This window comes from Bradyrhizobium sp. WSM4872, from assembly GCF_055811715.1.
Map to the genome: position 1 here is coordinate 112,382 of NZ_JBVVPT010000007.1, position 113,413 is coordinate 225,794.

At 64.4% G+C, this 113,413-nt stretch carries 97 protein-coding genes, 1 tRNA gene and 1 pseudogene (1 of these 99 only partly in view); 42 read left to right on the top strand and 57 right to left on the bottom strand.

Annotation, left to right across the window (positions count from 1 at the left end):
- The 5 genes from tsaB to murJ form a co-directional block, all read right to left on the bottom strand.
- Window positions 1–65: the start of a tRNA (adenosine(37)-N6)-threonylcarbamoyltransferase complex dimerization subunit type 1 TsaB gene (gene tsaB / locus AC0L3C_RS12450; RefSeq protein ID WP_473408118.1), read on the bottom strand. Its footprint begins 631 nt before the window's first position; only the first 65 of its 696 coding nucleotides appear in the window; its start codon is at window positions 63–65; its stop codon lies beyond the left edge, outside the window.
- Between the two features lie 173 nt (window positions 66–238).
- Window positions 239–808, bottom strand: coding sequence for a NifU family protein (locus AC0L3C_RS12455; RefSeq protein WP_473278476.1), 570 nt, complete (start codon window positions 806–808; stop codon window positions 239–241).
- Between the two features lie 173 nt (window positions 809–981).
- Entirely contained in the window at window positions 982–1,476 is a 495-nt protein-coding gene (locus AC0L3C_RS12460; protein WP_473408119.1) for a universal stress protein, read from the bottom strand.
- Window positions 1,477–1,583: 107 nt separating this feature from the next.
- Complete coding sequence (gene trpS / locus AC0L3C_RS12465) at window positions 1,584–2,636, bottom strand: tryptophan--tRNA ligase (RefSeq protein ID WP_106943789.1); 1,053 nt, start codon at window positions 2,634–2,636, stop codon at window positions 1,584–1,586.
- Between the two features lie 73 nt (window positions 2,637–2,709).
- On the bottom strand, window positions 2,710–4,260 hold the full coding sequence (murJ, locus tag AC0L3C_RS12470) for a murein biosynthesis integral membrane protein MurJ (protein ID WP_473408120.1): 1,551 nt from the start codon (window positions 4,258–4,260) through the stop codon (window positions 2,710–2,712).
- A gap of 125 nt (window positions 4,261–4,385) precedes the next feature.
- Here murJ and AC0L3C_RS12475 point away from each other — a divergent pair.
- Window positions 4,386–5,381, top strand: a pseudogene (locus AC0L3C_RS12475) (adenosine kinase); the annotation flags it as partial.
- Between the two features lie 139 nt (window positions 5,382–5,520).
- On the opposite strand, the gene AC0L3C_RS12480 reads toward AC0L3C_RS12475, so the two are convergent.
- Window positions 5,521–7,215 (bottom strand): AMP-binding protein, encoded by a 1,695-nt coding sequence (locus tag AC0L3C_RS12480; RefSeq protein ID WP_473408121.1) that lies wholly within the window; start codon window positions 7,213–7,215, stop codon window positions 5,521–5,523.
- A 79-nt stretch (window positions 7,216–7,294) separates the two neighbouring features.
- Window positions 7,295–8,488, bottom strand: a complete 1,194-nt coding sequence (locus tag AC0L3C_RS12485) for a serine hydrolase domain-containing protein (protein WP_473262420.1) — start codon at window positions 8,486–8,488, stop codon at window positions 7,295–7,297.
- Window positions 8,489–8,834: 346 nt separating this feature from the next.
- On the opposite strand from AC0L3C_RS12485, the gene AC0L3C_RS12490 reads away from it, so the two are divergent.
- Together AC0L3C_RS12490 and AC0L3C_RS12495 are read left to right on the top strand one after the other, a co-directional pair.
- Window positions 8,835–9,155, top strand: a complete 321-nt coding sequence (locus tag AC0L3C_RS12490) for a hypothetical protein (protein ID WP_027566114.1) — start codon at window positions 8,835–8,837, stop codon at window positions 9,153–9,155.
- 121 nt (window positions 9,156–9,276) lie between these two features.
- Window positions 9,277–10,770 (top strand): NAD-dependent succinate-semialdehyde dehydrogenase, encoded by a 1,494-nt coding sequence (locus tag AC0L3C_RS12495; protein WP_473262416.1) that lies wholly within the window; start codon window positions 9,277–9,279, stop codon window positions 10,768–10,770.
- A gap of 257 nt (window positions 10,771–11,027) precedes the next feature.
- Here AC0L3C_RS12495 and AC0L3C_RS12500 read toward each other — a convergent pair whose 3' ends face one another.
- The 3 genes from AC0L3C_RS12500 to AC0L3C_RS12510 form a co-directional block, all read right to left on the bottom strand.
- Window positions 11,028–13,244 (bottom strand): SLC26A/SulP transporter family protein, encoded by a 2,217-nt coding sequence (locus AC0L3C_RS12500; RefSeq protein WP_473262534.1) that lies wholly within the window; start codon window positions 13,242–13,244, stop codon window positions 11,028–11,030.
- A gap of 341 nt (window positions 13,245–13,585) precedes the next feature.
- Window positions 13,586–14,500: a phosphoribosylaminoimidazolesuccinocarboxamide synthase gene (locus tag AC0L3C_RS12505; RefSeq protein WP_473262414.1), complete on the bottom strand. Its 915-nt coding sequence runs from the start codon at window positions 14,498–14,500 to the stop codon at window positions 13,586–13,588.
- Window positions 14,501–14,577: 77 nt separating this feature from the next.
- A complete protein-coding gene (locus AC0L3C_RS12510; RefSeq protein ID WP_473262411.1) occupies window positions 14,578–15,495 on the bottom strand; it encodes a pirin family protein in 918 nt (305 codons plus the stop codon).
- A 268-nt stretch (window positions 15,496–15,763) separates the two neighbouring features.
- Between AC0L3C_RS12510 and AC0L3C_RS12515 the strand changes: the two genes are divergently transcribed.
- Both AC0L3C_RS12515 and AC0L3C_RS12520 read left to right on the top strand, forming a co-directional pair.
- Window positions 15,764–16,825 carry an AraC family transcriptional regulator gene (locus AC0L3C_RS12515; RefSeq protein ID WP_473262409.1) on the top strand — a complete coding sequence of 354 codons (1,062 nt, stop codon included), beginning with the start codon at window positions 15,764–15,766 and terminating at the stop codon, window positions 16,823–16,825.
- Window positions 16,826–16,970: 145 nt separating this feature from the next.
- A complete protein-coding gene (locus AC0L3C_RS12520) occupies window positions 16,971–18,395 on the top strand; it encodes a serine hydrolase domain-containing protein (RefSeq protein WP_473408122.1) in 1,425 nt (474 codons plus the stop codon).
- Window positions 18,396–18,400: 5 nt separating this feature from the next.
- Here the strand turns inward: AC0L3C_RS12520 and AC0L3C_RS12525 are convergent, their stop codons facing one another.
- Window positions 18,401–19,768 (bottom strand): MmgE/PrpD family protein, encoded by a 1,368-nt coding sequence (locus AC0L3C_RS12525; protein ID WP_473262405.1) that lies wholly within the window; start codon window positions 19,766–19,768, stop codon window positions 18,401–18,403.
- A 124-nt stretch (window positions 19,769–19,892) separates the two neighbouring features.
- Between AC0L3C_RS12525 and AC0L3C_RS12530 the strand changes: the two genes are divergently transcribed.
- Complete coding sequence (locus AC0L3C_RS12530) at window positions 19,893–21,008, top strand: FUSC family protein (RefSeq protein ID WP_473262403.1); 1,116 nt, start codon at window positions 19,893–19,895, stop codon at window positions 21,006–21,008.
- 62 nt (window positions 21,009–21,070) lie between these two features.
- Here the strand turns inward: AC0L3C_RS12530 and AC0L3C_RS12535 are convergent, their stop codons facing one another.
- The 13 genes from AC0L3C_RS12535 to rpsT form a co-directional block, all read right to left on the bottom strand.
- Window positions 21,071–22,384 carry an SMI1/KNR4 family protein gene (locus AC0L3C_RS12535; protein ID WP_473408123.1) on the bottom strand — a complete coding sequence of 438 codons (1,314 nt, stop codon included), beginning with the start codon at window positions 22,382–22,384 and terminating at the stop codon, window positions 21,071–21,073.
- Window positions 22,385–22,424: 40 nt separating this feature from the next.
- Window positions 22,425–23,114, bottom strand: a complete 690-nt coding sequence (locus tag AC0L3C_RS12540) for a 2-hydroxychromene-2-carboxylate isomerase (RefSeq protein WP_473408124.1) — start codon at window positions 23,112–23,114, stop codon at window positions 22,425–22,427.
- Window positions 23,111–23,599, bottom strand: a complete 489-nt coding sequence (locus AC0L3C_RS12545) for a DUF2867 domain-containing protein (RefSeq protein ID WP_473262396.1) — start codon at window positions 23,597–23,599, stop codon at window positions 23,111–23,113. Before AC0L3C_RS12545 ends, AC0L3C_RS12540 begins: the two co-directional genes overlap by 4 nt.
- On the bottom strand, window positions 23,596–24,990 hold the full coding sequence (locus AC0L3C_RS12550) for an MATE family efflux transporter (RefSeq protein ID WP_473408125.1): 1,395 nt from the start codon (window positions 24,988–24,990) through the stop codon (window positions 23,596–23,598). The genes AC0L3C_RS12545 and AC0L3C_RS12550 overlap by 4 nt, the downstream gene beginning before the upstream one ends.
- 190 nt (window positions 24,991–25,180) lie before the next feature.
- A complete protein-coding gene (gene murA / locus AC0L3C_RS12555; RefSeq protein ID WP_063992128.1) occupies window positions 25,181–26,476 on the bottom strand; it encodes a UDP-N-acetylglucosamine 1-carboxyvinyltransferase in 1,296 nt (431 codons plus the stop codon).
- A 315-nt stretch (window positions 26,477–26,791) separates the two neighbouring features.
- Complete coding sequence (gene gyrB, locus AC0L3C_RS12560) at window positions 26,792–29,227, bottom strand: DNA topoisomerase (ATP-hydrolyzing) subunit B (protein ID WP_473278461.1); 2,436 nt, start codon at window positions 29,225–29,227, stop codon at window positions 26,792–26,794.
- 280 nt (window positions 29,228–29,507) lie between these two features.
- Window positions 29,508–31,673 carry a hypothetical protein gene (locus AC0L3C_RS12565; RefSeq protein ID WP_473408126.1) on the bottom strand — a complete coding sequence of 722 codons (2,166 nt, stop codon included), beginning with the start codon at window positions 31,671–31,673 and terminating at the stop codon, window positions 29,508–29,510.
- A gap of 126 nt (window positions 31,674–31,799) precedes the next feature.
- Window positions 31,800–32,543 (bottom strand): hypothetical protein, encoded by a 744-nt coding sequence (locus AC0L3C_RS12570; RefSeq protein ID WP_473408127.1) that lies wholly within the window; start codon window positions 32,541–32,543, stop codon window positions 31,800–31,802.
- 118 nt (window positions 32,544–32,661) lie between these two features.
- Window positions 32,662–33,798, bottom strand: a complete 1,137-nt coding sequence (gene recF / locus AC0L3C_RS12575; protein ID WP_473408128.1) for a DNA replication/repair protein RecF — start codon at window positions 33,796–33,798, stop codon at window positions 32,662–32,664.
- 87 nt (window positions 33,799–33,885) lie between these two features.
- Window positions 33,886–34,251, bottom strand: coding sequence for an endonuclease domain-containing protein (locus tag AC0L3C_RS12580; RefSeq protein WP_473408129.1), 366 nt, complete (start codon window positions 34,249–34,251; stop codon window positions 33,886–33,888).
- Between the two features lie 251 nt (window positions 34,252–34,502).
- A complete protein-coding gene (gene dnaN / locus AC0L3C_RS12585) occupies window positions 34,503–35,621 on the bottom strand; it encodes a DNA polymerase III subunit beta (protein ID WP_473262382.1) in 1,119 nt (372 codons plus the stop codon).
- Window positions 35,622–35,901: 280 nt separating this feature from the next.
- Window positions 35,902–37,314 carry a chromosomal replication initiator protein DnaA gene (gene dnaA / locus AC0L3C_RS12590; RefSeq protein ID WP_026233035.1) on the bottom strand — a complete coding sequence of 471 codons (1,413 nt, stop codon included), beginning with the start codon at window positions 37,312–37,314 and terminating at the stop codon, window positions 35,902–35,904.
- Between the two features lie 1,265 nt (window positions 37,315–38,579).
- Entirely contained in the window at window positions 38,580–38,846 is a 267-nt protein-coding gene (gene rpsT, locus AC0L3C_RS12595; protein ID WP_007598259.1) for a 30S ribosomal protein S20, read from the bottom strand.
- Window positions 38,847–39,266: 420 nt separating this feature from the next.
- On the opposite strand from rpsT, the gene AC0L3C_RS12600 reads away from it, so the two are divergent.
- The 3 genes from AC0L3C_RS12600 to AC0L3C_RS12610 all read left to right on the top strand — a co-directional run bounded on the left by AC0L3C_RS12600 (window position 39,267) and on the right by AC0L3C_RS12610 (window position 41,410).
- Window positions 39,267–39,584 (top strand): hypothetical protein, encoded by a 318-nt coding sequence (locus AC0L3C_RS12600; protein WP_007616084.1) that lies wholly within the window; start codon window positions 39,267–39,269, stop codon window positions 39,582–39,584.
- A gap of 163 nt (window positions 39,585–39,747) precedes the next feature.
- Window positions 39,748–40,404, top strand: coding sequence for a peptide-methionine (S)-S-oxide reductase MsrA (gene msrA, locus AC0L3C_RS12605; protein ID WP_473408130.1), 657 nt, complete (start codon window positions 39,748–39,750; stop codon window positions 40,402–40,404).
- 259 nt (window positions 40,405–40,663) lie between these two features.
- Window positions 40,664–41,410 (top strand): polysaccharide biosynthesis/export family protein, encoded by a 747-nt coding sequence (locus tag AC0L3C_RS12610; protein ID WP_446480418.1) that lies wholly within the window; start codon window positions 40,664–40,666, stop codon window positions 41,408–41,410.
- Between the two features lie 24 nt (window positions 41,411–41,434).
- Here AC0L3C_RS12610 and AC0L3C_RS12615 read toward each other — a convergent pair whose 3' ends face one another.
- The 4 genes from AC0L3C_RS12615 to AC0L3C_RS12630 form a co-directional block, all read right to left on the bottom strand.
- Complete coding sequence (locus tag AC0L3C_RS12615) at window positions 41,435–41,917, bottom strand: hypothetical protein (protein ID WP_473262375.1); 483 nt, start codon at window positions 41,915–41,917, stop codon at window positions 41,435–41,437.
- 139 nt (window positions 41,918–42,056) lie between these two features.
- The gene (locus tag AC0L3C_RS12620) at window positions 42,057–42,728 is read right to left on the bottom strand and encodes a dienelactone hydrolase family protein (protein ID WP_473408131.1); all 672 of its coding nucleotides are present in this window, start codon (window positions 42,726–42,728) and stop codon (window positions 42,057–42,059) included.
- Between the two features lie 198 nt (window positions 42,729–42,926).
- A complete protein-coding gene (locus AC0L3C_RS12625) occupies window positions 42,927–43,262 on the bottom strand; it encodes a hypothetical protein (protein WP_473262370.1) in 336 nt (111 codons plus the stop codon).
- Window positions 43,263–43,282: 20 nt separating this feature from the next.
- Window positions 43,283–44,047 (bottom strand): alpha/beta fold hydrolase, encoded by a 765-nt coding sequence (locus AC0L3C_RS12630; protein WP_473408132.1) that lies wholly within the window; start codon window positions 44,045–44,047, stop codon window positions 43,283–43,285.
- Between the two features lie 306 nt (window positions 44,048–44,353).
- Between AC0L3C_RS12630 and AC0L3C_RS12635 the strand changes: the two genes are divergently transcribed.
- The 3 genes from AC0L3C_RS12635 (at window position 44,354) to AC0L3C_RS12645 (ending at window position 48,486) form a co-directional block, all read left to right on the top strand.
- Window positions 44,354–44,845, top strand: a complete 492-nt coding sequence (locus AC0L3C_RS12635; protein ID WP_211395185.1) for a (2Fe-2S)-binding protein — start codon at window positions 44,354–44,356, stop codon at window positions 44,843–44,845.
- Entirely contained in the window at window positions 44,842–47,124 is a 2,283-nt protein-coding gene (locus tag AC0L3C_RS12640) for a xanthine dehydrogenase family protein molybdopterin-binding subunit (RefSeq protein WP_473408133.1), read from the top strand. The genes AC0L3C_RS12635 and AC0L3C_RS12640 overlap by 4 nt, the downstream gene beginning before the upstream one ends.
- A gap of 267 nt (window positions 47,125–47,391) precedes the next feature.
- Window positions 47,392–48,486 (top strand): HD-GYP domain-containing protein, encoded by a 1,095-nt coding sequence (locus AC0L3C_RS12645; RefSeq protein WP_473278454.1) that lies wholly within the window; start codon window positions 47,392–47,394, stop codon window positions 48,484–48,486.
- Between the two features lie 154 nt (window positions 48,487–48,640).
- On the opposite strand, the gene AC0L3C_RS12650 is transcribed toward AC0L3C_RS12645, so the two are convergent.
- A complete protein-coding gene (locus tag AC0L3C_RS12650; protein WP_473408134.1) occupies window positions 48,641–50,221 on the bottom strand; it encodes an AMP-binding protein in 1,581 nt (526 codons plus the stop codon).
- Between the two features lie 213 nt (window positions 50,222–50,434).
- A complete protein-coding gene (locus AC0L3C_RS12655) occupies window positions 50,435–50,854 on the bottom strand; it encodes a VOC family protein (RefSeq protein WP_473278452.1) in 420 nt (139 codons plus the stop codon).
- Window positions 50,855–50,979: 125 nt separating this feature from the next.
- Here AC0L3C_RS12655 and AC0L3C_RS12660 point away from each other — a divergent pair, with 125 nt between their 5' ends.
- Both AC0L3C_RS12660 and AC0L3C_RS12665 read left to right on the top strand, forming a co-directional pair.
- A complete protein-coding gene (locus tag AC0L3C_RS12660; RefSeq protein WP_473262349.1) occupies window positions 50,980–51,954 on the top strand; it encodes a Bug family tripartite tricarboxylate transporter substrate binding protein in 975 nt (324 codons plus the stop codon).
- A gap of 167 nt (window positions 51,955–52,121) precedes the next feature.
- Window positions 52,122–52,400, top strand: a complete 279-nt coding sequence (locus AC0L3C_RS12665; protein WP_473278450.1) for a DUF3551 domain-containing protein — start codon at window positions 52,122–52,124, stop codon at window positions 52,398–52,400.
- 76 nt (window positions 52,401–52,476) lie between these two features.
- Here the strand turns inward: AC0L3C_RS12665 and AC0L3C_RS12670 are convergent, their stop codons facing one another.
- Window positions 52,477–53,724, bottom strand: a complete 1,248-nt coding sequence (locus AC0L3C_RS12670; protein ID WP_473408136.1) for a S1C family serine protease — start codon at window positions 53,722–53,724, stop codon at window positions 52,477–52,479.
- A gap of 203 nt (window positions 53,725–53,927) precedes the next feature.
- Here AC0L3C_RS12670 and AC0L3C_RS12675 point away from each other — a divergent pair, with 203 nt between their 5' ends.
- From AC0L3C_RS12675 to AC0L3C_RS12695, 5 genes are all read left to right on the top strand, one after another.
- A complete protein-coding gene (locus tag AC0L3C_RS12675) occupies window positions 53,928–54,545 on the top strand; it encodes a hypothetical protein (RefSeq protein ID WP_473262340.1) in 618 nt (205 codons plus the stop codon).
- The gene (locus AC0L3C_RS12680) at window positions 54,532–54,906 is read left to right on the top strand and encodes a winged helix-turn-helix domain-containing protein (protein ID WP_007616058.1); all 375 of its coding nucleotides are present in this window, start codon (window positions 54,532–54,534) and stop codon (window positions 54,904–54,906) included. The genes AC0L3C_RS12675 and AC0L3C_RS12680 overlap by 14 nt, the downstream gene beginning before the upstream one ends.
- A gap of 31 nt (window positions 54,907–54,937) precedes the next feature.
- Window positions 54,938–55,678, top strand: a complete 741-nt coding sequence (locus AC0L3C_RS12685; RefSeq protein WP_473262338.1) for a di-trans,poly-cis-decaprenylcistransferase — start codon at window positions 54,938–54,940, stop codon at window positions 55,676–55,678.
- 122 nt (window positions 55,679–55,800) lie between these two features.
- Window positions 55,801–56,349, top strand: a complete 549-nt coding sequence (locus AC0L3C_RS12690; RefSeq protein WP_473278448.1) for a GNAT family N-acetyltransferase — start codon at window positions 55,801–55,803, stop codon at window positions 56,347–56,349.
- A gap of 57 nt (window positions 56,350–56,406) precedes the next feature.
- Window positions 56,407–56,892: a Crp/Fnr family transcriptional regulator gene (locus AC0L3C_RS12695; protein ID WP_473278447.1), complete on the top strand. Its 486-nt coding sequence runs from the start codon at window positions 56,407–56,409 to the stop codon at window positions 56,890–56,892.
- Here the strand turns inward: AC0L3C_RS12695 and AC0L3C_RS12700 are convergent.
- Window positions 56,831–57,658, bottom strand: coding sequence for a metallophosphoesterase family protein (locus AC0L3C_RS12700; protein ID WP_473278446.1), 828 nt, complete (start codon window positions 57,656–57,658; stop codon window positions 56,831–56,833). The two genes, AC0L3C_RS12695 and AC0L3C_RS12700, sit on opposite strands and share 62 nt — an antisense overlap.
- Window positions 57,659–57,878: 220 nt before the next feature.
- Here AC0L3C_RS12700 and AC0L3C_RS12705 point away from each other — a divergent pair, with 220 nt between their 5' ends.
- Both AC0L3C_RS12705 and AC0L3C_RS12710 read left to right on the top strand, forming a co-directional pair.
- Window positions 57,879–58,565, top strand: a complete 687-nt coding sequence (locus tag AC0L3C_RS12705; protein WP_473262325.1) for a DNA-3-methyladenine glycosylase I — start codon at window positions 57,879–57,881, stop codon at window positions 58,563–58,565.
- Window positions 58,566–58,806: 241 nt separating this feature from the next.
- Window positions 58,807–59,100, top strand: coding sequence for a hypothetical protein (locus AC0L3C_RS12710; RefSeq protein ID WP_007598221.1), 294 nt, complete (start codon window positions 58,807–58,809; stop codon window positions 59,098–59,100).
- A 115-nt stretch (window positions 59,101–59,215) separates the two neighbouring features.
- Here the strand turns inward: AC0L3C_RS12710 and dinB are convergent, their stop codons facing one another.
- Window positions 59,216–60,319, bottom strand: a complete 1,104-nt coding sequence (dinB, locus tag AC0L3C_RS12715) for a DNA polymerase IV (protein WP_473262323.1) — start codon at window positions 60,317–60,319, stop codon at window positions 59,216–59,218.
- A gap of 43 nt (window positions 60,320–60,362) precedes the next feature.
- On the opposite strand from dinB, the gene AC0L3C_RS12720 reads away from it, so the two are divergent.
- Window positions 60,363–60,833 carry a TspO/MBR family protein gene (locus tag AC0L3C_RS12720; RefSeq protein ID WP_473408137.1) on the top strand — a complete coding sequence of 157 codons (471 nt, stop codon included), beginning with the start codon at window positions 60,363–60,365 and terminating at the stop codon, window positions 60,831–60,833.
- A gap of 94 nt (window positions 60,834–60,927) precedes the next feature.
- Window positions 60,928–61,137 carry a hypothetical protein gene (locus AC0L3C_RS12725; RefSeq protein WP_211395202.1) on the top strand — a complete coding sequence of 70 codons (210 nt, stop codon included), beginning with the start codon at window positions 60,928–60,930 and terminating at the stop codon, window positions 61,135–61,137.
- Between the two features lie 91 nt (window positions 61,138–61,228).
- Here the strand turns inward: AC0L3C_RS12725 and AC0L3C_RS12730 are convergent.
- From AC0L3C_RS12730 to AC0L3C_RS12775, 10 genes are all read right to left on the bottom strand, one after another.
- Window positions 61,229–61,305: transfer RNA gene (locus AC0L3C_RS12730), tRNA-Arg, on the bottom strand.
- 74 nt (window positions 61,306–61,379) lie between these two features.
- On the bottom strand, window positions 61,380–62,435 hold the full coding sequence (locus AC0L3C_RS12735) for a sensor domain-containing diguanylate cyclase (protein WP_473262317.1): 1,056 nt from the start codon (window positions 62,433–62,435) through the stop codon (window positions 61,380–61,382).
- Between the two features lies 1 nt (window position 62,436).
- Window positions 62,437–65,547 (bottom strand): bifunctional diguanylate cyclase/phosphodiesterase, encoded by a 3,111-nt coding sequence (locus AC0L3C_RS12740; RefSeq protein WP_473408138.1) that lies wholly within the window; start codon window positions 65,545–65,547, stop codon window positions 62,437–62,439.
- Window positions 65,548–65,683: 136 nt separating this feature from the next.
- The gene (locus AC0L3C_RS12745) at window positions 65,684–66,769 is read right to left on the bottom strand and encodes a branched-chain amino acid ABC transporter permease (protein ID WP_473262311.1); all 1,086 of its coding nucleotides are present in this window, start codon (window positions 66,767–66,769) and stop codon (window positions 65,684–65,686) included.
- Complete coding sequence (locus AC0L3C_RS12750; protein WP_027566072.1) at window positions 66,766–67,776, bottom strand: branched-chain amino acid ABC transporter permease; 1,011 nt, start codon at window positions 67,774–67,776, stop codon at window positions 66,766–66,768. Before AC0L3C_RS12750 ends, AC0L3C_RS12745 begins: the two co-directional genes overlap by 4 nt.
- A complete protein-coding gene (locus AC0L3C_RS12755; RefSeq protein ID WP_473278440.1) occupies window positions 67,773–68,495 on the bottom strand; it encodes an ABC transporter ATP-binding protein in 723 nt (240 codons plus the stop codon). The genes AC0L3C_RS12750 and AC0L3C_RS12755 overlap by 4 nt, the downstream gene beginning before the upstream one ends.
- Window positions 68,492–69,268, bottom strand: coding sequence for an ABC transporter ATP-binding protein (locus AC0L3C_RS12760; protein WP_473278439.1), 777 nt, complete (start codon window positions 69,266–69,268; stop codon window positions 68,492–68,494). The genes AC0L3C_RS12755 and AC0L3C_RS12760 overlap by 4 nt, the downstream gene beginning before the upstream one ends.
- Window positions 69,269–69,489: 221 nt before the next feature.
- Window positions 69,490–70,656, bottom strand: coding sequence for a substrate-binding domain-containing protein (locus tag AC0L3C_RS12765; RefSeq protein WP_473278535.1), 1,167 nt, complete (start codon window positions 70,654–70,656; stop codon window positions 69,490–69,492).
- Window positions 70,657–70,893: 237 nt separating this feature from the next.
- Window positions 70,894–72,630, bottom strand: a complete 1,737-nt coding sequence (locus AC0L3C_RS12770; protein ID WP_473262303.1) for a putative bifunctional diguanylate cyclase/phosphodiesterase — start codon at window positions 72,628–72,630, stop codon at window positions 70,894–70,896.
- Window positions 72,631–72,838: 208 nt separating this feature from the next.
- A complete protein-coding gene (locus AC0L3C_RS12775) occupies window positions 72,839–73,804 on the bottom strand; it encodes a sensor histidine kinase (protein WP_473262532.1) in 966 nt (321 codons plus the stop codon).
- A gap of 195 nt (window positions 73,805–73,999) precedes the next feature.
- Here AC0L3C_RS12775 and AC0L3C_RS12780 point away from each other — a divergent pair, with 195 nt between their 5' ends.
- The gene (locus AC0L3C_RS12780; RefSeq protein ID WP_473262300.1) at window positions 74,000–74,839 is read left to right on the top strand and encodes an SDR family NAD(P)-dependent oxidoreductase; all 840 of its coding nucleotides are present in this window, start codon (window positions 74,000–74,002) and stop codon (window positions 74,837–74,839) included.
- Window positions 74,840–74,979: 140 nt separating this feature from the next.
- Here the strand turns inward: AC0L3C_RS12780 and AC0L3C_RS12785 are convergent, their stop codons facing one another.
- On the bottom strand, window positions 74,980–76,356 hold the full coding sequence (locus AC0L3C_RS12785; protein ID WP_473408139.1) for a cytochrome P450: 1,377 nt from the start codon (window positions 76,354–76,356) through the stop codon (window positions 74,980–74,982).
- Window positions 76,357–76,593: 237 nt separating this feature from the next.
- Entirely contained in the window at window positions 76,594–77,829 is a 1,236-nt protein-coding gene (locus AC0L3C_RS12790) for an LLM class flavin-dependent oxidoreductase (RefSeq protein WP_473408140.1), read from the bottom strand.
- On the opposite strand from AC0L3C_RS12790, the gene AC0L3C_RS12795 reads away from it, so the two are divergent.
- Both AC0L3C_RS12795 and AC0L3C_RS12800 read left to right on the top strand, forming a co-directional pair.
- The gene (locus tag AC0L3C_RS12795) at window positions 77,773–78,117 is read left to right on the top strand and encodes a hypothetical protein (protein WP_473408188.1); all 345 of its coding nucleotides are present in this window, start codon (window positions 77,773–77,775) and stop codon (window positions 78,115–78,117) included. The genes AC0L3C_RS12790 and AC0L3C_RS12795 overlap by 57 nt on opposite strands.
- Before the next feature lie 196 nt (window positions 78,118–78,313).
- Window positions 78,314–79,480 (top strand): extracellular catalytic domain type 1 short-chain-length polyhydroxyalkanoate depolymerase, encoded by a 1,167-nt coding sequence (locus tag AC0L3C_RS12800; RefSeq protein ID WP_473278435.1) that lies wholly within the window; start codon window positions 78,314–78,316, stop codon window positions 79,478–79,480.
- 1 nt (window position 79,481) lies between these two features.
- Here AC0L3C_RS12800 and AC0L3C_RS12805 read toward each other — a convergent pair whose 3' ends face one another.
- Window positions 79,482–79,784 carry a hypothetical protein gene (locus AC0L3C_RS12805; RefSeq protein ID WP_247463976.1) on the bottom strand — a complete coding sequence of 101 codons (303 nt, stop codon included), beginning with the start codon at window positions 79,782–79,784 and terminating at the stop codon, window positions 79,482–79,484.
- Window positions 79,785–79,915: 131 nt separating this feature from the next.
- Between AC0L3C_RS12805 and AC0L3C_RS12810 the strand changes: the two genes are divergently transcribed.
- Entirely contained in the window at window positions 79,916–80,296 is a 381-nt protein-coding gene (locus AC0L3C_RS12810) for a winged helix-turn-helix transcriptional regulator (RefSeq protein WP_473262290.1), read from the top strand.
- A gap of 3 nt (window positions 80,297–80,299) precedes the next feature.
- Here AC0L3C_RS12810 and AC0L3C_RS12815 read toward each other — a convergent pair whose 3' ends face one another.
- Complete coding sequence (locus AC0L3C_RS12815) at window positions 80,300–80,980, bottom strand: MBL fold metallo-hydrolase (protein ID WP_473278434.1); 681 nt, start codon at window positions 80,978–80,980, stop codon at window positions 80,300–80,302.
- 171 nt (window positions 80,981–81,151) lie between these two features.
- On the opposite strand from AC0L3C_RS12815, the gene AC0L3C_RS12820 reads away from it, so the two are divergent.
- Complete coding sequence (locus AC0L3C_RS12820) at window positions 81,152–82,756, top strand: alpha-amylase family glycosyl hydrolase (RefSeq protein ID WP_473408141.1); 1,605 nt, start codon at window positions 81,152–81,154, stop codon at window positions 82,754–82,756.
- A gap of 156 nt (window positions 82,757–82,912) precedes the next feature.
- On the opposite strand, the gene AC0L3C_RS12825 is transcribed toward AC0L3C_RS12820, so the two are convergent.
- Window positions 82,913–84,610, bottom strand: coding sequence for an alpha-amylase family protein (locus AC0L3C_RS12825; RefSeq protein ID WP_473278432.1), 1,698 nt, complete (start codon window positions 84,608–84,610; stop codon window positions 82,913–82,915).
- A gap of 242 nt (window positions 84,611–84,852) precedes the next feature.
- Between AC0L3C_RS12825 and AC0L3C_RS12830 the strand changes: the two genes are divergently transcribed.
- Window positions 84,853–85,341 carry an MmcB family DNA repair protein gene (locus tag AC0L3C_RS12830; RefSeq protein WP_473408142.1) on the top strand — a complete coding sequence of 163 codons (489 nt, stop codon included), beginning with the start codon at window positions 84,853–84,855 and terminating at the stop codon, window positions 85,339–85,341.
- 153 nt (window positions 85,342–85,494) lie between these two features.
- Here AC0L3C_RS12830 and AC0L3C_RS12835 read toward each other — a convergent pair whose 3' ends face one another.
- Window positions 85,495–86,049, bottom strand: a complete 555-nt coding sequence (locus tag AC0L3C_RS12835; RefSeq protein ID WP_007598178.1) for an ActR/PrrA/RegA family redox response regulator transcription factor — start codon at window positions 86,047–86,049, stop codon at window positions 85,495–85,497.
- Window positions 86,050–86,151: 102 nt separating this feature from the next.
- Window positions 86,152–87,462 (bottom strand): ActS/PrrB/RegB family redox-sensitive histidine kinase, encoded by a 1,311-nt coding sequence (locus tag AC0L3C_RS12840; protein WP_473408186.1) that lies wholly within the window; start codon window positions 87,460–87,462, stop codon window positions 86,152–86,154.
- A 105-nt stretch (window positions 87,463–87,567) separates the two neighbouring features.
- On the opposite strand from AC0L3C_RS12840, the gene AC0L3C_RS12845 reads away from it, so the two are divergent.
- From AC0L3C_RS12845 to AC0L3C_RS12860, 4 genes are all read left to right on the top strand, one after another.
- The gene (locus tag AC0L3C_RS12845; RefSeq protein ID WP_473408143.1) at window positions 87,568–88,371 is read left to right on the top strand and encodes an ABC transporter ATP-binding protein; all 804 of its coding nucleotides are present in this window, start codon (window positions 87,568–87,570) and stop codon (window positions 88,369–88,371) included.
- A gap of 132 nt (window positions 88,372–88,503) precedes the next feature.
- A complete protein-coding gene (locus tag AC0L3C_RS12850) occupies window positions 88,504–89,322 on the top strand; it encodes an ABC transporter permease (RefSeq protein WP_027514590.1) in 819 nt (272 codons plus the stop codon).
- A gap of 121 nt (window positions 89,323–89,443) precedes the next feature.
- Window positions 89,444–90,772 carry a polyhydroxyalkanoate depolymerase gene (locus AC0L3C_RS12855; RefSeq protein WP_007615999.1) on the top strand — a complete coding sequence of 443 codons (1,329 nt, stop codon included), beginning with the start codon at window positions 89,444–89,446 and terminating at the stop codon, window positions 90,770–90,772.
- Window positions 90,773–90,989: 217 nt separating this feature from the next.
- Window positions 90,990–91,829, top strand: coding sequence for a M48 family metallopeptidase (locus AC0L3C_RS12860; RefSeq protein WP_473262266.1), 840 nt, complete (start codon window positions 90,990–90,992; stop codon window positions 91,827–91,829).
- A 175-nt stretch (window positions 91,830–92,004) separates the two neighbouring features.
- On the opposite strand, the gene AC0L3C_RS12865 is transcribed toward AC0L3C_RS12860, so the two are convergent.
- Window positions 92,005–92,664 carry a hypothetical protein gene (locus AC0L3C_RS12865; RefSeq protein WP_035993812.1) on the bottom strand — a complete coding sequence of 220 codons (660 nt, stop codon included), beginning with the start codon at window positions 92,662–92,664 and terminating at the stop codon, window positions 92,005–92,007.
- A 354-nt stretch (window positions 92,665–93,018) separates the two neighbouring features.
- Window positions 93,019–95,232: a transglycosylase domain-containing protein gene (locus AC0L3C_RS12870; RefSeq protein ID WP_473262261.1), complete on the bottom strand. Its 2,214-nt coding sequence runs from the start codon at window positions 95,230–95,232 to the stop codon at window positions 93,019–93,021.
- Window positions 95,233–95,399: 167 nt separating this feature from the next.
- Between AC0L3C_RS12870 and AC0L3C_RS12875 the strand changes: the two genes are divergently transcribed.
- Entirely contained in the window at window positions 95,400–95,825 is a 426-nt protein-coding gene (locus AC0L3C_RS12875; RefSeq protein WP_473408144.1) for a DUF1330 domain-containing protein, read from the top strand.
- 117 nt (window positions 95,826–95,942) lie between these two features.
- Here the strand turns inward: AC0L3C_RS12875 and AC0L3C_RS12880 are convergent, their stop codons facing one another.
- From AC0L3C_RS12880 to AC0L3C_RS12890, 3 genes are all read right to left on the bottom strand, one after another.
- Window positions 95,943–97,169 carry an ABC transporter substrate-binding protein gene (locus AC0L3C_RS12880; RefSeq protein WP_007615994.1) on the bottom strand — a complete coding sequence of 409 codons (1,227 nt, stop codon included), beginning with the start codon at window positions 97,167–97,169 and terminating at the stop codon, window positions 95,943–95,945.
- 272 nt (window positions 97,170–97,441) lie between these two features.
- Window positions 97,442–98,668, bottom strand: coding sequence for an ABC transporter substrate-binding protein (locus AC0L3C_RS12885; protein WP_473262252.1), 1,227 nt, complete (start codon window positions 98,666–98,668; stop codon window positions 97,442–97,444).
- A gap of 135 nt (window positions 98,669–98,803) precedes the next feature.
- Window positions 98,804–99,247, bottom strand: a complete 444-nt coding sequence (locus AC0L3C_RS12890) for a DUF1304 domain-containing protein (protein ID WP_473278425.1) — start codon at window positions 99,245–99,247, stop codon at window positions 98,804–98,806.
- A 9-nt stretch (window positions 99,248–99,256) separates the two neighbouring features.
- Here AC0L3C_RS12890 and AC0L3C_RS12895 point away from each other — a divergent pair, with 9 nt between their 5' ends.
- Entirely contained in the window at window positions 99,257–99,787 is a 531-nt protein-coding gene (locus AC0L3C_RS12895) for a methylated-DNA--[protein]-cysteine S-methyltransferase (protein ID WP_473278424.1), read from the top strand.
- A gap of 10 nt (window positions 99,788–99,797) precedes the next feature.
- On the opposite strand, the gene AC0L3C_RS12900 is transcribed toward AC0L3C_RS12895, so the two are convergent.
- Window positions 99,798–102,587, bottom strand: a complete 2,790-nt coding sequence (locus tag AC0L3C_RS12900; RefSeq protein WP_473278423.1) for a [protein-PII] uridylyltransferase — start codon at window positions 102,585–102,587, stop codon at window positions 99,798–99,800.
- A gap of 188 nt (window positions 102,588–102,775) precedes the next feature.
- On the opposite strand from AC0L3C_RS12900, the gene AC0L3C_RS12905 reads away from it, so the two are divergent.
- The 6 genes from AC0L3C_RS12905 to AC0L3C_RS12930 all read left to right on the top strand — a co-directional run bounded on the left by AC0L3C_RS12905 (window position 102,776) and on the right by AC0L3C_RS12930 (window position 109,094).
- A complete protein-coding gene (locus tag AC0L3C_RS12905) occupies window positions 102,776–103,747 on the top strand; it encodes an aliphatic sulfonate ABC transporter substrate-binding protein (protein WP_473408145.1) in 972 nt (323 codons plus the stop codon).
- A 228-nt stretch (window positions 103,748–103,975) separates the two neighbouring features.
- Window positions 103,976–104,821, top strand: coding sequence for an ABC transporter permease (locus tag AC0L3C_RS12910; RefSeq protein ID WP_473408187.1), 846 nt, complete (start codon window positions 103,976–103,978; stop codon window positions 104,819–104,821).
- Window positions 104,822–104,825: 4 nt separating this feature from the next.
- Window positions 104,826–105,611, top strand: coding sequence for an ABC transporter ATP-binding protein (locus AC0L3C_RS12915; protein WP_473408146.1), 786 nt, complete (start codon window positions 104,826–104,828; stop codon window positions 105,609–105,611).
- 68 nt (window positions 105,612–105,679) lie between these two features.
- The gene (locus AC0L3C_RS12920) at window positions 105,680–106,189 is read left to right on the top strand and encodes an OsmC family protein (RefSeq protein ID WP_473408147.1); all 510 of its coding nucleotides are present in this window, start codon (window positions 105,680–105,682) and stop codon (window positions 106,187–106,189) included.
- 65 nt (window positions 106,190–106,254) lie between these two features.
- On the top strand, window positions 106,255–107,058 hold the full coding sequence (locus AC0L3C_RS12925) for a hypothetical protein (protein WP_473408148.1): 804 nt from the start codon (window positions 106,255–106,257) through the stop codon (window positions 107,056–107,058).
- A gap of 359 nt (window positions 107,059–107,417) precedes the next feature.
- Complete coding sequence (locus AC0L3C_RS12930) at window positions 107,418–109,094, top strand: methyl-accepting chemotaxis protein (RefSeq protein WP_473408149.1); 1,677 nt, start codon at window positions 107,418–107,420, stop codon at window positions 109,092–109,094.
- 52 nt (window positions 109,095–109,146) lie between these two features.
- On the opposite strand, the gene mutS is transcribed toward AC0L3C_RS12930, so the two are convergent.
- On the bottom strand, window positions 109,147–111,885 hold the full coding sequence (gene mutS / locus AC0L3C_RS12935) for a DNA mismatch repair protein MutS (protein WP_473408150.1): 2,739 nt from the start codon (window positions 111,883–111,885) through the stop codon (window positions 109,147–109,149).
- Window positions 111,886–112,101: 216 nt separating this feature from the next.
- Here mutS and pcaF point away from each other — a divergent pair, with 216 nt between their 5' ends.
- A complete protein-coding gene (gene pcaF / locus AC0L3C_RS12940; protein ID WP_473249864.1) occupies window positions 112,102–113,310 on the top strand; it encodes a 3-oxoadipyl-CoA thiolase in 1,209 nt (402 codons plus the stop codon).
- Window positions 113,311–113,413 lie beyond the last annotated feature (103 nt).

Sequence of the window (113,413 nt, forward strand, 5' to 3'; positions counted from 1 at the left end):
GAATCGGTGTCGAGAACAGCAACCGCGCACGCTTCCAGCGCGGTATCGATGGCAAGGATCAGCATGGAGCGATCATAGCATCATCCCGGTCGTCATGGCCGGGCCTGACCCGGCCATCCACGACTTTGCGCCCAAGAACGTGGATGCCCGGGCCTTCGCCTCGCCGAAGCGGCTTCGGCCGCGCAGGCGGGACAAGCCCGGGCATGACGGAGTCCAATTGATGGGTCGCGCGTGCAATTTACATCGGCCGGACTTCGACCACGTCGGGCACGAAGTGCTTGAGCAGGTTCTGGATGCCGTGCTGGAGCGTCGCGGTCGACGACGGGCAGCCGGCGCACGAGCCCTTCATGTTGAGATAGACGATACCGTCCTTGAAGCCGCGGAAGGTGATGTCGCCGCCGTCATTGGCAACCGCCGGGCGCACGCGGGTCTCGATCAGATCCTTGATCATGTCGACCGTCTCGGCATCGGTCTCGTCGAAGAATTCGTCCTCGTCGTCGAGATCGACATCGCTCGCGGCGGCACCGTCGGCGAGCAGCGGCGCGCCGGACATATAGTGCTCCATGATGGCGCCGAGGATCGCGGGCTTGAGCTGTTGCCATTCACCGCTCGCCTTGGTCACGGTGATGAAGTCCGATCCGTAGAACACGCCGGTGACACCGGGGACCTCGAACAGCTTTTCGGCGAGCGGCGAGCGTGCGGCCGATTCGCGGTTGGCAAATTCCATCGGTCCGCCGTCGACCACGACGCGGCCGGGAATGAACTTCAGCGTGGCGGGATTGGGAGTGGCTTCGGTTTGAATGAACATGGTTTTCTCCAGACGTCGCCGGTTCAAGGCCGGCGCGTGCTCTATCCATTAGCAGATGGCGACGGCGAACGCACGGTCAAGGGGTAAGTTGGCCGTTCACCTGTTATATCAGCGGGTTAAGGTGCCCGCTTCTCCCTCTCCCGGCCAACGAGGCGAGGCGAAAGAGCGGCAGTCTAGGATAGCGAATCCACGCTCTGGTCGCTCAGCGCGCCGGAAATGACCGTCACCGGCACCGGGAACGTGCCCAGCGCGTGCGCGAGCAGCGAGACCAATGGGCCCGGGCCTTCCGCGCCCGGGTTCGCGGCGAGCACCAGCATGGCGATATCGGGGTCCTCGTCGATCACCGCCAGCAGCTGTTCCATCGCAGCACCTTCGCGGATCACCCGTTCCGGCGTGATCGCGGCGATGCCGTTGGCGCGGCCGGCGGCACGGTCGAGCGCGGCTTCTGCCGCCTCCTGCGCTTCGGCGCGCATGATGTCGGCAACTCCAAGCCATTCCTGGCTCGGCTGCTCGGGCTCGATGATGCGGAGCATCACCACGCCGCCGCCGGCGCGGATCGCCCAGCGGCTGGCGTAATAGACCGCGCGATCCCATCCGGCGGTGTCGTCGACGATGACGAGGCATTTGGGCTTGTGACCCGGCTCGAAGCAAAGTCGCTTGCTGGTCATGCATGTCCCGGCGTGTGCGCGGCTGACATGCTGCCACACTCCATCGTGCTTGGGGAGAGCAGAAGCGGCCGGCGCGGTGGCGTCGGCCGCGTTTTCGCGAACGCACCTCAGCGCCGGCGGATGAAGCCCACGATGTCCTTCGAGAGCTTCATGGTCTCGTCGGCGATCGCACGCGCCCGGTCGGCGCCGTCGTTCAGGATCGCATCGATATGGCCGGGGTCGGCGACGAGGCGCTTCATCTCGCCGGCGATCGGCGCGAGTTTGGTGACGCACAAGTCCACCAGCGCGTTCTTGAAGCTGGAGAACTGGCCGCCGCCGAAATCCCTGAGCACGTCGGCCTTGGAGCGGCCGGAGAGCGCGGCGAAGATACCGACGAGATTGTCGGCCTCGGGGCGCGCTTCCAGACCCTTCTCCTCGGTCGGCAGCGGCTCGGGATCGGTCTTGGCCTTGCGCACCTTCTGCGCGATGGTATCGGCGTCGTCGGTCAGATTGATGCGCGAATTGTCGGACGCGTCCGACTTCGACATCTTCTTGGTGCCGTCGCGCAAGCTCATCACGCGCGTGGCCGGGCCCGTGATCAACGGTTCCGGCAGCGGGAAGAACAGGCCGTCATTGGCGCCCTGGCTGCGGATCGAGTCAGCGAAGTCATTGTTGAACTTTTGCGCAATGTCGCGCGAGAGCTCGAGATGCTGCTTCTGGTCCTCGCCGACCGGCACGTGGGTGGCGCGGTAGAGTAGAATGTCGGCCGCCATCAGCACGGGATAGTCGAACAGACCGACGGACGCGTTCTCGCGGTCCTTGCCGGCCTTCTCCTTGAACTGGGTCATGCGGCCCAGCCAGCCCATGCGCGCGACGCAGTTGAAGATCCAGGCGAGCTCGGCGTGGCCCGAGACCTGGCTCTGGTTGAACACGATGTGCTTGCTCGGATCGATACCGCTGGCGATGAACGCCGCGGTGACCTCGCGGGTGTTGCGCGCGAGCTCGACCGGTCCACCCCAGACGTCCACCCCCTGCGTGATCGCGTGCATGTCGACGACGCAATAGATGCAGTTGTGGGTTTCCTGCATCTTCACGAAGTTGACGATCGCGCCGAGGTAATTGCCGAGGTGCAGATTGCCCGTCGGCTGGACGCCCGAAAAAACCCGTTCAACGAATGCCATGGCAGCTTTCCTGCAAGATACGGGGCGTCGTTTCCAACAGCGGCGCTGCCCCGTCAAGGGTATTTCGCTAACCTCAGGCGCCGGGATCGGGCTGGGCGGGGCGCTTCAAGGCACCGGCCGCCTCGCGCCAGGACGCGACGCGGAGGATTTGCAGGAGCAAGCCATAGACGACGATTCCGGCGGCGATCTGTGAGCCCAGCGCAATGAAGCGGATCAGCCCGTGGGCCTGTGAAGGCAAGAGGGCTGCGGTCAGCCACAGCAGGCCACCCATGAACAGCGCGGCGAGCACGATTCGCGGCAGCCGGTTGCGGGCGCCGGCATCGACCGAGAAGCCGAATTCACGCGTGCCTTTCCTGAGGAGCGAGATCGCACTGCTCCAGGCGCCGGCGGCAATGCTGGCGGCGATCCCGCTCGCGCCGAAGAAATGACCGAGCAGGACCGCGAGCGCGACCGCGACCACGAACCCTTTCGCGGTCGCAAGCAGCGGCGTCATCGTGTCGCCGCGGGCAAAATAGGCCGGGGACAGCGCCTTGATCAGCACATGCGCCGGCAGGCCCAGCGCCAGCCACATCAGTGCATGCGCCGTGGCCCCGCTGTCCTCCGCGCCAAAGGCGCCGTGTTCGAACAGCAGCCGCACGATCTGCTCCGCCAGCACGATCAAGCCGAGCGTCGCCGGCAACGCCAACCCGGTCGCGAGTTCCAGCGCGCGCGATTCCGCATGCGCAACCGCATCACGGTCGCCGCTCCTCACCGCGCGCGTCAGCTCCGGCACCAGCACCGTACCCATGGCGACGCCGACAATGCCGAGCGGCAGCTCGATCAGGCGGTTGGCGAAATAGAGCCAGGAGACCGCGGCGGGCGTTGCGGAGGCGATGATCGCGCCGGCCACCATCAGCCATTGCGGGCCGGAGCTCGCGATCATGCCCGGGATCGCCTTGGCGAAGAAGCCGCGCATATCCTTGTCGAAGCTCACGCGCAGCGGTGTCGCCAGACGCGCACTTCGCTGCGACAGCAGCATCAGGAGCTGCAACAGGCCGGCGATGCCGACGGTGGCCGCCAGCATCCGCGCGGCGAAGGTTGCATCGGCGTGCCCCAGCAGGAGTGCCGCTATCGCGGCGATCAGGGCGATGTTGAACAGCAGCGGCGAGAACGCGGTGAGTGCAAAGTGTCCCTGCGCGTTGAGCAGGCCCATCAATACCGTGACGGGTCCCGCGAAGGCCAGATAAGGCAGCATCAGGCGCGCATTCTGGATGGCGAGATCGAGCGATGCGCTGCCGACGAAGCCCGGCGCGATGATCATGATGATCAGCGGCATCAGCAGTGCAATCACGATCGAGATCGCGATTAGGCCCGCGCTGACCGTACCCAGCACGCGTCCCGCGAACGCCGCCGCAGCCGCCTCGCCATCGCGGTCTCGAACGCGCAGCCAGGCCGGGATCAGCGCCGCATTCAGGGCCCCCTCGCTGAGCAGGCGCCGCACCACGTTGACGAGCTGAAATGCCGCCAGAAACGCGTCCGCCACGGCACCGGTGCCGAGCAGCGCCGCGATCAGGGAATCGCGTGCAAAGCCCAGCAGCCGTGAAGCCAGTGTCCCCGTCGAGACGGTCAGGAAGGAGCGGATCATCGGAACTGCATAATACCGTTGCTTGCCCGCGAAGGGCCGGCCGTGATAGGCCGCGAGCCAGATTTCAGACCGACAGGAAGCGGATTTCCGCGGGTATCGCAATCCGCCAAACAGGATCAAGGTGAATGGCTGACGTGAAATATGACGTTCTCGGCATCGGCAACGCGCTGTTCGACGTGCTGGTCAAGACCGATGAAGCCTTTCTGGGCAAGCACGGCATGACCAAGGGCAGCATGTCCCTGATCGACGAGGCGCGGGCCGCCGCCATCTACAAGGACATGGGCCCGGCGACGGAAGTTTCCGGCGGTTCGGCCGCCAATACCATCGTCGGCATCGGCAGCCTCGGGGCGCGCGCCGCCTACGTCGGCAAGGTCAAGGACGACCAGATTGGGAAGCTCTACGTCCACGACATCCGCGCGGCCGGCGTCGCCTTCAATACGCCCGCGGCGAAGGACGGCCCTGCGACCGGCTGCTCCTACATCCTGGTGACCGACGACGGCGAGCGCACCATGAACACCTATCTCGGCGCCGCGCAGGATTTGTCGCCCGCCGACATCGACCCGGCCGAGATCGCCGCGGCCGGCATCGTCTACCTCGAGGGCTATCTCTGGGATCCCAAGAACGCCAAGGACGCCTTCGTCAAGGCGGCCAAGATCGCCCATGATGCCAAGCGCAAGGTGGCGCTGACATTGTCGGATTCCTTCTGCGTCGATCGTTATCGCGACGAATTCCTGGGGCTGATGCGCAACGGCACCGTCGATATCGTGTTCGCCAACGAGTCCGAGCTGCATTCGCTCTACCAAACCTCGGATTTCGACACCGCACTCAAGCAGCTGCGCAACGACGTCAATCTCGGCGTGGTCACCCGCAGCGAGAAAGGCTGCGTGGTGGTGACGCCAACTGACGCAGTCGCAGCGCCGGCGTCTCCGATCGCGAAACTCGTGGACACTACCGGCGCCGGCGACCTCTTCGCCGCCGGCTTCCTGTTCGGCCTGGCGCGCAACCTGCCGTTCAAGCAGTGCGGCGAACTCGGCGCGCTCGCAGCCGCCGAAGTAATCCAGCACATCGGCCCGCGCCCCCGGGGGGCGCTCCTGGAGCGCGCGGGGCAGCGCGGCCGTACGTTTTACGGTGTAATAGCCGCCCTCTCGATGTCGTCGCCCGGCTTGACCGGGCGATCCAGTACTCCGAGACGGGTGTGGTTCAATCGAGAGGCTCCGGCGTACTGGATTCCCCGCCTTCGCGGGGAATGACAGATGCGGCTCACGCAGTCTTCGCGGCTTTCAACCCAAGCCGTTGCTCCACCTCGTCGCGCATCAGGAATTTCTGGATCTTTCCGGTCACGGTCATCGGAAACTCGTCGACGAATTCCACGTAACGCGGAATCTTGTTGTGGGCGATCTGGCCGTCGCAGAAGGCGCGCACCTCCTCCGGCGTCAGCGTCTCGCCGGACCTGACGCGGATCCAGGCGCAGAGTTCCTCGCCGTAGCGGGTATCCGCAACGCCAAAGATCTGCACGTCCTGAATCTTGGGGTGCCGATAGAGAAATTCCTCGATCTCGCGGGGATAGAGGTTCTCGCCACCGCGGATCACCATGTCCTTGATGCGGCCGACGATGTTGCAATAGCCCTGGTCGTCGATGATGGCGATGTCGCCGGTATGCATCCAGCCGTTGGCGTCGAGCACATCCGCGGTCTTCTCCGGCTCCTCCCAATAGCCCAGCATCACGCTGTAGCCGCGAGTGCAGAGCTCGCCCCGTTCGCCGCGCTTGACGATCTTGCCGTCGAGATCGACGACCTTGACCTCGACATGCGGATGGATTCGTCCGACCGTCGAGACGCGGCGGTCGAGCGGATCGTCGACGGCGCTCTGAAAGCTGACCGGGCTCGTCTCGGTCATGCCATAGGCGATCGTGACCTCGCCCATGTTCATCTCGCTATTGACGCGCTTCATCACCTCGATCGGGCAGGGTGCGCCGGCCATGATGCCGGTGCGCAGCGATGTCAGATCGAAGTTTGAGAATTCGCCGTGGTCGAGTTCGGCGATGAACATCGTCGGCACACCGTACAGCGCGGTGCATTTTTCCTGCTCGATCGTCCGCAGCGTCGCGAGCGGATCGAACCCCTCGCCGGGATAGACCATCGTCGCGCCGAGCGTGACGGAGGCGAGGTTGCCCATGACCATGCCGAAGCAATGATAGAGCGGCACCGGAATGCAGATGCGGTCCGCTTCGGTCAGGCGCATGGCGCGGCCGACGAAATAGCCATTGTTGAGAATGTTGTGATGGGTCAGCGTCACGCCCTTGGGCGATCCCGTCGTTCCGCTGGTGAACTGGATGTTGACGGCATCGTCGAATTGCAGGGAGGCACCGAGCGCGGCGAGCTGTTCGCGATGCGGGGTTCCACCCATGCCGGCGACCTCCTCGAACGGGATCGTGCCCGGGCAGGCGGGGCCGCCGATCTGGATCACGATGCGCAAGGCCGGCAGCCGCGCGGCGCGCAATTGCCCGGGCCTGGCGCTCGCAAGCTCCGGCAACAGCGTGTTGAGCATGTCCATGTAGTTGCTGGTCTTGAACGCCGTCGCGGTGACGATGGCGCTGCATCCGACCTTGTGCAGCGCGAATTCCAACTCGCTCAGCCGGTAGGCCGGATTGATCGTCACCAGGATGAGACCGGCCTTGGCGGCAGCGAACTGGGTCAGCGTCCATTCCGGCCGGTTCAGCGACCAGATGCCGATCCGTGCGCCGCGTTCGATACCGAGCGCAACAAAGCCGGCGGCGAGCGCGTCGACCCGCGCGGCAAACTCCGTCCATGTCCATCTCACGCCGTGGCTGGGCGAGACCAGCGCCTCGCGATCGCCCCAGCGGCGCGCGGCCTGATCGAGGCTGCGCCCGATGGTGTCGCCGAGCAGCGGCGTGTCGGAGATGCCGCAAACGTAACTGTCGGCTTTGTCTGCCAAGATCGTGTCCTCCAGTCAGGTGCGTGGGCGGCCGGGACAACAAGCCCGGCCGTCACGCGTCGTGAGAGCTAGGCGCGCGTCAGGCCGCTTTCTGCCCGCTGCCGGCATCGAGCCCGGCATAGACGCCGCGCTCGAAGCCGGCAAAAGCCTCGAGACACTTTGCGTCGGCGAACGGCAGCAGCTGCATCAGGATCACGCCGGTGACGTCGCGCGCCGGGTCGATCCAGTAGTAGGTGTTGGCGAGGCCCGCCCAGGCGAGGCTGCCCGCGCTGCGGCCCTCGGCGGTCTTGGCGGTGTTGATCATGAAGCTGAGGCCCCACTTCTTCACCTGCTCCGGATAGAGATCGACGTCATTGGTGTACATCGGCGCCGCCGTGGTCATCTTGCCCATGGCGAGATCGCCGATGTGGTTCTGCCCCATCGTCGCGATGGTCTCGGCCTTCAGAACCTGATTGCCGTTGCCGCGGCCCTTGTTCAGGATCATCTGGGTAAACTTGATGTAGTCGGCCGCGGTCGAATAAAGGCCGCCCCCACCCATGTGGAATTCGGGCTCCTGCTCGAGCTCGAACGGGATCGCAGCGAGCTGGCCATCCTCGCCGCGCGCATGCATGCCGACCAGGCGCTTGCGCATGTCGGCAGTGATCTTGAAAGCGGTATCGCTCATGCCGAGCGGTGCGAACAGATTGTCGCGCAGATAGGCATCGAGACGCTTGCCGCTGACGGCTTCCACGGCCTTGCCGACGAAATCGATATTGGTGCCGTATTCCCAGCGCGTGCCGGGGTCGGTCATAATGGGCGTCTTCAACGCCGCGTTCTGACATGTGGTGATGGCGGGGATGCCGTTCTTGTCCAGATAGACCGCGAGATCGCCATTCCACATGTTGTAGCAGAAGCCTGCGGTGTGGGTCATGAGCTGACGCAGCGTGATCGGCCCCTTGGCCGGCCGCAGCTTGGCCTCGCCCTTGGCATCGAAACCTTCGAGCACCTGCGGCTTGGCGAGATCGGGCAACACCTCGCCGATCGGCGCATCCAGCGACAGCTTGCCTTGCTCGACGAGCTGCATCGCGCCGGCTGATGTCACCGCTTTCGTCATCGATGCGATCCAGAACACGCTATCGGCAGTCATAGCATCCGGCTTGGACAGGTCGCGTTTGCCGAACGCGCCCTGATACAGCACGTCGGTACCGTTGGAGGCGATGGCGACGACACCGGGAATCTCCTTGGCCTCGCTCTTCTGGCGCAGAATCTGGTCGATCTCAGCTTTGCCTTGCATACGCGTTTCCTCCGGTTTGATTATTGTTGGAAGCGATCGATTGTCCTCCCGCGTGCGCCGCGCGGCAAGCACATCCGCATACCTGCCGCGGTCGCGATGTCGTGACTTGACGGTCGGCTCCCCGCGCACGACGACAATGCGCTGAACTGCAACACTCCGTCACAATCTGCGGTGGATGGCCGCAGCCAGCGGTGACCGTGGATGGCTCCTGGCGATATGTTTCGACTGTTTGAAGCACTTGAAACATTTTGTGAGCTGCGGCGTTCAGCTCTCGGCCGATCCACGGCCAACGTTAAGACTTGATGCAAATTTCGTGGCCGCCCACCGGCCGCGAGGGGGACCTCAAATGATTTCGACCTGGAGCGAATGGAAGCGCTATCCCCGTCCCGGACGGGGCGAGAATCTCGAGGCGCCGATCTCGCCCGGCATCTATGAGGTTCGCATCGCCGGCACCGGCGCGCTCTATTCGTTTGGCGCGGTCGACAATCTGGCGCAGGCGCTGGCGCTATTGCCGGTCGGTTCAAAGTCCTGGTTCGGCCGCCGCAACGCGTCGGACGTCCCCGATCTCGAATATCGGACCTGCGCGACCTCCTCGAAGGCCGACGCCAAGGCCGCCGCCGAGCGCATGATCGGGCGGCGCGAGACCTATCTGAGCGGCGCGGCGTAAGTCCGCCGCTCCGAGCCTGGCTCCCAGCAGATGTGCGTTGCGGGACGGTGCATTGCGCGCCGCCTCTCCCTATATTCCGGCCGAACCGGAACAGCCCGCAAGACCCCGCAGGAGTGACCCCATGACCCCGACCGCCGCCGCACGTGCTCAGCACGCCACCTCCAATCTGCGCGACCGGCTGAAGGACCCGTCGCTTCTGAAGGAGGCCTGCTACATCGACGGCGCCTGGGTCGGCTCGCCGGTCTTCGCCGTCAACAATCCCGCGACCGGCGTCGAGCTGGCAAAGGTTCCGCAGCTTTCGGCCGATGACGCCACCAGGGCGGTCGAGGCCGCCGAGCGCGCGTTCCCTGCCTGGGCCAAGCACACCGCCAAGCAGCGCTCCAATATCTTGCGCAAATGGTTCGATCTGATCATTGCCAATCGCGAGGACCTCGCGCTGATCCTCACCTCCGAGCAGGGCAAGCCGCTCGCCGAAGCGCTCGGCGAGGTCGACATCGGCGGCGCCTATGTCGAGTTCTTCGCCGAGGAAGCCCGCCGCGTCTATGGCGAGACCATCCCGACCCAGCGGCCCGACGCGCGCTTGCTCGCGATCAAGCAGCCGATCGGCGTCTGCGGCGCGATTACGCCGTGGAATTTCCCGAACTCGATGATCACACGAAAGGTTTCGCCGGCGCTTGCGGCCGGGTGCACCGTGGTGCTGAAGCCCGCCAATGAAACGCCGCTGTCGGCGCTGGCGCTTGCCGCGCTCGCGGAGAAGGCCGGCGTGCCCAATGGTGTGTTCAACATCATCACCGGCGATGCCGCGCCGATCGGCAAGGTGCTGTGCGAGCATCCGGCCGTGCGTTTCGTCGGCTTCACCGGCTCCACTGCCGTCGGCAAGATCCTCTACCAGCAGGCCTCCGTCGGCGTGAAGCGGCTCGGCCTCGAGCTCGGCGGCAACGCGCCGTTCGTGGTGTTCGACGACGCCGACATCGATGCCGCGGTCGAAGGCGCGATCGTCTCGAAATACCGCAACATGGGCCAGACCTGCGTCTGCGCCAACCGCATCTACGCCCAGGACAAGATCTACGACGAATTCGTGCAGAAGCTGTCGAAGAAGGTCGCGGCGATGAAGATCGGCGACGGCACCGAGAGCGGCGTCACGCAGGGCCCGCTGATCAATTTGAAAGCGGTCGACAAGGTCGAACGCCACATTGCGGACGCCGTCAAGCGCGGCGCCAAGGTCGTCACCGGCGGCAAGCGCAGCGAGCTCGGGCGCTCGTTCTTCGAGCCGACCGTGCTCTCCGACGTCAAGCCGGACTCGCTGGTGGCGCAGGAGGAAACCTTCGGCCCGCTCGCACCGGTGATCCGCTTCAAGGACGAGGCCGACGTGATCGCGATGTGCAACGCCTCGCCGTTCGGGCTCGCCTCCTACTTCTACTCCCGCGATCTCGGCCGCGTCTGGCGCGTCGCCGAAGCGCTGGAGTCGGGCATGGTCGGCGTCAACACCGGCCTGATCACCACCGAAGTCGCGCCCTTCGGCGGGGTCAAGGAAAGCGGCCTCGGCCGCGAAGGCTCGCATCACGGCATGGAAGAATATGTCGAGATCAAATACGTGATGATGGCGGGGGTTTAAGCCGCGCTATTTCCTGGTCGTCCTGGCGAAAGCCAGGACCCATTACCCCAGGGCGGGGTTGCGGCGCGAAGCTGGTAACCACGAGTCGTCGCGAGAACTATGGCCGGTGGCTATGGGTCCTGGCTTTCGCCAGGACGACATCGGAGTATGTGGCAGGCTAGCGGCGTAGCCCGGATGGAGCGAAGCGCAATCCGGGGCCTCTGTCGTTTGTGGCACGATCCCGGATTGCGCTTCGCTCCATCCGGGCTACGCGCCAATCACCGCCTCAGCACCGCGATCGTTCGGTTCGCAAAGGTCAGCCGCTCCGCCATGACCGACACGAAATAGGTCAGCAGCTTGTGGCTGAGCTCCGGATCCTCGGTCTTGATGGCGTCGAACTGGTGCGTATTCAGCACATAGAGCACGCTGTCGACTTCGGCCTGGATGGTGGCGCTGCGCGGTGTCTGTGACACCAGCCCCATCTCGCCGATCGTGGTGTAACGGCCGAGGCTGCGCACGCGCGTGCTGCGGTCGTCATCGGCCGGAATCATGATGCCGACCCGGCCGTCGAGGATGAAATGCATGGAATCGGCGGGATCGCCGGCCTGCACGATGACCTCGCCGGCTTCGACCTCGATGCGCTGGCAGCGGCGGATCAGCTCGTCGGCACCATCCTCGCTGCCGAGCATTCGCGTGAACCAGTCGCGGAGGCTGGCTTCTTCCTGCGCCAGCTCCTGATGCTGCGAGATGAGCTTGTTCTCGCACCATTCCAGCGCGTGATCGAGCTCGGGGATGATGGTGACGCCCTCGCCGACGAAGTCGCTGGAGCGCAGCACCTTCTCGGCAGCGACCGACAGATGAACCAGGATCAGCTCGACGCCGAGTTCGCCAGCACTGCGCTTGATCTGGGCAAAGCTATAGGCAGCCGATGAATCGACGCCGGTGACGAGCTTGAAGTCAAACAGCAGATAGCGGCATTCGGGGCGTTCCTGCAGCAGCTGCTTGACGTGCTGATAGAGCCGGTTGGCGGAGCCGAAGAACAGATAGCTCTGGAGATTGAGGCCGCGGATCTTGCCGCCATGGGCCAGCAGCACCTCCTGGTCGTCGCGCGAGCGATCGAGCGAGGAGCGGTACTCCGAGCCATCGAAACTGTACTTGATCGACTCCACCCGCGCGGCGCTGAACGCAAACGTCGCGCAGCCGATGATGACGCCGATCAGGATGCCCGGCACGAAACCCCAGGCCACGATGATCGCGATGATGGCGATCAGCGACAGATATTCCAGCTTCGACAGCCGCTTGCGCGACTCGATGATCCATTTGTGCAGCTGGTCGGCGCCGAGATAGAGCAACAGGCCGCCGAGCACGAATTTGGGGATGAAGCCGAGCAGCTCGGGTGCGACGGCGAGCACCAGCAGCGACAGCGCCGAGGCCGTGAGGCCTGACAGGCGCCCGCGCCCGCCGCTGGAGAAATTGAGCATCGAGCGGCTGGTCGAGCTGCAGCCGGCGTAGCCGCCCAGCAGGCCGGTCAGGATATTGGCGGCGCCGGTGACGTTCAGCTCACACTCCAGATTGGCTTCGCGATGCGTGGCCACTTCGATGCCGGTGGTGTTGAACAGCGTACTGGAGGCCGTGACGAAGATGACCGCGACGACGTTGCCGAGCAGGTCCGGGATGGCAAACCAGGGATAGCGGGCGAGATCGTCGGTATGCCAGGGCAGCACGAAGACCGCCTGCGGTGGGGACTGAAAGGTCCAGCCCAATGTGTGCGCCTCATCGAAGGAAACGCCGGTGATCCAGAACGCCAGATGCGCGGTGAGCACGCCGCCGACCAGGATGATCGGCAGTCCGAACGGGCTGCGCGAGCGGTGCCAGGTGAGATACAGCACCAGCGCCATCGCGCAGGCGGCACCCAGCTCCAGCAGGATGGTGCGGTCGGCGAAGTGCGGCAGCGTCGCGAATTGCAGCGGGTGATCGGTGATCACCCGGACCGAACCCATGACGATGAGAAGTCCGGTTGCACCGAGGAAGCCGCCGACCACCGGATAAGGCACGTAGCGGATGGCGCGGCCAAGCCGCGTCAGGCCCAGCCCACACAGCACCAAGCCTGTCAGCATCGTCGACAGGCCGAGCGTGATCAGGATCGGTGACAGCAACGGCGCTGACAGGTGCGCCGTCTCGATGCGTTCGACCACCGAGGCCGCCAGGATACCCGTCACCGCGGCGGTCGAGCTGTCGGGGGCTGCAATCGCGAAGGGCAGGGAGCTGCCGAGGCCGACGACGGCCGCAAGCACGGCGGAGCTGACGAAAGTGGCCGTGATGCCGTAGGACAGATAGGGCGACAACGGCCCCGCGAAGATCAGCAGCGAGTAGGACAGTCCGAACGTGACGGTCAGGACGCTGGCGGCGCTCCCGCCCAATATATCATTCAGCGCGCGCTTCAGGGCCGGATTGAGCCCGGTCGACGGAGTGAAGCCAATTGCGGGATCGGTCACGCCGTGACACTCGCTCATGAAAATTCCTGTTCGAGACGTAGACGACTGCGAGCCTAGCGCAACAGGATTCTTGCGATTATGAGGTATCCGACAGTTCCATCCACGGCGTGTGAATGGCCAATCATGCCCGGGGAGGGAGGAAAACCGAAGCGCCTGCCATTCGGTGTCGTCCTGGCGAAAGCCAGGACCCATTTCCCGAGGGGGCAGTTTGGCGAAGGCTGTGCATTCGGGACTTGCACCGATCGATAGACCTCGCGCTATGGGTCCTGGCTTTCGCCAGGACGACACCGCGGAGGCATCGAGCCGGTTGGCAATGACGGAGCGAGAGGCGCCGACTGGGGCTAGATCTTCAAATCCTGCCCCGTCACGCGTCGATACGCTTCAAAATACCGCTTGCTGGTCGCGTCCACCACGCTTGCCGGCAACGGCGGCGGCGGGGCGTCGCCGTTCCAGCGACCGGCGCGGCGTTCGACGTCGAGATAGTCGCGCAAGGGCTGCTTGTCGAAGCTCGCTTGCGGCTGGCCCGGCTTGTAGGCGTCGACGGCCCAGAAGCGCGAACTATCCGGCGTCATGACTTCGTCGATCAGGATGATGCGGCCGTCCTTGTCGCGGCCGAATTCGAACTTGGTGTCGGCGATGATGATGCCCTGCTCGCGGGCGAGCTCCTCGCCGAGCGTGTAGATCGCGCGCGTCATGCTCTCGAGCGTGTAGGCCGTCTCGTCGCCGACGACCTCGCGCATCTTCGCGATGGTGATGTTCTCGTCATGGCCGGTCTCGGCCTTGGTCGCCGGGCTGAAGATCGAAGGCTCCAGCTTCTCGCTCTCGACGAGGCCCGCCTTCAGCTTCTCGCCGGCCAGCGTGCCGCTGGCTGCATATTCCTTCCAGGCCGAGCCCGAGAGGTAACCGCGGATCACGCATTCGATCGGAAACACCGTGGTGCGGCGGCAGAGCATGGCGCGGCCGAGAATTTCGGCGCGATGCGGCTTCAAGGCCGGCACGGCGGCGATGATCTCGTCGGTGTCGGCGCTGATCATGTGATGCGGCACCACGCCTTCGAGTTCGTTGAACCAGAACGCGCTGATTTGCGTCAGCACCGCGCCCTTCATCGGAATGGTCTCGCCCATCACGACGTCGAAGGCGCTGATGCGGTCGGTGGTGACGAGCAGCAGGCGGTCGTCGTCGATGGCGTAGATATCGCGCACCTTGCCGCGCCCGATCTTGGGCAGCGGCAGGTCGCTGGAGAGCATGGCGGTCATCGGCAGAACTTTCGGAGCAAGGCCTTGCGACAGGACATCCGGCCGCGCCTGATCGCGCGACCGGAAACCGGGATAGCCTATTCCGGCAGCGGAATGAACTCATGTTCCTGCGGAACTGCGGCGAAGCGGCCGGTTTTCCAGTCCTGCTTGGCCTGCTCGATCCGCTCCTTGCTGGAGGAGACGAAATTCCACCAGATGTGGCGCGGGCCTTCCAGGGCGTCGCCGCCCAGAAACATCATCCGCGTGGCCTTGAGCGCCTTCACCGTGATGCGGTCGCCCGGGCGGAAGATCAGCAGCCGTGGCCCCTCGTAGCGCTCGTTCGCGATCTCTACCTCGCCGTCGACGACGTAGATCGCGCGCTCCTCGTGATCGGGATCGAGCGGCACGGTGGCGCCCGCGACCGCCGTGACCTCGGTGTAGAACCAGGGCGAGACCATCGAAACAGGCGAGGTGACGCCGAAGGACGAGCCCGCGATTACCTTCGCCGTGAAGTCGCGCTCGGTGACCATCGGCAAGTCACCCGCGCCGTAGTGCTGGAACGACGGCGCGATCTCTTCCGACCCTGCCGGCAGCGCGATCCAGCTTTGCAAGCCCAGCATCTTCTGCCCCGAGGCGCGCTGCACATCCGGCGTGCGCTCGGAATGCGCGATGCCGCGGCCGGCTGTCATCAAATTCATCGCGCCGGGCTGGATCTCCTGGATGTTGCCCTCGCTGTCGCGATGCATGATCGCGCCGTCAAACAGATAGGTGACGGTGGCAAGCCCGATATGCGGGTGCGGCCGCACGTCCATGCCCTTGCCGGAGACGAATTGCACCGGCCCGAAATGGTCGAAGAAGATGAAGGGTCCGACCATCTGCCGCTTGCCATGCGGCAATGCGCGCCGCACCGCGAAGCCGTCGCCGAGATCGCGCGTGCGCGGCACGATGACAAGATCGAGCGCATCGCAGGACATGGGATCGCCGAGCACGGGATCGTTCGAGGGTTGCCAGCTCATGGTGGACTCCTTTTGGCTTTTTCGAGCTAAATCGTAGCAGGATTTCGTGCGGCCGTCGCGGCTAAGCCCGGGCCACATACTCCGCCGTCATCGCCCGCGAAAGCGGACGATCTAGTACGCCGCGGCCACTCGGTTCAATCATGGCCGTCTCGGCGTACTGGATCGTCCGGTCAAGCCGGACGATGACAGCCGTGGTGCGGATGGTGCTTGAAAAAATCAATCCGACGGACGATGTTCGGCTCGCCCATACCAATGGCCACAGCATCTGATGACGTCAGCCGCCCTTGAACTCGCATTCCGCGCCGCTTCTGTGGCGTTGCTATTAGTGCTGGCGGCATCGCTTGTCAGCGATTTCCGCAATGTGCTGGCAGCCCGGCTCGGCGCGGCCTTTGCGCTCGGCTCGGCCGCGCATGCCGCGAGCTATTCCGTCGGAATATCGTCGCTGGTCCCGGCATGGCATGCGCCGCTGATTGCACTCTCGACCGGCAATATCGTTGTGTTCTGGCTGTTCACGCGCGCGCTGTTCGACGATGAGTTCCGCCTGCGCCGGTGGCACGGATTGACCTGGGGGTTGGTGACAGCGTTCAGCTTCGTCAGCTGTCTCTGGATCGCACCCGGCGGACATGTCCGGCTCGTCGTCACCTCGGTGAACCTGATCGTGCTCGGCTTCATTGCGCTCGCGATCATGCAGACGATCGGCTCATGGTCGGCCGATCTGGTCGAGCGCCGCCGCCGTGTTCGCGTCTTCATCGTCTGTGCTGCCGCGCTCTATGGCGGATTGAACGCGCTGCTCCAGATCCTCGTCGTCGGCAGTGACATCGGCGACGTCGCCAACACCATCAATACCGGCGTGCTCGCCAGTATTGTCGCGGTCATCGCTTATGCGATGATGCGCGTCGATGGCGCCGATCTGTTTCCGGCCGCCACGGAGGTTGCGCCGGCGATCGCGGCGAGCCCGCCTGTGGGCGAGGGCGCCGCCGACCAAAAGCTCATCGACGCCCTGATGCGGCTGATGGCGGACGAACGGATCTATCGCCAGGAGAACATCAGCATCGGCGTGCTGGCGGGCCGGCTGCAAATTCCCGAATACCGGCTGCGCCGGCTGATCAACCAGGGGCTCGGCTACCGCAATTTCAATGTGTTCCTGAACAATCACCGGATCGAGGAGGCCAAGGCCGCGCTGGCCGATCCCGCCCAGGCCGAGGTCCCCGTCATCACCATCGCGATGGATTCCGGCTTCCAGTCGCTCGGCCCTTTCAACCGCGCCTTCAAGGCCGTGACCGGCGTGACGCCGACGGAATACCGGCGGCTCAAGGTGAATGCTGTCTAGGCTTTAATGCACTGAAATATAGCGGTTATTTCAGAATCGGCGAGCGTCCTGCGGTTTTCGACTACGCCGTTTTCCAAATCCGGCGAGCGGGCACCGCGTGGATGCTGCTTCGTCTCCGGCACGCGCCTCAAGCCGGAGCAAGCCCGTGACCCGCCGCAAGATCGTCCTTCTCGCCACCGCCATCGCCCTTGCCGGCCTCGCGCTCGGCGCGGTTCGCGCTCATGACGTGCCCAAGGTCGCCACCGGCTTCATCGCCGACGTGCTCTGTTCCGAGACGTTTGTCTCAGGCCTCGATGTCAGGCGCAATCTGACCGAGACCGTTGATGCGATGCCGGGCGCCGGTCTGCTGACCTGGGCGATGGACTATCAGGTCGATCGCGCACGCAAGGACGTCACGGTGACGCTGTTGGGCATTGGCCGCAGCCATGCCGTCTACCGCGAGGGCCTCGGCTGCACGCTCGAGCACGGCACTGACATCGCCGACGTCAGGCTCCCGCCAGATGACAGGCAGCCGGCATTGCTGCCCGAGATTGCCGGCCCCGCAATCGTGTCGCCGCAAAGCCCGGAGCTGTCAGCCGCGCTCGATCGCGCCTTCGCCGAGCCCACATCGCCGCCATACCGCCGCACCCGCGCGATCGTCGTCATGAAGTCGGGCCGCATCATCGCGGAGCGCTATGCGGACGGCATCGGACTGGAGACGCCGCTGCTTGGTTTCTCCATGACCAAGTCGGTGATCTCGGCTCTCACCGGGGTCCTCGTGCGCCAGGGCCGACTGAAGCTCGACGGGCCAGCACCGGTCGCCGCCTGGACAAAACCGGACGATCCCCGTCACGCCATCACTGTCGATCAATTGCTGCGCCACACCGCGGGCCTGGCGCTCGGCAGCTCGCTTCAGGCCTCGCTCGGCTCGGCGTTCGAACCGGTCAATCGCATGAAATTCATCGAAGACGACATGGCCGCCTATGCCGCGAGCATGCCGCTTGCGACCGCGCCGGGCACCGTGTGGAACTATCACGATGGCAACACCATCATGCTCGCGCATCTGATCGGCAACGCGGCCGGCGGCAATCCAGCCGATGCACTTGCCTTCGCGCGTCGCGAATTGTTCGCGCCGCTCGGCATGCGACATGTCACGCTCCAGCTCGACGGCGCCGGTACGATCAAGGGGTCGAGCGAGATGCTCGCATCCGCGCGCGACTGGGCGCGGTTCGGCCAGCTCTATCTCAACGACGGCGTCGCCGGCGGCAACCGCATCCTGCCCGAAGGATGGGTGAATTACTCGGCGTCGGCGACGCCCAATGCCTGGGTCGGAATCGGCGCCGGCTTCTGGACCAACCAGGGCGACAGTTTTGGCGCGAATTTCCGCGTCGACCACGGCTGGCCGCGCGATGCCTTCTTCGCCAAGGGCACGATCGGGCAGTACATGATCATTATTCCTTCGGAGAAGCTGGTGATCGTGCGGATGGGTCGCTCGCCGAACTGGCCGCCGGAAGCGGACGGCGTGTTCGATCTCGTGCGCGACGTGGTCGCGGCAACGCGCGAGAAGGGAAAGCTGGCGGGGGAGGACTAGGAGCTTTACCTCCCCAGTTCCGTCGCCTTCGCCACGCGGTCGAACCGCTCCAGTGTCATGATCGCGTCCGCGAATTTCTCCGCACGCGCGTTCAGCACCGGGCGGGCCAGCGTCAAGAATTTCTGCTGCATCGCTTGCGCATCCGGGAACGAGGTCGGCTCGCCGGAAGGGTCGGCAAAGAGCCGCTCGTGCACGCCGTCGTCCGTCGTGATGCTCACGCGTGCGCCAAAGGGGTGGGTGCGGCCGATCTCGAGACGGTCGTCCTGCACCACGTCGAACTTGTCGGCGAGCGCGTCGATGGCTGCGTCCCCGAGGCGGGCGTAGTCGTCCCAGCCGAATGAGCCCTGGTCAAGCGCGAGCGCGCCGGTGAAGAACATCGAGAACTGGCCGCCGACGATCGAGGTCGGGTGCCGCTTGGTCGCGGCGTCGCCGGTGAGCGTGATGCCGTTGCGATGCAGGCCGATTTCGACGCGCTTGATCTGATCGGGCGTCAGATTGTGCTCGCGCCGCATCGCGATCAGCGCGTCGATCGCGGCGTGGGTATAGCGGCAGCTCGGATACGGTTTAACGCCGATCTTCATGGTCTCGTAGGTTTTGCCGAGCTCGGCGACCGCCTTGTCGGGATGCGCATCGTCGGTGTAGCCGGCGAGCAGGCCGTGCTTGCCCTCGACCGATTCCGTCGCGCCGACGAAATCGTTGCGCGCGAGCGTCGCGGCGATCACGCCGTTCATCGCGGCGGCGCCGACCTGGTAGCGCTTGTTCCAGGCGCCGTTGACCAGGAATTGCAGCGAGCCCGCGGCCTGGCTGCCGGCGACGCCGAAGGCGGCGATGAGCTGTTGCTCGGACAGGCCGAACAGCTTGCCGGCGGCCGCGGCTGCGCCATAGGTGCCGGCGGTGGCGGTCGGATGGAAGCCGCGGGCATAATGCGAGGTCGGGTCGAGCGCGTTGCCGAGCCGGCAGCAGACCTCGTAGCCCGCAACGATCGCGGTCAGCACGTCGCGGCCCGACGCGCCGACCATCTCGCCGATGGCGAAGGCCGCCGGAACCACCGGCGCGCTCGGATGCAGCGAAGAGTCTGCATGGGTGTCGTCGAAGTCGAGCGAATGGCCGAGCGCGCCGTTGAGCAGCGCCGCGACCGCCGGCGTCCAGGTCTTGCTGTCGCCGAAAACGGTGGATTCGCCCCTGGTGTCGAGCGCGAGCGCCTCCAGCATCTTCAGGATCGAGGGGGTCGATTCCGCTTCGCTGCGGGCCCGGATCGCGCTGCCGAGGAAGTCCAGCGTCAGCACTTTCGCGCGATCCAGCACTTCCGCCGGAATATCCTGGAATTTCAGGTTGGCGACATAGGCGGCGAGCGTTGCGGTTTCGTGAGCCATCGTGTTTCCTCGTTTTGGCGCGCAAGTTAGGCGGGCTGATTTGGCCTTTCAAGCGGGCTCGGGGCCGCGGGCATCAGCTATGCTTTTGGCTGGCTTTACGAGGATCGGACCGGGATACGCGACCATGGCATTCGCAGGAGAGCTGTTCGACCGGGTCTGGTCGCGAAAGACCCAATTGGGGCTGGCGGTCCGGGTCACGGTTGCGGCCACCGGCGCCTACGCGCTCGCCACCGCGCTGAATCTGTTGTTGCCGCTCTGGGCTGTCCTCACCTCCATCATCGTGACCCAGATGAGCGTCGGGCGATCGCTGAAGGCGACACGCGATTACATGCTCGGCACCATCGGCGGCGCGATCTATGGCGGCGCCATCGCGATCCTGATCCCCTATTCCGGCGAACTGGGCCTGCTGGGCCTGCTGGTGCTGGCCGTGGCGCCGCTTGCCTTCGTCGCATCGATCTATCCGAATCTGAGCTCTGCAACGGTGACGGCCGTGATCGTGCTCGTGCTTCCCTCGATGCATCATGCCGATCCCATGGCCTCGGCGATTGATCGCGTCAGCGAAGTTTCGGTCGGCGCGGTGACGGGGCTGCTGGTCTCGTTCCTGGTGCTGCCATCGCGCGCGGTCCGGCAAATCCGCGCCAGCGCGGCGAAGCTGCTGGAATTGATCGCAGAGGCCTTCACCGAATTGCTCGCGGGCCTGACGCGCGGCCGGGACAATGACGCGCTGCATCGGATTCAGGACGGTATCGGTACCGCAATGGTCGGCATGAACACCATTGGCGCCGAGGCTGAGCGCGAGCGCTCTGCGCGATTATCGAGCGGCCCGGACACCGGCCCGTTGTTGCGCACGATCTTGCGGCTGCGCCATGACGTCGTGATGATCGGTCGCTCGACCGTTGTGCCGCTGCCGGCCGAGGTGCAGACGCGGCTTGCCGCGCCGCTGACGGAGGTCTCGACCGTGATCGCGCGCTTCCTGCGTTCGGCCGCCGCCGCCCTGCGCGAAGGCGCCGGCGCGCCGCCGATCCATCCCGTCCATGTCGCGCTCCAGCATTACGCCGAGGCGGTTGCCGCCGTGCGCCAGGACGGCCTGATCCGCGGCCAGCCGAGCGACACCGCGGAGCGCTTCTTCGCACTCGGCTTTTCGCTCGAGCAGATGCACCAGAATCTCTGCGATCTCGACCGCGTCGTCGGCGAATGGTCCGAGGCCGCGGCCGACAAGCCCGCGCGCGTGGTGGAGTGAGCGGAGCGTTTTCGAGCGAAGTGGCTATCGTGTCGCGTAAGAAAAACGCGTCGGCATAGAGTTCAGAGCTCGAAGAACGCGAGCGCCGTCGCATCGCGCCGCGTGATGCCGTCCGTCAACGTCTTCAATGCAACGTCGAAACTCGGTTGGCTTTGTTCCAGCTCCCATCCGCCGTCGTGATCCCACTGGAAACACTGGCCAGAGCGCTCGCCGGGCTCGATATGGAGCAGCAGACAGCGGCTGAGCTGCGACGGTTCGGCAACCGGGATCAGATGCTTGAGCGAGACGCCATATGTCTTGCGGAAATAGGCGCAGGCTTCTTCGAGCTCGTCCTCGGAATGGGCAATGAAGTTCAGGACATTGCGCCGCTGTGTGGTGAGCTCGCCCGGCGAATAGAAGCGGAGTTCGGACGAGGATTCCGGCAGCCGTACCAGCAACTCGGTCTCGCCGCGCCTCAGCAGGAATTTGCGATAATCGCGCGGCAACGGGGCGCCGAGCGCCTGCTCCGCCGCGCTGACGTCAGCTTCGCTCGCCGGCGTGCCGCGTTTCCAGCGCCAGCCTCTTACAGATTTGCGTGCCTTGCGCTGCGCCACATGTTCGGCATAGCCGGGCAGCGCCATGATCTCCTCGAAGCCGCCGAACTCGGACCATTGATAAGCATCGTCGAAGGCTTCCTCGCGCCGCTCGGGAAAGTGGCTGCAGAGCAACTCGGCGCGCTTGACGATGCGGGTCTGGCTCGGGGCGACCTTGCAGAGATGCTCGATCGTCTCTAGCGCGGCCTCGGGATTGCCGGCCTCGATATAGGCATCGCTCAGCAATTCCAGGATGCTTCCTTCGAGATCTCCTTCGTAGATTGACCACGCATAGTGCGGCTTTTCGGCGGCGCGCCGTGCAACCAGAGCGTCGCGCGCCTGCTCGGCGAGGCGCACTGCCTGTGCCGCATCGTCTCCGGCAGCGTAGCCGCGACGCGCGTCATGCCAGAGATATAGCGGCTCATGTACGGCGGGTGTACCCCTCAGCGTCTCGAGCTGCCTTGCCTGCTGTTCCATTGGCGCGCTCAGCGCCAGCACCATGAGTTCGTCCAGGCCCTTCTGCCAGTCCGGCTTGACCTGCGGATCGGGCGGTAGCTCGCGCAGCGTATATTGGGTGTGGCAAGTCTCGACGTAGCCGGCAGCGACGAGGTCGGCCATATGGCGGCGAAAGGCCGCGGCAGCGTCCGCCATGTTGGAGAATTTCTCGCGCAGAAATTCATCCGCATCGGGATCGCCGCTCCAGTTCATGTTGATACCGATCACCATGGGATCTCTACCCGGGATCAGCATCAACTCGCGATCGTCGTCGCCGGGCGGACGGTGGAAGAATTTTGCCAGGTGCATGCGAGCTCCGAAGGCGCCGCCGGGATTGGGGCGCAACGTCTCAGTCGCACGCACGCAGAGGTTGGTTCACGGCCGCGGCTTGTCGCTTCGCCAGCCCCTTGCTCTCCATGCGCCAGACCAGCAAATCGATGCGGTCCTGGCCGAAGAACGGCTCGTTGTCGAACACGAAGGTCGGCACACCCCAATGGCCGGAGGCGGCGTGGTCCTTCTCGTTCTCCGTGATCACCTGCTCGTAGCGATCCGGGTCGGCGGTGATCGCGGCATCCATCGCGGCGAGATCGAAGCCGGCCTTGTCGGCGGCGCGCGCGAGATGATCGCCTTCGTTCCAGCCCGCCACCGAGCCGTCCCACAGCACGCGGGCGATCGCATCGGTGAATGCGAGCGAGCGTCCCTCGAGCTGCGCCATGGCACCAAGCCGGGTCAGGCGGTGGATGTAGGGCTGCTCCGCCGCGACGTCGAACGTGACCTTGTCCTGCACGATCGGATCGGGCCTCGGAAAGCGGAACGGAATGCCTTCGTGCTGCGCCACGCGCGTGCTGTCGAGCACCACATAGCGAATGAAGTTCGGGCTGGCCTTCTTGAAAAACCCGGGCACACGGACTGCGAGCGGATAGACCGGCCGTAAATTCACCGCCAGATCGTAGGTTTCGACCAGCTTCAGCGTTTTCGGCAGCGCCAGATAGCTGAACGGGCTGCGAAAGGAGTAAAAGAGGTCGAGGGAGAGCGTCATCGCGCCGGCTCCGCGAGCCGCCCCATCATGCTGCGGGCGACGAGCTTGTGAAAGGGCGTGATGAGCGCGAGGTAGGCGCGGCCCAGCCGATTGTTGGTCCGCACCAGCGTGGTCAGGGTGACGTGGCGCGGCACCGCTTCGCCGGCCACATCGACCACGATGCGGAAATCGAGATGATAATCATTGAAGCCGGCGACCAGCTGCTCGGGCGTTTCACTCAGCACCGGAAACAGGCCGATCAAACCTCCGGGCGCCGGTGCGCCCTCGCCCGATGTCTTCAATCCAAAGGGCGTCACCAAAATGTTGCGCAGGCGTGTCAGTGCAGCGATCCAGCGCGGTCCGTGCAACACCATCCTGGTGCAGACCTCGCGGGCATTCACCGGTGCTGGGCCGATCTCCACGCGAAAGGAGTCGATGAACTGCGCACCGGCCAGCAGCGTGCCGGCGTCGACATCGGGGGTAACTTCGCGGACGGTTCCGTTCATCCCGCCAGTTTGCGCGTCAGCATACGGAAGCGCAAGATCAGAAGTCCGGCATAGACGAACGATCCGATCGACAGTCCGATCCAGACACCGACCGCGCCGAGATCGGCGTGAAAAGCGAGGTACCAGGCGATGGGAAAGCCCACGCACCAATAGCCGATCGCGGCGAATACCAACGTCATCCTGGTGTCATTGATGCCGCGCAGCGCGCCGCCCATGATGGTCTGGATGGCATCGGCGATGAAGAAGGTCGCGCCGACCAGCAGCAGCTTCGCGGTCAGCTCGACGGTCGGCATGCTCACCTCGCCACTGCCGAAGAACAGCCGTCCGAGCTGATAGCGGCCGAAGATGATCGCGACAGTCAGGGCCGAGACGAACGCGATCCCGATCACAGCTGCGACGAGACCTGCGCGCTTCACCCCGGCCGGGTCGCCGCGGCCGAAGGCATGGCCGACCCGCACAGTGGCCGCCATGCCGATGCCGAGCGGGACCATGAACAGCACGGCGGTGACCTGGAGCGCGATCTGATGCGCCGCGAGCGCCGTGGTCGAGATCAATCCCATCAGCAGCGCGGCCGAAGAGAACAGGCCATATTCCAGCAGCAGCGAGAACGAGATCGGGGCGCCGATCGCGATCAGTTTGCGCATCAGGGGCCAGTCGATCCGCCAGAGATGGGCAAGCGGACGATAATCCGCGAACGGCCTGCGCAGCCCCGCAATGGCGAGCGTGGCGACGAACGTGCCGAGATTGACGATGGTGGTCGCAAGCCCCGCGCCGAACAGGCCGAGCTCCGGCAGGCCGAACAGGCCGTGGATCAGGGCGTAGACCAGCGCGGCATTGACGGGGATCGCCGCGAGCGTGATCCACAGCGGGGCCTGCGGACGGTTCACCGCACTCATCATGCTGCGCAGCGCGATGAAGCCGAGCGCCGGCGCGATGCCCCAGGCGAGGCCATTCAGATAGCGCTGGGCGAGCGCGGCCGAATGCGGCGCCTGGCCGAGTGCGACCAGGATGTGCTCGCCATACAGCGGCGAGGCCATCATCGGCAGCGAGATCAGCAACGCGACCCACAAGCCGACGCGCAAGGAGCGGCGGATGCGCCTGATATCGCCGGCGCCAAAGGCTTGCGCGACCAGCGGCGACACCGCCGCCATTAATCCGAGCCCGAAAGTGAAGCTGACGAAATAGACTGTATGCGCGAGTGCTGCTGCCGCGACCGCGCTCTCGCCGAGCCGCCCGATCAGCGCGAGATCGGTCGTGATCATCGCGATCTGCCCGAGCTGCGTCAGCATCATCGGCACGGCCAGCCGCAGCGTCTCGACGAATTCGCCGGCGAGAAGATTTGGCGGCACGCCGGCTTGCGGCTGCGAACGAGGCTGGACGGTGTCGAGCATGATCACCCAATAGCACCACCGAGCGACGAAAACATGGCCCTCGTGTCCCGGACGCGCGAAGCGCGAGCCGGGATCCAGAAGTTGCGGGCACGGCTTCTGGCCGCGTGGACCCCGGCTCAGCAGCGCATCACTGACGTGCTGCGCTGCGTCCGGGGCACGAGACCATTTTCGGATTGGGAGCCGAAGCGCCTCACCCCTTCCGCTCGGGCACGCGCCTGATCTTCGCGCCGAGCGCATTCAGCCGTTCGTCGATGCGCTCGTAGCCGCGCTCGATCTGGTCGGCGTTGTTGATCGTAGAGGTGCCCTCGGCACAGACGGCCGCGAGCAGCATGGCCATTCCGGCGCGAATGTCGGGTGAGGTCATTGTCGCGCCGTGCAGCCGGCTTGGACCGGCGATGATGGCGCGATGCGGATCGCACAGCACGATGCGCGCGCCCATCGCGATCAGCTTGTCGACGAAGAACATCCGCGATTCGAACATCTTCTCGAACATCAGGATCACGCCCTCGCATTGCGTGGCGGTGACGATCGCGATCGACATCAGATCGGCCGGGAACGCCGGCCAGGGCTGGTCTTCCAGCTTCGGCACGTGGCCGCCAAAGTCGTCCTGGATCTTCAGCGTCTGGTTCGAGGGCACGATGAGATCGTCGCCCTCGATGCGGCAGACGATGCCGAGCCGCTCGAACCCCATGCGGATCGAGCGCAGATGCTCGACGCCCGCGCGCACGATGCGAAGCGGCGAACGCGTCACGGCGGCAAGCCCGATCAGCGAGCCGACCTCGATGTGGTCAGGCTGGATCCGGTAGGTCGCACCGCCCAGCGTCGCCGGACCGTGCACGATCATGGTGTTGGTGCCGATACCCTCGATCTCAGCGCCGAGCGCGACCAGGAAGTTGGCGAGGTCCTGCACATGCGGCTCGGACGCGGCGTTGCGCAAATAGGTGGTGCCTTCGGCGGCCACGGCCGCGACCAGCGCGTTTTCGGTCGCGGTCACGCTGGGCTCGTCCAGGAACACGTCGGCGCCGGTCAGCTTCGAAGCGCGGAATTCGAGCCGGTCGGTCGCGGTGACCTTGGCTCCTAATTGCTCGAGCGCGAGCACATGCGTGTCGAGCCTTCGGCGGCCGATGACGTCGCCGCCAGGCGGCGGCAGCATCACTTCGCCGCAGCGGGCGAGGAGGGGACCCGCGAGCAGGATAGAGGCGCGGATGCGCACGCATAGCTCAGGATCGAGATCGGCGGCGCGGATGCTCTTGGCGTGAATATGAAGCGTGTTGCGGGCGGTCCATTCCGCGGCAGCGCCGACCGAGCGGATCAGTTCGACCAGCGTCTCGGTGTCGCGGATCCGCGGCACGTTTTCCAGCGTCACCGGATGCTCGGTGAGCAGGGCTGCCGCGATGATCGGCAGGGCCGCATTCTTGTTGCCGGACGGCTCGATCGAGCCCGAGAGCCGGTGACCGCCCTCGACGATGTACTGGATGGGCGCCACGGGGTCTCTCGCTGTCGTGTTGGGTGGGGCGGCTGGTTTGGAGGCGGAAACTACCGAGAATTGAGCGCGGGAGCAATTCTGCACTTGTCGCGGCTCGATCTCGCTTCGCAGCCCCGACACAGGTGCGCTCCCTCTCCCGCTTGCGGGGGGGAGGGCTGGGGAGGGGGTGCTCCCGCGATGGGATTGTCGAAGTTTACGGAGCGTATCCCGGCGAGGAGAAAGCCCCCACCCGGCGCTTCGCGCCGACCTCCCCCGCAAGCGGGAGAGGTTGCACCGAACGCGTGGCAGGTAGCTTTGACCTAGAGCCGCTCGATCTCAGATATCGATCGTCGCGCTCAGCGAATGTTCCTGGATGAAGTCGCGGCGCGGCTCGACCACGTCGCCCATCAGCTTGGTGAAGATGTCGTCGGCCTCGTCGACCTCCTTGACCTTCACCTGGAGCAGCGATCGCGCATTGATATCCAGCGTCGTCTCCCAGAGCTGTTCCGGGTTCATCTCACCCAGCCCTTTGTAGCGCTGCAGCGTGACGCCCTTGCGGCCGGCGTCGGTGACGGCCTCGAACAGATCGACCGGCCCGTAGACCATGTGCTCGACGTCCTTGCGCCGCAGCTTGCCGGGGCGGGCATAAACGTCCTGGAGCTTCACCGTGTACTCGTCGAGCTTGCGGGCTTCGACCGAGCCCAGGAAGGCGTCGTCGATGAGAGCGACTTCCTTGACGCCGCGCACCGTGCGCTCGAACTGGAAGCCCTGGCCTTCCACATATTGACCGACCCAGCCGCGCTCGACCTCGTCGGCGAGAGTGTCGAGGCGGGCGGCGATGTATTGCGCGGCCGCGGCAGCTTTCTCCGGATCGCCGTAGATCGCCTTGTTGAGCACGCCGGTGATGGCGGCCTGCTCGATCACCTTGCGATTGTAGCGGGTGTGCAGGCTGCGCAGGATGCCGCGGACGGCGCGGGCGTCGTCGACCAGCGAGCGCAGGTCGCGGCCGGTACGATCGCCGCCGCTGCCGGGAATATAGACGCAGTCGTCGAGACCGGTATCGATCAGATAGTCTTCCAGCGCCCGCTCGTCCTTCAGATATTGCTCGGACTTGCCGCGGTTGACCTTATAGAGCGGGGGCTGGGCGATATAGAGATAACCGCCGTCGATGATCTCGCGCATCTGCCGGTAGAAGAAAGTGAGCAGCAGCGTGCGGATGTGGGCGCCGTCGACGTCGGCGTCCGTCATCACGATGATCTTGTGATAGCGCAGCTTCTCGATCGAGAACTCGTCGCTGATGCCGGTGCCGAGCGCGGTGATCAGCGTGCCGATCTGCTCGCTGCCCAGCATCTTGTCGGGGCGGACGCGTTCGACATTGAGGATCTTGCCGCGCAGCGGCAGCACGGCCTGGAATTCGCGGTTGCGGCCCTGCTTGGCGCTGCCGCCTGCCGAGTCACCCTCGACGATGAAGAGCTCGGATTTCGCCGGGTCCTTCTCCTGGCAGTCGGCGAGCTTGCCGGGCAGCGAAGAGACCGAGAGCGGGCTCTTGCGCGTCAGCTCGCGCGCTTTGCGCGCAGCTTCGCGGGCCGCGGCCGCCTGGATCACCTTGCCGACGATCATCTTGGCTTCGGAGGGATGCTCCTCGAACCAGGCCTGCAGCGCCTCGTTCAGCACGTTCTCGACCACGGGCCGCACTTCCGAGGACACCAGCTTGTCCTTGGTCTGCGACGAGAATTTTGGATCGGGCACCTTCACCGACAGCACGGCGGTGAGGCCTTCACGGCAATCGTCGCCGGTGAGCGCGATCTTTTCCTTTTTCGCGTTGGCCTCGGCATAGCCGTTGACCTGGCGCGTCAGCGCGCCGCGGAAACCGGCGAGATGGGTGCCGCCGTCGCGCTGCGGGATGTTGTTGGTGAAGCACAGCACGTTCTCGTGGTAGCTGTCGTTCCACCACAATGCGGCCTCGACACCGATGCCGTTGGCTTCCGCGCGCACCATGATCGGCGCCGGCACGATCGCCTTCTTGTTGCGGTCGAGATATTTGACGAATTCCTCGACGCCGCCCGAATAATGCATCTCCTCGCGCTTCTCGACCGCGTGACGCATGTCGGAGAGGGCGATGTTGACGCCGGAGTTGAGGAAGGCGAGCTCGCGCAGCCGGTGCTCCAGCGTGGCGAAGTCATACTCGATGTTCTTGAAGGTTTCCGTCGAGGCCTGGAACGTCACCTCGGTGCCGCGCCTGCCGGGCGCATCGCCGACCACCTTGAGCGGCGCGACCGCATCGCCATGGGCGAATTCGATATAGTGTTCCTTGTTGTCGCGCCAGATGCGCAAGCCGAGCTTGCTCGACAGCGCGTTGACGACAGAGACGCCGACGCCGTGCAGGCCGCCGGAAACCTTGTAGGAATTCTGGTCGAACTTACCGCCGGCATGGAGCTGGGTCATGATGACCTCGGCTGCCGAGATGCCTTCGCCCTTGTGGATGTCGACCGGAATGCCGCGGCCGTCGTCGCGCACGGTGACGGAATTGTCGGCATTGAGGATCACGTCGACGCGCGTGGCGTGGCCCGCGAGCGCCTCGTCGATCGCGTTGTCCACGACCTCGTAGACCATATGATGCAGGCCCGAGCCGTCATCGGTGTCGCCGATATACATGCCGGGGCGCTTGCGAACGGCGTCGAGACCCTTGAGCACGCGGATCGATTCCGCCCCGTAATCGCTCGGATTTGAGGGTTCGTTTTCGGCAGGCGTCTGCCGAGCAGGTTCTGTCATGAGAGGCCTTCGAGATGTCGCCCGAATCAGCGGCGCAAAAGGCGCTGATATGCGGGCTATTTGTGCCACGAAAGACGGATTGCGCCTAGCGCAAAGTATCTCCCGGCAAGCCTTTGATTAGATGGGATTTTTCGGCCGATTTTCAAGGCCTTCGAAGGCCGATTCGGCGGCTTGGGAAAAGCGCGATTCGAGGCGCCGTTTCGGGCTCTGGAAGGCGTGGATTTTGCGGGGAGGAGGGGCGTTCCGAAGCGCCTGGAACGCCCCGGAACGGCCTTGCAGCTCAATACATCTGAAGCGGCAGCACGTCTCCGTTTGGCCCTACCAGGAGGCCCCAGGCATCGCCGGCGGCAACGGTGAGGGTCTCGGTGCGAGCAGGGCGTCCCGGCAGACGCAGCGCGTACTGGTACTTGCCGGGCGGTAGATCGAGCATCGGGCCTTTCGGCGATTGCGGACCGCCGGCGCCGGCCGCGATCTTCACGGTCTGATTGTTGATCGTCAGCGATGCTTCCTTCGGCCCCATATTGCCGAGCATCAGCCTCGCCTGTCCCGCCCTCGGCATGATGTCGGCCTTGGCCGCGGCCTGCGGATTCCGCTGCACCAGGCTGACCGTCGTCTCATCCCTGGCGCGGCCGAGCTTCAGCACGGCTGGTCCCTGCGGCGAGGTGAACGCGAGCTCCGCCCGCTCGGCAGTGACGGTCGCGCCGTCGGTCTTTTCCTGCCAGCCCCGCTTGGCCAGCTCCGCGCGATAGAAGGCGAGGACCTCGCCAAGCTCGGCGGGGATGCTGGCTTCGAGCTCGGTCCGGAAGGACTGGTCGCTGCCGGGAAATTTCGTGGAGCTGATGCCGGTCGAGCTGTGCTGCGTCGGCACCGGCAGGGCCGAATCGGGATCGGGCGTGAGCGGCTCCTTCGATTTGGCCTGGACCGCCTTGGCTTGGGTCGATTTGGCCTCGACGGGCTTGGCCGCGACGATAACAAGACCGGAGCCGTTGGCGCTAACGTTCACCTTCGGCCCCATCTGCATCACGGTCATCGAGATCGACTTGCCGCTCTTGGAGAATTCCATCACCGCCATGTTGGGCTGGTTGATGACGGAAGGTTGCTCCTTCCAGCCCGCTGGCTTGAGCGATGCGCGATAGAACGCGGCAAGCGCCTTCACGCTCGAAGTCGAGGAGAATTCAAGCCTGCCGTCGTCGCCCTCAAATGTCACGCCTTCGGCGGTTTCGGGCAGCGGCACCGGAGTCTTGCTGTCGGGGAGCGCATTCAGCGGCGCGTCGGACAATGCGGCCGCCTGCACCTTGCGTCTGGCTTCGTCGGCGGTGATGAGCTGCTTGGCCGCACCTAAAGCATCCCCAAGGAACTTCTCGTCGGCCTCCTTCGCCTTCGCGCGGGCGGCAAGCGCGGAGTCCTTCACCTGCGCGGTCAGGCTGACCATGGTGAAATCATATTTGCGGCCGAGCCGCAGCACGCCGGTTTCCTCCGCCGAAGAGATCTTGATCGCGACCTCATCACCGGGTGCGAGCGGCGCGCTTCCGTCCTCCCGCCAGCCGCGCGCGGCGAACTCGCGGTGATAGAAGGCGAGTACGGGCGGCAACTCGGCCATCGCGGCGGCCGACATTTCGCGCTTGTTGTCGCTCGCGCCGCCGAGACCCCTGGCCGTCTTGGTCGGGCTTGGCCGCGGCAGGCCGGCCAGATCGCTATCGGCCTTGAGCTCGCTGGGCAGCGCGAAGGGCGCGACCCGGATATCGACATGGGTGCGGCCATCGTCGCGGCGCGTCAGCGTCAGCATCACGGGCTTCTGCTGATAGAAGCCGGTCTCCTTGCTATCGGCATGCGCGTAGAACGCGCGCAGGCCGTTGGGAACGGTCTCATCCAGGCTGGTGGTCCAGCGCGCAGCGGTTTCCGGCGTGAGCTTCTGCCAGCCGATCGCAGTCATCTGGCTGGCATAGAAATCCGACGTTGCATCGAGCGGCGTCGGCGCGATGCAGCCGAGGTAGGGCCGGGTCCCGTCGAACACGATATCGCTGGCGCCTTCCGGAAACGGCACGTTCCCGTAGATCCGGTCGGTCGTGTAATAAACCACGGACTGGTCTGGCCGTCCGAGCGCCTGCGTGAAATGAACGGAGAGACCCTGTCGTCCCTTCCTGAACTTCAGCAGCGTGCTTTTCTCCTCCAGCGGCATCACATAGGGCACCCAGCCGTTGTCGCTCAGAAGCTTTTGGACCGCGGGCAGTGTCACGGCCTGCCGCGTCGGTACGCGATATTCGACGCGATAGGGATCGGGGCGCGAGGTGTCTTCCACCGCACCTTCGAGCTGCGGCAGCGCGTGGACGTCGACGATTCCCTCGTCGGCGCCGGCCGCGATCGAGCAGCTCGCCATCAGGAAGAGACCGCATGCAAGCAGCCGCCATCGTGCCGGGACTTGCATCCCGCGCGGGACCATCGCCATTGTTACGTCTCCAGGATGCCGCGGGGCGCTTGGGCGCGCGCGATTGCAACGGCTGCGACGCCGTCGGGGGGGCCTCAGACCAGAAGTCGCGGCAGGAACCGGGCAGGTTCAAAGATTCCGGACCGGTCAATACAGCTGGAGCGGCGACCATGCCTCGCCGTCGCGCCCGACGGTAAGCTCCCAGGCGTCGCCGGCCGCGAGGTTAAGGATGTCAGTGTGGGCCGGACGGCCGGGCACGCCCAGTTCGTAGGAATATTGGCCGGGCGCCAGATCCAGCGAGACGGCGTTGGCGCCGGCGGCGCGCTTGATGATCCGCGCGTTGATCCCGAGCACGGCTTCCGTCTCGCCGATATTGCTGAACACCAGCTTCGCCTGACCCGGTTCGGGCATGACGTTCGCCAGGGTTGCTGTATCCGAGTTCTTCTGCGCGAGATGAACCGAGGTGTTGCTGTCCTTGCGGCCGAGCTCCAGCATGGCCGGCCCGAGCGGAGAGACGAACGCGAGCCGGACGTGATCAGCGGAGAGGACGGCGCCATCGTGCTGCTCCTGCCAGCCGAGCTTTCCGAGCTCCCTGCGGTAGAAGGCGAGAACGTCGCCGAGCTCGGCGGGCACGGTGGCTTCTAGCTTGACCCGAAGCGGCGCTTCGACGCCCTGCATCAGGGTGGTGTGGATTCCTCGAAAGCTGTAGCGGGTCGGCGCGGGCAGCCTGGTATCGGAATCCGGCGTGAGTTCGGCCGAAAACATCGGCGCGAGATGCGGCATCCAGGCGCCGGCGCTTGCCGCGAGCATGCACGTCGCGAGCAAGACGAGGCCGCATGCAAACGCCCACCATCGTGCCGGAGCCTGCGCCCCGGACCCTACCGTCCGCATCTCACTCTCCAGGGGTTCGCGCGTGATGTCATTGCGCGATTGCAAACCGGCTGCGACAGCGTCGGCGCCGCATCCCGCAACTAGTCGCGGCGGAAATGGGGCTGGTTCAACGGCGGGACTACCGCCGGGCCGATAACTGTCCGCTTTCGACGTCAAAGATCTCGCCCCCGGCGCCGATGTCGGCGAAGGCGGCGGGGTCAGCGCCGGTCAGCCACACCTGCGCGCCGAGCTTGCGCAACTCGGCGAACAGCGCCGCGCGCCTATTAGGATCGAGATGCGCGACGACCTCGTCGAGCAGCAGCAGCGGCACGATGCCGGTCATCTCGGCGACCAGGCTTGCATGCGCCAGCACCAGACCGATCAGCAACGCCTTCTGCTCGCCGGTCGAGGCATCGCGCGCCGGCATGCTTTTCGGCGCGTAGATCACCTGGAGATCGGTGAGATGCGGACCGTCCGTGGTGCGGCCGGCGATGGCGTCACGCGGACGGTTGTCGCGCAGGATCTGGCGGTAGCGGTCCTCGACCGACGTCGCGGTCTCGTTGAGCAGCGCGTTCTCCATCCAGCCGTCGAGCGCGATCTGCGCCGAGGGGAAGGCGGAGGCCTGCGCACGGGCATTCAGCATGCCGGTCAGCCGCGCCGCGGTCTGGCCCCGGGTCGCGGCGACCGCGACCGCAAGCTCCGCGGTCTCGCGCTCGATCGCGTCACACCAATGGTCGTCGTAATTGCGGGTCTCGAGCAGGCGGTTGCGCGAACGCAGCGAACGTTCGAGCGCGGAGATGCGGCTGGAATGGTCGCTGTCGATGGCAAGCACCAGGCGGTCGAAGAAGCGCCGCCGCTCGGACGCCGCGCCCATGAACAGCCCGTCCATCGCCGGCGTCAGCCACACCATGCGGATGTGGTCGCCGAACGACGCCGCCGAATTGACCGGTTCGCGGTCGATGCGGCAGCGCCGGCTGACCGGGCTATCTGCGTGCGGCGGATCGATGCCGGTGCCGAGCGTGGCAAGGCCCAGCGCGCCCTCGACCTGTGCCGACACCGCCCAGGAGCCGTCGCCCTGGTTGTCGGCGACGTCGTCCAGCGTCGCGCGCCGCAGGCCGCGTCCCGGCGACAGGAACGAGATCGCCTCAATGCAATTGGTCTTGCCCGCTCCGTTCGGCCCGACCAGCGCCACCATGTCAGCCTTCACCTCGAGCCCCGCCGCCCGGTAATTACGAAAATGCGTCAGCGTCAGGCGATGAATGCGGGAGGGGGTCATCAGATCTTCGTCGTGGCCGCGATTCTTCCCCTCCCCTTGTGGGAGAGGGTGGCGCCTCACGAAGTGAGGCGACGGATGAGGGGTATGTTACCGCAGGGCGAGCTTTGCAAGGATGTCCTCCAATACAGAAGCGGGCTGCTGCAACACGTCATTGTTCCAATAGCGCACGATGACAAAGCCTTCTGTGGAGAGAGCTGCGTCACGCGCTGCGTCGCGTTGCGATTCCGCATGCTGACTGCCGTCGATCTCGATCACGAGGCGTTTCTCGAAGCAGGCGAAGTCGAGAATGTAGTTCTCGATCGGAACCTGTCGGCGAAATTTGTACGCCGATAGCCGGCGATGCCTCAGTAAGCGCCACATCGCTGCTTCCGCATCCGTCGGCTCGTGCCGCATGTTCTTGGCGAACTGGCGAAGATGCCTGGCAGTCGGCCGATGGTGTGGGTCGCGCGGCATCGGCGCTCATTCTGAATGTTGCTGGGGCGCGCTGCCCTTCCCCTCTCCCCTTGCGGGAGAGGGTGCCGTCGCGCAGCGACGGCGGGTGAGGGGTTGTCTCCACATAGAAAGTGCCGCGAGAGGACCCCTCACCCAAGTGAGGCCTTGGCCGATAGCGGAGCTGCCCTCTCCCGCAAGGGGAGAGGGCGCGATAATGCGCATCGCGCTTGGTTGATGAGGGAATATTTGGCGTCCGCGAGGGAGCACGTCCCTCACACCCGCATCGGCATCAGCACGTACAGCGCGCTCTTGTCGTCGCGGTCTTGCACCAGGGTTGGCGAGCCCGGGTCGGCGAGCCGGAGCGTTGCGACGGCGCCTTCGATCTGGGCGGCGATGTCGAGCAGATAGCGGGAGTTGAAGCCGATATCGAGGGCGTCGGACGCGTATTCGACTTCGAGCTCTTCGGTCGCGCTGCCGGAATCCGGATTGGTCACCGACAGCACCAGCTTGCCCGGCGAGAGCGAGAGTTTCACGGCGCGCCCGCGCTCGCTGGAAATCGTCGAGACGCGGTCGACCGCGTTCTCGAAATCCTTCTTGTCGACGACGAGCTCCTTGTCGTTGCCCTGCGGGATGACGCGGCCGTAATCGGGAAAGGTGCCGTCGATCAGCTTCGAGGTCAGCACCACATTGCCGATGGTGAAGCGGATCTTGGCCTGCGACAGCTCGATCGTGACCTCGGCCTCGTTGTCCTCGATCAGGCGCTGCACTTCGCCGACGGTCTTGCGCGGCACGATCACGCCGGGCATGCCCTCGGCGCCCTTGGGCTGGACCAGGTCGAGCTGGGCGAGGCGGTGGCCGTCGGTGGCGACGCCGCGCAGGGTGGCGGCTTTGGCGGAGCCTGCGGCGTGCAGATAGATGCCGTTGAGATAATAGCGGGTCTCCTCCGTGGAGATCGCGAACTGGGTGCGGTCGATCAGCCGCTTGACGTCCTTGGCGGCGAGATTGAACGAGTGCGACATGTCGCCGGCGGCGAGATCCGGAAAATCATTCTCCGGCAGGGTCTGCAGCGTGAAGCGGGAGCGGCCGGCGCGGATCGCCAGCACGGCGCGGTCGCCGTCGGCCTCGAGCACGATCTGCGAACCGTCCGGCAGCTTGCGCACGATGTCATAGAACATGTGCGCCGGCACGGTGGTGGAGCCCGCGGTCGCGGTTTCCGCCGCGAGCGTTTCCGTGACCTCGAGGTCGAGGTCGGTCGCCTTCAGCGACAATTTCGCGTTCTCGGCCCTAACAAGCACGTTGCCGAGGATCGGAATCGTGTTGCGGCGCTCGACCACGCGGTGGACGTGGCCCAGCGACTTCAGGAGTTGCGCGCGTTCGACCGTAACCTTCATTGCACTACTCGCCCGATCCCCAAGGAAACACACATTTGGAAAAGCCGGGCGGCGGGACGCGCGCCACGGCACCGAAGACCCCGGAAGGCCGGATCATCCAGCCGATATGACCAAAGCCGTCAGGGTCGCGCAAGGTGGCGCGGAAAGTCATCCGTTTCAAGGGATTGCGCGACAGTTCCCCACGATTTACCCGCAAAGACGGGGCCCGCCGCCCAGGCAGAAGAAGGCCGCCGCCCAGGCAGGGCCGGGGCGGCGGGAAGGAAGGATAAGGGCTAGGCGTTTATTCCTGAAGCTGGCGCTTGAGCGATTCGACCTCGTCCGACAGCGCCGTGTCCTTGGAAACCAGGGCCTCGATCTTGCGAACGGCGTGCAGCACGGTGGTGTGGTCGCGCCCGCCGAAACGGCGGCCGATTTCCGGCAGCGATCGCAGGGTCAGCGTCTTTGCGAGATACATCGCCACTTGGCGCGGACGGACCACGTTGGCGGTCCGGCGCGAGGACAAGAGGTCGGAGCGGCTGACATTATACTGCCGTGCCACCACGCGCTGGATGTCCTCGATCTTGATCCGCTTCGGCTCCTGCGGCCGGATCAGGTCGCGCACCTCGTGCTCGGCCATCTCCAGCGTCACCGGCCGGTTGTTGAGCTTCGAGTGTGCGAGCAGGCGGTTGATCGCGCCTTCGAGATCGCGGCCGTTATGGGTGATGGCGCGGGCCAGATAGGTCAGCACCTCCTCCGGCACCTCGAAGGTGGCATGATGGGCGCGGGCCGCGGCGACGCGCGACTTGAGAATGCCGTGTCGCAGCTCCTCGCCGAGCGAGGCCATCTCGACCACGAGGCCGCCGGCCAGCCGCGAGCGCACGCGGTCGTCGAGGCTTTCGAGGTCGGACGGCGGACGGTCGGCCGCGATCACGACCTGGCGGCCGGCATCGATCAGCGCGTTCAGCGTGTGGCAGAACTCAGCCTGGGTCGACTTGCCCTGCAGGAACTGGAGATCGTCGATCACGAGCACGTCGATGCCGCGCAGCGCTTCCTTGAAGGCGAGCGCCGTCTGCGTCTTCAGCGCGGCGACGAAGCCGTACATGAATTTCTCGGCGGTGAGATAAAGCACCTTGCGCTCGTTGCCGGAATTGCCGGCCCAGGTCACCGCCTGCAAGAGATGCGTCTTGCCGAGACCGACACCCGCATGGATGTAGAGCGGATTGAACATCACGGGATCGCCGCGACGCCCCTCGGCGACCTGACGCGCAGCCGCATGCGCCAGCGTGTTGGAGCGACCGACGACGAAGCTTGCGAAGGTCAGGCGCGGATCGAGCGGCGAGCCGCCGAGCGCATCATGATTGGCCGAGACCGGCGCGGTCGCGGTGGAGCGCAGCTCCGGCGCAGGCGAGCGGCGCGTTTCGACCGGCGCGGGCGCTTCTTTCTGCTGAACCACGGGGCGCACGGCCGAGCGCACGGTGAGATCGATGCGATGCACTTCCGGCATCTCGGCCTGCCAGCACGACAGCACGCGCTCGGCATAATGGGCCTGGATCCAGCTCTTCAGGAAGCGGGTCGGCACCGACAGACGCACGCTCTCGTCCTGGACGCCTTCCAGATCCATGCGCGCAAACCAGCTCGTATAGACGTCCTCGCCAACGTTCGAGCGCAGCCGACTCTTCACGCGTGACCAGCGATCCTGTTCCGGGGTTGTCATCATTTGAGAACTTTTCTTGAGAGATAAGGTTGCGTGGTGAGCGCCATGCAGAGTTCCTGCCAGGGATACCTGCCCAGGGATGTTTGCAATGGCGGGACCTCAAGCGATTTCATCTGCAGGCATGGTTCGACCGTTCGGCGGAAACGCCGCGTCCGATCAGCAATGTCTAGAGATGGAGGGGTCGCGAGGTCAGCGCGTACTCGGCGCTCCGTGACACGCGGGAGGCTTGGTGTCCGACGAATCTAAAACGGCATCGCTGGAAGTCGAAATTCTGGAAGTCGAAATGTGTTTCAATACCGCGTTGAGTTCGTAAGACATGATACCTCCCCGTCCTGCCGTGATTGCTCACGACAAGGTCCTGCGTGTCCAAACGACACCCGCGTCGTCATCGGATGCCTGCCCGTGTACTAGTCCGCTCGGCCTCGCCATCATGCCTGTCGGGGCAGCTTTCAAGATGTCTCTTAAGCGCGAGAGAAAGATCCCGCTTGGAGACACTCAGACAAAAAGCTACCGTTCCCACATTGCTGTGGGTTTTGATCCGACAATCGCTTGTTGAAGCGCCGCCTACGTGCACATCGCCGCCGATTTGCACGCTCGCCCCGTTTCCGATACCGCGCTGGTCTCAAGATCGTGGGCGCCGCTGACCTCTTAAGGAATACACTATGCGGGAAGACTCGCAACGGAATTGATTCACACTTGAGGCATCAAAAATCTTGATCTGCGTTAACGCCACGCGGACTTGTGCACAGGCTTCAGAGCAAGTTTTTGGAATCGTGCTCAGAATCGAAGACGCCACGTTTCATGTGACAATTCTCCGCCACCGCCAAAAATTTTTTACAAAAGCGTCACGCGCACGACGCGCTGGCGAATTTTCCAAATGCTTGGCCTCACTATGTCGATAAGTGATTAGCGAGACATCGTTTTTTGAGTCTCGTTTGACAGGGTAACTCCATTGCGTCTCGCGATCCGGGGAAACTACGGTGTGCAGAACTCGCAGGCGCCGCGAATTCAACTTGAGCCCGCCCCGCAAGGACTTTTTGCACCGCGGTGGAAGTTTCCGCTGTTGCAAAACCATTCGCAGGTAAAACTACGGACGCATCATGCTGCAAACGTCGCAATCCTCCGATCGGAGGTCGCTCGACGCGTGACTGCTTGCGTGAGTATGACGGCAACAAAAAAGCCCGGCGCGATGCCGGGCTGTTTGACGCATGTGATGTGCGACCGGATCGTCCGATCGAACGAATGCTGCTAGATCACTCGCCGGCTTACTTGGCGAGCTTGGCGATCTGCGCGGTGAGCCGCGAGACTTTGCGGCTGGCATTGTTCTTGTGAATGATGTTTCGCTGCGCGGCGCGCATCAAGGCGGGCTCGGCGTTCGCCAGCGCCGTCACGGCTGCGGCGCGGTCGCCGGTCTTGATCGCTTCTTCGACGTTACGCACGGCACCGCGCATCTGGGTGCGGCGCGACTTGTTGACGGCGGTGCGGCGGGCGATCTTGCGCGTCGCTTTCTTGGCGGAAGTGGTATTGGCCATGGTCTCAATGTCCTTTGCGGGTACCGGTCGCGTCTTGGTCGGGTAGCGCCGGCTTGCTTGACCGCGTAATCGACGCTCGGAATTAGGGTGTTCGGTTGCTAGGCTGTTCCTGGAACAAGAGCGACGGCCTTGCGGCTGTCTCTGAGGCCCAAAGAGCCTCTCAGCTCAAGGAGCCTCTAAGCCCAAGGAGCCTGCAACTGCTCAAAGAACAGCGGCGGCAGGATTGCGCCCGCCGCCAGTTGGCGCCCTTATAGAGAGGGTCTTTGGCACCGTCAACGCTTTCCCGGGCTGGACAAGCAGCCTCTCGGGGTGGGGATGAATGTCGTAACGCCCTGAAGAGGTTGAATTTCTGCCGTTTCCCTTGTATTGGCTGGCGGCGTTCCGAGGGTCGTCCGATCGGACGACTATAGAGGGTGAGGCATGATCCGCGGCTTTTTCCGACTGATTGGGCTGCTGCTGCTCGCCGGCGGGTTCATCTTCATGGTCTACGACGGCGCCCGCTGGGTCGCCGACCAGACCCTGCGGTTCACCCGCTTCGGCCAGTTCTGGAACGACATCAATCAGGCCAGCCAGACGGCATTCCGGACCTGGGTCGAGGCCAAGGCGCCCTGGCTCTGGACCTCGGTGATCCGCCTGGTGCTGGATCAGCCGGTTTTCGCCGTCCTCGGCATTCTCGGCATCCTCCTGATGATTCTGTTCCGCCCGCGCAAGCCGTTGATCGGCTATTCCCGAGATTGAGCTTTCGCTTCGCGCGACAGAGCCGGCCCGTGCGCCACGTAACAGGGCTGCCCCTTCGCGCGTAAAGACCTATATTCCCAACTGATCGCGAGCACGCCGCCTGAGCGCTTGGCTCATCGCCTTGCCCCCAGGCGACGGACAGCTCGTTCTTGGAGATCCGTCCATGCTGTTCATGCGCAAGACCACCGCATTGCCGAGCGCCACGGAAGCGCTGCCGGGCCGTGCACAAGCCATTCCGACCGCGACCACCCATTTCGTCAACGGCGCGAAGTTGCAGCCGCCTTATCCCGCAGGTCTCGAGCAGGCCGTGTTCGGGCTCGGCTGCTTCTGGGGCGCCGAGCGCAAGTTCTGGGAGCTTGGCGATGGCGTTTACACAACCGCCGTCGGCTATGCCGGCGGCCACACGACGAACCCGACTTATGAAGAGACCTGCTCGGGCCGCACCGGTCACACTGAAGTGGTGCTGGTCGTGTTCGATCCGAACAAGGTGTCGTACGAGAAGCTGTTGAAGACGTTCTGGGAGAGCCATAACCCGACGCAGGGCATGCGCCAGGGCAACGATGTCGGCACGCAGTACCGAAGCGCGATCTACACCACTTCAGACGCGCAGAAGAAAGCGGCCGATCAATCCAAGGCGCTCTATCAGAAGGCGCTTGCCGCAAAAGGTCTCGGCACCATCACCACCGAGATCGCACCCGCCGGCGAATTCTACTTTGCCGAGGATTATCATCAGCAATATCTGGCCAAGAATCCCGCCGGCTATTGCGGCCTGGGCGGCACCGGCGTGTCCTGCCCGATCGGAGTGGGCGTGAGCGCGTAGGTCAACCCACGAGTGCGCTGCACCTCTCCCGCTTGCGGGAGAGGTCGGCGCGCTCGAAGAGCGCGGCGGGTGAGGGCTGTATCCTCTGGGGGATTGTCCCGTCTTGGAGAGACCCTCTCCCCAACCCTCTCCCGCAAGCGGGAGAGGGAGCGCACCAGGTCCCGTTGCGCACGCTGCTGTCGCGCCACCCACCCCTCAACGCTTTATTAACCATAACCGGTGCATCACTGAAGCTGTCTCGTTTCGAGGGATAAGTCCGGTGCCGGTTGCACGCGCGTTTCGATGGTCGATCTCGGCAGCGTCCCTGGCAGCGTCCGCCGCGCTGACCCTTGGCGGCTGCATGCAAACCGCTGGTCCCGTCGCCTATGTGCAGCCGCGCGCCGATCTCGATTCGATGGCCTATGGCCAGCCGTACAACGCGCCGCAGCCGGTCGTCGTCGGCAGTGGCGGGGGTGCCATCGCAGCACTCAGCAATTCCTTTGCCTCTTCGCCTGCACCCATGCCGGTCGGTTATGCCGCGCCGATGGCGGCGCCGGTTCGCTACGATTCCTCCTACCATCTCGATGCCGGCGACAGGCTGCGCGTCGTGGTCTATGGCCAGGAAGGTCTCACCAACAGCTACGCGATCGACGCCGGCGGCTCCATCACGATGCCGCTGATCGGCGGCGTGCCGGCACGCGGCCGCACCCCGGCGGGCCTTGCCGGCGAGATCGCCGCGCGGCTGCGCAACGGCTACATCCGCGAGCCTTCGGTCGCCGTCGAGATCGAGGCCTATCGCCCGTTCTTCATTCTCGGCGAAGTCTCCGCGCCCGGCCAGTATCCGTATGTGCCGAACATGACGGTCGAAAGCGCCGTCGCGATTGCCGGCGGCTTCTCGCCCCGCGCCAAGCGCGACGTGGTCACCGTCACCCACACTGAAGCCGGCGGCGCCATGCGCGCCGTGGTGCCGCTTGGCACTCCCTTGAGTCCCGGCGACACCGTGTTCGTCGGCGAGCGCTGGTTCTAGAGCGCTTTCGAGCGAAGCTCTAGCTCACCGCCTGAAATCCAGCCGCCCGTTCGGAAAACATCCGTCGATCCTGGTGGCATCGACCACCAGCCCAACCCATGGCCGTGTGATCGCCGGATTGGTCAGGTTGATATATTTCCCGACCAGGCGACCCGCGCAATCGCGCGCCGCATCGATCAGCCCGTGCCGGCGGCCATGGTCCCAGTCGAAGCGCAAGAAGATGCGCTCGCCTGTGACCCGCACTTCCGCGCGTCCCTCTTTCCAGGCTTGCGCCGTATCGCCGGCAATGGTCGGATCTGCGCCGCCATTCCAGCGGCTGGCCCAGATGCCGTCGAGCGGGTCTGACTGTGCCGCGATTTTTGCCCAAGCCGCCGCGTTGAGGTCGGCGACATCGCCGGCAAGCGTGGCGATTGCGGCGTAATCCATGACGTCGCGATCATCCGGCGCGGGCACGTCCATGGTGCCGAACGGATTGCGGATGACGATGTTCGTATTGGCTTGCTGCATCACGATCTCCCGGCGTGGGTTGGCTTGATCAGCCAGCTCTATCGCCGTGCGGCAGGATGCAGCCACCCGATTCCTGCTCGTCATTCCGGGTGCGCGAAGCACGAGCCCGAAATGACAGCGAAGACAGCCGCGCGCGCTTCTATTTCAAATGCCTCGCGAAAAATTCCATGCTGCGCGGCCAGGCGATGTCGGCGCTGGCCTTGTCGTAGCTCGCCCGCTCGTCGCAGTGAAAGCCGTGCTGCGCCCCCGGATAGACGAAGACCTCCACGTCCGGCCGCTTGGTCTTGATGGTCTCGACGTCGGTCAGGGGAATGCCGGCATCCTTCTCGCCAAACTGCAGCTGCGTCGGCGCTTTGGGTGTCTCGTCGGCAAAGCGCACGACGGCGCCGCCGTAATAGCCGATCGCGGCCTTCAGGCCCGACAGCCGGGTCGCAGCGACGAAGGCGACGCTGCCGCCCAGGCAAAAGCCGATGATGCCGACGGGGCCGACGCTTTTCACCGCATCGATCGCCGCCCGCGTGTCGCGCAGCATCGCGTCCCAATCCGGACTGGCGACGAACTTGCGCGCTTCCGCGATCTCGTCAGGCGAGTAGCCCGACTGGAAGCCCGGCGACGTCCGGTCGAAGATCGAAGGCGCGATCGCGACATAGCCTTCCCCGGCGAGGCGATCGCAGACCGAGCGGATGTGATGGTTGACCCCGAAAATTTCCTGGATCACCACCACCGCGCCCTTCGCCGTGCCCGCGGGGTCAGCGCGATAGGCACTGAGCTGGAAATTGTCGGAAGCCGTCAGCTTGATGTCTTGTCCCACGCGGGTTGTCCTTTTTAGTTAGTCTTCGATTGCGGGTTCCGCTCGTTCCACAAACTCGTCATGCCCGGGCTCGTCCCGGGCATCCACGTTCTTGGTGAGGCAGGCAAGACCGTGGATGGCCGGGACAAGCCCGGCCATGTGGCAGCTTCAATGCATGATGGCGCAGACAGGATTGCTCTGCGTCATGAAAAGCCACTCTCACTCCCACATCCAGTTCTCGCCGTAATCCTCCTTCCATCCCGCCAACCGGCCATGACGGAATTGCAGGAACAGACGGTGACGGTTGGAGATCAGTCCGCCGCCGCCGATGTTGCGAAGCGCGAGATAGATCTCGTTGCCGGGGCGTCCGCGCACGTATTGCAGCGGCTGGCCGAGGGCGCGCGCGGTTTGCCCGGCATCCATGCCGAAGGCGAGCGGCGTGTTGTTCGACAAGGTCGCGACGAAGGGCAGGCGGGGCGGTGTCCCGCCGAATTGCTCGGCCTGCGCGGATACCGACAGCAACACCGCGCCCGCAGCCAACATCGTTCGCTTCATCGCCACTGTTCCCTTCCGACCTATTCCGGCAAGTTCTTCAGGAAAGGCAGCACCGCGTCAACAAAAGCCTGCGGCTGGTCGATGTTGACGGCATGTCCGGCGGCGGGAATCACGATTTTTTGTGCGCCGGGAATTTTCGCGGCCATGTAGTCCGACGCTGCGAGGAACGGTGTGTCGTCGGCACCGACCACGATCAGGCTGGGCACCTTGATCTCCGGCAGCAGCTCGATCACCTGCGCGTCGCGCTGGGTCAGCATGCCGCGTGCGGCGAGCGCCAATCCCCTGGCATTGCGATGGCTCGCGGTGGCGCGCTCGCGCGTCGCCGCCTTCAGCACGTCGAGCCCTTCGCGATCGAGCTTGTCGGCAGTGGCGAGCGCCCGCGCGTTCCAGGCCTCGCGTGCATCGTCCTTCTTGAAGCCCGGGCCGGTGTCGATGATCAGCAGCGCGCGAACGCGCTTTGGATGCGCGCGAGCAAAGGCAAGCGACATGTAGCCGCCGAGCGACAGTCCGCCGATGATGGCGCGCTCCGTGCCGACCGCATTGAGGATCGCCGCCATGTCGCCGACCGTGAGCCCTTCGCTGTAGGCGGCGGGATCGTCGGGATAGTCGGACTGGCCGTGACCGCGCATGTCCCACAAGATGAGCTTGTGATCCCTGGCAAGCGCCTCGACCTGCCCATGCCACATCGCCGACGTCGATGAGTAGCCGTGGGTCAGCAGCAGCGGCGGACCTTCGCCATGAACCTCGTAGTAGATTTTGACGCCGTCCCGATCGATCCGAGGCATTGCATCCACCCTGTTAACTCGTTTCTTCGCTCATCCTAACGCGGTCGGTTACTCGGAGGAAACTGCCGTGCCGCGATGGCCTGCATGCTTGGCGTGCACTCTATTGCGTTCAGTCGCTGCATCACCGCCGCTCTCGCGACGCACAACGAGCAGACGTCGCGTTTGTTCGACCGATTCCAAATTGCATTTGCCTCCGCGCTCGAACGCGATCATTCTTGCGATCAAGGCTGGCGCCGGCCCGGTGGGCGTCCGCCAATACAAGTTGCCGTCGTAAGCGGCTTCATGCACCGGCAGGGGAAGACGCCTATGCCAACTCTCACCATCAACGGGCGGAGTCTGTCCGTGGATGCGGCGAACGACACGCCGCTCCTTTGGGCGATCCGCGAGCAATTGCAGATGACCGGCACCAAGTTCGGCTGCGGTGCCGGGCTGTGCGGGGCTTGCACCGTGCACGTCAACGGCGAAGCCGTGCGCTCGTGCCAGACCATGGTCGGCGATGTCGCCGGCAAGAAGATCACCACCATCGAAGGCCTCGCCGCCAAGGGCGACCATCCCTTGCAGAAGGCGTGGATCGCCGAGCAGGTGCCGCAATGCGGCTACTGCCAGTCCGGGCAGATCATGCAGGCGGCCTCGCTGCTGGCGAAGAATCCCAACCCGACCAAGGAAGAGGTCGTGGCGCATATGGACGGCAATCTCTGCCGTTGCATGACCTATTCACGGATCCAGAAGGCAATCATGCGCGCCGCAACCGAGATGCGCACCGCGTCCGCCACCGGCAACGAGCGGAGGCCCACATGAATAAGCACATCAAGAGCGTCTCACCTGAGACATCAGATCTCAGCCGCCGCTCCTTCCTGGTCGGCACTGCAGCAGCCGGCCTCGTGCTCGGTTATGCCGGCGTGCCCGGCATCGGTGAGGCGCTCGCTGCGCCCCAGAACTTCGAGCCGAGCGTCTGGTACGCGATCGCGCCCGATGGTCTCGTCACCGTCACCTGCGGCAAGGCCGACATGGGCCAGCACATCGCCTCCACCATGGCGCAGATCGTGGCCGAAGAGCTGGGCGCCAAATGGAGCGACATGCGGGTTCAGCTTGCCTCCAATGATCCGAAGTTCAACGATCCCGTGCTCGGCGCGCAGATCACCGGCGGCAGCTGGTCGACCATGATGAACTTCGAGGCCATGAGCCGCGCCGGCGCCGCCGGACGGATGGCCCTGACCGAAGGCGCCGCCGCCGCGATGGGCGTGCCGGCATCCGAGCTCGTTGTGCGCGATTCCATCATCTCGCACCCGAAGTCGAAGAAAACGATGTCGTTCGCCGATGTCGTCAAGAGCGGCAAGGCGACAAAAACCTTCACGCCGGACGAGCTCAAGGCGATCGTGCTGAAGACGCCGGATCAATACACCATGATCGGCGTGTCGGTGCCGCAGCTCGACATCCCCTCCAAGACCAACGGCACGGCCAAATACGGCATCGACGTGATGCTGCCGGGCATGGCCTATGGCGCGGTGGTGACGCCTCCGGTACGCTTCGGGGCGACGGTGAAATCAATCGACGACAGCGCCGCCAAGAAAGTGCCGGGCTTCATCAAGGCCGTCACCCTCGACGACAAGACCGGAACGACCTCGGGCTGGGTCGTCGCAGTCGCCAGCACCTACGCCAACGCCAAGAAGGCGGCGCAGGCGCTCAAGATCGCCTATGACGGCGGTCCGAACGCGAAAGTGTCGAGCCAGTCGCTGCTCGACGAGGCCAAGCGGCTTCAGAAGCAGGAGGATTCCGGGCAGTTCTTCGTCAAGGACGGCGATCCTGCGGCGGCGTTCGGCACGGCGGCCAAGGTGCTGGAGGCAGAGTACAGTACCAGCATCAACATCCACGCGCCGATGGAGCCGATGAACGCCACGGCGGAGTTCAAGGGCGAGATCCTGCATATCTATTCCGGCAACCAGTTCGCAACGCGCTCCGGCGCGATCGCGGCGGGTGCGGCCGGGATCGATCCGAAGTTCGTGGTCATGCATCAGATGTGGCTTGGCGGTGGCTTTGGCCGCAGGCTCGATGCCGACATGATGATTCCGGCGGTGCAGGCGGCGAAGGCGATCGGCAGGCCGGTGAAGGTGATCTACACGCGCGAGAACGACATGACGATGGATTTCTCGCGTCCGCTCACCTATCAAAAAGTAAAGGCGGGCGTGGACGGCGACGGCAAGCTCGTCGCGCTCAGCCACGACGTGGTTTCGGCCTGGCCGACTCAGCGCTGGGGCATTCCCGATTTCCTGACGCCCTCGGTCGACAAGAAGGGTCCGCTGGACTCCTTCACGGTGAACGGGGCCGACTTCTTCTACACCGTGCCCAACCATCATGTGCGCGCGATCAAGAACGAGATGGCGCACAACGCGACGCCGTCCGGCCAGCTCCGCTCGGTCGCGCCGGGTTGGACCTTCTGGGCGGTCGAGAGCATGATCGACGAGATCGCGGCGGCGGCGGGCAAGGACCCCGCGCAGTTCCGCATCTCGCTGCTCGACGGCGCCGGCAAGAACGACGGCGGCGCGCAGCGGCTGCGCAACGCGTTGCTCGCCGCGATGGGCCTTGCTGGCTACGGCACCAGGAAGCTGCCGAAAGGTGAGGGCATGGGCGTGGCCTGCGTCTCGTCGCAGGAGCGCGCGACCGCCAGCTGGACGGCCTGCGTCGCCCACGTCGCCGTCGCACCGTCGGGCGAGGTCACCGTGAAGAAGCTCACGGTCGCCACCGACGTCGGCACGCAGGTGCATCCCGACAACATCCGCGCCCAGGTCGAGGGTGCGGCGCTGTGGGGCCTGTCGCTGGCGATGTACGAAAAGGCGACGCTCAAGGATGGTGGCATCGAACAGACCAATTTCGACAGCTACACGCCCTTGCGCATGAGCCAGGTGCCCGAGGTCGCGATCGCCGTGATCGCCAATGGCGAGAAGGCCACCGGCGTCGGCGAACCCGCGGTGACGGTGATCGCACCCGCGATCGGCAACGCCATCTTCAACGCCTCCGGCGCCCGCGTCCGTGCCCTGCCGATCACGGCCGAAGCCGTGAAGGGCGCGATGAAGGCGTAAGGCTGGTTGCGATTGTTGACCTGACATGATCCGCCGGGGGGCAGTCCCCCGGCGGATTTGTCGTTAAAAAAGCTTTGTGTTTGCAAGCACATCTCTACTGTGCATGGGGTTGTTTTCGACGTTTTTCTGATTGGAACCGGGAGGAGCCGAACTCCGTAAAATTGTCCCTGATTCCGCAGGGTTCCTTTGAGCACGCCTCTTAAGGGCCGGAGAACCTGATCCGGCATAGGCTTTGGCCCGAAACACGCCCGTGCTCTTGGGGAAGCCATGAACGCCTCAGCCAAACCCGCCGCCAAACGCCGGCTTCTGCTCGCCTCCGACCGGAGCGACGAGAGCAGCGAGCTCGCCAGCATCCTCAAGGCGGTCGGCGACGTCGCGACGGTGACGACGCAGGAGCTCCCCGAGCAGCCCTCGCGCGATCTCTCCGGCCTCGTGGTCGACATCAATCTGCGTTCGCCCGAGAGCGTGCAACGGGTGCGCAACAAGCTACGCGGCGATGCCTATCGTTCGATGCCTCGGCTGTTCGTGCTTGCGGACGCCCTGCATCACGGCACCATGCAGGCTTGGGCGCTGGGCGCCACCGACACCATCTCGCGGCCGCTTCAGCCCGAGGACATCCTGCAGCGCATCCGCGCGGCCTTCCCCGACACCGCCGTCTATGATGCGACCGATCGCGGCAAGACGCTCAATCGCGGCGTCGAGGCCGCGCATGCGGTGCTGAAGAAGATGTTCGAGAAGCTGCCGCTCGGCGTGCCCCTGACCTTCGACGACGTCATCGCCGCCGAGAGCAAGATCCTGAAGGCGATCAAGCACTCCTCGCTGCGCGAGTGGCTCACCACGGTGGGCTGCCACCATGTCGGCAGCTATCGGCACTGCTTGTTCGTGACCGGATTTGCGGTCTCCTTCGCCCAGCATCTCGGCATGCGCGAGGACGACCAGCGCCGGCTGACCCGTGCCGCGCTGCTGCACGACGTCGGCAAGGCGTTCGTTCCTTCCGCGCTGCTCGACAAGCCCGGCAAGCTCACCGACGAGGAGATGGCCGAAGTCCGCCAGCATCCGCGCCGCGGCTATGACGCGCTCGCGGCTCAAGGCGGCTTCCCGCCGGAGATGCTGGACGTCGTGCTGCATCACCACGAATTCCTCGATGGCTCCGGCTATCCCAACAATCTCTCATCGAACCAGATCAGCGATATCGTGCGGGTCACGACCATCGTTGACATCTACGCGGCCCTTGTGGAGAAGCGCGCCTATCGCATGCCCTTCACCCACGCGCGCGCGTTTGCGATGATGGAAGGCATGGGCGGCAAGCTGGACCAGCAGCTGCTGCAAGCGTTCCGACCGGTGGCGCTGGGGTCGTTCTGATCTCTCGATGTCGTCCTGGCGAAAGCCAGGACCCATTACCCCGAGCGCTCGTTTGGCGAAGACTGTAGCAACGACCATCCGGGCCAGTGCATAGATCACGCGGTATGGGTCCTGGCTTTCGCCAGGACGACGTCGTGGTAATCGCCCGTGCTACCTATCCCACCATCTTCCTCAGCTCCGCCTTCGCGACCTTCTCCAGCGTCGAGCGCGGCATGTCGTCGACGAAACGGATCTCGCGCGGCACCTTGAAGTCGGCGAGGCCGGCGCGGCAGGCGGCCATCACCGCCTCGTGCAGATCGGGCCGCGCAGCGGCGACGCCGCCCTGCGGGATGACGAAGACGACCGGCACCTCGTCCAGCATCGGATGCGTCTTCGCCACCACGGCGGCCTCGCGCACGCCGGGCACCAGTGCGACCACCTGCTCGATCTCGGACGCGGCGACGTTCTCGCCGCCGACCTTGAGCATGTCCTTGCTGCGGTCTGCGAAGCGGATATAGCCGTTTTCCAGCCGCACGACGCGGTCGCCGGTGAGAAAGAAGCCGTGCTCGTCGAAGCTCTCGCGTGTCGCTTTCTCGTTGTGCAGATATTCGGCGAACAGCGACAGGCCAACAATGCCCTTGATCGAGAGATTTCCGGTGCCGCCGACCCGCGTCGGCCTTCCGTCGTCGTCGGTGATGCGGATTTGATATTCCGGCGCGGCGCGGCCGATCGACATCGGGATGTTGGGCTGGTCGATTTCGCCGAGGATGCCGTGGGTGATGGTCTCGGTCATGCCCCACCAGCCGATGATCTTGACGCCGAAGGCGGCGAAGGCCGGCGGCTCGTTGATCGCGGTGCCCCACAGACGGAATTTGTGATCGCGCGGGATGTCCTGCTCGAGCAGCGCCTTCATGCAGAACGGGATCGTCGAGGTCCAGGTCGAGCCGTGCTCGCGCGCGGCGCGCCAGAACCGGCTGGCGGAAAAGCGCGGCTGGATCACGCAGGTGGCACCGACCCATAGCGTCGCCAGCATCGAATAGGCCAGCGCGTTGGTGTGGAACAGCGGCAGATAGGCCTGGTGCACGTCGCTTGCGTGCAGGTCCTCATGCGCGGCGTTGATCTTGGCACCCCACAGCGCGTTGGCGTGGGTCCACAGCACCGCCTTGGGGCGCGATGTCGTGCCCGAGGTGTATTGCACGCTGCACGGCGCGCGCGGATCGGTCGCGCGCCTGGGACGGTCGGCACTGTCGGCGAACAGCGATTCGAAACCATCGCCGCGCGAGCTCGCTTGCTCTGGAGCCGCACCCGCATCATGCGAGGTCACCGCTATCCAGCGGATGTTGCGGCAGTTCTGCGCGACGATCTCGGCATAGGCGGGCTGCGTGATCGCGCCGACCGCGCCGCAATGATCGGCAAAATAGTCGAGCTCGGCCGGCGCCGATCGGGTGTTGGTGGTCACCGCGATGGCGCCGAGTTCGACACAGGCGAACCAGGCCAGCAGCGCCTCGATGCAATTGTCGAGGTGAATGAGCACATATTCGCCCGGCTTCACGCCGCGCTTCGCCAGTCCCGCCGCGAGCGCGCCGACCCGCTCGTGAAACTCGCCATAGCTCCAGCCCCGCGCGGGCGCGTCGAACGGCGCCCAGATCAGGAACGGATGCGAGCTGCGCACCTCGGCCCGCATCTTCAGCAGCCGGGGCACGTCGAGCCCGTCGAACGGGCCTACGATTCCGGCGGCGGTTTGTTGAATTGGCATGGCTCCTCCCGTGCAGCCTGCATCTTGCCGGCGGCTGCGTTTTCTTTATTGCGTCTTCCTGCCATCGGACGGCGCGGGGCGCAAATGCCGTGCTCTCTCTGCCGTCATGGCCGGGCTTGTCCCGGCCATCCACGCGTTGACGCATGGTACGAAGAACGTGGATGCCCGGGACAAGCCCGGGGCATGACGACGGAGTGCGTGGCTCGAAGCGCCTTACCGGCCGCCGTCCTCATACGACGAAATCTCGATCAGGCTGCCATCCGGATCTCTGCAATACACCGAGCGCAGGGTGCCGCGGGCGCCCTGCTTGAGAACCGGGCCTTGTTCGATCGCGACGCCATGTGCCTTCAAATGCGCCACCACCTCGTCGGGGCTGGCGGAGGTGAGGAAGCACAGATCCTCGCTGCCCGCGGTCTGGTGGTCCGCGGTGAACCACTCCACCTTGTCGGCATCGCGCGGCCGGACGTTGATCTTCTGGTTACCGAATTGAAGCGAAGTCCGCGGCGCTTTGCCGCCGCCGGGGTCGAACACCTTGACTTCCATGCCGAGAATCTTGCCGTACCACTCGGCGGTCACTGCCACGTCCGCGACGTTGATCACGAGATGATCGAGGGCTTCGACCTTGACCGCCATGCCTTATCCTTTCGTCGTGATGCGCCTCGTGCACTTTCCGCCTGCGGCAAGCTTTGTTACAACCGCGCCGACGCCACTTTCAAGCTATCTGGCTTCAAGAACAACACGTTGGGAGAACCCTTGAAATGATCACTCGCCGTACCGCGCTGAGCCTGCTCGCCGCCAGTCCGCTTGCAGCCAGCCCGCTGTCGAAGGCGCTTGCCGCCGATTACCCGACCCACCCGGTGAAATGGGTGGTGGGCTATCCGCCGGGCGGGGCCACCGACATCCTGGCGCGGCTGATCGGTCAGCGGCTGTCGGAGAAGTTCGGCCAGCAATTCGTGATCGAAAACAAGCCGGGTGCCGGCAACAATATCGCCACCGAATCGGTCGTCAACGCCGAACCCGACGGCTACACGCTGCAGCTGGTCAATCCGGCCAACTACATCAACGCCTCGCTCTACAGCAACCTGAAGTTCAACTTCGTGCGCGACATCGCGCCGGTCGCCTCGTTCCAGCGCGTGCCGAACGTGATGACCGTCAACAAGGACGTGCCGGCCAAGACCGTCGCCGAATTCATCGACTACGTGAAGGCCAATCCCGGCAAGGTCAACATGGCCTCCTCCGGCAACGGCACCTCGGTGCATCTGTCCGGCGAAATGTTCATGGCGCTCACGGGCTGCAAGATGCAGCACGTGCCCTATCGCGGCGCCGCGCCCGCGATCACCGACATGCTCGGCGGCCAGGTGCAGGTGATCTTCGACAACATGCCCTCGATCATCCAGCACATCCGGTCCGGCTCGCTCCGCGCCATCGGCGTCACCACGGCGGAGCGCTCGCCGCAGCTGCCCGACGTGCCGGCGATCGGCGAGACCGTGAAGGGCTACGAGGCGAGCGCGCTGTTCGGCATGGGTGCGCCGAAGAATACGCCCAAGGAGATCATCGCCAAGCTCAACAGCGAGATCAACACGCTGATAAAGGAGCCGGACATGGCCAAGCGCCTGGTCGAGCTCGGCGGCGAGCCGCGGGCGCAGACGCCCGAGGCGTTCGGCGAGGAGATCAAGGCGGAGACCGAGAAATGGAAGAAGGTCGTCGAGTTCGCCGGCCTGAAGGTCGAGTAGCGATCTTGTGACGTCCGTGACTGGAGCCCTGCCCGTTCGGCAGGGCTTTTTTCTTGCGTATCAAGGTTTCTTGCGTGTCAGCGTCCGTCGATCTGGAATAAAACGGCGTGGCGAAACCTGATGTTGTATGGCGCGTATCTCGCGCCGTGAGGATAGGAGTTGGGATCATGCGCAAGACGCAATTGGCACTGCTGGGCCTCGGCGCGACGGTCCTTGCCGGCCTCGCCGCCGTCACGCCCGCAGCGGCGCACGACTATCCCTGGTGTGCCCAGGGTGGCGGCTACGATTATCCAGGCGATTGCACCTACAGCACCTATGGACAATGTCAGGCCAGTGTGTCGGGCCGGCTCATGGCCTGCGGGGCCAACCCGCTCGTCGCCTACGGTCAATCATCCCTGCCGCAACCGCGGCAGCCGCGTCGCACGCGGCCCGTCGCGCCGTATTGAGGAACTCGCGGTTTGACTGGTAGCCCGGATCGCATTCGCGCCATCCGCGGCCGCGCAGACGCGGCCTGCGTTGCCGCTACCGCTTCGCCTCGGCCTGCTCCGTGCCGTTGCACGAGATCAGCATCGTATAGGGCCGCGCGTTGCCGGCGATGTCGGTGGTCTTGATCTCGCCCTTCGGTTCGGCAGTCTGGTAGGGCACCACGGAGTTGTCGAGGAAGTCGCGCAGCGCGCCGGTCTTGATCGCAAAGTTGATGTTTTCGGGGATGTTACCGGTCGCAGCGGCGATGCGCAGTGCAGGGATCTTTGCGGTGACCACGCCCACGATCTGCCCGGTGGTGTCGAACAGCGGGCCGCCGCTGTTGCCGGGCTGCACCGGCGCGCTGATTTGCAGGAAACGCGAATCGTTGCGCAAGCCGCTGAGCGAGCTCACGATCCCGGTCGTTACGGTGAAGTCCGAGGTCAGCAATCCGTGAAAGGGAAAGCCGATCACGACGACGGAATCGCCGGACCGGATTGAGCGGTCGCGTATCCGCGCATAGGCCTTGAATGTCGCCGTCGACGGCGCCTGCAACAGAGCGAGATCGTTGTTGGCGTCGCTCGACACGACGCGCAGCACCATCGAGGCGTCGCCGGTGAGGTTGCCCTTGATGTCGCCGACGCAGCCATCGATGACATGGTTGTTGGTGACGATGTGTCCGCCGGCGCTCACGACAAAGCCAGTGCCGCTCTTGGCTCTGGCAGGTTTGCTGCCGTTCGCTGGCGGTGCCTGCTTGTCCGGCGTGGCCTGCGGCTTGGCGGCAACCTTTGTGAAATCGCCCGCCTTGCTCAGCCCGTCGGCTTTGACCCTGGTGACGCAATTGGCCAATGCCGCAATCACGGGCCCGGCCGAGGTCAGGTCGAAATTCAGCACGGTGCGGCCGCTCGTCGCGACCATCAGGCTCGCCTTCTGAAACGTTCGTACCACGTTGGCAGGCATGACGGAGCTGAGCATGTTCGTCTGGTTGGCCGTGGCGAACAGTCTGGCCTGCTCCTGTCCGTCAAAGATGACGTCGATCGCGGTGTTCTCGCCCTTGGTGAAGCGGTAGCTGGGACTCGCAAAGCTCAATATCCACGAGCCCCCAGAATTCTGGCCGACGACGAGAATGACGCCGTTGGCATAAGGCGCCGTCGCGGCACAATGCGAGAAGGCTCCCGTTTCGTCATTGCTGAACGCACCGCCGACCCAGTTGCCGATTTTGACGCTGCCGAACGGCCCGGCCGCATGCGCTCCGATGACGACGCTCAGCTGCAATAAAGACGCAACGATGAATGACTTAAGCCACATACTTTTCCCCCAGAGCGCATTCCCGCGCATCTTATCTGGGGGAGGAGGTGTCGCGCAACCGGCAGTTGTCTGGTGGGGGATTAGTGTCAAGAGGCGACGTTCGGGCTTGCCTTTGCTTTGCGATCCGATATACTTTGCAGTACAAAGTGTACCGGACCGATAGTCCTGGCAAGCATGGGCGGAGCGAGGTTTTGGCGTTGCCAATGCGCGATCTCGACAAGGCACTGGCTGACATCGTGGCGATCCGCAGCCAGATTGCGGCCGGCACGGCGTTCCGCGGCTACGGCCCGGCCACCATGGCGGCGACCGGCGCGGTCGCGCTTCTCACCGCAATCCTGCAGTTCTGGCTGCTTGGTGATGCCACCAGCGAACCGCTCGGCTTCTTCTTCGGCTGGTTCATCGCCGCCGGGCTCTCCGCCCTGATCATCGGCATCGAGATGCGCGCGCGTTCGCGCCGCCATCATTCGGGCCTCGCCGATGCCATGATCCACCAGGCCGTCGAGCAGTTCCTGCCGGCAGGCGTTGCCGGTGTACTGCTTGCGGTGGTGATGTGGAAGTTCGCGGGCGAAACGCTGTGGCTGCTGCCAGGCTTGTGGCAGATCCTGGTGTCGCTCGGCATTTTCGCCTCCGTCCGCTCGCTGCCGCGCACCGTGGCGCTCGCCGGCGCCTGGTATTTCATCTCCGGCTTCGCAGTCGTCGTGCTCGCGAGCCAGACCCACACGCTGTCGCCGTGGACCATGGGCCTGCCCTTTGTGATCGGGCAGTCGGTGATGGCGGGCATTCTGCATTTCGCATCCGGAGACCATGATGTCGAAGATTGACAGCGCACCCTTCTCTTATGAAGGACTGGACCGCGTGATCCACGAGAAGGCGAGGCTCGGACTTCTGACCTCGCTGATGGCGCATCCGAAGGGTCTGGCGTTCGCCGATCTCAAGCAGCTCTGCGGCCTCACCGACGGCAATCTCAGCCGGCATCTCGCCGTGCTCCAGGAAGCCGGCCTCGTCGAGGTGACCAAGGGCTATGAGGGCAATCGCCCGCACACCACCTGCCGCCTGACCAAGGCCGGCCGCCGCCGCTTCCTCGACTATCTCGCCGTGCTCGAGCGCCTGGTGCGCGACGCCGCCAAGGCCGCCGGCCGCGAGGCGGCGCCGCTCGGCCGTCTCGGTATCGTCTCGACCTGATCCTCCCCCTTTTTTGACCGGAGACTTTGCAATGCAAAGTGACCTTGCGTCCCTCAACGAGAAGCTTCACGTCGGCATCATCATGGACGGCAACGGCAGATGGGCGACGCGGCGCGGCCTGTCGCGCGTTCGCGGCCATGAGGCCGGCGTCGAGGCGATCCGCCGCATCGTCGAAGCCGCGCCCAAGCAGGGCATCGGGACGCTGACGCTCTACGCCTTCTCCACCGACAATTGGCGAAGGCCGAAGGCCGAGGTCGCCGCGCTGATGACGCTTCTGCGATTCTACCTCGCCAACGAGGTGCAAAGCCTGGTCAAGAACGGCGTGCGCCTCACCGTGATCGGCCGCCGCGACCGTCTGCCCGACGGCATTGCCAATGCGATTTCGCGTGCGGAAGACGCCACCGCGCAAGGCAGCACGCTTCATGTGCGTATCGCGGTCGACTATTCCGCCCGCGACGCCATCCTCAACGCGGCGGCGAAGGCGGCGGCGCTGACGAGTCTCACCCGCGAGGCGTTCTCGCAGCTCGTCACCGGCGAGGCCGGTTTGCGCGACGTCGACCTCATCATCCGCACCTCGGGTGAGAAACGGCTGTCGGACTTCCTGCTCTGGGAAGGTGCCTATGCCGAGCTGCACTTCACCGAACGGATGTGGCCCGAATTCGACGCGGGCGATCTCGCTGCGGCCCTGGTCTCCTTCCACGGCCGCGAGCGCCGCTTCGGCGGGCTCCAGGCGATCGTGCCGGAGGAGGTGCCTTCACTCTCTCGCGTGTGATGCCCGGCACTGAGGCGCGAAACAGTTCGCTTTCGGCCGCAAGATTGGCAGCCCCGTCCAAGCGCTAAGCGGGCGGTCCCGGCTAGGTCTGCATTCAATGCAACCTGCCGAGAGCCTCGCGCATGTCACAGTCATTGCTGGATGCCGTTGTCGAGTCAGCCGAAGCCAGCGCCACGGTCCGTATCAGGCCGGCCAGCGCGTCCGATGTCGAGGGCCTCTCGATTTATTTCACGAGCCTCTCCACGACATCACGCAACAAGCGCTTCATGGGCGCGCGGGCGGACCTTGGCGTGGTCGCGGCCGAGTGCGTCGCCAAGACCAGCCATCCCGGTCATTTCACCCTGCTCGCCGAGATCAGGCAGGAAGGGCAAGGCACGATCATCGGCGAAACCAGATACGCCTACGATGCGGCTGCCCGGCATGGTGATTTCGCCATCTCCGTTGCCGATGTCTTTCAGCGCAAGGGCGTCGGCCTCCGCATGATGACAGCTATGGAGAAGCACGCGAGCGATCTCGGTCACGAGATGATTGCAGCCGAGACCGCGCGCGTGAACGCCGAGATGCGCGGCCTTGCGAAGAAGGCAGGATTCGAGGACACCGGTCTCGGAGACTGGCAGTCGGTCCATCTCGCGAAGCGTCTGTCGCGGGTGCGGGTCTTGCCACAAATTTGAGCAAGCGCGCGACGCTGATCGTGCCCTAGTATCTCCCTACGACGGGAGCTTGGTCGGATGCGCGCAGTTCTGGATTATTGCACCGGTGGGACGGAGCGGCAGGTTGCGGCCGGCACGCTTATCGTCGCCGAGGGCGGCACCACCGGTCATCTCTATGTGCTGATGCGGGGCAAGCTCGAAGTGCTCAAGGGCGAGATGGTGGTTGCCACGGTGGCCGAGCCCGGCGCCGTGCTGGGCGAAATGTCGGTGCTGCTGGGGCAGCCGCACACCGCGACCGTACGGGCCTGCTCTGATTCCGTCGTCTACGAATTCGAGGACGCCGCCTCGTTCCTCAAGCAGGAGGCGGGCGTGGCGCTTCTGATCGCCAAGATGCTGGCGCAGCGGCTCAATGTGGCCAACACCTATCTCGCCGATCTCAAGCAGCAATATGCCGGCCACGGCACGCATCTGGCCATGGTCGGCGAGGTGCTCCAGAGCATGATCAACCTGCCGCCGCTCGAGGTCTCGCCAGGCTCGGATCGGCAATCCGATCCAAGAATGTGAGCCAGTCGGGCGCCGCCTCGATCGGAGCGGCGGGCCGCTGCAGCGGCGCGCCAAGATCGATCCATTGCGCCTCACCGGCCGCAAGCCAGAACGCCCTGTCCGCATCGAGGTCCAGTACGATATATGTCGGCGGGCGGCCGGGTTGCAGACCGGTGTTGAAGACCCAGGTCTGGCCGAGCCGGTCGAACCACGAGCCATCGGTAATGAACGGCGACTGATGCACATGGCCCGAGATCACCATCGAGGGCTGGTACTGCATGATCCATTGCACCAGCTCGACGTCACCGAAGAAGCGCTTGCCGCCCCAGCTCGTCGGTGAATCCGCCGGCGGCGCATGATGGATCCAGATCCAGCGCTGCGGCCGGTTGGCCGCGGCGGCGCCGAGCTGCGCGACGAGACGTTGCTTGACCAGCGGCCCATCCCACCATGGGCACACCGTGAACAGCGTGTCGCCGACGGTGAGGCTGTCACCGTCGCAGGCAATGCCCAACTCGCGCACCTCCGAGATCCAGCGCGAGATCTTTTCGCCTTCCGCATTGCGCTCGTCGAGATCGTGATTCCCGGAGCACAGGATCACCCGGGTCTTCGTGGCGAGCAGCGCAAGGTACTTCTTCACCACCACGATCTGCGCGCGAAAATCCACCATCGAGCCGATGTCGAGTGCATCGCCGGCGAAGATCACGAGGTCGAATTGCGGAGCGGCGCTGACGAGCCAGTCGAGCTGAGGCAGCGAATAGTGCAGGTCGGCCACGACCAGGCATCGCATTGGAAATCCAGGGGTGAGACGTCAAAAATGCTCAGGGATTGCAAAATATCTGAACGCAAGAAGCAGACCAGCCGCATCTCTCGCCAATTCAATGCGGGCAGTATGCTGCGGCCCATCCGCGGGTGCAAGCATCGAAGCGTCGCCGGGCTGGACCGGATCATCGAATTCTGATGTCGTGGCGTACCCTCAACAGCTCGTATCCCCAACAGCTCGTGTCCGCATGACCTCCTTCAAGACCATTCGTGCTCGCGCCGAAAAACGCAAGGGCGGGCCCAAGGCGCTCGAAAAGCTGATGCCCGAAAAGCCCGACCTGAAGGGCCTCGTCAAACGCAGCGACGACCGCATCCTCGCAGAGATGACGAAGCGTGTGTTTTGCGCGGGCTTTGCCTGGAGCGTGATCGAGACGAAATGGGACGGGTTTGAAGACGCCTTCCTGCGTTTCCAGCCGGCCAAGCTCACCTTCCAGCCGGAGGATTATTGGGAGGGCCTGCTGCGCGACGCGCGCATCGTGCGCAACGGTGCCAAGATCATGTCGGTGCGCGACAACGCCGCCTTCATCCAGGAGATCACAAGAGAGCACGGCAGTTTCGGCAAGTTTCTGGCGAAATGGCCGCCGTCCGACCAGATCGGCCTGCTCGATCTCCTGAGCAAGCGCGGCAGCCGGTTGGGTGGCAACACCGGCCAGATGCTGCTGCGGTTCGTCGGCTGGGACGGCTTTGTGACGTCCAGGGACGTCGTGGCGTGCCTGCGCGATGCCGGTCTCGATATTGCCGAAGAGGTCAAGTCGAAGGGGGATCTGGCAAAAGTGCAGGCGCAGTTCAACGCCTGGGCCGAGGAGACCGGGCTGTCCTACACATATCTGTCACGCATCTGCGCACTGTCCGTCGGCGAGAACAGAAGCGAGTAGCGAACTCGGCTCTTGGAATTCAGCTGTTGGAATTTGGCTCTTGGGATGTCGAATCATGTGCGTCCTGTGGCGATCTCGTGCCGCAAGCGCGGCAGACGCGACACGCGATCACGAAATGCATTTCTCCGGAACATTTGTGCGTAGCACCTGTTCGGGAGATTGGGCCGGGCGAACATCGGCGCAGGGAACGCCCGCTTTGGCTCAGCTCAATGAAACCGACGTGACAGAAACGGAGCAGCTCATGAAGCTCACATCCGAACAGGTGAAGCAGACCGTCAACCAGCTCGGCGCTCAGGTGCTGCCCGACGAGCATCCCGCCATGCCGCAGCTCAACAGCATGTTCGGCGAGCATACTTTCTTCGTCGACGAGACAGGGCTGAAGGTCGTCGAGCCCACGGCGCCACCCGGCACCGAGCGCCAGAGCGGCGAAGTCGTCAGCCTCGCCGATTGGGGCGATTCCGAGCTGACCCGCCTGATGGCGCACGAGCCCGAGCCGACGGGCGTGATCGTCGTGTTCGAGCACGTGAGGCATTGATCCAGCCCAGCGGATCGACCTTCGGTGGCGAGGCTGAAAGCCCGCCGCCGTTCATTCACGGAGTGAGCGCGCTCTGCGCAGCTGTCCGCGTTCGCCGAAAGCCCGTTAGATTGGTTCAGATGCCGAGAGTCAGCTGCGGCGGCTCCGCATCGTCCCCGGCCTGGAGGGAAGACAGCGAGACTCCCAGCAGCCTGACGCTCTTGGGCAGCGGAATCTCGCCTTCGAGCAGGCCGCAAGCCAGCCGCTCAAGATCGTCCCGGCCTGCGACCGGCGAAGGGGCCGACCTGCTGCGCGTGATGATCTCGAAGTCGGCAAACTTGATCTTCAAGGTGACGGTGCGGCCACGGCTGCCCGTCGCCTCGCAATGGCGCCACACCTTATCGACAAGCGGCTTGAGCTCGGGGACCAGCGTGTCGAATTCGGTGAGATCGCTTGAAAACGTGGTCTCCGCGCCGATGGACTTGCGGACCCGGTTGGCCCGGACCGGCCGTTCGTCGACACCGCGCGAGATCCAGTAGTAATAGGCGCCCGACTTGCCGAAATTCGCATTCATGAACTCCAGCGTCTGACGACGAATATCGAGACCGGTGAACATGCCGAGCGCGTTCATCTTCGCGCCCGTGGCCGGGCCTATCCCATGGAATTTTCCGACGGGCAGCGTCTCGACGAAGGCGGGTCCCATCTCCGGTGAGATCACGAACTGACCGTTGGGCTTGCGATGATCGGAGGCGAGCTTGGCCAGGAACTTGTTGTAGGAGATGCCGGCCGAAGCGTTGAGGCCCGTCTCGGCCTTGATCCTCTCGCGGATCCTGAGTGCAATGTCGCGCGCCAGCGGGATGCCTTGCAGGTTTTCGGTCACGTCGAGATAGGCCTCGTCGAGCGACAGCGGCTCGATGATCGGGGTATGCTCCGCGAAGATGTCGCGGATCTGCCTGGAGATCGCTTTGTAGACCTCGAAGCGCGGCTTGACGAAGATCAGATCGGGACATTGTCGCTTCGCCGTCACGGATGGCATGGCAGAGCGAACGCCGAATTCGCGGGCCTCATAGCTGGCGGCCGCGACAACGCCACGTTCCGCCGAGCCTCCGACCGCGACCGGCTTTCCGCGCAGCTCCGGGTTATCGCGTTGTTCCACGGACGCGTAGAAGGCATCCATGTCGATATGGATGATCTTGCGGACGGGCGAGGCCTCGCCCGTCGCCGTGTCGGATTCGCTCATGGAAAGATGATACAATTGCGCGAGGTGAAGCGCGAGGTGATGGATGTTTCAGCTGTTGGTCTTCGTCGTCGGAGTGGTCGGACTCGGCTGGCTGATCGGCGCGACCAATCTCCCCGGAGACTGGTATGCGGCTCTCGCCAAGCCGGGTTTCGTGCCGCCGAACTGGGCGTTTCCGGTGGCGTGGACCATCCTTTATATCATGATCGCGGTCGCGGGCTGGCGAACCTTCCGCCGTGAACCCAGCCGTGAACCCATGGGCAAAGCGATGATGGGCAAAGCGATGCAGGCCTGGGCCGCGCAACTGATCCTCAATTTAGCCTGGTCGCCGGTGATGTTCACGATGCATCGGATCGGAGCTGCGCTCGTCATCCTCATCTGCCTGTTCGTCGCGATCGTGACCTACATCCGTCTGGAGGCATCACGAGACAGGCTGGCCGCCGCATTGTTCGTGCCCTACGCAGCCTGGGTCGCGTTTGCCGGCGTGCTCAATGCGGCCATCTGGCGTTTGAATTGAGACGTTCAGTCCAGAGTTCATCAAAGAACAATCTCAGGCTTGTGAGTGGCAAGCATCGGCGGGCGACCTAATATGAGCTGGCGGAGGACAGCACATGCAATACAGCTCCGAGCTCGTTCACACGATGCGTCAGGCACTCGAGACCGTGATGGCAAACGTCCCGGCCCATCAGTCGGTGTTCGGTCTCAAGGCCGCCGTCGCCGAATGCATTTTGAAGGCTGCCGCACACGGCCAGACGTCATATGACGGACTGGTGACGTCGGCTTCCGACCAGATCCAGGCGATTATCTCGATGCTGACCTGAGCGAGTGCTCGGCTGAGCAGGCGATGACTCCAGCGCGAGCGGTAACAAGGCAGCTCGGGCGAGGGGAGCTCCAGCGCGCACTGGAAGAGACTGGCGCACCCGACACGATTCGAACGTGTGACCTTTGCCTTCGGAGGGCAACGCTCTATCCAGCTGAGCTACGGGTGCTAGTCGAGGTTCATTTAGCCGATTGGCGAGGGGCGGGCAACCGCTTCCGCCGTCTCCCGCCAGGCTGATTTGGGCTAGGCTGATTTACGGGCCGTGCGGCCAGGAACCGGCACGCCGTCCCGCCCGAGCTTGGCGAACTCGGCGAGCAGCCGTTCGGCGCAGATGATGCGGTTGCGGCCGAGCCGTTTGGCCGCATAGAGCGCCTGGTCGGCGGCGCCCAGCAGCCGGTCGGGGCTGCCGTCGGTTTCGCCGGGAACGTGGCTGGCGACGCCGACGCTGAGGGTGACGTGGTCGCCGGCCCCGATGGCGCCATGCGCGATCCGCAAGGCCATCACGGCGCAGCGGATCTCGTCGGCGATGACGCAAGCGGTATCGCAATCCATGTCCGGCAGGATCAGCGCGAATTCCTCCCCGCCATAACGGCTGGCGAGATCGAGCGGGCGCACGGCATAGCGGCTGACGACGGACGCGACCGCGCGCAGGCATTCGTCGCCGCTCTGATGGCCGTGGCGGTCGTTGAACAGCTTGAAATGATCGACGTCGACGAACAGCAGCGCCATCGGCTTCTGCGTCCGCTGGGCGCGGGCCCATTCGGTCATCAGCATCTGGTCGAACGCGCGACGATTCGACAGGCCGGTCAGTCCGTCCTTGGTGGCAAGCTCCTTCAGGGCCATCTCGGCGCGCTTCTGGTCGGTAAGGTCGCGCAACGTCTCCACCACCGCGATCAGATGGCCGGCCTCGTCGTGGATGGGGCCGGCGTCGATGGCGAGATAGAGCTGGCTGCCGAGCTTCGGCATCACGCACCAGTTCTCGGCGCTGAAGCCGAGCCCGTTATGGCCGCGCGCGGCATACTCCGAATAGAACTCCGGCAGCTGTTCCGGGCGGTCGAGCGCAACGAGGTCGGCGAGGCAAGGGCGCCTGGTCTCGTAGAAGGCCTGCCAGTGCTTATTGGTGCCAATCACCTCGGAGGCGGCGACGCCGGTCAGCCGCTCGCAGGCTCTGTTCCAGATCACGACGCGGCGCTTGGGGTCGATCACGAAGGTCGGCACCACCAGATGCTGCATCAGCCGCACGGCATAGGAATCCGCAACGTCGACCGTCTTGGCTGGCGCTTTCCCCGGCTTCGCCATCTCAGGCCACCGCCGCCACCGGCAAGGCATGGTTTGGGCCGAACAGCTTTCGCACTTCGCTGGCCGGCTTCGGCTTGCTGAAGAGATAACCCTGCATCTCCGTGCAGCCGAGCGCGCGCAGCATCTCGCGCTGCGCCTCGGTCTCGACGCCCTCCGCGACCGTGGTCATGTTGCTGGCGGCGGCGATGTTCACCACCGCCTGCACGATCACGGGCGCGCCGCTCGCCTCGGCGATATCAGCGACGAAGCAGCGGTCGATCTTGATCTTGTCGAACGGGAAGCGCTTGAGATAGCTCAGCGAGGAGTAGCCGGTGCCGAAATCGTCGAGCGCGATGCGCACGCCGATGGCGCGGAGCTGGTGCAGGATCGAGAGCGCCGCCTCGTCGTCGCGGATCAGCACGGCCTCGGTGATCTCGAGCTCGAGCCGGCACGGGGCAAGTCCGGAATCCGCGAGCGCGCCGGCGATCCGCAGTGCCAGCGTGGAGCATTTGAGCTGTACCGGCGAGACGTTGACCGCGACGCGCACATGCGCCGGCCAGGTCGCGGCCTCGTTGCAGGCCATGCGCAGCACCCAGTCGCCGAGCTCGTTGATCAGGCCGGTGTCTTCGGCAATCGGGATGAACTCTGCCGGCGACACCATGCCGCGCTGGGGATGCCGCCAGCGCAGCAGCGCCTCGCAGCCCGAGACCTCGTTGGTGCGCAGGTCGACCAGCGGCTGATAGTGGATCTCGAAACCGCCGTTCACGAGGGCCTGCCGCAAATCCTGCTCCAGGCTCAGGCGCGCCTTGGCGCTCGCATCCATCTCCGGCTCGAAGAAGCGGTGGGTGCGGCGTCCCTCGGCCTTGGCGCCGTACATCGCGAGATCGGCATTCTTGATGAGCTGGTCGAGATCGGTGCCGTCCTGCGGCGCCATGGCGATGCCGATGCTGGCGTCGGTGGAGAGCTGATGGCCGAAGCAGTGATAGGGCCGGCGGATCGCCTCGAAGATCCGTGTCACGAATGACACCACGTCGGCGGATGATTTGATCCCGGTCTGGATCACCGCGAATTCGTCGCCGCCGAGCCGCGCGATCAAGTCGCCCGGTCCGAGGCAGCCGCGGATGCGGGCCGCGATCCCCTTCAACAGCTCGTCGCCGACGTGATGGCCGAGCGAATCGTTGATGCCCTTGAACTCGTCGACGTCGATATAGAGTAGCGCGAATTGATTGCCGCCGCCGATCTTCTCCAGTTCGCGCTCGATCTGCTCGCGGAACAGCGTCCGGTTGGGCAGGTCGGTGAGCGCATCGTAATGCGCCATATGCGCGATCTTCTCGTCGGCGCGCCGCCGTTCGGTGACATCCTCGACGACGTTGATCAGGTAACGCGGCTCGCCGGATTCATCGCGGATTCCGATCCGGGTCGAGGTGATGTAGCGCATCCCCTTGGCCTGGCTCTGCCAGGCATGTTCGTCCTTGAACAATCTCTCGCCCGACTTCAGCGCCTTGCTGTCGTCGTCGGTGACGATCCTGGCGGACGCATCCGGGTAGATGTCGAAGGGAGTCTTGCCAACGATGTTTTCACTCGATTGGCCGAATTGCTCTTCGGCGGTCCGGTTGACCAGCAGATATTGCCGCGTTTGAGCATCCTTCACCGTAATCTGCGATGGGATGTGGTCGATGATCTCGCGCAGGAACATGTAGTTGCGGTCGCGTTCCTGCTCCAGCTTGCGGCGCTCGGTGATGTCTTCGATCGTGGCCACCCATCCGCCCTGCGCGAGCGGAGTATTGATGACCTGAAAAGCTCGGCCACTCGGCAACTGATGGGTTCTCGTGGAGACCGTGCCCTCCGCGACGATCCTCATGACGTCGGCGCAAAATGCCTCGACATCGCCTTCGAACGCGCCGCGCTCCTTGCGATGATACATCGCCTCGCGGATGTGACAGCCGGGCTTGATGACGTCGTGAGAGAGGCCGAACATGTCGGCGTAGCGGCGGTTGCAGGTGACGATGTATCCGGCGGCATCGTACAGGATCAACCCTTGCGACATGTTGTTCAAGGCGGTGTCGAGCCGCCCCCGTTCAGCCTCCAGCCGTTGCTGCGCCTCGCGGTTCTGCCGGTTGATCTGGCGAACGATCAGGAACAGGATCAGCGCAATCACGGTTGCCGAAAGCGCGGCGGTGGTGACCATGAAACCGGTCTGCTGCCGCCAGTCGGCCAGCGCCGCGCTCGTGGTGTTGGTCGCGACGATGATCAGCGGGAAATGCGAAAGCGAGGCCCCGGAGCCGAGGCGCTCGTCGCCGTCGATCGGGCCCCTGACGCGCAGGGTGTGCCGGCCACCTTCGGTCAGCATCTTGCGCATCAGCGGCGCGTCCTTGAAGTCCCTGCCGATCAGCTCTTCGACATGCGGGTAGCGCGACAGCATCCTGCCATTGCGGTCGAACAGCGAGATCGCCGTGCCCTCCGCCAGCGCAACGGATGCGAAATAGTTCTGGTAGCTGTCCGGATCGATCCGGCGGACCAGCGCGCCATAGAAGCTGCCGTCCGCGCCGTTCAGCCGGCGCGCGACGACCGTGGTCCATTTTCCGATGATGAAGCTGCGGACCGACTCCAGAATCACTGGTTCGGCCGTCGGATTGGATTTGAACGTCTGAAAGTATCCGCGCGAGGTGATGTTGATCTTGGGGAGCGGCTGGGCCCGCGACCAGTTGATCAGTTCGCCGTCGGCATCGTAGATCGCGATGTCGCCGAGGTAAGACACGGAGCTGATCTTGCTCCGCAGCATCTGGTTCGTCGCGGGCCCGGACATGCGCTCGCGAAACATCGCGGCCGAACTGATCTCCGGCAGGTTCATCTGCCCGATCACATCGGCGGCGACGACGTCGGAATCTTCGAATTGCTGATCGAAGTGCCGCGCGATCAGCTGCACCGTATTTTCCAGCTCGCGCTCGCGGTTGGCCAGGGTACGTTCGCGAAATTCGCCGACGGCCATGGCGGTCACGGCGAAGATCCCCGCGACCAGCAACACGCCGCACAAAGTGAGCCACAGCACCGGTCCGCGCCGAACGGCTGCCTCCCAGCCGTGCTTCGCGGCTAGGAACATTCCGGCTGCAATTCCTGCAAAGACCTGGCGCATTCCCCCTCCCTGGAGGGACAGGAATACAGCACACAAATGGCGTAAAGCTTAGGAAAGCCAGTTACCTGAGCGTTAATCCCGTTGCGCGATCGCAGTCGTGTCCAGCGAGCTGCCGCGCTGCATCATGAATCGCGTGTTAATGCGAGCTGCCCGCGCTCTTGTCGCCGCCGAGATTGCGCAGCCGCCCGACCACGCCGGTCGGAAAGAAGTAGACGCTGGCGATGAAGAGCAGCCCGAGCCACAGCAGCCAGCGGTCGGGATGTAACAGCCCCGGCAGCAGCGGCAGACCGGCTTCCGAAGCCGCCTTGGAGGCGACGCCCATCAGCGCCTGCAGATAGTTCTGGGCGAGGATGAAGATGGTGGCGCCAATGATCGCGCCGTAGATCGTGCCCATGCCGCCGATCACGACCATCAGGAGAATGTCCAGCATGATCGAGAAGCTGAGCGAGGTATCGGGGCCGGCATAGCGCAGCCACAGTGCATTGAGAATGCCGGCGCCGGCGGCGACCAGTGCGGCGATGCAGTTGGCGTAGCTCAGGTGGAAGACGGTGCGGAAGCCGAGCGCCTCGGCGCGGAAGCGGTTTTCGCGGATCGCCTGCAGCACGCGCCCGAACGGCGAGTTCACCACCCGCAGCAAAGCGAGGATCATCAGGGCAGAGACGGCGAACACCAGATAGTAGGTCAGGATGCGGCCGTTGAGCTCGAATCCGAGCACGTTCCTGGAGATCAGCACCGTGCCGGGCCTGAGCAGCTCCGGCAGCTGAAAGCTGCGCCCGTCTTCGCCGCCGGTCAGCCAGGACAGCTGCGAGGCCAGCACCTGGAAGGCGGATGCGACCGCGAGCGTGATCATGGCAAAGAAGATCGCGGCCACCCGCAGCGAGAACAGTCCGATCGCAAGCGCAAGCAGCGCAGCAAGCGGCAGGCCGACCACGATGCCGGTTGCAACCGCACCCCAATTCGGGCCCATCCCGTACAGCGCGATCGCGATCGCGTAGCTGCCGATCCCGTAGAACATGGTGTGTGCGAACGAAACCGAGCCGGTATAGCCGAGCAGCAAATCGTAGGAAGCTACCAGCGCGGCGAAGACGCAGATCTTGGCTGCGACGTTCAGCGCCTTCGCCCCGGGGAACAGGAACGGCGTCGCCAGCAGCGCCAGGATGATGAGGACGAGAATGAGCGTGAGCACGCGGCTGCGCGGCGGGTCGCCTGACAGGATCATCATCGGCTGGTCACCGCATAGAGGCCGCGCGGCCGCCACATCAGAATGGCGACCATCAGCAGGATATTGGAGACGAGGGCGAGCTTCGGCACCAGGAAGCCGCCGTAATTGGCAATCATCGCCACCAGGATCGCGCCGATGAAGCAGCCGCCGATCGAGCCTAGGCCGCCGATGATGACGACGATGAAGATCAGGACGGTGAGGTCGTCGCTCATGGAGGCGTGAACCTGCTCGCGATACAGCGCCCACATCACGCCGCCGAGGCCGGCCAGCGCCGATCCCGTCATGAACACGCCGAGGAACAGGCGGCGGATGCGATAGCCGAGCGCCTCGACCATCTCGCGATTCTCGACGCCGGCGCGGATCAGAAGCCCGAGCTTGGTCCGGTTGAGCACGAGCTGGATCGCGATGAAGACGGCGAGGCCGATCAGCGTCGCCAGCACGCGGTATTTCGCGATCGCGACATCGCCGAGGATGAAGGAGCCGCGCAGTGACGTCGGCAGCGGCGTCGGAATGATCTGCGGCCCCCACACCGCATAGAGCGTCTGCTCGGCGACGATCAGGCCGCCCGTCGTCATCAGGATTTGCTTCAGATGCTGGCCGTAGACAGGCAGGATCAGTACCCGCTCGACGATGAGGCCGAGCGCGCCGGAGACCGCCATCGACAGCAGTGCCGCCGGCGCCAGCACCGCGAGGTTGATCCACAGCGAATCCGCCTGGAGGGAGGCCGCGAACGGGGCCAGCACCAGGGTCGCGACATAGGCCCCGACCGCGATGAAGGCGCCATGGCCGAAATTGAGCACGTCCATCAGGCCGAACACGAGCGTGAGGCCGGAGGCCATGATGAAGATCATCATGCCCATCGCGAGGCTCGCGGCCGTCAGCGTCAGCCAGGTGCTGGGCGAGCCGATCAGCGGGATCATCACCAGGGCGACCGCGATCGGTAGCAGGATCGGCGCGATGTCACGCTTCGGCTTCGGCAGCGGATCGGTTGCGGCGAGCTCGGTCATTGATGCGTCTCCAGGCTGAGGCCGAGCAGCCGCTCCTGCAGCGGCACGTCGGAGGCCAAGGCCGCCATCTCGCCGCGATGGACGATGGTGCCGTTGTCCATCACCAGCACGTCGTCGCCGAGCTCGCGGGCGGCAAAGAAATTCTGCTCGACCAGAAGGATCGTGGCGCCCTTGCGCTTGATCTCCTTCAGGCACTCGATCAGCGCCATCACGATCGCCGGAGCCAGTCCCTTGGTCGGCTCGTCAATCAGCAGGAGCTTGCGCGGTTCGATAATGGCGCGGGCAATCGACAGCATCTGCTTCTGCCCGCCCGAGAGACTTCCAGCGCGCGACAGCCAGAACCGGCGCAGCGCCGGAAAGAAGCCAAAGATCCAGTCGAGCTGGGCGTCGTCGAGCGGCCCGTCGCGCGCCGCCAGCACCAGGTTTTCCTTCACCGTGAGGTCGGAGAACACCGCCATGCTCTCCGGCACGTAGCCGACACCGAGCCGCGCGATGTCGGGCGTCGTACGGCTCTCGATGCGCTCGCCGGCAAGGCTGATCTCGCCGGAGGAGGCCTGCCAGAGGCCCATGATCGTGCGCAACGTCGTGGTCTTGCCGGCGCCGTTGCGGCCGAGCAGCATCGTGGTCTGCCCCTGCGCGACAGCGAGATCGATGCCCTGGAGGATGTGATAGCGGCCGATATGGGTGTGCACCCCGGAGAGCTTCAACAGATCGGTCATGCTGCGCTCCCTCCAACTTTATTCGGCGCGACGCCGAGATAGGCTTCCTGCACGATCGGCGACGCGATCACTTCGGCCGGCGGGCCGTCCGCAACAAGTTGGCCGTTATGCAGCACGATGATGCGGTCGGCGAGCGATCGCACCACGTCCATCTTGTGCTCGACGAGCAGAATGATCCTGCTCTTGTCCTGCTTGAGCTGCGCGATCAGGTTCAGCACGACCGGCACCTCGTCGATGCTCATGCCTGCGGTCGGCTCGTCGAACATGAAGACCTTTGGCTCGAGCGCCATCATCAGCGCGACCTCGAGCTTGCGCTGATCGCCATGCGACAGTGCGGTCGCGGCGACGCCACGGCGGCCGCCGAGCGCGACCTGATCCAGGATAGCATCGGCGCGGGCGATCAGATCGCGGCGGACCATCCAGGGCCGCAGCATATCGTAGTGAGTGCCGTCGGCGGCCTGCACGGCGAGCCGGACGTTTTCCTCCACCGACAGATTCGGAAAGAGGTTGGTGAGCTGGAAGGCGCGCCCCAGGCCTGCGCGCGTACGCATCGGCGCGGAATGCTGGGTGATGTCGGTGCCGTCGAACAGGATGCTGCCGCTCGATGCGCGGAGCTGACCGGAGATCAGGTTGAAATAAGTGGTCTTGCCGGCGCCGTTCGGACCGACGATCGCGGTAAGTTCGCCCGGGCGGAAGCTGCAGGTGACACTGTTGACCGCGACATGGCCGCCGAAGCGGATGGTGAGGTCGCGGGTTTCGAGGGTCAGCGTCATGGACGATCTGGCAAATGATGAAATGAGATGTATCAGCGGCCGCGCTGCGCCCCCTCCCCCGCTTGCGGGGGAGGCACAGGCGGCCTTCGGCCGCCGTTCTTGAAAGAACGCCGATGCGGAGCATCGGCTATGGGAGAGGGTGTCTCGGCAATCGAGAACCCCAAGAGGATAGAGCCCTCTCCCGGCCTCTCCCGCAAGCGGGAGAGGTGAAGTCAAAAAACTCAGCGCTTGTTCTTGATCGGAACGTCCATGTCCTCGATCTTCAGCTCGCGCACCGGCTCGAGCACGGCCCAGGCGACATTCGGATCGACCTTGACCTTGAAGTGATACATGCTCTGGAGCGCCTGATGGTCTTCCTTGCGGAACATCATCTTGCCCTTCGGCGTGTCGAACTCCAGGCCTTCCATCGCGCTGATCAGCTTCTCGGTGTCGGTCGACTTCGCCTTGGTGACGGCGGCGACGACGGACATCGCGGCGGCGAAGCCGCCCGCGGTGAAGAAGTCCGGCGGTGCGTTGAAGCGCTTCTGGTGCTCGGCGACGAGCCAGTCATTTACCGGGTTCTTCGGGATCGCGTAGAAATAATAGGTCGCGCCTTCCATGCCGGGCAGGCCCTTATAGGCGGCGAGCGCCGGCAGGATGTTGCCGCCGGTGGACAGCTCGATGCCGTAGCGCTTCGGATCCATGTCCTGGAGTTTCGCCAGCGGATTGCCGGCGCCGGCCCAGATTACCCAGATCACCTTGCGGCCCGGCTTGTCCTTCAGCGCGTCGAACAGGCGCTGGCCGACCGCGGTGAAGTCGGTGGTCGAAGTCGGGGCATATTCTTCGGCGGCGAGGGTCGCGCCGGTCTTGCCGAGCGCCTCCTTGAAGGCTGCGACGCCGTCGCGCCCGAAGGCGTAGTCCTGCGCCAGCGTCGCGACGGTGACGCCCTGCTTGCCGATCGCGACCGCGTTCGAGATCGCGTCCTGCGACGAGTTGCGCGCCGTGCGGAAGATGTAGCGATTCCACTTCTCGCCGGTAATCTGATCCGCGACCGCGGGCTCCACGATTAGGATCTTCTTGTTCTCCTCGGCGACCGGCAGGATCGCGAGTGCGGCGGCCGACGAGGTCGTACCGATCGCGATGTCGACCTTGTCGTCCTGATAGGCTTCCGCGAGCGCGGCCTTGGAGAGATCCGGCTTGCCCTGGTCGTCCTTGGTGATGACGACGATCTTGCGCCCGTCGAGCGTCATGGTGCCCTTGGTGGCGTATTCAAAACCCATCTGCAGGCCGGTCTCGGTCTGCTTGGCATAGGCTTCGAGCGGACCGGTCTTGCCATAGATCAGCGCGACCTTGAGATCGTCGGCCTGTGCGGAGGTGCCCGCGGCGAGGGCGAGGATGGTGGTTGCCATGACGAGTGATCGACGCACGGTGGTCCCTCCTGATGAAATGCTTTGGCCATAGCGATTTGCACAACCACGCAGACATTGCAATTCCACCTTCCGGCGAACCACGGGAACGGCGTGTGTGATACTGTCTCGGTCCGGCCGCGCCGGATCGCTTCCGCCGAGGAAATCGGCAGAAGCGATTGTCGACCTCACCCGTGGAACGGGTTGCTCAAGCTCTGAAAAGGAACGATCAGGCCCGGGTTACCGCCGGTATCCGTTCGCGCGGGAATAGCCCTGCCGGTTCTGTTGCGTCGCGCGGTTTGTGACGCTGGCGCGTGCTTCGCTGGAGATGGGCGTTGCGAGCTTCAGCTCCTCCAGGAAGATCGGCCGGGAGAAATAATAGCCCTGGGCGTAGCGGATCTTGGTCGCAGCCTGGAGGTAGGCGAGCTCCTCGTAGGATTCGATGCCTTCGGCAATCACGGTCATGCCGAGCGCCTCGCTCAGGGATTCGATTGCGCGCAGGATTCCCTGGTTGCGTGGACGCTTATGGATATCGGTGATGAAGGAGCGGTCGATCTTGATCTCGTCCGCGGTGATGTCGGCGAGCGCCGAGAGCGAGGAATAGCCGGTACCGAAATCGTCGATCGAGATGGCGACGCCGAGCTTGCGGAACATCGGCAGGATCTCGGCCTGGAAATGATTCTTGGCGACGAAGGCGTCTTCCGTCACCTCGATCATGAAGCGCTGCGGAAAACCGGTGTGGTCGAGCGCCTGGGCAAAGCTGCGCATGAATTCGGGGTTGCCGGCCTGCTTGGCCGCGACGTTGATGCTGATGGTCGCTTCCGCACCGAATGTCTCGTTGATCAGGTCGATCGACTTGACGATCTCGGCGAGCACGAGATGGGTCAGCTCGTCGATCAGCCCGAGTTCGGTGGCGAGATTGATGAACGAGCCCGGCGCCTGGATCACGCCCTCGTCGTCGCGCAGCCGCACCAGGGCCTCGATGCCCTTCACCTCCTGCGTGCGAATGTCGACCTTGGACTGGAAGGCGCAGCAGAAGCGTTTCTCGAGGATGGCCTGCCGCAGCGACTGCTCGATCTTCATCCGGGCCAGCGCCTCGCGCTCCATGCTGGAATCGAAGAAGGCCGCCGATCCCTTGCCGTCATTCTTGATGCGGTACATCGCGATGTCGGCATTCTGGCGCAGTGTCTCGAAGCTGCTTCCGTGCTCGGGGTAGAGGCTGATGCCGACCGAGGTTGAGGCGAACACTTCCGAATTGTCGATGAAGAACGGCGCCGTCAGCCGTTCCAGGGTCGACTGCATGAATTCGGCGACTTCCTCCTGGTTCTGGATCGGCGACAGCAGCAGCAGGAATTCGTCGCCGGAGATGCGCGACAGCATGTCCGAATCGCGCAAGCCGCGTCCAAGCCGCTTCGACAGCTCGACCAGCAGGGCATCGCCCACGGTGTGACCGTAATAGTCGTTGATGTGCTTGAAATTGTCGACGTCGAGAAAGGCGAGCGCAAAGCGCTCGCCGGCGAGCCCCTGCGCGAGCAGGCTGGCGGCGCGATGCTCGATCACGCGCCGCGAGGGCAGGCCGGTCAGCTCGTCGAAATAGGCCGAGCGGAACAGCTGGTCCTCGAAATTCTTCTGCTCCGTGATGTCGGAGGAGGCCGAGATCAGCAGCTCGCGTCCGTCGAGACGGATCGGACGATGGGTGGTCAGCAGCACCTGGCGTGCGGCTCCGTCGTGGAGCGCTTCCTCGGCGACGACCGCCTGGCCGGAGCTCAGGGCCTGCCGGCAGGCTTCGAGGCGCGACGCGAGATCGCGCGAGGGGCGGCTGCCGTCAATGCCCAGCTGGGCGGCCGCGACATCGTTGACCAGGAGAAGTTCGCCTTGCGCGTCCTGCACAGTCAGGCCGGCAGGCAGCATTCTAACGATTTCCTTGAGGAATCCGAGTTCGGCTTCGCTCGCGCCGGAATATTTGTTGTCGTTCATAGAAGTCATGAATCTTGTTGTTTCAGCGCGCTTTTGCAATGGCCGCGATCTTGCGCGGTTCCCTCTTAAGTTTGGTTAAGGGGTCCGGAGAATTACGGTGGTGTTTTGCGGCGATGCGACGCGCGCAGCCCATCGTCATTAACAGGGCGTCAACGCGTCCGGCGAAACCGCGAACGACGCGCGTGAGCGGGTTTCGTTTGCGCCGCGTCTAACCGTCCTTGGGGATACGGCATTGCATGGTGCAATGAAGTCCGGTCCTGAGATAGGAGACCTCCGTCTTGCCGTCGAAGGCCGACAGCGCCGACTTCAACAGCTTGGTGCCGAACCCGGGCTCGGAGATCTTGTCGACACTCGGGCCCTCGGTTTCATCCCAGGTCACGGTCAGGCGGTCGTCGCTGACGGTCCATGACACCTGCAACAATCCTCGCGGCGCGGAAAACGCGCCATATTTGCCCGCGTTAGTGGCGAGCTCGTGAAACATCAGGGACAGCGTGACCGCAAGCTTTGGCGGCAGGAACAGCCGGTCGCCGTTGAGCGTGAAGCGGACATGGCCATAAGGGCCGAGTTCGGAGATCAGGAGGTCGCGAATGTCGCAGCCGCCCTTGTCGATCCGCGAGATCAAATCGTCGGTCGCTGCAAGCGATCGCAGCCGCGGATCGATCCGGGCCCAGATTTGCGGCTGATCGTGCAGCACCTGATGCAGCACGGCATGCACCGTCGACAGCTTGTTCTTCAGCCGGTGCTGGAGCTCGTCGACCAGCAGCTTGCGGTAGTCTTCTTCCTCGATCAGGCGTCTGGAAATCCGGCGCTGCTCGACGAGGAGCGAGCGATAGTGCTCGACGCCCCAGATCGTGAGCGCGCAGACCGCCCAATAGAGTGCCAGCAGCGCGAATCGCGCGTTATCGGCAAGCGCATCGCCAAAATTCACGACGACGCCGAGCACACCGCCGACCAGCGCCGTGATGATGCCGATGCGGAAGCCGCCGAACGCGGCCGCAAAGAACACGGCCGGGAAATACGGCGTGAAATAGACGTCGGGCCGCACATGGGCGAGAGCCCAGCGCGCCAGCGTCGCAACCAGCAGGCAGGCAACCGCAAACGCAAGGCTCAGGCCGAGCGATGGCGGTGCCACGCCCTGCCAGCCCTTGCGGAATTCGTCGATCAGCTTCCCCATGCGCAGTCCGGTCGCGATACGCATTCGACAATCGAGCGGTCGCCAGGAATGTTACGCATGTCGCCGGCCCCAAGCAAAGCTTGCCTTGTCGGAAGCCGGCAGGAATAGTGCCTGCTGCGGCGCCGACCGTCGTGGCGCCGTCGTCGATCGGTGTCCGCCATTTGGCGTCAAGGGGTTCGAAAACAGGGACATTCCATGGGCAGGCTGGATGGCAAGGTCGCGGTGATCACGGGCGCGACGAGCGGGATCGGGTTGCGGACTGCTGAAGTCTTCGTTGCCGAAGGTGCCAAAATTGTGATCGCGGGGCGGCGTATACCGGAAGGCGAGGCGCTGGCGAAGCAGCTCGGGGCGAATTGCGTCTACCGCCAGACGGATGTGACGGACGAAGCGCAGATGCAGGCGCTGATCGCGCTCGCCATCGAAAAATTCGGCCGCATCGATTGCCTGTTCAACAATGCCGGCGGCCCGGCGCAGACCGGCGGCATCGAAGGCCTCGAGGTCGAGCGCTTCGACGCGGCGATGGCGACCCTGCTGCGCAGCGTCATGCTCGGCATGAAGCACGCCGCGCCCCACATGAAGAAGCAGGGATTTGGCAGCATCATCAACAATGGCAGCATCGCCGGCCGTCTTGCCGGCTTCTCGTCGTCGATGGTCTATGGTGCGGCCAAGGCGGCGGTGATCCACCTCACCAGATGCGTGGCGATGGAGCTCGGCGAGTCCAACGTCCGCGTCAACTCGATCTCGCCCGGCGCCATCGCGACCGGCATTTTCGGCAAGGCGCTCGGCCTTTCGACCGACGCGGCGGAGAAGACGCCGGCGGTGATGCGCGAGGTCTACAAGACCGCGCAGCCAATCCCGCGCGCCGGCCTTCCCGATGACATCGCCCATGCAGCGGTGTTCCTGGCCAGCGACGAATCCAGCTTCATCAACGGCCATGACCTCGTCATCGACGGCGCAATGACCGGCGGCCGCAACTGGAGCCAGCAGCAGCAGGGCTATGTCGCGTTGCGCAAGGCGTTCGATCAGGGGGCGTAGGAGGTTGGTCTCGTGCCCCGGACGCGGCGCGGCGCGAAGTGCCGCTCCGCAGAGCCGGGGGCCATCTCTCGCACGGAACGTGGCTCACTATTCTGGATCCCGGATCGCGCTTCGCGCGTCCGGGACACGCAAGTGGAGCGCTAAACCGCCTTTACCCGCACCCGCAATCCGTCGCGCGGTTTCGGGATCGGCCACATCTGCCAGTCCGGCTTGTAGCCGTGCTCCAGCGACACCTCGATGTTCTGCAAGAAGTGCCGCGCGAAGCATTTGGCCTGCATGTAGGCGAAGTGCAGGCCGAGGCACATATGCGCGCCGCCGCCGAACGGCACCCAGGCGAAGCGGTGTCGGTTGCGCTGGGCCTCCTCGGTGAAGCGAGAGGGATCGAAGCGGTCCGGCTCCGGCCAGATGTCCTTCATGTGGTGGGTGTAAAGCGGATTGACGCCGATCGCGGTGCCGGCCGGAATCGAAAAACCCTTGAAGGTGAAATCGCGCATGGCGCGGCGCGGCATCGAGGGCACCGGCGGCTTGATCCGCAGCGCTTCCTTGAACGCCATCTCCGACAGCGGCATCTTTTCGAGATCGTCGAAGCTGCTCGGCGCACCAGGGGCGAGTCCCAGCGCCATGACTTCCGCGCGAAGCTTGTCCTGCCAGTCGGGATTTGCCGCGAGCTCGCCGATGAACGACGTCAGCGACGAGGTCAGCGTGTCGTGCGCCGCCATCATCAGGAAGCTCATGTGGTCGATGATGTCCTGTTCCGACAGTAGCGCGCCGTCCTCGTGGGTTGCGCGGCAGAGCTGCGAGAACAGGTCATCGCCGCCGTGATTGCCGCGTCGCAGCGGAATCTGCTCGCGGAAATAAGCGACGATGCGCTTGCGCCCCCTGACGCCCGCCGCCATTTGCGTGCCGGGCAGGGGCCGGCGGATCGGGGCGACGGCGGCGGCGACCATGTCGACGAAGGCGCGGTTGATCTCGTCGACCTCCGGCCCGATATCGGCGCCGAGAAAGGATGCGGCGGCGAGATCGAGCGTGAGCTGCTTCATCGCCGGATAAAGCTGCATCTCGCCGGGTTTCGCCCTCCACTGCGCGACGCGGGCGGCGATGCCGCGGTCGAGATCGCTCAGATACGACTTCATCGGGCCGGACTTGAATGCGACCGACAGCGCCTTGCGGTGCAGCCGGTGCTCCTCGAAATCCAGCAGCATCAATCCGCGCGGAAACAACAGGCCGAGCACCTTGTTCCAGCCATGGGTGGAGGAGAACAGCTTTTGCTGGTCGAACAGCACGAGCTCGTTGGCTTCGGGGCCGAGCAGCACGACATTGGTCTCGCCGAAGAAATGCGTGCGATAGACCAGGCCGTACTTGGCGCCGTTCGACTCGATGTGTCCCTTGGGATCGGCGAGCACCTGAAAGGTCTTGCCGATGATCGGCCAGCCTTCGTCGCCGGGGATATGTGTCAGCTCGTTGCGCTTGGGCGGAGTGAAGCCGAGCGCAGGCGCGGCTACATTCTGCATCGACATGACGGTCGCTCCGGTTGGCTGGACCCAACATAACACAATCCCGGTCCGCTGATGCGCCGGTGCTTCGCTGCGGCCATCCTTCGAGACGCCCGCCTCTGGCGGGCCCTCAGGATGAGGACAGCGTTGTGCGGCAGCAGTTTCAACGGACTCCGATGCCGCTTAGCCTCATCCTGAGGAGACCGCGGAGGGGTCGTCTCGAAGGACGAGGCGTTCGCCGGGGGCCGGCGGGCCGTGAACTTATCGCTTCGCCGCTTCCTTCTGCAAATCCGGCGCGTTGACGGCCGGAATCGCAACGCGGCCGGCGCCGGTCACCTTCAACGCCTCGGCGGCCTTCTCGTTTTCCATGATCTTGGCCATCACGGCCTGTCCCGCACGCTCGAAGATCGCGCGGTTTTCGATCACGAATTTTTGCGACTTGCGCAAGCCGTCGATGTAGCCGTTGATCTCCGGCACGACATAGCGCGCGACCATGTCCCAGCTCCGACGCGTGTTCTCCGGATTGGCCCAATCGTGCACGAAGCCGATGACGGCGCCGACGCCACCGGAGACCTGCATCACGTTCTTGATCATCTTGACGAGATCGTCGGGCGTGCCGATGACGGAGGCCGCGCCCTCGACGAAGGCGGTCTTGTCGACGGCCTCGTCGGGTGAGGCGAACGCGGTGAGCCCGGGCCGTTGCAGCGTGCCGACATTATATTCGTTGTGCCAGCGCATCAGCCCGGCGCCGGCCTCGCGGCGGGCCTGCTCGCGGGTCTCGGCGATGTGCCAGGTCAGCAGCACGCGCCAGTTCGCGCGATCGACTTTGGTGCCGTGCTTTTTCGCCGCGTCTTCGGCGAACTGCCATTGTTGCTGCAGTGACATCAGCCCCTGCGTCGTCATCGAACCCAGCGAGATGATGCCGATGCCGTATTTGCCGGCGAGCGTCATGCCGGAGGGCGAGATCTGCGAGGCCACGACGAACGGCATTTCCTCCTGCAACGGGAGGATCTGCAGCGCGGCGTCGTTCATGGTGAACCAGTCGCTCTTCGCAGTGACGCGCTCGCCGTCGAAGAGGCGGCGGATCACGCCGATCGCTTCGTCCTGGCGGTCGCGCTGCGTCATCGGATCGATGCCGAGCGTATGCGCGTCGGAGGCGAGCGCCCCGGGGCCGGAGCCGAAGATGGCGCGGCCGCCGGTCATGTGGTCGAGCTGCACCATGCGCTGCGCGACGTTGTAGGGATGATGATAGGGCAGCGACACCACGCCGGTGCCGAGCTTGATCCGCTTGGTGCGCTCGCCGGCCGCAGCCAGGAACATCTCCGGCGAGGCGATCATCTCCCAACCGGAGGAATGATGCTCGCCGCACCAGAATTCGTCGTAACCGAGGTTATCTAACTGCTCGACCAGGTCGAGATCGCGCCGGAACTGGAGCATCGGATGCTCCCCGATCGGATGATGCGGGGCAAGGAAGGCTCCGAACTTCAGGCGCGCCATGGCGTTCTCTCCGGCTTACATTTTTTGTTTGTTTGTGGCGCGAAGCTACGTGCTGAAGACAGCGAACGCAATCGCGGGATGTCCCGCGCGGTGGAATGCAGCCATGCGATGGAGCGATCAAACCGTCACAAAGCAGATCGATTCATGGCGCGAGTTGGCGAGCGACGTCCGGGGCACCAAAAACGTCTTCTGGCCGGCCTGCTCGGCTCCACCCTGACTTTGCCGTTCAAGCCCTGCAATCAGCGCGCGCAGGTTTCCTCGTCTCGCTTGCGCTGTTCGCGACATTAATCATGATCTGCGCCGCATTCCTGGCGTGGATGCGCCTGGCATCTGCACGAAGTTGAGGCATTGCGGTTAATACGTGCGGATTTCTGCAGGTTTCCCGTGATTTAGCGCGCCATCGACAGCACACGGTCTTTTTATTTTGCGCTGCAGCAACTATTTGGTTTGGGTGGACGTTGAACGTCGCCTGCCAGGAGCTGCCGTGTCGTTAACCAGAAATGTCGACCTCTTGAGACGTCTGCCAAAGCTGGACGGATTGCGCTTCGCCGAGTTTGGCCGGAGCGCCGATGCGTCCAGTCCGTTGCAGGAGGTTACGGGCTTCGGCGACAACCCCGGCAATCTGCGCCTGTTCGCGTTCGTGCCGCCGCAACTGCAGAAGCCGCGCGCACTCGTCGTCGTCTTGCACGGCTGCGGCCAGACGGCGGCAAGCTACGACCTCGGCGCCGGATGGTCGACGCTCGCCGAGCACTACGGCTTCGCGCTGTTGATGCCCGAGCAGCAGCGCGTCAACAACAGCAACACCTGCTTCAACTGGTTCAATCCGGAAGACACGGCGCGAGACAGCGGCGAGGCGTGTTCGATTCGCGAGATGATCGCGCACATGATCGAAACGCATCGCGTCGATCCCAGGCGCATCTTCATCACGGGCCTGTCGGCCGGCGGCGGCATGACGTCGGTGATGCTCGCGACCTACCCTGAAGTGTTCGCGGCCGGTGCGGTCATCGCGGGACTTCCGTACGGCATCGCGACGAATCTGCGCGAGGCGCTCGACGGCATGTTTCATTCCCCGGAGCGGCCGGCGCGCGAACTTGGCGATCTGGTGCGGCGGGCCTCGAATCATCGCGGGCCCTGGCCGAGGATCTCGGTGTGGCACGGCAGCGCCGATCGCACCGTCAATCCCGGAAATGCCAACGAGATCGTCAAGCAATGGCTCGACTTGCACGATCTGCCCGAGGCGCCGATGGCGGAAACTGACATCGACGGCTATCCGCGCCAGGCCTGGTGGAACAAGGACGGCGAGACGCTCGTCGAGTCCTACGCCATCACCGACATGGCCCACGGCACGCCGCTCGGCCTTGCCGATAACGACCAGCGCTATGGCGTGGAAGGCGCGTTCCTGATCGAGGCCGGCATCTCCTCGTCTTATCACATCGCCAAATTCTTCGGCCTCACCGGCTGGATTCCCGACGCGGCGAAGAAGGCCGAGCCAAAGCCGACGCCGGCCCGCTCGCCCGCGCCGCATCTGGCACGCTCGATCCGCGCCGCGGTCGCCGAAGAGACGGCCGAGCCGAAGCGCGAGGAGGCTCGCGGCTTCGATCTCGGCCAGATCATCACGCGCGCGCTCACGGCCGCGGGATTGATGAAATAATTCAGGCCGTCGCGCCGATCCATTCGATCGGCGTCGCCGTCACCTCGCCGCCGGCGACCTTGCGCGTCATCTCCTGATAGGCCTTGAAGAAGTCGCGCGATTGCAGCGCCTTTTGCGCGGCATCGTCGCTGACGCTGGCGAGATGGAAATAGCTGCCATTGTCGCGGTTCTTCAGGACGCGATACCCGATCCGTCCTTTCAACTCCGGATCGCCGTCGATCGCCTTGATGAAGCGGCCGACCTCCTGGTGCCAGGCCTCCGTCGTGCCGTTCTTGAATTCGTACCGGATCATGAAGTGCTTCATGTGACGCTCCCTGTTCTCGTTGTGCGTCATCATCTGCGTGCTGGGCGCGAACCTGCAAGTATGGACAAAATTGATAGTATGGACTTTTTCGGCGTCGCTCCTATGCTCACCTCCCACATGGAGGAAACGACATGGCCAGGGAAAGGACAAAGCCAGTCCCCGCGCGCAACTGTCCGGTCGCGGCGTTTCAGAAGATGATCAGCGGCAAGTACAAGCTGCGCATCGTCTGGGACCTCAAGGACGGCCCGCGCCGCTACGGCGAGATCAGGAGCGGCCTGTTGCGCGGCACGGAAGGCAGCGCCGAGATCACCCCGCGCGTGCTGAGCCGGGAGTTAAAGGCGCTGACTGAAAGCGGCCTGATCGATCGCAAGGATTTTGGCGAGGTGCCGCCGAAGGTGGAATATCGCCTCACCCGCAAAGGCAAGAGCTTCGTGCCGGTGGTCGCCGCGATCCGCGACTGGGGCGACCGCAATCTGAGTGCGCCCCAAGTGCTGGCGGACGCCGCCGAGTAGGGCCTACATCTCGCCGGTGATGAACGGATTGGTCATCCGCTCCTGGCCGATGCTCGAGCCGGCGCCGTGGCCGCAGATGAAGCCGACATCGTCGCCGAGCGGCAGCAGCTTGGTCTTGATCGAGTCGATCAGGGTCGCGTGACTGCCGCCGGGCAGATCGGTGCGACCGACCGAGCCGGCGAACAGGACGTCGCCGACATGGGCGAAGCGCAGATCCTTGTTGAAGAACACCACGCTGCCGGGCGAGTGGCCGGGGCAATGATAGATCTCGAACTGGAGATCGCCGATCGCCACGCTGTCGCCTTCGTCGAGCCAGCGGTCCGGCTCAAAATTGCGCACCCCCGTCATGCCGAAGCGCGCGCCGCTTTCGACCACGTTGTCGAGCAGGAATTTGTCCGCGACATGCGGGCCCTCGATCGGCACCTTCAGCGCGTCGCGCAGTTCAGCCGCGCCGCCGACGTGGTCGATATGGCCGTGAGTCAGCCAGATCTTCTCCACGGTGACGCCGGTCTGCTTGATGGCGTCCAGGATCTTCGGCACGTCGCCGCCGGGATCGATCACCACGGCCTTCTTGGAAGGCTCGTCCCAGATGATGGTGCAATTCTGCTCGAACAGCGTCACGGGAACGATGATCGCGCCCGCTTTCGCGCCTGCCTCGGCTTGTGTCTCGGTTTGCTCGGTCATGGCGCCACAATGCCGATTTTTGCCATGCCGCCAAGCAAAAGATTTGTCCCGGGGCTCGGGAACAGCCGCGGAGATCGTCACACGGCCGTCCCAATTCGCCTGCTGTTTTGAACCGGGGCGCTCCTTCCGCGTTCTCCCGCGCGACAAGCAGTTTTTGGATGGATTTCCCGTATGACTCAGGGCGGCGAAAATTGGTGGCGCGACGGCATCTTCTATCAGATCTACCCGCGCTCCTTTCAGGATTCAAACGGCGACGGTGTCGGCGATCTCGCCGGCATTTTGCAGCGGCTGCCTTATGTGAAATCGCTCGGCGTCGACGCGATCTGGCTGTCGCCGATCTTCCCCTCGCCGATGGCCGATTTCGGCTACGACATCTCCGACTACACTGGCATCGAGCCGCTGTTCGGCACGATGGCGGATTTCGATGCGCTTCTTGCCGCCGCGCACGACAACGGCCTCAAGCTGATCCTCGACCTCGTGCCGAACCACACCTCGGACCAACATCCCTGGTTCGTCGAGAGCCGTTCCTCGCGCGACAATCCCAAGCGCGACTGGTACATCTGGCGCGACCCGGGCGAGGCTGGCGGCGTGCCGAATAATTGGCTGTCCGAGTTCGGCGGCAGTGCGTGGCAGTTCGACGAGGCGACCGGTCAGTACTACTATCACGCCTTCCTCGCCCAGCAGCCGGACCTCAACTGGCGCAATCCCGATGTCCGCGCGGCGATCTACGACGTGATGCGGTTCTGGCTGGAGAAGGGCGTCGACGGCTTTCGCGTCGACGTGATCTGGCATCTGATCAAGGACGCCGAGTTACGCGACAACCCGCCCAATCCGCATTATGCCGAGGGCCGGCCGCCGAACGAAAAGTTCCTGACGCAATATTCCACCGACCAGCCGGAGGTGCACGACGTCATCGCCGAGATGCGGCGCGTCACGGATGCCTATGATGCCCGCGTCCTGATCGGCGAGATCTATCTGCCGCTGCATCGCCTCATGGCCTATTACGGCAACGATCTCACCGGCGCGCAGATGCCGTTCAATTTCGCACTGCTCTCGACCCTCTGGAGCGCGCGGTCGATCGAGAAGATCGTCGAGGATTACGAGAAGGCGCTGCCGAAGGGCGCCTGGCCGAATTGGGTGCTCGGCAACCACGATCGTCCGCGCGTCGCAAGCCGCGTCGGGCCGGAGCAGGCCCGAATCGCCGCCATGCTGCTGTTGACGCTGCGCGGCACGCCGACGCTCTATTACGGCGACGAGATCGGCATGCATCAGCTCGCGATCGCTCCCGAGTTCGTGCGCGACCCCTTCGAGAAGAACGTACCCGGCATCGGTGTCGGCCGCGACGGCTGTCGCACGCCGATGCAGTGGGATTCGTCTAACTTCGCCGGGTTCTCGGACGTCAGGCCATGGCTGCCGCTGCCGGAGGATCACATCCGCAACAACGTCGTCGATCTCGAGGCCGATTCGCGCTCGATCCTGACGCTCTACAAGCGCCTGATCGCGTTGCGGCAAGGGTGTCCGCCGCTGGTCGCGGGCGATTATCATCCGATCGCGGCACAAGGCGATCTCCTGGTCTATCGCCGTGCGACCGAGGGCAGGGCGGTGATCGTGGTGCTCAATCTCGGCCCCGAGCCGATCGCGGTCACCACCAGCGCGATCAAGTTTGGCAGCGAGATTCTGCTGTCGACATTCCTGGATCGCGAGGGAGAGCGGCTCGAAGGCGTGCTGGATTTGCGCGGCAATGAGGGGGTGGTGGTGATGCCACCGCAGCCTTAGTCGTCGTCCAGGACAAGCGAAGCGCAGATCCAGGACCCATTACCCCAGCGAGTGGTTTGGCGAAGATCGTGGTGAACACTTCCTACGACAACGCGCGATTGGGGTAATGGGTCCTGGCTTTCGCCAGGACGACAACGGAGTGTGTGCTCGCACCGCCTACCCCGGATGCTTGTTGCCCCGCACCGTCTTGTCGATATCACTCCGCTTCAACAGATAGTCCAGCCCACCGACGCGGTACCAGCGATAGCCGTAGGGCTCCAAGACGACGCGGTGCTGGCCGCGCTTGTCGGCGTGGCTGTGGTCTTCCGCGAGCAGATTGATCAGGTGCGCGCCGGCCTCATCAGGCAGCCCAGTCGAGAACGCGATCTCGCGCGGCTTCTCGTCGAGATTGTGCACGAACAGCACGGAATTGTTGCGCCAGTCGTAGCGCATGATGAACACGGCGGGATCGCGCGTCGCGATGATCGAAAAATCGCCCCAGCCGATCTCCGGCACCTCCTTGCGCATGCGGACGATGCGCTCGGTCCAGTTCAGCATCGAGTTGGGATCGCGCCGCTGCTTGGCGACGTTGACGTGCGGATAACCGTAGGGTCCCTCGTCGATGACGGGCAAGGCCGGCTTGTCGCTGGTGGTGAAGCCGCCATGCGGCTCCGTCGACCATTGCATCGGCGTGCGCGCGCAATTGCGTTCCGGCAGCGAAAGATCGTCACCCATTGCGATCTCGTCGCCATAGCGGATCACCGGCGTTCCCGGCAGCGTGCACATCAGGCTGTAGGCGAGCTCGAGCCGCCGGCGGTCGCCACCCAGCATCGGTGCCAGCCGGCGGCGAATGCCACGGTCGTAGAGCTGCATGTCCTTGTCAGGACCGAAGCTCTTGAACACGGTGTCGCGCTGCGCCTTGGTCAATCGCCCGAGATCGAGCTCGTCATGATTGCGCAGGAACAGGCCCCATTGCGCCGAGGCGGGCCGCGGCTTGGTCGCCTTCAGCGCTTTCCCCAGCGGGCGGGAATCGGACGAGGCCAGCGCATAGAACAGATGCTGGTTGACCTGGAAATTGAACATCATATGCATGCGGTCTGCATCGCGGCCGAAATATTCCATGTCCGTTTTTGGCAGCACGTTGGCCTCGGCGAGGATGATGGCATCGCCCTGCCGCCATTGCAGGAATTCACGAAACGTCCGCAGCATGTCGTACTGCTCGGTCGGCTTTTTCACCTTGGCGCCTTTGGTCGCGATGACGAAAGGCACCGCATCCATGCGAAAGCCCGAGACGCCGAGCTGGATCCAGAAGCCCATGATTTTCAAAATCTCGGCCTGCACATGCGGGTTCGAGGTGTTGAGATCGGGCTGGAAATCGTAGAAGCGGTGGAAGTACCAGGCGCCGGCTTCCTTGTCGCGCGTCCAGGTTGATTTCTGAACGCCGGGAAACACCATGCCCTGATTGGCGTTGGCCGGCTTCTTGTCGGACCAGACATACCAGTCGCGGTAGGGCGAATTCCTGTCGCTCCGCGCCGCCTTGAACCAGGGATGCTGGTCGGAGGTGTGGTTGACGACGAGATCGATGATGACGCGAATGCCGCGCTGCTTGCAGCCATGGGTGAACTCGACGAAATCGCCGAGCGTGCCGTAGCGGGCATCGACGCTATAATAATCGGCGACATCGTAGCCATCGTCGCGGCCGGGCGAGGTCTGGAACGGCATCAGCCAGATCGTGGTGATGCCGAGGCCGTGCAGATAATCGAGCCGGCGCAACAGGCCCTTGAAATCGCCGATGCCGTCGCCGTTGGCGTCCATATAGGTGCCGACCGACAGGCAATAGATGATGGCGTTTTTGTACCAGAGATCGTCGATCATGCGCGCGCAGCCTCGGTGGTTCCGCCGAGGTGCGGCGGCTGCGTGATAAGTGTTAAGAGCGAGAGCGGTTCCGTACTCCGCCGTCGTCCTGGACAAGCGAAGCGCAGATCCAGGACCCATTGCCACAGGCCAAAATTTGACGAGGACTGGTGGTTACCAGCTAGTGCACCAACGATCGCTTGGGGTAATGGGTCCTGGCATTCGCCAGGACGACGAGGGAGGAATCGGCTATTCTCCTCGCCATGGAGCATCCCGCCCGCATCGCCATCGTGCCGCCGCCGGACCGCCGTCAATCCGAGACGGCGCTGGCGATCGCGCGCGGCACGGCGCGGTTGCTGCGCTCGCTCGGCTTCACCTGCATCAGCGAATTGCCGCTGCCCTCGGGGCGGCGCGCCGATCTCGTCGCGCTGAACGAGCGCGGCGAGATCTGGATCGTCGAGATCAAATCGTCGGTGGAGGATTTGCGCGCCGATCAGAAATGGCACGAATACCGGGCGCATTGCGACCGGCTGTTCTTCGCCTTCACGCAGGACCTGCCTTGCGAGATCTTTCCGCAAGATACCGGCCTGATCATCGCGGACGCCTATGGCGCGCACCTGCAGTGTGAGGCGCCCGAGCACAAGCTCGCTGCGGCCACGCGCAAGCAGATGACGGTGCGGTTCGCGATGGCGGCGGCATTGCGGATCAACCGGCTGGTCGATCCGCAGGGGCATGCGGAGCTTTGGGAGTAGTCCGGTCTCGTGTCCCGGACGCGCTGCAACGCTTCCGCGTTGCTGCGCAGAGCCGGGACCCAGCAGGCGACGATTCGAGCTGAGACATGGGCCCCGGCTCGGCAGCGCATCACTCCGTGCTGCGCAGCGTCCGGGGCACGGTAGCCGTGACTATCAGCGCGGCGCGCGCTTGGCCAAAATCCGCTGCAGCGTGCGCCGGTGCATGTTGAGGCGCCGCGCCGTCTCCGAGACGTTCCGGTTGCACATCTCGTAAATGCGCTGGATGTGTTCCCAGCGCACACGGTCAGCTGACATCGGGTTCGCCGGCAATTCGGACTTGTCCGAGCCGGTCGACAGCAGCGCCGCGACCACGTCGTCGGCGTCCGCGGGCTTCGAGAGATAATCGACCGCGCCCATCTTCACTGCGGTGACGGCGGTGGCGATGTTGCCATAGCCGGTCAGCACGATCGCGCGGGCGTCGGGGCGCTTCTTCTTCAGCGCCGAGACCACGTCGAGACCGTTGCCATCACCCAGCCGCAGATCGACCACGGCGAATGCGGGAGCGGCCTTGCCGATCTGCGCCAGACCGTCCGAGACGGTGTCGCATGACGTCACCGCAAAACCGCGCGTTTCCATGGCGCGCGACAGCCGCTCCAGGAATGGCTTGTCGTCCTCCACGATCAGCAGCGAGCGGTCGGTCTGTTCATTCAGTTCGGCGATGGCGTTCAAGGTTTGTCCTCTCTCCAACGCGTCTACATATGGCCTCGCAATCGGGCGGTGCCAAGGCCGCCAATGGTCGATCGGCCCCGTTGTGCGACGCAAGGTCGCGGCCTATCCTATTGTTTGTTCGAAGGTCTCGATAGCCTCAAAACGCTCTCTCTGCCACGTGATCTGGACCACTGCGCCATGGTCCGGAAAGGTCCGGTTGGTAAACGAGACCTTGGCGCCGGTGCGCTCCAGCAAGGTGCGCGCGATGAACACGCCGAGCCCGAGACCGCCGCCTTCGTCCTGGCTGCGCCGCCGCGACAGATAGGGCTCGCCGATCCGGTTCAGAATGTCAGGCGGAATGCCGGGACCATCATCGGAAATCACGAGCTCGATCGTGTCCTTGTTCCACCACGCATTCACCTCGACGGTGGTGCGGGCGAAATCGACCGCGTTCTCGACGATGTTGCCGACGCCGTAGAGGATCGCCGGATTGCGCGAGCCGACCGGCTCGGCCACGATGGCGACGGCGATACGCACCTTGATATCGACGCCGAAATCGCGGTGCGGCGCCACCACCTCCTCGATCAGCTCCGACAGCTTCATTCGGTCGAACGGCGCCCCGGTGGAGGAGAGCTGGGTGATCTTGCTCAATATGTCGCGGCAACGCTGCGTCTGCTCGCGCAGGGTCTTCAGGTCGGCGGCAAAATTCGGCTCCTTCACCGTCTTCTCCAGCTCGCGCGAGATCAGGAAGATCGTCGCGAGCGGCGTGCCGAGCTCGTGCGCCGCGGCCGCGGCCAGGCCGTCGAGCTGGGTCAGATGCTGCTCGCGCGTCAGCACCAGCTCGGTCGCGGCCAGTGCGTCGGCGAGCTTGCGTGCCTCTTCGGTGACCTGGAACGAGTAGAGGCTGGTGACGCCGATCGCGAGCGCGATCGAGAGCCAGACGCCGACGAGATAGACCGGCGGCAGCACCAGCGGATCGTCGGAATCCCAGGGCAGCGGCAGATGGAAAAAGAACAGCACCGAGGCGCAGGCGACAGCCAGCACGCCGAGGCCGAAGGTGAAGCGGGCCGGCAGCGCGGTCGCCGAGATCAGCACGGGCGCGAGGAACAGGAACGAGAACGGGTTCTGGAGTCCGCCGGTGAAGAACAAAAGACCGGCCAGCTCCACAATGTTGAGCGCGAGCAGTCCGGCCGCCTGCATCGGCTCCAGCCGCTGCAGCGGATTGGACACGGTCTGGAGCGCCAGATTGAGCGCCGCCGACAGGGCGATGATGCTGACGCAGGGGACGATCTCGACATTGAATTCCAGTCCCTGCGCCACGATGAAGATCGCGGCGAGCTGGCCCAGCACCGCGAGCCAGCGCAGCCGCAGGATCGTATCCAGGCGGATATGCCGCTGCGCGGGGCGAAAGTCGGAAGCGGCAAGTTCGGTCATTTCGGCCAAGGGGGCGGTGCCTTCTCGATCACAAGCGCGCGGCTCACGGAACCACCGGATTACAAGCCTTGCGCTCTCCGCTGCAATAGCAGAAGAACGCCCAGCATGACCGAGAATGACAAGGCTTCAAGCTGGCCGACTGTCGCGGATCGCAGCCTCTCCGCGGCCATCGCGGTCGATCACCTCGTCAAGGTCTACAAGCAGACCCGTGCCGTCGACGACATCTCCTTTTCGCTACCGGGCGGCAGCATCACCGGGCTGCTGGGCGGCAACGGCGCCGGCAAGACCACAACCATCGCGACGATCATGGGCCTGGTGCTGCCGACCTCCGGCCGCGTCCAGGTGCTCGGGCATCGGATGCCGGAGGACAGCGCATCCGTGCTGGGTCGGATGAACTTCGAGAGCCCCTATGTCGACATGCCGATGCGGCTCACGGTGCGTCAGAACCTCGCCGTGTTCGGCAAGCTCTATGCGGTGAAGAACCTTTCCGATCGCATCGCTGAGCTGGCCTGCGACCTCGATCTCACCGAGTTCATCGACCGCGCCAACGGCAAGCTCTCCGCGGGACAAAAGACGCGCGTTGCGCTTGCCAAGGCGCTGATCAACCAGCCCGAGCTGCTGTTGCTGGACGAGCCGACCGCCTCGCTCGATCCTGACACCGCCGACTGGGTCCGGGGTCATCTGGAGCGTTATCGCAAGGCGAACAATGCCACCATCCTGCTGGCCTCGCACAACATGCTCGAGGTCGAGCGGCTCTGCGACCGCGTCATCATCATGAAGCGCGGCCGTATCGAGGACGACGATACGCCCGAAGCCATCATGGCACGCTACAACCGCACCACGCTGGAAGAGGTGTTTCTGGACGTCGCGCGCGGCCGGGTGAACGGCGCGCAGGAGGCGGCACGATGAACGGGCCGGGGGCGCTTCTTTCGGCATTGCGAGCGAAGCGAAGCAATCCAGAATCTCTCCGCGGAAGAATTCTGGATTGCTTCGTCGCAAGGGCTCCTCGCAATGACGGTGCGTGCAGATCCCGGAGCGGCCATGATTGATTCCTCCCTCCACCGCGGCATCTCCCTCCATCGCATCGGCGCGATGATCCTGCGCTATTGGTATCTCCTGCTGTCGTCCTGGCCGCGGCTGCTCGAGCTGCTCTACTGGCCGGCGCTGCAGGTCATCACCTGGGGCTTTCTCCAGCTTTACATCGCGCAGAATGCAAACTTCTTCGCGCGTGCCGGCGGCACCCTGATCGGCGCCGTCATCCTCTGGGACATCCTGTTTCGCGGGCAGCTCGGCTTCTCCATCTCATTCCTGGAAGAGATGTGGGCGCGCAACCTCGGCAATCTCATGATGAGCCCGTTGAAGCCGATCGAGTTTCTGCTGTCGCTGATGATCATGAGCCTGATCAGGCTTGCGATCGGAGTCATCCCGATGACGCTGCTCGCGCTGTTCCTGTTTCACTTCAACGTTTATGCGCTCGGGGTGCCGCTGATCGCGTTCTTCTGCAATCTGATCTTCACGAGCTGGTCGGTCGGCATTTTCGTCTCCGGCCTGGTGCTGCGAAACGGCCTCGGCGCCGAGAGCATCGTCTGGACCTTGATGTTCGGAATCATGCCGCTCGCTTGCGTCTACTATCCCGTCAGCGTGTTGCCGGTCTGGTTGCAATATATCGCCTGGACGCTGCCGCCGACCTATGTGTTCGAAGGGATGCGCGCGCTGTTGATCGAAAACACCTTCAGGACCGATCTGATGCTGAGCGCGTTGGCCATCAACGCGGTGCTGTTAGTTGCATCTTTTGGGGCATTCCTTGCCCTTTTGCGCAGCGCCCGGATGCAGGGCTCGCTGCTGTCAGGCGGCGAATAACGTCACTTTCTCGTGGATTCAGCCCGGTTTGGGCGCCTGGGCCACGTAGATGTACGGAACCATGCATTGACGCAATATTACGCATTCGGCAGTATGCTGCGATGCGAAGAGGAATATAGCGATGCCGATTGGTGAGTTTGGCGGCGCGCCGCCCCTGGTGGCCGAAGGCAGTCCGGTCCTGACGACGCCGATGTACTGGATGTACGAGATGGGGCAAGCCTCTCTCAATCCGGCGCGTGCGATCACGGACGCGACCAAGCTGCTGTTTCAAAATCCCCTCAATCCATGGGCACGCACCGAGGTCGGCAAGTCGGTTGCCGCGGCCTGCGAATTGTTCGAACGCACCACGCGCCGTTACGGCAAGCCGGAATGGGGCCTCAACGACACCGAGGTCAACGGCATCCGCGTCCCCGTCGAGGTTCGCTCGGTCTGGGAAAAGCCGTTCTGCCGCCTGCTCTACTTCGATCGCAAGTTCACCCGTCCGCTGCGCAGCCCGCAACCGCGCGTGCTGATCGTCGCGCCGATGTCCGGCCATTACGCGACGCTGCTCCGCGGCACCGTCGAGGCTTTCTTGCCGGCGCATGAGGTCTACATCACCGATTGGGCCGATGCCCGCATGGTGCCGCTCAGCGACGGCCGCTTCGATCTCGACGACTACATCGACTACGTCATCGAGATGCTGCATGTCCTCGGCGGCAACACGCATGTGCTGGCGGTGTGCCAGCCCTCGGTTCCCGTCGTCGCTGCCGTTTCGATCATGGAAGCGCGGCGTGATCCCTTCGTGCCGACCTCAATGACTCTGATGGGCGGCCCGATCGACACCCGCCGCAATCCGACCGCAGTGAACAACCTTGCGCAGGAGCGCGGTATCGACTGGTTCCGCAACCACGTCATCACCAAGGTGCCGTTCCCGCATCCGGGCATGATGCGCGACGTCTATCCGGGATTTTTGCAGCTCAACGGCTTCATCAGCATGAATCTCGACCGGCATATGGATGCCCACAAGCAGCTGTTCGCCAATCTGGTGAAGGGCGACGGCGACCTCGTCGACAAGCATCGCGACTTTTACGACGAATATCTCGCGGTGATGGATCTCTCCGCCGAGTATTACCTGCAGACCGTCGACACCGTGTTCGTGAAGCATTCGCTGCCGAAGGGCGAGATGACCCATCGTGGAACACGCGTCGATCCCTCCAAGGTCACGCGCGTTGCGTTGATGACGGTCGAAGGCGAGAACGACGACATCTCCGGCATCGGTCAGACCGAAGCAACGCACACATTGTGCAGCTCGATTCCCGATCATCGCCGCGTTCATTACGTCCAGAAGGGCGTCGGACATTACGGCGTGTTCAACGGCTCGCGCTTCAAATCGGAAATCGTGCCGCGCATCCATGACTTCATGGTCTCGGCGGCGAATCCGAGCTCATTGCAGGCGCTCGCGGCTGAATAATCGCATATTTCGGCTTTCCCGCTGCAAATCGACGCCCTGTCGGAGGCTCCGACAGGGGCAAGTTCCCGCCAGATTCGCGGTATTCAGGTAGCTTTGTAGGAGTGAGTCCAACCTCACCCCTTGGGGGTGCCGCATGCGCCGAACGGGGGCGAAAAAAGCCGGTTCCAACCCCAGTCTGTAGGGTCTCCCGGACGCCAGACCCCTGTATATTGGGCAAATGATTTGTTTTTGCGCCGAGCGCTTTCCCTGGCGGCGGTTATGGCAGAATCCGGGCGCTCTCCTGCCCCCCGGACTGACAGACATGGCCACTCGCGCACTCCTCTATCGCCGGCCCCACGAGCCGAAGACCCTCCTGATCACCCATGGATCGCAATATTTTGCGATTCGGCTGCGCCGGCATCGCCGCGCGCGTCGTTACACGCTCAGAATTCATCCGAGCGATCGCGAAGCCATCCTCACCATGCCGCCGCGCGGGACGCTCGCCGAAGCAAAAGACTTTGCGCAGCGCCACGGCGCGTGGATCGCGGCACGTCTCGGCCGTTTGCCGAAGGCCGCACCGTTCCAGCCTGGCACAGTGATACCGCTTCGCGGCGTTTCTCATCGCATCGTTCATCGCGCCGGCACCCGCGGTACGGTGTGGACGGAAGTGCGCGATAGCGGTGAGCGCATTCTCTGCGTCGCCGGCGGCGTCGAACATGCGGACCGTCGCGTCAGCGACTTCCTCAAGCGCGAGGCCCGCCGCGATCTTCAGCGTGCCGCGGAAGCCTATGCCGGCGAGCTCGGCGTCAAGGTCAAGCGGCTCTCGATCCGCGATCAATCGAGCCGCTGGGGCTCCTGCACCTCGGCCGGTTCGCTGTCGTTCTCCTGGCGCCTGATCCTCGCGCCACCCTACGTGCTCGACTACCTCGCCGCGCACGAGGTCGCCCATCTCGTCGAGATGAACCACTCGGCGCGATTCTGGCGCGTCTGCGGCAAGGTCTGCCCGTCGATGGAGCGCGCCAAGAAGTGGCTCGATACGTACGGCAACGATTTGCACCGGTACGGGGTCGAGGATTAGGTCCTCGCTGCCAGCCTCCATCTGACGCTGTCATCGCCCGGCTCGACCGGGCGATCCAGTGTTCCGAGGCGGTTGTTATTGAACCGAGAGGCCGCGGCGTACTGGATTCCCGCGTTCGCGGGAATGACAGTTGAGAATGCGGCGAGGTCCGCGCGAACTCAATTCATCCCTCTGCTCAGGCGCTGACATCCGCGCTTGTCCCCGGCTGCGTGCGCGAGGCGAGATAGGATGACTGCAATTGCGCGGCCGCCTTCTGGCCCTCGGCCAGCATCGCCTGGAAGGCCGCGTCGAGTTGATCGCGGCTATAGGTTGCGGAGCTGCTTTCACGCGGGGTCCATTGCGATTGCGTGATCGCGGTGGAAGCTTTTTCAACGGTGCCACCGAGCCGCTCGGCATAGCTATCGGCCCGCCACTGCGCCAGATCCGGTCCACTCAGACCGGGTGGATCCTCCAGCTTGCCGATCTTTGCAGCCGCCTCGTTGGTCATCGTCGAGGACCCGCCATTGTACAGGGTGGCGACCACCTTGCCGTCGACCTTCACCTGAGCATAGGTATTCTCCGGTGCACCGTCCGAGACGGCCGATTGAGTCGCGCTCGTGTCATGGGTCATCAGCCAGTTCGTTGCCATGAGGTCGCGAAGGTGAGGATTGTCCGCCGCGGATATCGACTTGGCGCCTGTCAGGGGCTTGACCTGCGAGACGTCGATCCGAAAGCCGTCGGTCGCAGCATCAGTCGCATCCGGTCCCGCCGGCTGAAGACTCGATGTCCTATTCGAAGCGGACGTTGATGCGGGCCGCAGATGAGGCAACGCCGCGCTGGATACACCTGACATCATGGAACGCTCTCCGATACTTGCTCAACCTATGAGAGCAAATCCCGGGCCGCCGCCCCGAGCTTGAAGAGACTGGTTTTTTTGCGTTCCGGGAGCTGCGGGGACCGGTCGATTTTGCCATGGTAGGCAGGACTTGCCGAAGACGACACTGGTGGCGAACAGGGATAGCCGAGATAGCGGCCGCGTTCGGGATGATGGCGGGACGGTTCTGTTTTGCCCGACGTGTCAAATGGCCTTGCTGCCGGAATCAGCCGTCTTGCGACTCGCGTAAGCCGTTGATTCCGCTATCACTGGCTACTGTGCATGGGGTTGTTTTCGCGATTTTTGTTTTGAGGCCACAACGACCCCACGCAGAACCTATCGATTCCCGCCGAACAGCCGGTCCATCAGCCAGCCGTCGAGTCCTGCGGCTGCTTCCGGACGGGCATTGGCGCGCGTCGGCGGCGGCCGATAGCCGCCGTTGTTGGCAGGTGCCGGTGCGGGCGCTGCCGCTGTTGGCGGCGACACTTGCGACGTTGCCTGCGCCAGGTTCGACAGGCCCCAGCCACCTGGAGAGCTCGGCAAGGCTGCCACCGGCACGCCCTCGTGCGCCGTCTTCATGAAGCGCGACCAGACTTCGACCGGCAAGCCGCCGCCGGTTGCCTTCTTGGTCGGCGAGTTGTCGTCATTGCCGAGCCACACGCCGGTGACGAGGTTGGCGGTGTAGCCGATGAACCAGGCGTCGCGGTAGTCCTGGCTGGTGCCGGTCTTGCCGGCCGCCGGCCAGCCCGGGATCTCCGCCTTCTTGGCGGTGCCGCTGATCAGCGTTTCCCGCATCATCGCGTTCATCATGCCGACATAGCGCGGGTCGACCACCTGGATGTGCTCGTCCGCCTGGCGCATGTAGAGCAGCTTGCCACTGAGTGTCCTGATCCGCGTGACGACATGCGGCGTCGCCGCGAAGCCGCCATTGGCGAAGGGCGCATAGGCGCCGACCAGCTCGACCATCGAGACTTCGGAGGTGCCGAGCGCGATCGAGGCGTTGGGCTCGAGTTTCGAGGAGATGCCGAGCCGGTGCGCGGTGCGCACCACGTTCTTCGGCCCGACCTCGAGGCCGAGGCGGATGGCGACCGTGTTGAGCGACATCGCGAGCGCCTGGGTCAGCGTCACCGCGCCGAAATATTCGTGGGTGTAGTTCTCAGGTTTCCAGCCCTTGACCTCGATCGGCGCGTCCTGGCGGAGCGTGTCGGGCGTCAGCCCCTGCTCGAGCGCGGTCAGGTATACGAACGGCTTGAACGAGGAGCCCGGCTGGCGCCTGGCGGTGACCGCGCGGTTGTACTGGCTCTCGGAGTAGTTCCGCCCGCCGACCATGGCGCGAACCGCGCCGTCCGGCGTCATCGCCACCAGTGCGCCCTGGCTGACATTGAACTTGACGCTCTTGGCCGCGAGCTCGTCGATGATGGCGGCTTCCGCCACGCTCTGGAGCTTCGGATCGATCGTGGTCTCGACCTTGATGCTCTCGTCGATCTGGCCGACCAGATCGTCCAGCACCTCGCCGATCCAGTCGGCGACGTAATTGACCGTGCCGGCGCCGACCGGCTTCACATTGTAGGAGGGTTGGCCGATCGAGGCCTGCGCCTGCGCCTCGGTGATGAATTTGGCATCCGCCATCGCCGTGAGCACGATTTTCGCGCGCGCTTCCGCGCCCTCGGGGTTGCGGTTCGGCGCGAGCCGCGAAGGCGATTTGACAAGGCCGGCCAGCATCGCGGCCTCCGCGACGGTGACGTTCTTGGCCGACTTACCGAAATAGCGCTGCGCGGCGGCCTCGACGCCATAGGCGCCGGAGCCGAAATAGACGCGGTTGAGATAGAGCTCCAGGATCTCGTTCTTGGAATGCTTGCGCTCCAGCCAGATCGCGAGCTCCGCTTCCTGCAGCTTGCGCGCCATGGTGCGCTCCTGGGTCAGGAACAGGTTTTTCGCCAATTGCTGCGTCAGCGTCGAGCCGCCCTGCGACACGCCGCGATGGAGCACGTTGGTGACGAGCGCGCGCAGGATGCCGACGGGATCGATGCCGAAATGCGAATAGAAGCGGCGGTCCTCAATGGCGATGAACGCCTTGGGCAGATATTGCGGCAAATCTTTCAGCGAGACGTTGGCGCCGGCCATCTCGCCGCGTTGCGCCAGCATGCTGCCGTCGATGCCGACGATCTGGATCGTCGGTGGCCGCTTGGGGATTTCCAGCGACTGGATCGGCGGCAGATGAGCGCCGACCCAGATCACGACGCCGATCACGGCGATCGCGCCCCACAGGCCCAGCACCGCGCCCCAATAGACCAGGCGACCGAGACCAGCGCCGATGCGCGACTTCGATCGCCGCTTGGCACTGCCGCGGCCGGCTGGCGCCTTCCGCTCGCGCGGGGGCTCGTCGCCGGCATCCTCGCGCTTACGCTTGGCGGATGATTTCGTTGGTTTCTTCGGCTTGTCGTCGCCGCCGGGAATGCGGTCGGCTGCGGTCAGGCGCAGATCGGCGAGTGCTGCAGGCAAGCCGAACAGCGGCTCCTTGCGCCCACTCTTTTTCTTTCCCAACCCCATACGCAAACGCCCGGTCAGCCCGCCCCGCCGCACGCTAGCGGTCGCTGTTTAAGGCCCGGTTACCCAGAGCTTAACGCGCGATTAGGAGGTGCGGCATTCGCTGGCCGCAGTTCCGCTGCGCAGTCGGCAGAGCTAGGATCGCCGGCATAAAACAAGAGGGAACTCAGATGGGCCACATCGATCCGACCAAGGAGATTTTCGCGCAGTTCCGGGACAACGACCGCCCCGGTCCGATCCACATGCTCAACCTGGTGGGCTTGCGCAAGGAGGCGGCCTATCCCGACGGCCGCAAGGCAAGCGGCGCGGAAGCCTATGCGGCCTATGGCCGCGAGAGCGGGCCGGTGTTCGAACGCCTCGGCGGCCGCATCGTCTGGCAGGGCAAATTCGAGCTGATGCTGATCGGCCCCGAGACTGAGCGCTGGGACCATTGCTTCATCGCCGAATACCCAAGCGTCGCCGCCTTCGTCGAGATGATCCGCGATCCCGTCTATCGCGAAGCGGTGAAGCACAGGCAGGCCGCGGTGGAGGATTCACGGCTTATTCGGCATGCGGTGCTGCCGGTGGGGAAGAACTTTGGCGAGATACCGGAGTAGAGCCATGTCATTCCGGGGCGATGCGAAAGCATCGAATTCAGGTGCGCAATTGCGCACCTGAGAATCTCGAGATTCCGGTCTGGCGCTCGCGCGCCAGCCCGGAATGACCGTGCAGAACTAACCCGCCGGACTCGCATCCTCGATGATCGGGCCGAACAGCTCCCAGCGTTCGCCGTTGAACTTCATCATCTGAAGTTGCTTGTTGACCCGGTAGTCGGTCGGTGAGGTGTTGGCCTTGATGCCGGGCAGCGCGGTGTCGCTGGTCACGTCCTTCAGCGACGCGGCCTGCTTCATCACGTTCTCGCGCGTCAGGTCGTCGCCGCACTGCTTCAGCACATGGACCAGCAGCTGCGCCGTGCTGTAGCCGTAAGTGTTGAAGTTCGAGTCCTTGTCCCCATCCGGATAATATTTGGCCATGAAGTCGAAATACCTCTTGAGGCCGGCATCGTCCTTCCAGGTCGGGTCGAGCGGTTCCTTGCCGTAATTGACGCTGATCAGGCCCTTGGCGGCGTCGAGGCCGGCCGGCTTCAGCACCGCGCCGACCGAGGTGGCGTTGATGTCGACGATCTGCACCGGATGCCAGCCCATCTCGGCGATCTTCTTGATCGCCTGGGCCGCCTGCTTCGGCGTGGTGGCGCTGAAGAACAGATCGGCGCCGGCGTCCTTGATCTTGAGGATCTGCGAGTCGACCGTCGGATCGGAGACTTCGTAGGAAGCTTCAGTCACGATCATCTTGGCAGCCTTGTCGCCGAGGCCGGCCTTGATGCCGTTCAGATAGTCCTTGCCGAGGTCGTCGTTCTGATAGAGCACGCCGATCTTGGCGTTCGGATGCTCTTTCAGGATGTACTGTCCGTAGATGCGGCCTTCGACGAAGTAGTTGGGGTTGAAGCCCATCGTCCACGGAAAGTTCTTCGGATCCGTGAACCTCGAGGCTCCGGTCGCCGCGAACAGTTGCGGCACCTTCTTCGAATTGAGATATTTCTGTACGGCTGCGTTCACCGGGGTGCCGATGATCTGGAAGGTCAGCAGGACCTCGTCGCTCTCGACGAGCTTGCGAATCTGCTCCACGGCTTTCGGCGGCGAGTAGGCGTCGTCATACTGGATCAGATTGATCTTGCGGCCGTTGACGCCGCCCTGGTCGTTGATCATCTTGAAATAGGCGGCCTGGGTCTTGCCGATCGACGAATAGGCCGATGCCGGTCCAGAAAACGGCATCGTCTGGCCGACCTTGATCTCGGTGTCGCTGGCGCCCGGATCATATTTCTTCTGGGCATTGGCCGCCGAGACCGACAGCGCCAGGGTCAGCGCCGTTGCCGTGGCCAGATGCAGAATTCCATTCCTCATTCGCGTTTTCCTCAGTGTTTATTGCCGGTGATCAATCGGGTGCGCTTGTGCGCACCTGATGTCACCGCTGAGGGCGATTGTGGATGAGGCATTGCTGCAACGCAAGCTGGGCGTGCGCCCGCAGTTCGTAGCATGGGCGGCTTCGTAGCAGCTTCATAAGGTGGGCCAGCCCAGGCGGATGCGCGATGCGCATCCGGGGCGTGACCCACCACTTCTGTTTCCGCGGAATCAAAGAGGTGGGTTACCCTGCGCTAACCCACCCTACCCAGTAACTAACCCGCTGGACCTGCATCCTCCATGATCGGGCCGAACAGCTCCCAGCGTTCGCCGTTGAACTTCATCATCTGCATCTGCTTGTTGACGCGGTAGTCGTTCGGCCCGGTGTTGATCTTGATGCCGGGCAGCGCGAAGCTCGGGGTGAAGTCCTTGATGTTGGCGACCTGCTTCATCACGTTCTCACGCGACAGGTCGTCGCCGCACTGTTTCAGCACCTGCGTCAGCAATTCGGCGACGGAATAAGCATAGGTGTTGACGGTATTGAGCTTGTCGCCTTCGGGGAAATACTTGTCCATGAAGGCGAAGAACGCTTTCACGCCCGGATCGTCCTTCCACTGGGGATCTCCGGGCTCCTTGCCGTATTGGGTCGAGATGATGCCCTTGGAGATCTCGAGGCCGGCCGGCTTCAGTGTCGCCGAGATCGGGCTCGCGTTGATGTCGAGAATGTGCACCGGCGTCCAGCCGAGCTCGGCGACCTTCTTGATCGCCTGCGCCGCGAATTTGGGTGTCGAGGCATCATAGAAAAGATCGGCGCCCAACGACTTCAGTTTGACCACCTGCGAGTCCACGGTCGGATCGGTGACCTCGTAGGAGACTTCGCCGACGATCATGCTGGCGGCCTTGTCGCCGAGACCGCTCTTGAGGCCGGCGAGATAGTCGCGGCCCATGTCGTCGTTCTGATAGAGCACGCCGATCTTGGCGTTCGGATGCTCCTTGAGAATGTACTTGGCGTAGATGCGTCCCTCAGACACGTAGTTGGGATTATAGGCGATGGTCCAGGGATAGTTCTGCGGATCGTTGAAGCGCGCGGCGCCGGTCGAGGCCAGCAGCTGCGGGATCTTCTTGCCGTTGAGATATTTTTGCACGGCGGCGTTCGCGGCCGTGCCGATGATCTGGAAGGTGAACAGCACCTCGTCGCCTTCGACGAGCTTGCGCACCTGCTCGACCGTCTTCGGCGGCGAATAGGCGTCGTCATACTGGATCAGATTGATCTTGCGGCCGTTGATGCCGCCTTGATCGTTGATCATCTTGAAGTAGGCGGCCTGGGTCTTGCCGATATTGGCGTAGACGGAATAGGCCCCGGAGAACGGCACGGTCTGGCCGATCTTGATCTCGGTGTCGCTCGCGCCGGTGTCGTATTTCTTCTGGGCGAGAGCTTGGTTGGCGGAGAACGCGAAGGCGAGCGCCGCCGTGGCAGTGATGAAGGCTCTGCGATTGCTCATGTGGGGGTGTTCCTCCTGACGGAATTTCCGACCGACGGTCTTGTCCCGTTGATTGCCAACGGTCGCCATCGCTGTCGGAGATTGTGGAGGAACGGCAGGCGACGCGCAAGGATCGCGGCGCCGCGCTATGGCGTCTCAGGTCAGGAACAGCGCTAACAGCGCGAGCGCCGCCGGCAGCGCCTGCACCATCAGGATGCGCGTGCTGACGGTCGCTGCACCATAAGCGCCGGCCACGATCACGCAGAGCAGGAAGAATGCCTTGATCTGGAACGCGAAGGCCGGATTGCCGTGCACCAGCCCCCAGACCAGGCCTGCGGCCAGGAAGCCGTTATAGAGCCCCTGGTTGGCGGCCAGCACCTTTGTGATCGCTGCCTTCTCGGGCGTGTTGCGGAAGACCTTCAAGCCTTGCGGCTTGTCCCAGAGAAACATCTCCAGGATCAGGAAGTAAGCGTGCAGTGCGGCGACCAGCGCCACCAAAATATTCGCGATCCAAATCAAGTTGAGCTCCCCCAGCGCCAGCTTTCGGGTGGACGTTAGCACGGTGGGCGTGGCAAGTGCGATGGCGTGTTTCGATGCCATGGTGCCGCAATGCCCGCGCGACCGACCAAATCACCTGTAAGCTTCGGCCTCGATCGGCTGGCGACGCCGATCGGGATTGCGCTGCTCGTCACCGACGCTGCGGGCGCCTTGCGCGCGCTCGACTGGGAGGATTACGAGCACCGCATGCGCGAGCTCTTGCGCCTGCATTACGGTGTGGTGGAGCTGAGTGACCAATCCGCGCCCGCGGCCATGCGGACTGCGCTGTCGGACTATTTCGACGGCGATCTCGGTCAGCTCTCGGGCATCGCCTGGCGCATCGCCGGTACGCCGTTCCAGCAGAAGGTCTGGAATGCGTTGACGCAAATCCCTGCCGGCACCACGATGAGTTACGGCGCGCTCGCTGCAAGGATCGACATGCCCAATGCCATTCGCGCCGTCGGCCATGCCAACGGCTCCAACCCGATCAGCGTGGTGCTGCCGTGCCACCGCCTGATCGGCGCCGATGGTTCCCTGGTGAAGTATGGCGGCGGCCTCGCGCGCAAGCGCTGGCTGCTGCGGCATGAAGGCGTGGCGGTTTAGGTCTCCCCGCTCACGCCGCGGGCTGAACCGCCTTGTCGCCGGCCATCACGTGGGTCAGCGCGCTCTTGATCGCGGATTGCCGCGTCGGCGCGCTGATCTGTGCGCCCAGGAGGTCGGTGACGTAGAACACGTCGCGGGCGCGCTCGCCGAAGGTCGCGACATGGGCCGAGGCGATGTTGAGGTTGAGCTTCGAGATCGCGGTGGTCAGCTCGTAGAGCAGCCCGGGCCGGTCGAGGCCGGACATCTCGATCACTGTGTAGCGGTCTGACCATTGGTTGTTGATGGTCACTTCCGGCTCGATCACGAACGGCCGCGCCTTGCCGCGCACGGTGCGCCGGGCCACCACTTCGGGCAGACGCAGCTTGCCTTCCAGCACGTCCTCGATCATCTCGCCGATGCGCGTGGCGCGCCGTCCCTCGTCCTCGTCGCGGTCGTATTCCCTGGAGATCGAGATCGTGTCGAGCGCGCGGCCGTCGGTCGTGGTGTAGATCTGGGCATCGACGATGTTGGCGCCGGCCGAGGCACAGGCGCCCGCAATGATCGACAGCAGCCAGGGATGGTCGGCGGCGAAGATGGTCAGCTCGGTGACGCCACGCACCTCGTCGAAGCCGACATTGATCGCAAGCTTGTGGCCGGCCTGCTCGCTGGCGCGGACGAAGCGCGCATGGCGGATCTTGCGCGGCAGCTCGACCTTGAGCCAGTAGGCCGGATAGTGCCGGGCGATATAGGCATCGAGCTCCTCCGCCGGCCATTCCGCGAAGGCGTTACGGAATTCGGCGTATGCGGCCGTGAGGCGCTTGCCGCGGTCAACCTCCGAGAAGCCGCCCGTCAGCACTGGTTCGGTCTCGTAGTACAGCGACCGCAAGAGCTGCGCCTTCCAGCCGTTCCACACGCCCGGGCCGACGCCGCGGATGTCCGCGGTGGTCAGGATCGTCAAGAGCTTCATCTGCTCGACCGACTGCACCACGGCGGCGAAATTCTCGATGGTCTTGCGGTCGGAGAGATCGCGCGACTGCGCGACCGTGGACATCGTCAGATGCTCCTCGATCAGCCAGGCCACGAGCTCGGTGTCGGCCGGACTGAAGCCGAGCCGCGGGCAAAGCCGTCGCGCCACCTTGGCGCCGGCGATCGAGTGATCCTCGGGCCGGCCCTTGGCGACGTCGTGCAGCAGCGTCGCAATGTAGATCACGGAGCGATGCTCCGGCCGGATCTTGCGCATTAGGTCGCTCGCCACCGCGAATTCCTCGATGCCGCCGCGCTCGATGTCCTGGAGGAAGCCGACGCAGCGGATCAAATGCTCGTCGACGGTGTAGTGATGATACATGTTGAACTGCATCATCGAGACGATCTTGCCGAAGGCGCGGATGAAATGGCCGAGCACGCCGGTCTCGTTCATCCGCCGCAGCACGATTTCCGCGTTGTCGGACGTCAGGATCTCCATGAACAGCCGGTTGGCCTCGGGATTCTCGCGCATCTGCGCGTTGATCAGGCCAAGCGAACGCGTCACGTCGCGCATCGCGTCCGGGTGGAAGGCGAGATTGTTCTTCTGCGCCAGGCGGAAGATGCGGATCAAATTGACCGGATCGTGCTTGAACACGTCTGGCGCGGCGACGTTGATGCGGTTGTTATCGACGATGAAGTCGTCGCTGTCGGGCACCCGCCGCTTCACCGCGGTGGGGCGCAGCCGCGCCATCATCCGGCTGAGCACCGGCGCGGGCTTGGCCTGCTGGTCCTCGAGCTTGGCGCAGAGGATGGCGGTGAGGTTGCCGACTTCCTTGGCGACCAGGAAATAGTGCTTCATGAAGCGCTCGACGTCCTGCATGCCGGGATGCGAGGTGTAGCCGAGCCGGACCGCGATCTCGCGCTGGAGATCGAAGGAGAGGCGCTCTTCAGGGCGGCCAGAGTAGAAGTGAAGATTGCAGCGCACCGACCAGAGGAAGTCGGCGCAGCGGCGGAAGGTGCGGTATTCCTGCGCGTCGAACACGCCGCGGTCGACCAGCTCGTCGGTGTCGCTCACGCGGTAGACGTATTTCGCGATCCAGAACAGCGTGTGCAGGTCGCGGAGCGCACCCTTTCCGTCCTTGACGTTGGGTTCGACCAGATATCGCGATTGGCCGCCGCGGCGATGCCGCTCCTCACGCTCGGCGAGTTTCGCGGTGACGAACTCGGACGCGGTGCCTTGCACGACCTCCTTGTCGAAGCGGGCGACCAGCTCGTCATAGAGCGGCCGGTCGCCGGTGAGGAATCGCGTCTCCAGGATCGCGGTGCGGATGGTCATGTCGCCGCGCGCCTGCCGGATCGACTCGTCGACGGAGCGCGTGGCGTGACCGACCTTCAGCCCCATGTCCCAAAGACAATAGAGGATGGCCTCGGCCACCTGCTCGCCCCAGGCGGTCTGCTTGTAGGGCAGGATGAAGAGCAGATCGATGTCGGACTCGGGAGCCATCAGGCCGCGGCCATAGCCGCCGGTCGCCACCACCGCCATGCGCTCGGCACCGCTCGGGATCGGCGAGCGGTAGAGATGGCGGGTCGCGGCCGAATACAGGATGCGGATGATCTCGTCCTGCACGTGGCACAGCCGTTCGGCGCAGCGCCGGCCGTGACGGTCCTTCAGCAGGATCGTCTGTGCCGCGGCGCGCGATGCAATCAGCTCGGCCTTGAGCAATTGCGCCATGGCCGTGCGGAACGCGTCCTCGCGTCCCTGGTGCTTCTCGGCAAGCGCGTCGACCGCGGCGGTGATCCGCGCGGTGTCGAAACGATCGTCCACCTCGGCCTTTTGCTCAGTCGCAACGCTGTCCATGTCTCACCGGATATAAGAGGCGGCAGGCGCTGTCACCCGCCATTCTCTCGCAATAGTCGTTCCATGCTGGAAAGGTGCGGCTTTGGGCAAAGCTGTTCTCAGCCGGCGTGCTTTCGAGGGGTGGATTTTCTCGTTGACCTCTAGATATAACTCATTGAAAAACAATGAAGTTTTTGAGGAGGCCGGGCATGACTAGAGTTACACGACGCATACTGCTGGCGGGAGCGGCTGCTCTCGCGGTGTCCCCTGCGGCGCGGGCGGCGGATCCGCTCAAGGAAATCCGTATCGACTGGGCGACCTATAATCCTGTGTCGATGCTCCTGAAGCAGAAGGGGCTCCTGGAAAAGGAGTTCGCCAAGGACGGCATCACCGTCACCTGGGTGCAGTCGGCCGGCTCCAACAAGGCGCTCGAATTCCTCAATGCGGGCTCGATCGATTTCGGCTCGACCGCAGGCTCGGCGGCGCTGGTCGCCCGCATCAACGGCAACCCGATCAAGTCGATCTATGTCTATTCGCGCCCCGAATGGACGGCGTTGGTGACATCAAAGGATTCCAAGATCGCCGATGTGGCCGACCTCAAGGGAAAGCGCGTCGCGGTGACGCGCGGCACCGATCCGCACATCTTCCTGGTGCGCGCGCTGCTTGGCGCAGGTCTCACCGAAAAGGACATCACGCCGGTGCTGCTCCAGCACGCCGACGGCAAGACCGCCCTGATCCGCGGCGACGTCGATGCGTGGGCCGGGCTCGATCCGATGATGGCGCAGGCCGAGATCGAGGACGGCGCGAAACTGTTCTACCGCAAGGCCGACGCCAACACTTGGGGCATCCTCAATGTGCGCGAGCAGTTCTTGAAGGACTATCCGGACGCCGCCCGCCGCGTGCTTGCCGTTTACGAGGAAGCGCGCAAATATTCGCTCGCGAACTACGACGAGCTGAAGAAGACCTTCATCGCCGTGACCAAGCTGCCGGAGCCTGTCGTCGACAAGCAGCTCAAGGAGCGCACCGAGCTTACCCACAGCCGCATCGGCGCACCGCAGCGCGAATCGATCCTCGCCGCGGGCCTCGCACTGCAACAGGCCGGCGTCGTGGACGCCAAGGTCGATGTGAAGGCAACGCTGGATGCGTTGATCGACGATCGGGTGCCGCTGCCGACGAACTAAAGGCAGGCGCGCGGCAAACTCGGTCGTCGTCCCGGGGCGCGAAGCGAGCCCTGGATCCATAACCAGAGGAGCAGTCTGGGCCAACGGGCAACTCCGAGTCCCCGTAACCAGTTCGCCCCGTGGTTATGGTCCCGGATCTGCGCTCCGCTCCGCTGCGCTTGTCCGGGACGACGGCTGAGAATGCCGCGCGCTCTTGCAATCTCGCACAAGACGCGCTTCCTACCGGCCATGATCTCCGACGCGCCAGTCCTGCAGCAGACTACGGAACCGGCCGAAAGCGCCGCCGCGCCTTCGTGGTTGTCGCGTTATGCGCGTCCATTGCTGGGCGTGTTGCTGCCGCTCACCCTCGCGCTCGGTTGGGAGTTCCTGGTCTGGCTCGGCTGGTCCAACGGCCGGCTGGTGCCGCCGCCCTCGCGCGTGTTCGCCACCATCGTTGATCTTGCCCGCTCCGGCGAATTGGTCCGTCACATTGCCGCAACGCTGTGGCGTGTCGGCCTCGGCTTTGCGTTCGGCGTGGTCGCGGGCACCTTGCTCGGCGCCATATCCGGCTATTGGTCGCTGGCGCGGCGGCTGCTCGATCCAACCGTGCAGGCGCTGCGCGCAATTCCATCGCTGGCCTGGGTGCCGCTGTTCATCCTCTGGCTCGGCATCTTCGAGACCTCGAAGATCGCGCTGATCGCGGTCGGCGTGTTCTTCCCGGTCTATCTCGGCGTGATGGGCGCGATCCTCATCGTCGATCGCAAGATCGTCGAGGTCGGTCGCACCTTCCGTCTGTCCGGACCTGCCATGATCCGCCGGATCCTGCTGCCCGCGGTGCTGCCGGCCTATGTCGTGTCCTTGCGCGTCGGTCTTGGTCTGGGTTGGATGTTCGTGGTGGCGGCCGAGCTGATCGGCGCCTCCGAAGGCCTCGGCTATCTCCTGCTCGACGGCCAGCAGCTCGGCAAGCCCGCGCAGATCCTCGCTGCCATCGTGATCTTCGCGATTCTCGGCAAGCTCACGGATTGGGTGATCGAGATCGCGGCTGCGCCCTTCCTGCGCTGGCAGGACGCCTTCGGGCGTACGACGGGAGCATAAGGCGATGCTGGCGCTCGACCGGGTCAGCAAGACCTATCCCAACGGCGTGCAGGCGCTGGCGCGCTTTTCCGCCGAGATCAGGCAAGGCGAGATCGTCGCCATCATCGGCGGCTCGGGCTGCGGCAAGTCCACGCTGCTGCGCGCCATCGCCGGCCTCGACCGCGCAAGCTCGGGCACGGTGACGCTCGACAGCGAGGCGATCGCCTCGCCGCATGCCAAGATCGGCATCATCTTCCAGGAGCCGCGCCTGCTGCCCTGGCTCAGCGTCGCCGACAATATCGGCTTTGGTCTTGCCGATGGGCCCGCGACCGAGCGGCGTGAAAAGGTGGCGCGTGCGCTCGAGCGTGTCGGGCTCGCCGAGAAGGCGCAGGCCTGGCCTCGCGAGCTCTCGGGCGGGCAGGCACAGCGCGTCGCGATCGCCCGCGCACTGGTGCCGCAGCCCGAGGTGCTCTTGCTCGACGAACCGTTTTCGGCGCTCGATGCCTTCACCCGCAGGGACCTCCAGGATCATCTGCTCGACCTCTGGGCCGACACGCGGCCGACGCTCATCCTCGTCACCCATGATGTCGACGAGGCCGTGGTGCTGGCTGACCGCGTGCTGGTCATGCGGCCGCGGCCGGGCCGGCTGTTCGACCAGATCGAGATCAATCTCGGCCGGCCACGCGACCGCAATTCGCCGCTGTTCGAGAATTTCAAGCGAAGTGTGCTGACGTCACTCGACCGTTCGCTCGACCGCAGCGTGCCCGACCGTGACGCAACCCAGGGTCCCGGTCAGGCCATGTGGTGGTGACAATTTCTCTCCCAGCCGGTACATCGCAATCCGGCACTTCGTAGAGACGATTTCCCGGGAGAGACAAAATGGACGCCGCAGCACTGCGCCAGATGCAGGCCCCGATCAAGGAGCGCTACAAGACCGACCCCAAGACCGCGATGATCACGTTGAAGGCCAAGGGCTCGACCGACAGCGAAGGCATCGCCTGCAAGATCGAGACCGGCCGCGCCATCGCAATGGCTGGATTGCATCCCGCAACCGGCGGCTCCGGCCTCGAGCTCTGCTCCGGCGACATGCTGCTCGAGGCGCTGGTCGCCTGCGCCGGGGTCACGTTGAAATCGGTCGCGACCGCGATCGAGGTGCCCTTGAAGACCGGCAACGTCTACGCCGAGGGCGATCTCGATTTCCGCGGCACGCTCGGCGTCGACAAGGAGACGCCGGTCGGTTTCGCCGAGATCCGTCTGCGCTTCGAGGTCGACACTGATGCGCCGCAAGACAAGCTCGACCTGCTGCTCAAGCTCACCGAGCGCTATTGCGTGGTCTATCAGACCATCAAGAACGGTCCGAAGGTCTCGGTCTCGATGCAGCGGATGTAGCGAGCGAAGGCCGCTCGCCCAACAATCGTGTCGTCTCGGCGAAGCCCGGGACGACAAAAGAAAAAATGTCCCCCGAGCTCCACTTCATCCTCATCCTCGTTCTGCGCATGATGGTCGCGGCGGCGTTCGTCGTGACGGCCTCGATCATCACCGAGCGCTCAGGGCCGGTGATCGGCGCGCTGGTCGCGACTTTGCCGGTTTCAGCCGGACCATCCTACGTCTTCCTCGCGCTCGACCACGATGCTGGCTTCATCGCGGAGGGTGCGCTCGCAAGCCTGCCGGTCAACGCCGCGACGATCTTCATGTGCCTCACCTATGTGGTGCTGGCACAGCGGCGCAGCCTTCTGGTGAGTTGCGGAAGCGCGGTCGCGGTCTGGATCGTGTTCGCATCGATCATCAAGCAGTTCGATTGGCCGCTCACCGCCGGGCTCGCCGCCAATCTGATCGCGTTCGGCATCTGCATTCCGCTGCTCGCGGGCTATCGCCACGTCAAGATGCCGCTGGTGACGCGGCGCTGGTACGACGTGCCAATGCGGGCTGCACTGGTCGCGACCCTGGTCGCCATCGTCGTCTCGACCTCGGGCTGGGTTGGTCCCCGGATCAGCGGCATCATCGCGCTGTATCCCGTGGTGTTTTCCAGCATCATGGTGATCCTGCATCCGCGCATCGGCGGTCCGCCCACCGCCGCGGTGCTGGCCAATTCGGCCTGGGGTCTGCTCGGATTCGGAATGGCGATCGCGGTGTTGCACGTCGCGGTGGTGTGGTTCGGCTCCGCTATCGGACTCTCTGTCGCGCTTGGCACTTGCGTGACCTGGAATCTGACGCTGTGGTGGATGGGCCGGCGGAAGCTTCGAGGCAACGAGGCCTGACAACATCGTCGCGCAGACTTTTCAAGGCAAGCCGCAGGTCACCCGGAGTACTACGGTGGTGGGCTGACGCGTGGCGGCAATTGAGCCTGCAGTGCACTTTTCATCCTTGCCAGGCATCGTTGCCCCGCTAAGTCATTGAATGATCATTCATCTGCCGATGCGTCGGCGCCCAGGTGCAGGTTTTTTTCGAGCGTTCTTCAATCACTCGCGCGTGCCATTTATCGATAGCTTAGTTAGCGGTTTGTTTCAGCTTGCGTCCTATACCTGGACTCGTTGGCGTCCAGTTTAGCATTCAACGCCATTTTTTTTCGGCCATCGGTCCATGGCACCGAGCACAACCAGATCAATTTGGAGGGACCATGTTCAAGCGCAAGTCGAATAGCGGTGCATTGGTTATGATGGCTGCAAAGGCCGTGAGCGCCAACCTGATGGTGGCCGACAACGACCTGAACATCGTCTACATGAATGATGCGGTGACAGACCTGCTGCGCGCGGCTGAGCCCGACCTCAAGAAAGAGCTGCCCCACTTCAACGTGGCGACGCTCGTTGGAACTAACATCGATGTGTTTCATAAGAATCCCCAGCATCAGCGCAAGATGCTAGCGAGCCTCAGCGCGGTGCATCGTGCGATGATCCAGGTTGGTGGCCACAAATTCGACCTCGTCGCGACACCGCTGAAGAACGAAGACGGCAGCCGGGCCGGAACTGTCGTGGAATGGTCCGATGCTTCGATCCGCCTTCAGAACCTCGACTTCGGAGGACAGGTTGCGGCCGCGAACCGCTCACAGGCGGTCATCGAGTTCGCGATGGATGGCACGGTCCTCACCGCCAACGAGAATTTCCTGCGTACGCTCGGATACACGATGAACGAGATCCAGGGCAAACATCACAGCATGTTCGTTCCGTCTGTCGAACGCGAAAGCCCGGCCTATCGCGAGTTCTGGGCTGCGCTCAACCGCGGCGAATATCAGGTCGCCGAATACAAGCGGATCGGCAAGGGAGCCAAGGAAGTCTGGATCCAAGCATCATACAATCCCGTTTTCGACGAGAAGGGCAGGCCCACCAAGGTGGTGAAGTTCGCGACCGACGTCACTGAACAGAAGCTCAGGAATGCCGACCTTGCGGGCCAGATCGCGGCGATCGACAAGGCGCAGGCGGTGATCGAGTTCAACATGGACGGTACGATCATCACCGCCAACGCCAATTTCCTCGGCGCGGTCGGCTATTCGCTGGCCGAGATCAAGGGCAAGCACCACAGCATGTTCGTCGAGCCGTCGGAGCGCGATGGCAATGGCTATCGCGAGTTCTGGGCGGCGCTCAACCGCGGTCAGTACCAGGCGGCCGAATACAAGCGTCTCGGCAAGGGCGGCAGGGAGGTCTATATCCAGGCCTCCTACAACCCGATCATGGATCTCAATGGCAAGCCGTTCAAGGTCGTGAAATATGCGACCGACGTCACGAAGCAGGTGCTGGTCCGCATGGGCAACGAGCGCGTCCGCGGCATGATGGAATCGGTCGCCGCGGGTTCGGAGGAACTGAACGCCTCGGTGCGGGAGATTTCCGAGGCCATGACCAAATCGCGCGAGACCGCGATGAGCGCAGTGGAGCAGGTCGCGTCCGCTGATGCCCAGGCCCAGCGCCTCACTGAAGCGGCGCTGGCGATGAGCGGGATCGTCGAGCTCATCAACAACATCACCGGGCAGATCAATCTCCTGGCGCTCAACGCCACCATCGAATCCGCCCGCGCTGGCGAAGCCGGCCGCGGCTTCGCCGTAGTTGCTTCCGAAGTGAAGAGCCTCGCCAATCAGGCCAAGCAGGCCACCGACAAGATTGGTGCCGAGATCGGCAGTCTCAACGGCATCTCCGGCGACGTCGTGAGCGCGCTCGGCTCGATCAAGACGGCCATCAGCAACGTCAGCGAATATGTGACGTCGACGGCCGCGGCAATCGAAGAGCAGAGCACGGTGACCAACGAGATGTCGACCAGCATGCAGCGCGCCGCCGCAGAAGCGGCGGCGATCGCGGCGAGGGCGTAACGGTCAGAGGCGTAGGGTGGATTAGCGCAGCGTAAGCCACCCTACGGCACCTTCACTGCTTCGGCAGCTTGGCCTTCAAGGCATACAGCGCATCGAGCGCTTCGCGTGGCGACATCTCGTCCGGATGCAGCGCCTTCACCGCGGCCATCAGCAGTTCGGCCTCGCTCGGCGGAGCGGCTTCTGCGGCGGCGCGCGAGGGCACTGCGAACAGCGGCAGATCGTCGGCGAGCGCGCGCGCGGTCTGACCGCGGTCCTGGGCTTCCAGCTTCGCCAGTACCGATTTGGCGCGCGTGATCACGGCCGGCGGCAGGCCCGCGAGCTTGGCGACCTGAATGCCGTAAGAGCGATCGGCCGAACCCGGCAACACCTCGTGCAGGAACACGACGTTGCCCTGCCATTCCTTCACTCGCACGGTCGCGTTGAACATGCGCGGCAGTTTGGCAGAGAGCGCCGTCAGCTCGTGATAATGCGTCGCGAACAGCGTGCGGCAGCGGTTGCTCTCGTGCAGGTGCTCGATTGCGGCCCAGGCGATCGAGAGACCGTCGAAGGTCGCGGTGCCGCGGCCGATTTCATCGAGGATCACGAGCGCGCGCTCGCCGGCCTGGTTGAGGATCGCGGCGGTCTCGACCATCTCGACCATGAAGGTGGAACGGCCGCGGGCGAGATCGTCGGCGGCGCCGACACGCGAGAACAGGCGGTCGATGATGCCGATCCGCGCGCGTGTCGCCGGCACGAAACTTCCGATTTGAGCAAGAAGAGCAATCAGCGCGTTCTGGCGCAGGAAGGTCGATTTACCGGCCATGTTCGGACCGGTCAGCAACCAGAGCTGGCCGGAGTTTTGCGCAGGGCCTGGCGAGAGATCGCAGGCATTGGCGATGAACGGCTCGCCATTGCGCTTCAAGGCCTGCTCGACCACCGGATGGCGGCCGGCCTCGATGGCAAAGCCGAGAGACGAGTCCACCTCGGGCCGCACATAGTTCTCGTCGATCGCCAGCTTGGCCAGCGACGTCGCGACGTCGAGCAGCGCAAAGGCGTGAGCGGCGGCGCGCAGATCCTCGCTGATTGCCAACGCCTTCGCGCAGAGCCGCTCGAAAATATCGAGCTCGAGCCCGAGTGCGCGGTCGCCGGCATTGGCGATCTTGGCTTCGATCTCCCCGAGTTCCGAGGTGGTGAAGCGGACCTGGCCGGCCAGCGTCTGACGGTGGATGAAGGTTGCGTTCAGCGGCGCCGACATCAGCTTGTCGCCGTGCTGCGCGGTGACCTCGACGAAATAGCCGAGCACGTTGTTGTGCCGGATCTTGAGACCCTTCACACCCGCGTTGTCGGCATAGCGCGCCTGCATCGAGGCCACCACCAGGCGTGAGGCGTCGCGCAGGTTCCGCGTTTCGTCCAGCGCAGGCTCATAGCCCTGGCGAACGAACCCGCCGTCGCGCTTGATCAGCGGCAGTTGATCGTCGAGCGCCTTGGCGAATTCCGCCGCGAGCCCGCGCGATGGCCTTTGCAGCGCCGCCATCACCACGGCGATCTCCTGCGGCGGCTGGTCGAGTTCATCAAGCCGCGTCAGCACCTGGTCGGCGGCGATGATGCCGTCGCGCAGGCCGGCGAGGTCGCGTGGCCCGCCACGGCCGACGGAGATACGGGCCAGCGCCCGCGACATGTCCGGGGCGCCGCGCAGGATGCTGCGGATGTCCTCGCGCGCGGCGGAGTCGGCAACGAAGCTGCCGATGGCATCGAGCCGCCGCGCAATCGCCGCCGCATCGGTCAGCGGCGCGGCAAGCCGCTGCGCCAGCAGGCGCGAGCCGGCCGAGGTCACCGTGCTGTCGATCGCATCGAGTAGCGAGCCGCGGCGTTCGCCGGCCAGCGTCCGCGTCAGTTCGAGATTGGCGCGCGTCGCCGGATCGATCGCCATGGTCGCACCCGAGGCTTCGCGCGCTGGCGGCGACAGCGGCGGATGCTTGCCGACTTGGGTGCGGTCAACATAGGTGACGGCGGCGGCGGCAGCAGTGGCTTCCAGCCGCGTGAGCTGCGACAGTCCGTCCATGGTCGCGACGGCAAAATAGTCGCACAGCCGCTTCTCGGCGGTGGCGCCGTCGAAGACGTCGCGGGTCAGCGGCGTCACCGCCGGCAGCTCGCGCAGGGTTTGTCCGAGCTCGCTATCGTTATAGAGCGCGTCGGTGACGATCACCTCGTTCGGATTGATGCGCGCCAGCGTCGCGGCGAGTTCGCCGCCCGAACATTCCGTCACCGTGAACTCGGCGGTCGAGATGTCGATCCAGGCGAGGCCGAAGCGGTCACCGCCCGCCGATGAGCGCGCGCGCGCGAGCGCCAGCAGGTAATTGTTGGCGCGCGCGTCGAGCAGCGTGTCCTCGGTCAGCGTGCCCGGCGTGACCAGGCGCACCACGCCGCGGCGCACGACGCTCTTGTTGCCGCGCGCCCTGGCGGCGGCGGGATCCTCGGTCTGCTCGCACACCGCGACCCGGTGGCCGGCGGTGATCAGCCGGTGCAGATAATCCTCGGAGCGCTCGACCGGCACGCCGCACATCGGGATATCGGCGCCCTGATGTTTGCCGCGCTTGGTCAGGACGATGCCGAGTGTCCTGGAGGCGATCTCTGCGTCCTCGAAGAACAGTTCGTAAAAGTCGCCCATCCGGTAGAACAGCAAGAGACCCTGATGCGCCGCCTTGATTTCAAGGTACTGTTCCATCATCGGGGTCACGCGCGCGGCAGCTTCCGCCTGCGGCGCGGGCGTATCGTCGGGGGGCAGGACAGGGATCGGCTGTTGCATTGTCATGGGCGGCGCAACCTACAAAATTTCACCCCGCGCTCCTATCGCTTTGGCCGCGGAGGGGAGGTTTTCCACGTTGTCCGCACCGCGACATGCGCAACTCGCCTGCGCACCCCTCGGAACACGCGCGCATCGGTCAATTGACCTGCCGCGGGCGCCCTCCTAAAACTTCGTCGACATTGAAGAATTTAGGCCGGATCGCGGCATTCAGGGAGAACAACGATGCGTGACGTCTTTATCTGCGATGCCGTGCGGACCCCGATCGGCCGTTTTGGCGGCTCGCTCGCCAAGGTGCGTGCCGACGACCTGGCGGCGGCCCCGATCAAGGCTCTGATGGCCAAGCACCCCAATCTTGATTGGGCTGAGGTCGACGAGGTCTTCTTCGGCTGTGCCAACCAGGCCGGCGAGGACAACCGCAACGTGGCACGCATGGCGCTCCTGCTTGCGGGCCTGCCGGATTCGGTTCCGGGCCAGACCCTGAACCGGCTCTGTGCCTCCGGCCTCGATGCGGTCGGTGCCGCCGGCCGCGCCATCCGCTCCGGCGAGATCGAGCTTGCGATTGCCGGCGGCGTCGAATCCATGACGCGCGCGCCCTTCGTGATGGGCAAGGCGCAGGAAGCGTTCTCGCGCTCGGCTGAGATCTTCGACACCACGATCGGCTGGCGCTTCATCAATCCGCTGCTGAAGGCGCAGTATGGCGTCGACGCGATGCCCGAGACCGGCGAGAACGTCGCCGAGGAATTCCAGGTCTCCCGCGCCGATCAGGACGCGTTCGCGATCCGCTCGCAGCAGCGCGCGGGCGCCGCGATCGCGGCCGGCTATTTCGCCGAAGAAATCACCCCGATCACCATTCCGGGCGGCAAGGCCGGCCCTGTCATCGTCGACAAGGACGAGCATCCGCGCCCCGAGACCACGCTGGAAGCGCTGACCAAGCTCAGGCCGATCGTGCGCAATCCCGGCACGGTGACCGCCGGCAACGCCTCCGGCGTCAACGACGGCGCCGCCGCGATGATCCTGGCGTCCGAGGCCGCCGTGAAGAAGCACGGCCTGACGCCCCGCGCGCGCATCCTCGGCCTCGCATCGGCCGGCGTGCCGCCGCGCATCATGGGCATCGGCCCGGTGCCGGCCACCCGCAAGCTGATGGCGCGTCTCGGCAAGAAGATCAGCGATTTCGACCTGATCGAGCTCAACGAAGCGTTCGCCTCGCAGGGTATCGCCTGCATGCGCCAGCTCGGCGTTGCCGACGATGCCGATTTCGTCAATCCGCATGGCGGTGCGATCGCGCTCGGTCATCCCCTCGGCATGAGCGGCGCGCGCCTCGCGCTCACCGCGGTGCACGGCATGGAAAAGCGCGGCGGCAAGCTGGCGCTCGCCACCATGTGCGTCGGCGTCGGTCAGGGCGTGGCTGTCGCGATCGAGAAGCTGAACTGACCGGATGCGTGGCGTTCCGTCATCCCGGAACCGGGTGCCCAGACTCGTCATGCCCGGGCTTGTCCCGGGCATCCACGTTCTTGTGCCGCGAGAAGAAGGTCGT

What these genes read in the sequence shown, in the direction of transcription:
- AC0L3C_RS12455 (WP_473278476.1), bottom strand. Translation starts at nt 808, where the DNA reads ATGTTCATTCAAACCGAAGCCACTCCCAATCCCGCCACGCTGAAGTTC.
- AC0L3C_RS12460 (WP_473408119.1), bottom strand. Translation starts at nt 1,476, where the DNA reads ATGACCAGCAAGCGACTTTGCTTCGAGCCGGGTCACAAGCCCAAATGC.
- trpS (WP_106943789.1), bottom strand. Translation starts at nt 2,636, where the DNA reads ATGGCATTCGTTGAACGGGTTTTTTCGGGCGTCCAGCCGACGGGCAAT.
- murJ (WP_473408120.1), bottom strand. Translation starts at nt 4,260, where the DNA reads ATGATCCGCTCCTTCCTGACCGTCTCGACGGGGACACTGGCTTCACGG.
- AC0L3C_RS12485 (WP_473262420.1), bottom strand. Translation starts at nt 8,488, where the DNA reads ATGCAAGGCAAAGCTGAGATCGACCAGATTCTGCGCCAGAAGAGCGAG.
- AC0L3C_RS12490 (WP_027566114.1), top strand. Translation starts at nt 8,835, where the DNA reads ATGATTTCGACCTGGAGCGAATGGAAGCGCTATCCCCGTCCCGGACGG.
- AC0L3C_RS12495 (WP_473262416.1), top strand. Translation starts at nt 9,277, where the DNA reads ATGACCCCGACCGCCGCCGCACGTGCTCAGCACGCCACCTCCAATCTG.
- AC0L3C_RS12505 (WP_473262414.1), bottom strand. Translation starts at nt 14,500, where the DNA reads ATGACCGCCATGCTCTCCAGCGACCTGCCGCTGCCCAAGATCGGGCGC.
- AC0L3C_RS12510 (WP_473262411.1), bottom strand. Translation starts at nt 15,495, where the DNA reads ATGAGCTGGCAACCCTCGAACGATCCCGTGCTCGGCGATCCCATGTCC.
- AC0L3C_RS12515 (WP_473262409.1), top strand. Translation starts at nt 15,764, where the DNA reads ATGACGTCAGCCGCCCTTGAACTCGCATTCCGCGCCGCTTCTGTGGCG.
- AC0L3C_RS12525 (WP_473262405.1), bottom strand. Translation starts at nt 19,768, where the DNA reads ATGGCTCACGAAACCGCAACGCTCGCCGCCTATGTCGCCAACCTGAAA.
- AC0L3C_RS12530 (WP_473262403.1), top strand. Translation starts at nt 19,893, where the DNA reads ATGGCATTCGCAGGAGAGCTGTTCGACCGGGTCTGGTCGCGAAAGACC.
- AC0L3C_RS12535 (WP_473408123.1), bottom strand. Translation starts at nt 22,384, where the DNA reads ATGCACCTGGCAAAATTCTTCCACCGTCCGCCCGGCGACGACGATCGC.
- AC0L3C_RS12540 (WP_473408124.1), bottom strand. Translation starts at nt 23,114, where the DNA reads ATGACGCTCTCCCTCGACCTCTTTTACTCCTTTCGCAGCCCGTTCAGC.
- AC0L3C_RS12545 (WP_473262396.1), bottom strand. Translation starts at nt 23,599, where the DNA reads ATGAACGGAACCGTCCGCGAAGTTACCCCCGATGTCGACGCCGGCACG.
- AC0L3C_RS12550 (WP_473408125.1), bottom strand. Translation starts at nt 24,990, where the DNA reads ATGCTCGACACCGTCCAGCCTCGTTCGCAGCCGCAAGCCGGCGTGCCG.
- gyrB (WP_473278461.1), bottom strand. Translation starts at nt 29,227, where the DNA reads ATGACAGAACCTGCTCGGCAGACGCCTGCCGAAAACGAACCCTCAAAT.
- AC0L3C_RS12565 (WP_473408126.1), bottom strand. Translation starts at nt 31,673, where the DNA reads ATGGCGATGGTCCCGCGCGGGATGCAAGTCCCGGCACGATGGCGGCTG.
- AC0L3C_RS12570 (WP_473408127.1), bottom strand. Translation starts at nt 32,543, where the DNA reads ATGCGGACGGTAGGGTCCGGGGCGCAGGCTCCGGCACGATGGTGGGCG.
- recF (WP_473408128.1), bottom strand. Translation starts at nt 33,798, where the DNA reads ATGACCCCCTCCCGCATTCATCGCCTGACGCTGACGCATTTTCGTAAT.
- AC0L3C_RS12580 (WP_473408129.1), bottom strand. Translation starts at nt 34,251, where the DNA reads ATGCCGCGCGACCCACACCATCGGCCGACTGCCAGGCATCTTCGCCAG.
- dnaN (WP_473262382.1), bottom strand. Translation starts at nt 35,621, where the DNA reads ATGAAGGTTACGGTCGAACGCGCGCAACTCCTGAAGTCGCTGGGCCAC.
- dnaA (WP_026233035.1), bottom strand. Translation starts at nt 37,314, where the DNA reads ATGACAACCCCGGAACAGGATCGCTGGTCACGCGTGAAGAGTCGGCTG.
- rpsT (WP_007598259.1), bottom strand. Translation starts at nt 38,846, where the DNA reads ATGGCCAATACCACTTCCGCCAAGAAAGCGACGCGCAAGATCGCCCGC.
- AC0L3C_RS12600 (WP_007616084.1), top strand. Translation starts at nt 39,267, where the DNA reads ATGATCCGCGGCTTTTTCCGACTGATTGGGCTGCTGCTGCTCGCCGGC.
- msrA (WP_473408130.1), top strand. Translation starts at nt 39,748, where the DNA reads ATGCTGTTCATGCGCAAGACCACCGCATTGCCGAGCGCCACGGAAGCG.
- AC0L3C_RS12615 (WP_473262375.1), bottom strand. Translation starts at nt 41,917, where the DNA reads ATGCAGCAAGCCAATACGAACATCGTCATCCGCAATCCGTTCGGCACC.
- AC0L3C_RS12625 (WP_473262370.1), bottom strand. Translation starts at nt 43,262, where the DNA reads ATGAAGCGAACGATGTTGGCTGCGGGCGCGGTGTTGCTGTCGGTATCC.
- AC0L3C_RS12630 (WP_473408132.1), bottom strand. Translation starts at nt 44,047, where the DNA reads ATGCCTCGGATCGATCGGGACGGCGTCAAAATCTACTACGAGGTTCAT.
- AC0L3C_RS12635 (WP_211395185.1), top strand. Translation starts at nt 44,354, where the DNA reads ATGCCAACTCTCACCATCAACGGGCGGAGTCTGTCCGTGGATGCGGCG.
- AC0L3C_RS12640 (WP_473408133.1), top strand. Translation starts at nt 44,842, where the DNA reads ATGAATAAGCACATCAAGAGCGTCTCACCTGAGACATCAGATCTCAGC.
- AC0L3C_RS12645 (WP_473278454.1), top strand. Translation starts at nt 47,392, where the DNA reads ATGAACGCCTCAGCCAAACCCGCCGCCAAACGCCGGCTTCTGCTCGCC.
- AC0L3C_RS12650 (WP_473408134.1), bottom strand. Translation starts at nt 50,221, where the DNA reads ATGCCAATTCAACAAACCGCCGCCGGAATCGTAGGCCCGTTCGACGGG.
- AC0L3C_RS12655 (WP_473278452.1), bottom strand. Translation starts at nt 50,854, where the DNA reads ATGGCGGTCAAGGTCGAAGCCCTCGATCATCTCGTGATCAACGTCGCG.
- AC0L3C_RS12660 (WP_473262349.1), top strand. Translation starts at nt 50,980, where the DNA reads ATGATCACTCGCCGTACCGCGCTGAGCCTGCTCGCCGCCAGTCCGCTT.
- AC0L3C_RS12665 (WP_473278450.1), top strand. Translation starts at nt 52,122, where the DNA reads ATGCGCAAGACGCAATTGGCACTGCTGGGCCTCGGCGCGACGGTCCTT.
- AC0L3C_RS12670 (WP_473408136.1), bottom strand. Translation starts at nt 53,724, where the DNA reads ATGTGGCTTAAGTCATTCATCGTTGCGTCTTTATTGCAGCTGAGCGTC.
- AC0L3C_RS12675 (WP_473262340.1), top strand. Translation starts at nt 53,928, where the DNA reads ATGCGCGATCTCGACAAGGCACTGGCTGACATCGTGGCGATCCGCAGC.
- AC0L3C_RS12680 (WP_007616058.1), top strand. Translation starts at nt 54,532, where the DNA reads ATGTCGAAGATTGACAGCGCACCCTTCTCTTATGAAGGACTGGACCGC.
- AC0L3C_RS12685 (WP_473262338.1), top strand. Translation starts at nt 54,938, where the DNA reads ATGCAAAGTGACCTTGCGTCCCTCAACGAGAAGCTTCACGTCGGCATC.
- AC0L3C_RS12690 (WP_473278448.1), top strand. Translation starts at nt 55,801, where the DNA reads ATGTCACAGTCATTGCTGGATGCCGTTGTCGAGTCAGCCGAAGCCAGC.
- AC0L3C_RS12695 (WP_473278447.1), top strand. Translation starts at nt 56,407, where the DNA reads ATGCGCGCAGTTCTGGATTATTGCACCGGTGGGACGGAGCGGCAGGTT.
- AC0L3C_RS12700 (WP_473278446.1), bottom strand. Translation starts at nt 57,658, where the DNA reads ATGCGATGCCTGGTCGTGGCCGACCTGCACTATTCGCTGCCTCAGCTC.
- AC0L3C_RS12705 (WP_473262325.1), top strand. Translation starts at nt 57,879, where the DNA reads ATGACCTCCTTCAAGACCATTCGTGCTCGCGCCGAAAAACGCAAGGGC.
- AC0L3C_RS12710 (WP_007598221.1), top strand. Translation starts at nt 58,807, where the DNA reads ATGAAGCTCACATCCGAACAGGTGAAGCAGACCGTCAACCAGCTCGGC.
- dinB (WP_473262323.1), bottom strand. Translation starts at nt 60,319, where the DNA reads ATGAGCGAATCCGACACGGCGACGGGCGAGGCCTCGCCCGTCCGCAAG.
- AC0L3C_RS12720 (WP_473408137.1), top strand. Translation starts at nt 60,363, where the DNA reads ATGTTTCAGCTGTTGGTCTTCGTCGTCGGAGTGGTCGGACTCGGCTGG.
- AC0L3C_RS12725 (WP_211395202.1), top strand. Translation starts at nt 60,928, where the DNA reads ATGCAATACAGCTCCGAGCTCGTTCACACGATGCGTCAGGCACTCGAG.
- AC0L3C_RS12735 (WP_473262317.1), bottom strand. Translation starts at nt 62,435, where the DNA reads ATGGCGAAGCCGGGGAAAGCGCCAGCCAAGACGGTCGACGTTGCGGAT.
- AC0L3C_RS12740 (WP_473408138.1), bottom strand. Translation starts at nt 65,547, where the DNA reads ATGCGCCAGGTCTTTGCAGGAATTGCAGCCGGAATGTTCCTAGCCGCG.
- AC0L3C_RS12745 (WP_473262311.1), bottom strand. Translation starts at nt 66,769, where the DNA reads ATGATGATCCTGTCAGGCGACCCGCCGCGCAGCCGCGTGCTCACGCTC.
- AC0L3C_RS12750 (WP_027566072.1), bottom strand. Translation starts at nt 67,776, where the DNA reads ATGACCGAGCTCGCCGCAACCGATCCGCTGCCGAAGCCGAAGCGTGAC.
- AC0L3C_RS12755 (WP_473278440.1), bottom strand. Translation starts at nt 68,495, where the DNA reads ATGACCGATCTGTTGAAGCTCTCCGGGGTGCACACCCATATCGGCCGC.
- AC0L3C_RS12760 (WP_473278439.1), bottom strand. Translation starts at nt 69,268, where the DNA reads ATGACGCTGACCCTCGAAACCCGCGACCTCACCATCCGCTTCGGCGGC.
- AC0L3C_RS12765 (WP_473278535.1), bottom strand. Translation starts at nt 70,656, where the DNA reads ATGGCAACCACCATCCTCGCCCTCGCCGCGGGCACCTCCGCACAGGCC.
- AC0L3C_RS12770 (WP_473262303.1), bottom strand. Translation starts at nt 72,630, where the DNA reads ATGAACGACAACAAATATTCCGGCGCGAGCGAAGCCGAACTCGGATTC.
- AC0L3C_RS12775 (WP_473262532.1), bottom strand. Translation starts at nt 73,804, where the DNA reads ATGGGGAAGCTGATCGACGAATTCCGCAAGGGCTGGCAGGGCGTGGCA.
- AC0L3C_RS12780 (WP_473262300.1), top strand. Translation starts at nt 74,000, where the DNA reads ATGGGCAGGCTGGATGGCAAGGTCGCGGTGATCACGGGCGCGACGAGC.
- AC0L3C_RS12785 (WP_473408139.1), bottom strand. Translation starts at nt 76,356, where the DNA reads ATGTCGATGCAGAATGTAGCCGCGCCTGCGCTCGGCTTCACTCCGCCC.
- AC0L3C_RS12795 (WP_473408188.1), top strand. Translation starts at nt 77,773, where the DNA reads ATGCTCCCCGATCGGATGATGCGGGGCAAGGAAGGCTCCGAACTTCAG.
- AC0L3C_RS12790 (WP_473408140.1), bottom strand. Translation starts at nt 77,829, where the DNA reads ATGGCGCGCCTGAAGTTCGGAGCCTTCCTTGCCCCGCATCATCCGATC.
- AC0L3C_RS12805 (WP_247463976.1), bottom strand. Translation starts at nt 79,784, where the DNA reads ATGAAGCACTTCATGATCCGGTACGAATTCAAGAACGGCACGACGGAG.
- AC0L3C_RS12810 (WP_473262290.1), top strand. Translation starts at nt 79,916, where the DNA reads ATGGCCAGGGAAAGGACAAAGCCAGTCCCCGCGCGCAACTGTCCGGTC.
- AC0L3C_RS12815 (WP_473278434.1), bottom strand. Translation starts at nt 80,980, where the DNA reads ATGACCGAGCAAACCGAGACACAAGCCGAGGCAGGCGCGAAAGCGGGC.
- AC0L3C_RS12820 (WP_473408141.1), top strand. Translation starts at nt 81,152, where the DNA reads ATGACTCAGGGCGGCGAAAATTGGTGGCGCGACGGCATCTTCTATCAG.
- AC0L3C_RS12825 (WP_473278432.1), bottom strand. Translation starts at nt 84,610, where the DNA reads ATGATCGACGATCTCTGGTACAAAAACGCCATCATCTATTGCCTGTCG.
- AC0L3C_RS12830 (WP_473408142.1), top strand. Translation starts at nt 84,853, where the DNA reads ATGGAGCATCCCGCCCGCATCGCCATCGTGCCGCCGCCGGACCGCCGT.
- AC0L3C_RS12840 (WP_473408186.1), bottom strand. Translation starts at nt 87,462, where the DNA reads ATGACCGAACTTGCCGCTTCCGACTTTCGCCCCGCGCAGCGGCATATC.
- AC0L3C_RS12845 (WP_473408143.1), top strand. Translation starts at nt 87,568, where the DNA reads ATGACCGAGAATGACAAGGCTTCAAGCTGGCCGACTGTCGCGGATCGC.
- AC0L3C_RS12850 (WP_027514590.1), top strand. Translation starts at nt 88,504, where the DNA reads ATGATTGATTCCTCCCTCCACCGCGGCATCTCCCTCCATCGCATCGGC.
- AC0L3C_RS12855 (WP_007615999.1), top strand. Translation starts at nt 89,444, where the DNA reads ATGCCGATTGGTGAGTTTGGCGGCGCGCCGCCCCTGGTGGCCGAAGGC.
- AC0L3C_RS12860 (WP_473262266.1), top strand. Translation starts at nt 90,990, where the DNA reads ATGATTTGTTTTTGCGCCGAGCGCTTTCCCTGGCGGCGGTTATGGCAG.
- AC0L3C_RS12865 (WP_035993812.1), bottom strand. Translation starts at nt 92,664, where the DNA reads ATGATGTCAGGTGTATCCAGCGCGGCGTTGCCTCATCTGCGGCCCGCA.
- AC0L3C_RS12870 (WP_473262261.1), bottom strand. Translation starts at nt 95,232, where the DNA reads ATGGGGTTGGGAAAGAAAAAGAGTGGGCGCAAGGAGCCGCTGTTCGGC.
- AC0L3C_RS12875 (WP_473408144.1), top strand. Translation starts at nt 95,400, where the DNA reads ATGGGCCACATCGATCCGACCAAGGAGATTTTCGCGCAGTTCCGGGAC.
- AC0L3C_RS12880 (WP_007615994.1), bottom strand. Translation starts at nt 97,169, where the DNA reads ATGAGGAATGGAATTCTGCATCTGGCCACGGCAACGGCGCTGACCCTG.
- AC0L3C_RS12885 (WP_473262252.1), bottom strand. Translation starts at nt 98,668, where the DNA reads ATGAGCAATCGCAGAGCCTTCATCACTGCCACGGCGGCGCTCGCCTTC.
- AC0L3C_RS12890 (WP_473278425.1), bottom strand. Translation starts at nt 99,247, where the DNA reads ATGGCATCGAAACACGCCATCGCACTTGCCACGCCCACCGTGCTAACG.
- AC0L3C_RS12895 (WP_473278424.1), top strand. Translation starts at nt 99,257, where the DNA reads ATGCCCGCGCGACCGACCAAATCACCTGTAAGCTTCGGCCTCGATCGG.
- AC0L3C_RS12900 (WP_473278423.1), bottom strand. Translation starts at nt 102,587, where the DNA reads ATGGACAGCGTTGCGACTGAGCAAAAGGCCGAGGTGGACGATCGTTTC.
- AC0L3C_RS12905 (WP_473408145.1), top strand. Translation starts at nt 102,776, where the DNA reads ATGACTAGAGTTACACGACGCATACTGCTGGCGGGAGCGGCTGCTCTC.
- AC0L3C_RS12910 (WP_473408187.1), top strand. Translation starts at nt 103,976, where the DNA reads ATGATCTCCGACGCGCCAGTCCTGCAGCAGACTACGGAACCGGCCGAA.
- AC0L3C_RS12915 (WP_473408146.1), top strand. Translation starts at nt 104,826, where the DNA reads ATGCTGGCGCTCGACCGGGTCAGCAAGACCTATCCCAACGGCGTGCAG.
- AC0L3C_RS12920 (WP_473408147.1), top strand. Translation starts at nt 105,680, where the DNA reads ATGGACGCCGCAGCACTGCGCCAGATGCAGGCCCCGATCAAGGAGCGC.
- AC0L3C_RS12925 (WP_473408148.1), top strand. Translation starts at nt 106,255, where the DNA reads ATGTCCCCCGAGCTCCACTTCATCCTCATCCTCGTTCTGCGCATGATG.
- AC0L3C_RS12930 (WP_473408149.1), top strand. Translation starts at nt 107,418, where the DNA reads ATGTTCAAGCGCAAGTCGAATAGCGGTGCATTGGTTATGATGGCTGCA.
- mutS (WP_473408150.1), bottom strand. Translation starts at nt 111,885, where the DNA reads ATGACAATGCAACAGCCGATCCCTGTCCTGCCCCCCGACGATACGCCC.
- pcaF (WP_473249864.1), top strand. Translation starts at nt 112,102, where the DNA reads ATGCGTGACGTCTTTATCTGCGATGCCGTGCGGACCCCGATCGGCCGT.